We start from the raw sequence: 110,692 nt of genomic DNA, 5'->3' as shown, positions 1-110,692 counted from the left end.
ACCGCGCACATCCTTTCAAAGATGACTTCCTAAAATCAATACTTCAAGAAGCCTACGCACAATCGCAAATCGACCAAACATCACTACATCCACTGGAAATTCATTGCGCGGACTACAGCAGCGCGTTGGTGTACCGTGAACGCGCAAATATTGACCTTCTGATCGAAGCCACCCAGGCAAACAGGAAGAAAGGTCAAAAGGGATTAGTCATTGCTGTCGAACTCAAGGTACATGCCGCTGAAAGCCAGAACCAACTTGAGAAGTACCGCAATCAAGTCTTGGCGGAGTACCCAATCAACGACTGGGACCACGTGTTCGTTTTCCTTACCCTCGATGCAACACCGCCTTCAGAAAAAAACAAAGAGAATTGGATCCCTATAAGCCTGCTGGACTTGATTTCACGCTTCGACGCTGAAGTCGAGTTACACGAACTCTCAGGGGAAGCTGTAGGACTCTATCGGAAATATTCCGCAATGATCAGGAGGAATCTCGTGGACGATGAACAGCTGGCACAACTCTCAAGAAAGATATGGGGGAAACACAAGGACGCGCTCGAAGCCCTCTATAAATATCGCCCCGACCTCCAAGCTGAAATAATTGACTGGATTCGGAAAAACGCAAGCGATATTGCGCGAGATTTTAGCGTTAAAACCGGCCTAACGATTCTTCCCGATACATCGACAACGCGAATCTTGCGCTTCTATGTCAAGGAGTGGCTAGGCTCTGGACCCATTGATTTCAGCTGCGTGAGATGATTCACCGCGCCAAAACTGAGCGGTGACATGTCTGATCTCTTTTGGCTGAGCGATGTGCAGATGGCGCGCCTCGCGCCCTACTTCCCGAAGTCCCACGGCAAGCCTCGCGTCGATGATCGCCGCGTGTTGAGCGGGATTATCTTTATCAACCGCAATGGGTTACGCTGGCGGGATGCGCCCAAAGAGTATGGTCCCCACAAGACACTCTACAACCGCTGGAAGCGGTGGAGTGATAAGGGCATCTTCGCACAGATGATGGCCGGGCTGGCCGCCGAACACGGTGAGAAGAAGACCGTGATGATCGACGCAACCTACCTCAAGGCACATCGCACCGCGTCCAGCCTGGGCGTGAAAAAAGGGGGCGTGGCCGACTGATTGGCCGCACCAAGGGCGGCATGAACACCAAGCTGCATGCCATCTGCGACAGCAAAGGCCGGCCGCTCAACTTCTTCGTGTCTGCCGGGCAGGTGAGCGATTACATCGGGGCGCGGGCCCTGTTGAGCGGTCTGCCAGATGTAGACTGGCTGCTCGGGGACCGGGGCTATGACGCCGATTGGTACCGGGAAGCCCTGCAAGACAAGGGTATACGCGCCTGCATACCTGGCCGAAAACAGCGCAAGGCGACTGTCAGATACGACAAGCGGCGCTACAAACGGCGCAACCGGATCGAGATCATGTTCGGCAGGCTCAAGGACTGGCGGCGTGTCGCAACCAGATACGACAGATGCCCCACGACATTCTTCTCTGTCATCGCTCTCGCAGCAGTCGTCATCTACTGGCTCTGAAACTCAATGAGTTCAGAGCCTAGACCTTCCTAATTATCGCAGCGACAGCCCCGATTGGGTAGCTTCAGGCTCATTGATCGCTCTAGAGCTCGCGGATTGGAGCAACGGTCGCCTTCGCTTCTCGATCGTACTCGGACCGGGAGACGCAGAGACGAGAGAGCGCATCTACGTAGCCTTACTTGCGAGCGTGAGCGCAGGTAAGATCAGGATCGGTCGGAAAACCTCAAAAATCGGCACATACAAGCATCTGAGTTCAGAAGACGTCCAATCGGTCCACGAGTATGAAGAAGCCCTTCGCGGCAACGTAACAGCGGATGCACTGAGGCAAGGCACTGTCAAAAAGATAAGTAACTTCTTAGCGCGGAACCTGAAGCACTATGATGAAGTTTTGCGTCAAACATTGGAGTGCTAGCACGAGATTCGCGTTTCGGCGTCACCCCTTCAAATGCCGCGTCGGGTCCGGTGCCACCTCGGTCCGCACGATATCATTCTGCGTGTCGCCCCAGCGGGTCCGCTCTTTCCGGGCCTGCTCTTCGACCAGTTCCGGGCGCATGATGAAGTCTGATGTGTCCGGCCCGTCGAGCACTTTGGCCAGCCGGTAGTGCATGAAGGCGCGCAGCACCCGGTTGATCCGCCTCTGATAGCCCGGGCCCAGCGCCTTGAAGAATTTCACCACATCCGCGTCCAGCGCGATGGTGCAGCGCGTGCGCCGCAGATCCCGCCGGTCGGTCTCGCGGCAGATCGCGTGCCACTCGGGCGGGCAGCCGCGGCGATCCCACATGCGGTCGAGCAGATCGCGCTCGACCATCTCCATTGCGTCCACCGCGTACTGAAAGTGCATCCGCTCGGTCTTGGTCATCTCGGTCAGCTTGCGTCGCATGGGGGGCTCCTGCGTGAATGTCTGCCTCCCACTGTTGCGCTGGATGGTTAACGCCAGCCCAGCGCGCCGTGCGCATGGAATGTGCATGCGCTGTGCATCACTTGTGCCCCCCTCACACGCGGCCCTCTGAATTTGCCCGCCTGAGTTTTTCCGGCGCAGATTTCCCACGCGTCACCCCCTCACCAAAGGGTTCCGAAATCTTTCAAACGTAAGCCAAAAATTGCCATCCCCCGCTCACGCGACGGCTGCATTTGGCCGAGACCCCTTCCCGCTGGCGATTTTCGTGGTGGTTCCGCCACAGCACGTTCATGTGACCAACATGTGTGGATCAATCCGACCGAAAGTTTGGTTGTACCCTCAGTCACACGCTCCAGAGCGAGCTTGGACAACACATGATGAACCATAAAGAATATATGGAGCAGACCAGATGAAATTCGCAAAAATCGCCCTCCCGGCAGTCCTCGCCAGCGCAGTTGCAGTCCCCGCATTCGCCGGCAGCCTCGAGCCGACCGTCGTCGAGCCCGTCGTGACCCCGGCCCCCGTGCCCGTCGCACCGGCGCGTGACTGGACCGGCTTCTCCGGCGGTATCCAGCTGGGCTACGGCGCATTCGACACCGATGGCACGCCCGACGACTACGACGAGGCGATGACCTACGGCCTGAAGTCCTACTATGACTACGACTTCGGCACCTGGGTGCTGGGTGGTGGCGTCCAGTACGACTGGAGCGATGCTGACCTCGGCGCGGCTGGCGATCTCGACGGCATCCTGCGCGTTGGCGCACGTGCCGGCTACGACATGGGCGACACCATGGTCTACGGCACCGGCGGCTACGCCCGCGCTTACACCAGCGGCGGCGACATCGACGGCGGCGACTCCGACGGTTACTTCGCAGGGATCGGCACCGAGACCTTCCTGACCGACAACTGGACCGTCGGCACCGAGCTCACCTACAACGAGTTCACCGACTTCGACGCCGATGAGATGGAACTGAAGAACACCCAGTTCAACGTCTCGCTGAACTACCGCTTCTGATCGCGGACGTCTGAAGCTGCCAAGCTTTGGACGCGCGCCCGGCCTCTTTCCGAGGCCGGGCGTTTTCTTATGCGGGCCGCCTTCGCAGCGTTAGGGATTTCGTCATGAAGACGTTACACTCTTTTGCATGTGGCGCATGTTCTCGATTCCCCGCCGGGACGCCTGCATCCCGGCTGCTTTGGCCCTCGCATTCTGCGGGCTCGCACTCTGCGGGTTTTGCCTGAGCAGCCAGCCTGCAGCGGCGGCCTCGCCCATCGCCGACGCGCTGTGCGAGCCCTCGGCGCATATGACCAAGCGTTTGAAACGCCAGCAGGGTGCGTCCCTCGCTTCCACCGGCCTGCGCAGCCCCGACGAGGTTGTCGAGCTCTGGCTCGATGCGCGCGACAACTGGACCATGGTCATCAGCTACGCCTCTGGCACGTCGTGCATCGTCGCCATGGGCGCCCATTGGTCCAGCATCAAACCACAAGATCCGGCCTGATTCACAGCGTCATCCCCATGATGATGGGGTGCGGGGCTTTTCCCGCTCTCTCCGCTCTGCCATACTCGGGTCCAATCAGAATCCGGGAACGAGCAGCAACCACATGGCAGACGATCTTCTCGCCGCGACCGAAGCCGCCTCTTACGACGCCTCCTCGATCGAGGTTCTCGAAGGGCTTGAACCGGTGCGCAAGCGCCCCGGCATGTATATCGGCGGCACCGACGAGCGCGCGCTGCACCACATGGTGGCGGAGATCCTCGACAACTCCATGGACGAGGCGGTGGCCGGTCACGCCAACCGCATCGAGGTGGAGCTTCTGGCGGATCACTCGATCACCATCCGCGACAATGGCCGCGGCATCCCGATCGACCCGCACCCCAAGTTTCCCGGCAAGTCCGCGCTTGAGGTGATCCTCTGCACGCTGCACGCGGGCGGCAAATTCTCGGGCGACGCCTATGAGACCTCGGGCGGCCTGCACGGCGTGGGCGCCTCGGTGGTGAACGCGCTGTCGGACTCGATGGTCGTGCAGGTGGCGCGCAACAAGGAGCTGTTCGAGCAACGCTTCTCGCGCGGCATCCCGCAGGGCCCGGCAGAAAAGATCGGCGCCGCGCCCAACCGCCGCGGCACCACCGTCACCTTCCATGCCGACGAAGAGATCTTCGGCCACCACCGCTTCAAGCCGTCGCGGCTGCTGAAGATGGTGCGCTCCAAGGCCTATCTCTTTTCTGGCGTCGAGATCCGCTGGAAGTCCGCCATCGAGGATGGCGACACGCCGATGGAGGCGACCTTCCACTTCCCCGGCGGTCTGGCCGATTACCTGACCGAGACGCTGGGCACGGCGAGCACCTACGCCGACAAACCCTTCTCAGGCACCGTCGACTTCCGCGAGAAGTTCAACGCGCCGGGCAAGGTGGAATGGGCGATCAACTGGACGCCCTCGCGCGACGGCTTCATCCAGTCCTACTGTAACACCGTCCCCACCCCCGAGGGCGGCACCCATGAGGCGGGCTTCTGGTCGGCGATCCTCAAGGGCATCCGCGCCTATGGTGAGCTGGTGAACAACAAGAAGGCGGGCCAGATCACCCGCGATGACCTGATGACCGGCGGCTGCGCGCTGGTGTCCTGCTTCATCCGCGAGCCGGAATTCGTTGGCCAGACCAAGGACCGCCTCGCCACCACCGAAGCGCAGCGCCTCGTCGAAGGCGCGGTGCGCGACCACTTCGACAACTGGTTGGCCTCCGACACCAAATCGGCGGGCGCGATCCTCGACTTCCTCGTGCTGCGCGCCGAAGAGCGCCTGCGCCGCCGTCAGGAAAAAGAGACCGCCCGCAAATCGGCCACCAAAAAACTGCGCCTTCCGGGCAAGCTGACCGATTGTACCGCGAAGAGCCGCGAGGGCACCGAGCTGTTCATCGTCGAGGGCGACTCGGCGGGCGGGTCGGCCAAGGGTGCGCGCTTCCGCGAGACGCAGGCGCTGCTGCCGCTGAAGGGTAAAATCCTCAACGTGCTGGGCGCGGCGTCCAACAAGCTCAGCTCGAACGCCGAGATTCGCGACCTTTGCGAAGCGCTTGGCGTCGGCCTTGGCACCAAGTTCAACATCGACGATCTGCGTTACGAGAAGATCATCATCATGACCGACGCCGACGTCGACGGCGCGCATATCGCATCGCTGCTGATGACCTTCTTCTTCACGCAGATGCGCCCGCTGATCGACGGCGGCCACCTCTACCTCGCCTGCCCGCCGCTCTACCGGCTGACGCAGGGCGCGCGCCGCATCTATGTGGCCGACGACGCCGAGAAAGATGTGATGATGGCCAAGGGTCTGGGCGGCAAGGGCAAGATCGACGTGCAGCGCTTCAAGGGTCTGGGCGAAATGGACGCCAAGGACTTGAAAGAGACGACGATGGATCCGGCAACCCGCAAGCTGATCCGCGTCACCATCGACGAGGACGAGCCCGGCGAAACCGGCGATCTGGTCGAGCGGCTGATGGGCAAGAAGCCCGAACTGCGCTTCCAGTACATCCAAGAGAATGCCCGTTTCGTCGAAGAACTGGACGTGTAAGCGGGGGAATGTGCCTCGCCGCGTCCGCGACGCTGCGAAATGTGAGTGTAAATCTGTTGTTTTCCGAAGGCGGATGTCTCACCCTATGGGTGTAGACCTCAGATATGACCGGCGAGCCATGACCAAAACGATGCTTCTGCGCTTACAGATCACCAGCTTTGTACTGGTCCATATCCCGCTGATTGCCATTGCGCTCTACGCCCTGAAAGACGGGGTGAGCGGCCGGCTGGACCTGCTGCTCGTGGCGCTTCTGGCGACCGTGGTCGCGGCGATTGCGATCTGGATGACCCTTGGCCGCGCCCTCGGCGAGACGTCCCAGCCCGCTCAGAAGAGCGCGTAAACCAGCAGGGCGATCACGCCCAGCTTGACCGCGACGGCAAGGATCAGCCAGCCACGGTTCTCCGGAGCAAGCATTTCCTGCCAGAAGCTGCGCGGTTCTTCCTCGGCGAAAAGCCGGTTTTGAATGGCGTTGAACACCCGCGGCGGCGGGGCGACCTCATCGACGGGCCCGGCAAAGCCGATCAGACGGCTCTCCCAGAAATCCATCTCGGCGCTGAGTTCGGGGTCACTGGCAGCAGCACGCATGCCCTCGTCCTGCTCCTGCGGTGGCAGGAGCCCGAGGGCAAGTTCAGCAGCAAGTAACGACTTCTCCGAGATAGCCACGAAGTGCCCCCCCTAGTGCTGCGGCAGCGTACGCATCCCCTCTGACGTGCCATCGACTGTCCTCCGACTCTGACGCATCCCGAGCCGCAGCGCAATCATAGCGTTACCGCCCGGAGGCCACGTCAGGCTAGGCAGAGCGGATGCAAGATGGCACCCTATCACGATCCCTGCCTCTACATGGAGATGCCTGTGCGTTCTCTGGTGTTGATCGTAGCTTTCATGACCTGCCTTTCCACCCCGGCGCATGCGCAGGACACGGACCTTGAACTTGTGCTCTTGGCGGATGCCTCCGGGTCCATCTCTGTGGAGGAACTGCAGTTTCAGCGCGAAGGCTACGCCGCGGCGATCACCGATCCCGAGGTTTTGACGGTCATCGCCGGGACAGCTTACGGCCATATCGCGGTGACCTACGTGGAATGGGCCGCCAATCAGGCGCGGGTGGTGGATTGGACGCTGATCGACGGGCCCGAGGCGGCCCAAGGATTTGCCGCCGCCCTGCTGGACGAGCCGCGTCTGGCCTTCGGGCGCAACGCCATCGGTGCGGCGCTGCTGGAAGGGCTGCGGCAGATGGAGGAGAATGACATCGAGGGCTGGCGCAGGGTCATAGATTTCTCCGGCGACAGCGCAAACAACTGGGCAGGCCCGCCGATCGCCGAAGCCCGCGCCAAAGTGCTGGAGGCTGGCGTCACGATCAACGCCCTGCCGATCCTCAGCCCTGATGACCCCGGTCGCGCGCATGGCGGGCTCGAGGCGCTTTATGAAGAGCAGATCATCGGCGGCATCGGTGCCTTTGTGGTCACCGCCGAGACGCGGGACAGTTTCGCCGAGGCGGTGAAGAAGAAACTCATCCTCGAGATCTCGGGCCTGCCTCCGGGCAATTTCGCCGTTGCGCGCCAAACCCCTTGAACACTTGCCGAAAAGCGGCTCAGTCTTTGGTCATGCGCCGCCTCACACAGTCCCTTCTCTGCCTCGTCCTGCTGCTGGGCCTCGCCGCCTGCGGCCGCCCTCTGACACCCAATGAGGTGGCCTTCCTGCAGGCCATGCAGGGCCCGCAGATCAATACGGGCAAGGTTCGCTTTCATGACGGTCTCGCCTCGAAGGCGGTCACTTTCGAGCGGCCCGTGCGTCCGCGCCTGACCTGTATGGAGCGCATCTGGCCGCCGTCGAAAGGCGGAACCGTAACCGTCTCTCCGGCAGCGCTGACCCTGTTCAATCACATCTTCTACCGCGAGGATGTCTACCTCGACGACTATATGGCCAGCTACCCCGAGCGCCTGAACCTCTACGGCGCGATGCTGTTTGCCCATGAGATGACCCACGTCTGGCAATGGCAGAACCGCGCCCGCACCGGCTATACGCCGCTGAAGGCGGCCACCGAGCATCAGGTCTCAGCCGACCCTTATCTCTTCGATCCCGAGGGCAATGCGAGCTTCCTCAGCCACGGTTACGAGCAGCAGGGCGCCATCGTCGAGGAATATGTCTGCTGCCAAGTGCTCGACCCCAGCGCCCCGCGCACCTCGCGCCTGCGCGCGATGATCTCTGAAGAGATGCCAATCGGCGGGCTCGACGAGATACTCGACAAGGCCGATGTGATCATCCCGTGGAAAGGCGCCGAGACGCGCAACATCTGCCACTGAGCGCGCCAGAAAGCCCCTGCCCACGCAGCAAAAAGCGGGACCGAATGGCCCCGCCGATCGTGGTTTTCGCTGCGGTCAGAGGTTGTTCTGCCACTCCGAGACCTGCTTTTCGGCCTCTTCCTTGGCGATCCCGTATTTCTTCTGAATCAGCCCGGCAAGCTGCTCACGGTCGCCTTTGGCCTGCTGCACCTCGTCATCGGTCAGCTCGCCCCATTGCGCGCGTGCCTTGCCTTTGAATTCCGTCCAATTGCCTTCGATCTGGTCCCAGTTCATAACCGGTCCTCCTGAGGTTGCTTATGGGAAAGAAACCCGCGGGAAGAGTGTGCGGTTCCAGCATCCGCTGACGAAGTTTTCGTGACGGCAGGTGAGCGCCTATTCCGCGCGCTGCAGGCTGGTGAGATAGGCCACGAGGTCGGCAACCGGTTGCGCCGTCGCCAGATCATCCTGCAGCTTCACCTCATCCGTGCGATAGCTGAAGAAATCGCCATAGACCGGCATCGGGGACCCGTGACTGACCAGAGGGTCGCGCCCGTCGATGCGTTTCACCACCCGCTCGAGCGGAAAGCTCCCGCCATTGGCGGCGCTCAATTCGCTCAGGTTCACCGGCTTGATCATCAGCACCCCCGCCATCGGCCCATCGCCCCGCCCTTCGAGGCCGTGGCAGGTGGCGCAATGTTTGGCGTATAGCGCCTGCCCCGCGTCGGCGTCTTGCGGCCCGGCGGCAACCGCACCCGTCATCAACAGCAGGGCGGCGGCGATCAGCGGCAACGTCATGGCAAAGGGATGGATCGGGGAACGGCTGCGCGCAACCGCGCGGCTCTCTGCTCTGGGTCTGGCGATGAACATGGCGACCTCCTGTGACTGAGGCCAGACTGCCCCGCCCAGAAGGTCGCCACCTTGATCGGCATCAAGCCGGGCTCAGATCACCGCCAGATGCGCATTGGGACGATCCGCCACCATTGGAAAGCGCGCCGGGCGCCCGTCACGGCGCAGCGCCACCTCCGGCGCACCCAAGCGGCCGATGTGGCTTTCGATCCGCAGCGGCTTACCGTCGAAGTTGGTCAGATCCATCGAGGCCCGTTGCGGCAGTTGCGCCAGCCAGCCGCGCAGCACCTGCAGGGCCAACGCCTCGCCAATGCGCAGGTTCTGATGGCTCTCGGCCTGAAACTGCGCCCCGCTCGCGGCGGCAGACAGCGCGACATCGGCAGCCAGTTGATCCGCTTCCACTGCCAGATCGAAGCCGGGCGCGGGATCGGTCGCCATACGCAGGTGCGGCGCCGGACGGGTGTTGAAAAGTGCCTTAAACAGCGTCGAGAGCGCCCCGGCCACCACCACCTGCAGCGCGGCGTCGGAAGGGTGCCGCCGCAGGCCGCCCACCTCAAGCTCGGACAGCATGTAGGGCGCATTGGCCCGGCGCGTCTGCGCCTGTGCGGCGTTCCAGCGGGTCACCCAGTGCAGCAGGTTCGGCGCATAGGTCTGCAGATCTTCTGCCGCGCCGCGCAACTCGGGCGTGGTGCCTGCCGGAATTTCCTCGCGGCCAAGGATCGACGCCAGCCGCGCCGCCGTCGTGGCGGGCGGGCTGCTGCGATCATCGCGACCCCGGAGCCGCATCGCGGCCTCGAACGCCCGTTCGGCCCCCTCCGCCATAAGCGACAGAAGCCGCTGGGCGCTCACCGGATCCTCGCTCCCCTGCGGCTCGAGCCCCGGATCGAACTCGCTGCCTCGGGCAAGAAGCATCAGCGCGGCATTGTAATAGACGCGGCAAGGATGGCTGTCCTGCATGCGGAACGCCAGATCGCGCGGCGTCACAAGCGGCGACATCGCCGAAGGCTCGGCAGTTGCCAGAGCGAGCGCCGCCCCCGATTGCGCGCCGATCCAGTCGACCCATGCCGACATCGGAGCCTCCGCATCCGGCGCGGCACCGGGCTCTGCCACAAGGTCCGGCGCACAGCGATCGATCCAGTGAAACAGCGACAGCGGCTGCCCGCCGGGGGCCGCCGGAGCGAGCGTCCCGCGGTACATGCTGGCAAGCGTCAACTGGCCTTCCCGGTTCAGCCGAAGCTGGCGCCGCCGCGCGCCGGGCTCACCGGGGGCGGCCGTGCGCCGCTCATGATCGTACCAGCTGAGGCTGCGCATCTCGCACAGAAGTTCATGCAGGGTGAACCGGGTGCGGCCATCAATCCAGATCGCGTGATGTGGGTCGGTCATCGCCGAGAACGGCGTATCGCGCAGCAGCATCATGGCATAAAGCTCGGCCATCTCCGCCGCCAGTTCCGCCGAACCCAGCTGCGGCGGCGGTGGCAGTTGCACGCAGGGTGGCACCGCGCCCTTGGGGCCGCGACCGCCCTCAATGACTTGAAAACGCTCTCTGTCGGTGTCGAGTTGCCCAATCATCGCAAATCCCCTCTTCGGTGCTCCGCCGTGCAGGCGTTCTTGCTTTACTAAACGTAAACTAAATCTGCCGACGCAGCGTGAAGCAGGCGTGATTGGCACAAGATTTCGCAGTGACGCGGTCGTGAAATGTTAATTTTTGTTTTACTTCCCTAGGGCTGGGAGCGTGAAAACAGCACAAATTCCAAAACACCTATGGGTTTATTGGCGCGAACTGACTCGCCCTGCCCTGATTTCCAGCAGGTTTGCGGGCCTCTGCAGCTCTATCCGCTGGCTTTTGGATGATGCTGAGGGAAAAACTGGCGACCCCTGAAGGACTCGAACCCTCAACCTGCTGATTAGAAGTCAGCTGCTCTATCCAGTTGAGCTAAGGGGCCGCGCGCGACAGCGATAGCGCAAGTCGTCAGGCTTGCCCAGAGCCTAGCGGCCCTCGAAAGGCAGGCCCGCGGCTGACGTTGCACTGACGCAAGAGTGCGCAGAGCCGCTGCGGCCCGAATGCCGCGCCTTCGCACCGAAGCGGGCAGTGACCCAGCTTTGCACTTGCCGCAAAGGCGCCTCTGGCCCAGCCTGCCCTGCACAATCGCACCATCACAGACGCGAGGCCGCAAATGTTCCGGTTCCTGCCCGTTCTGCTCGTGACATGCCTTGGCCTTATGGCCTGCACCAGCGCGCCGCCGCAGGTTCCCAAACAGATGAGTTTGGTGCAGCCCAGTTCGGCCTCCGCGCCGCTGGCGCAGATGACGCGGCGCTGGCAGGGCAGGTCCGATGGCATGTCGGGGGTCCAGATCGTCGGCAATGGCATCGACGCGCTGGCGCTGCGCATCGCCCTTTCAGACCTCGCGCAGACCAGCATCGACGCGCAGTACTACCTGCTCCACAACGACGTTTCGGGCGGCCTCTTTGCCGATGCGCTGCTGCGCGCCGCAGATCGCGGTGTGCGTGTGCGCCTGCTGCTCGACGATATGGACACGCGCGGCTATGACGCCGCGACCCGCGCGCTGGAAACTCATCCCAATATCGAGATCCGGCTCTACAACCCGTTCCTGCGCTCGCGCAGCAAGGCGCTGTCGGCGCTGCTGGAGTTCGGGCGCATCAACCGGCGGATGCACAACAAGTCGATGAGTTTCGACGGGCGGATCACCATCGTCGGCGGGCGCAACATCGGCGACGAGTATTTCTCGGCGCGCGAGGATTCCAACTACGATGACCTCGACCTGCTCGCCGCAGGGCCGGTCGTCCGCGAGGTCGGCAAGAGTTTCGACGGCTATTGGAACAGCCCCTACGCGGTGCCAGCCTCGGCGCTGATCACCACCCGCGAAGATGATCCCGACCTTGCAACCACCCGCGCCCGTCTGGCGCTGCACGCGGAGCAGAGCCGCAACACGCCCTATGGCGCGGCGCTTGCCGCGCGGATCGCGCAGACCAAACGCGCGCCCAGACCGCTCGAACCCGCGCGCGCGACGCTGATCGCCGATCCGCCCGAGAAGGCCGCCGGAGACCTGCCCCGCGAGGCCACGCTCAGCGGTGCCATGCTGCCGCATATCGCCGCGCTTGAGCATCAGTTCCTTGTGGTTTCCGCCTATTTCGTGCCCCGCGACAGCGGCGTGGCGCTGCTGCGCGGGCTGGAAGAGCGCGGCGTCGAGGTGACGGTGCTGACCAACTCGCTCGACGCCACCGACGTGCCTGCGGTCTATGCCCATTACACCCGCTCGCGGCCCGATTTGCTGGACGCAGGCGTCGACCTTTGGGAATTGCGCGCCGAGAAGGAGCGCCCCGACCGGACGCTCTCGGGGCTCGGGCTGTCGCGCTCGGCGCTGCATGCCAAAGCCTTCGTTCTGGATGAGCAGAAGCTCTTCATCGGGTCGTTCAACTGGGACCCGCGATCGGTGCGCATCAACTCCGAGATGGGCATTCTGGTCGAGTCGCCACGCCTCGCCACGCAGGCGGCGCGCAACTTCAAGGCCATGCTGCCCGAGGCGGCCTTTCATCTGAGACGCGATGACCGGGGGGGCCTCGACTGGCTCGAGCATGACGAGGGCAATCGCTGGCGGCTTTATCGCAGTGCGCCGGTGCTGTCGCGCACCCGTGCCCTCACCGTGCCCATTCTGGCGGTGCTGCCGATCGGCGGGCAACTGTGATCCCGCGTGCGTTGACATGCCCCGCGGGATCGGTCCCACTGCGGGGATGACCCGCCAAGGACCTCCATGCCACCGATGAAAGACATCACCTTCCAGACGCTCGTTCTGGCGACCGTCTTCGTGCTGGCGCTGGGGACGATCCTTGTGCTGGGGCGCGTGGTGCTGCTGCCCATCGTCACCGCTGCGATCCTCGTCTATCTGCTGGAATCCGCTGCCGCGGGCATCCGCCGCGTGCCGGTGCTGCATCTGCTGCCGCACCGCGTGCTGCGCCTGCTGCTGCTGGTCACCGTGGCCGCTCTGGTGCTGGTGCTGGCGGCGGTGATCTCGGCCACGGTGCGCGAGATCCTCGCCGTCGCCCCCCGCTACGAAGACAACCTGCGCAGCATGGTCGAAGGGCTTGCGGTGCAATTCCATTTCGAAGGCGACGCGCTGTGGGAGAAGATCAGCGACGAGACGCTCGGGCAGATCAACCTGCGCGCGCTGTCCCTGGCGGTGCTGGGCGGGTTTACCAACCTCGGCTCGGTGGTGCTGTTGGTGATCATCTATGCCGCCTTCATCACCGTCGAGCGCGGCTCTTTCCAGCGCCGCCTTGCAGCCGCGCTCAAGAGCCCCGAGCAGACAGAGAACGTGCTGCACGTATTGGGCGCGATCAACGAGAAGATCAGCCGCTACCTCGCCTACAAGACGCTGATCAACGTGGTGCTCGGCACGATATCTTATGGGGTGCTCTGGGCTTTTGGTGTGGATTTCGCGCTGTTCTGGGCCGTGGTGATCGGGGTGCTGAACTACATCCCCTACGTCGGCTCGCTGCTGGCGGTGCTGTTTCCCGTTGCGCTGTCGCTGGCGCAATTCGCCTCGATCGGGACGACGGTTGCGCTCTGCGCCGCGCTGACCGCGGTACAGGTCACGCTCGGCAATATCATCGAGCCGCGACTGATCGGGCGACAGCTCAACCTGAGCCCTTTCGTGGTGCTGCTGGCACTGGCGCTCTGGACGACGCTATGGGGGATCCCCGGCGCGATCCTAGCCGTGCCGCTGACCTCGATCCTCACCATCGTGCTGTCGAGCTTCGAGGCGACACGCTGGCTGGCACTGCTGCTGGCCGAACGCGTCGACACGAGCGACATGCCGGGGCCGGCTGGACCGCAGTCTCAAAGCTGAGCCGCTCCTTTCGCCACAAGGTAGGGCACAGGCAGGCGAGTGGCGGCGAAACTTTGTCGCGTTAACCGAGAGTTGACAGATGGCGGGGCCTCGGCGCACCGTCTTGTCACCGGCGCAGTATGTCGGAGGACACTCAAGGATTTGCAAAATGTCTCATTGGCTCTGGTGGATTGTTATTGGTATCGCGAGCATCCTCGGCGGGATCATCGCACTTCTTAACCCTTTCGCCGCCTCGGTGACGGCGCAGACTTTGGTGGCTTGGTTCCTGCTCATCCTCGGCGTGATCCAAGCGATCAGCATCTTCCGCGTGACCCGCATGCGCGAGCGGCTGGTGGCCATCTTGCTGACCATCATCTACCTCTGGCTCGGCATCAGCTTTCTGGCGAACCCGCTCGAAGGGCTGATCTCGCTGACGCTGGTGGCCGCAATCATGTTCCTTGTGAGCGGCATTACCAAGGTGATCTACGCGTTCTCGGTGACCGACAGCCGGTTCAAGCTGGCAATGATCATCAGCGGCGCGGTCTCGGTGATCCTTGCGATCATGATCTTCACCAATTTCCCGTCTTCGGCGGCGGTGGTGCTGGGCGTGCTTCTGTCGGTCGAACTGCTGTCGACCGGCGTTGCGCTGGTGATCTTCGGGTTGGTGCTGAAGGCGCACCCCGAACTGCGCAAGAAACCCGTCTGAGCCCATAGGGGGCGGCGCCCTCAGCGCGGCCCCTTAACCTCTCGCTGGGCCCCCTACCCGTCGCTGGGCACAGCCTCGACCTCGGCAGGGTACCGCTGACGGCAGATCGCCTGTGCCTGCGCGGCCTCGTGGCGCAACTGCGGAAGCTGCTGCTCGATCTCGGCGTCGCGGCTGCGCAGCGCCTCGGCATTGATCGGCACCCGGCGCGTCACCGGCTCTGTGTCCCGCCGCCAGCAATAGCGCAGCCTGCCGTTGTAGCTACCGCAGACGTCCCAGCGCATGCGGGTCTCCCACTCGGTGCTATAGGTGAAGCCGCGCGCCAGATCCTTGGCAATGCGTGCGCGCTCGTCCAAGGCATCGCGATAGGGCTCCGCCGCATCGCGGTTGCACCGCTCGTAAGGCGTGCCGCAGGCCGCAAGAGCCACAAGGGGTATGAGAAACCACATACGCATATCAACAGCCTAGCGCCCTTCCCTGCGTCGGTCGAGATCGACCTTTGCCGCAACGGAGAGTTGAGCCACACCATCGCGTGACCTATCTATGAGCGGATCGCATCGCGCAGGAGAAGAGACATGATGAAACCCGTTGCCCTGATCGCCGGTCTTTGTACCGCTCTGGCCGCATGTAGCGAGGCCGAGACCAAGGCTGAGGACGACACCTGCGGCGCCACCGTCTATCAGACCCGCATCGGTCAGCCGGTGGAAGAGCTTGGCCTCACTGCCGGTGACAAGCTGCGCATCCTCGGCCCCGGTCAGCCGATGACGATGGATTTCCGCCCCGACCGTCTCAACATCGAGACCGACAGCACCGGCCAGATCATGCGGGTGTTCTGCGGCTGAGCGCCTAGCGCGCAAACCCGAGCTAACGCGGCTGACAACACATTGGTTCCGGGAAATATTTCCGGAACCAAGCTGACAATCTCACAGTTCCTTTACCGAAGACTGCGGCGCTGGCCGCAAGAAAAACAGTCATACGGAAGGGAAGAGTTATGCGTAAAGGACCCGTTATTGCCGCCGTTGCCGTGGCCGCTGTCGTTGTCGGCTTTGGTGCCTATATGATCGACTTTGACGTCACCGACGAAGGCGCCCTGCCCGACGTGGATGTTGCCGTCGAAGGCGGCGAAATGCCCGAGGTTGAGGCCGATGTCGGCAGCATCGACGTTGGCACCAAGGAAGAGACCGTCGAAGTGCCGGACGTCGATGTAGAGGTGGACACCAAGGAAGCCGAGGTGACCCTGCCCGATATCGAGGTGACCCCGCCCGAAGACGACAAGGGCTAAGCTCAGAACGCTTATCCCCCTGCCCTCAAAAGAAAGCCCCTTCCGGCACCGGCCGGAAGGGGCTTTTTCATGCGGCGCTGGGACGCAAGGGCGAGGCGCTACCTCTTGCGCCGCTTCACGTTGCCGCCGCGCTGCCCCGGACGTCCGGCGGTCGACCGGCCCTTGGCGTTCACCGCCGCTTCCGACGCCGCCTCTACCGCCGACTGCCGCGCCAGAGGGTCGTCGTGAATGGCCAGATCCACCGCCTCCAGCCGCTTCACCTCGTCCCGCAGACGCGCCGCTTCCTCGAACTCGAGGTTCTCGGCGGCCTTGCGCATCTCGGCACGCAGCCCCTCTAGCACCGCTTCGAGGTTCGAGCCCTGCTGCTTGGGATCGATCTTCGCGGTGACGCGGTTCATGTCCACGTCGCCCTGATAGAGCCCGGCCAGAATGTCATCGACGTTCTTCTTCACCGTCGCCGGGGTGATGCCATGCTCTTCGTTGTAGGCGATCTGCTTCTCGCGGCGGCGCTCGGTCTCGGCCAGCGCCCGCTCCATCGAGCCGGTGACCCGGTCGGCATACATGATCACCCGCCCCTCGGCGTTCCGCGCGGCACGGCCGATGGTCTGGATCAGCGAGGTCTCGGAACGCAGGAAGCCTTCCTTGTCCGCATCGAGAATGGCCACCAGCCCGCACTCGGGAATATCGAGCCCCTCGCGCAGCAGGTTGATCCCGATCAGCACGTCGAAAGCCCCAAGCCGCAGGTCGCGCAGGATCTCGATCCGCTCGATCGTGTCGATGTCGGAGTGCATGTAGCGCACCTTGATGCCCTGCTCGTGCAGATACTCGGTCAGATCCTCAGCCATCCGCTTGGTGAGCACGGTGCAAAGCGTGCGATAGCCGTCTGCGGTCACCTTGCGGATCTCGTCCAATAGGTCGTCCACCTGCATCTTCACCGGACGGATCTCGACCTGCGGATCCAGCAGACCCGTCGGGCGAATGACTTGCTCGGCAAAGACGCCGCCCGCCTGCTCCATCTCCCAGTTCGCCGGGGTTGCCGACACAAAGACCGACTGCGGGCGCATGGCGTCCCATTCCTCGAACTTGAGGGGGCGGTTGTCCATGCAGGACGGCAGGCGGAAGCCATGCTCGGCCAGCGTGAATTTGCGCCGGTAGTCGCCCTTATACATGGCCCCGATCTGCGGCACCGAGACGTGGCTTTCATCGGCGAAGACGATGGCATGGTCAGGGATGAATTCGAAAAGCGTGGGCGGCGGCTCGCCCGGCGCCCGCCCCGTCAGATAGCGCGAGTAGTTCTCGATACCATTGCAGACTCCGGTGGCCTCCAGCATCTCGATGTCGAAATTGGTGCGCTGCTCGAGCCGCTGCGCTTCCAGCAGTTTGCCCTCGGCCACCAATTGATCGAGCCGCTGGCGCAGCTCCTTTTTGATATGGATGACCGCCTGCTGCATCGTCGGCTTCGGCGTCACATAGTGCGAGTTCGCATAGACACGGATACGATCAAAGCTGCCGGTTTTCTCACCGGTGAGCGGGTCGAACTCGGTGATGCTCTCCAGTTCCTCGCCGAAGAACGACAGCTTCCACGCCCGGTCCTCAAGGTGGGCGGGCCAGATCTCGAGACTGTCGCCGCGCACCCGGAACGCCCCGCGCGAGAAGCCCGCGTCGTTGCGCTTGTACTGTTGCGCCACGAGGTCGGCCATGATCTTGCGCTGGTCATACTCTTGGCCCGCGTGCAGATCCTGCGTCATCGCGCCGTAGGTTTCGACCGAACCGATACCGTAGATACAGGACACCGAGGCCACGATGATCACGTCATCACGCTCGAGCAGGGCACGGGTGGCCGAGTGGCGCATCCGGTCGATCTGCTCGTTGATCTGGCTTTCTTTCTCGATGTAGGTGTCCGACCGCGCCACATAGGCCTCGGGCTGGTAGTAGTCGTAATAAGAGACGAAATACTCGACCGCGTTGTCCGGGAAGAAGCCTTTGAACTCACCGTAGAGCTGCGCCGCCAGCGTCTTGTTGGGCGCGAGGATGATCGCCGGGCGCTGCGTCTCCTCGATGATCTTGGCCATGGTGAAGGTCTTGCCGGTACCGGTGGCGCCCAGCAGCACCTGACTGCGCTCGCCGTCGTTCACCCCCTGCGCCAGTTCTGCGATCGCCGTGGGCTGGTCGCCCGCCGGAGCGAACTCGGTCTGCATGCGAAAGCGGATGCCACCCTCGAGCTTTTCCCGCGTCCGGACGTCCGGCGCGGGGGAATGCATCAGGGCATCTGACTTGTCGGAATGGGCATAGGGCATGAACGGACCTCCGGGCGCCCGCAAAACGTGTCGCGCGGCGCGGCGGTTTCAAGGGGTGCCGGACCGGGTGTTGGGGACTCGGGCCTGCGGGCAAGGCATTTTCACGGAATGTTCCCTTTCTGCAGGCAAGACGCAAGGGGTCGAGAAGATTTGACGCAGTGCCGCGCCGCGATCTCTTGCCCCGGCAGCATAAATTCCCGATAACGCCAAAGAACGTCAGGAGGGATTTCATGCGCGCACGGATTTTCCAGCCGGCCAAGACGGCCATGTCGTCGGGCCAGGCAAAGACCAAGGACTGGTATCTCGAGTTCTTTCCCGCCTCGCCGCGCGAGGTCGATCCGCTGATGGGCTGGACCTCCTCTTCCGACACACAAAGCCAAGTGCGGCTGAAGTTCGACAGCAAGGAAGCCGCGCTTGCCTATGCCGCCGAGCACGGCATTGAAGCGCAGGTGAACGAGCCCAACAAGCGCAAGCCCAACGTCCGCGCCCGCGGCTACGCCGAGAATTTCGCCGTCGACCGCCGCGCCGTCTGGACGCACTGATCGTTGTAAGAGACACCTGAGTTTTTCCCATGGAAGGCTAAGTTTTTCCTGGGAACTACATGTAGGGCGCCCATTGGGCGCCCTTTCCATATCTAGCGCATGCTTGCAAAGCGCGCGGCTGGGCGCATGATCCGGCGCAAGGCAATTGCATACGAGGAGGATCCCGATGGCGGCAGGCAAGGCTCTGAACAAGAAGAACCTCCTTGAGCTGGGTGCCGACGCGCTGGCCGACCTGCTGCTCGAGGCGGTGAAGGGCGACGCGGCACGCCAGAGGCGGGTCCGCATGGCGCTTTCCGCCGATCTGGGCCCCGAGGCGATCACCGCCGACGTGCGCAAGCGCTTCGCCTCGATCCACCGCGGTCGCAGCTTCATCTCCCGCAAGGCGCAGAAGAAGCTGGCGCAGGAACTGGCGGAACTGACGACGCTCATCGAGACCAGCATCGCGCCCGATGCACCGGACGCGGCCTTCGATCTGCTCTGGGCGCAGCTGCAGCTCGCTGCCGGCATCCATGAGCGCACCGACGACAGCTGGGGCACCATTGGCGATGTCATGCGCGAGGCGATGGCGGCGATCAGTGAATTGGCTCCCAAGCTCAGCAAAGACCCCGAAGCGCTGGCCGACAGCGTCTTTGAGGCGATCGCGGACGATGGCTACGGCGCCTTTGACCATGCCGTTCCCGCGCTGGCGGAGGCGCTCGGGGACGCGGGCCTGTCCCGCCTCAAGGCGCTGGCCGAAGCGGCCTGCGAAGCGCCGCTGACCGATGCCGAGCTCGCCCGCTACGATTTCATCTCGGACCGCGATGCCCGCGCCGCGCGCGCGCTTGCCGGGCGCAACCGAACGGCGGAGATGATCCTGCAGGACGTGGCCGATGCCGAGGGCGACGTGGACAGCTGGCTCGCGCAATACAGCCCCGAGCAGCTGGCCTACTCCACCATCGCTCCCTCCGCCGCGACCCGGCTGCTGGCGGCGGGTCGCCCCGAAGACGCGCTGCGGCTGATCGAGGCCGCCCTGCCCGGCGAAAGCGGCGATCCGTGGTTCGACACGCCGGAACTGGACGCAGCGCATTTCGCCTGCCTTGAGGCGCTCGGCCGCAAGGACGACCTGCGCGCCGCGCTCTGGTCCCGCTTCGAGCGGCGGCTCTGCCCCGACGCGCTGCGTCGCCACCTGAAACTCCTGCCCGACTTCGAGGACATCGAGGCCGAGGATGCAGCGCGCCGCATCGTCCTCGCCTACAAACCGGTCGAGAAGGCGCTGGCCTATTGCCTGCAGGCCCCCGACCTGCCGCTGGCGGCTGAATTGATCGAAGCCCGCAGCGAGGAGATCGACGGCGACGCCTATGAGATCCTAACCCCGCTCGCCGAGGCCCTCGCCCCGTCTCACCCGCTCGCCGCCGTGCTGCTGTGGCGCGCGATGATCGACTTCGCGCTGGGTAGGGCCCGCTCCGGGCGTTACGGCCACGCCGCACGGCACCTGATGGACTGTGCTGCCGCGGATGCCGAGATCCTCGACTACGGCAGTCATCTGTCGCACGCGGACTATCTTGAAGCGCTGCGCAAAGCCCATGCGAGAAAATCGGCCTTCTGGGAGCGCGTCGGGGACAGGTAGCGCGGCTAAGCCCATCTCTGCGCCATCCGGGGGCACAAGACAGACGAGACAGGGCGGGTGAAACAGGGCAGCAGCTCCGCTTGCAATCCGCCCGCCTGACGGCCTGAACGCGCATGAAAAAGGGCGGCCCCGCCGGAGCCGCCCTGTCGTATCAGGTCTCGAAGATCAGCGCGCGTCGCCGTTCTCCGCCTCCTCGATCATCCGCGCATCCTCGCGCAGTTCCAGCCACATCGCGTTCAGCACCGCAAAGAGCGCCGCCAGCGGCAGGCCGAGCATCCAGGCAAAATACCACATGGTCTTGTCTCCTTTCTCAATAGGCGCTGTGCGAGCTGGTCACGTCGTCTTCGGTGACTTTGCCCCAGAGCACTTTGTAGACCCATGCCGTGTAGGCGAGGATCAGCGGCAGGAAGATCACCGTCGCGACCAGCATCACAAAGAGCGTTAGATGCGAGGACGAGCTGTCCCAGACCGTCAGCGAGCTGCGCGGGTCTACCGTCGACGGCAGGATGAAGGGGAACATGGTCAGCCCGACGCTGGCGATCACCCCGAAGATGCCAAGCTTCGACCACAGCAGGGTCGAGACCTCCATCCCGTCGCGCAGCCCGCGCACCGCCATGAGAATGCCCGCAAAGCCGAGCAGCGGCGCGACGATGATCCACGGGCGCTCTACATAGGCCATCAGCCAAGAGCCCTCGTGCAGCACATCCTTGAAGAGCGGGTTGGACGGGCCGTCGGTCACGATCTGAGACGTGATGTGGAACCCGTCGATGCCAACGGCCAGCCAGAGGCCAGCCAGCGCGTAGCCTGCCGCGGCGATCAGCCCTGCGACGGTGCCGATGCGCTGCGCGCGGAAGGCAATCATGCCTTGGGTCTTCACCGACAGCCACGCCGCGCCATGCATGATCAGCATGGACAGCGACACCACCCCGCAGAGCAATGCGAAGGGACGCAGGAGCCCGAGGAACTTGCCGTAGAAGGTGCCGTCATACATCGGCATCAGGTCTTCGGTCAGATGGAAGGGCACGCCCAGCAGAATGTTGCCCACCGCCACGCCAAAGAGCAGCGCCGGAGCCGCACCGCCGACAAAGAGCGCCCAGTCCCAGCTGCTCCGCCATTTGGCGCTGTCCCGCTTGGAGCGGTACTTGAAGCCCACGGGGCGCAGGATCAGCGCCGCGAGGATCGCGAACATCGCAAGGTAGAACCCCGAGAAGCTGACCGCATAGAGCGGCGGCCATGCGGCGAAGATCGCGCCGCCGCCGAGGATGAACCAAACTTGGTTGCCCTCCCAGACCGGGCCGATGGTGTTGATCACCACGCGGCGCTCGGTGTCGGTTTTCCCGACGAAGGGCAGCAGCGCGCCGACGCCCATGTCGAACCCGTCGGTGAGGGCAAAGCCGATCAGCAGCACGCCCAGAAGCGCCCACCAGATCAGCCGGAGGATTTCGAAGCTGATAAGCTCATGCAAAATCATGACAATTACTCCGCGGGCATTTCGGCAAAGGGACCCTTGCCGTCATGGGTGCGCAGACGGTGCTCGTGGCGCGCCATCCATTTCTCGGTTTCTTCGACGTCTTCCTGCGGCCCCTTGCGGATGTATTTCAGCATCAGCCCCATCTCGACGATGAAGAGCACGGTGTAGAAGAGCGCAAAGCCCGCCAGCGTGAACAGCAGATCGCCAACGCTCAGGTGGGAGGCCGAGAGCGCGGTGGGCAGGATGCCGTCCACGGTCCACGGCTGACGGCCAAACTCGGCGACGATCCAGCCCATCTCTGCGGCGATCCACGGCATCGGGATCCACGCCACCGCGATCATCAGCGCCCAACGCGGGTAAGCGCCGCGCCGGAAGTTGCTGAGCACGAAGAAGAGGCCGGTCAGCGCGATGAAGGAGAAGCCGAGCGCGACCATGATACGGAACGACCAGAACAGCGGGAAGACGCCGGGCACGGTGTCATCCGCGGCCATCTTTATCTGCGTCTCGGTGGCCTCGCGCGGGTCATCCACATAGCGCTTGAGCAGCATCGCATAGCCCAGATCTGCCGAATGCGCCTCGAAGCTCGCGCGCACGTCCGCCGGGGTGGCGTCGCGCTGCTCGCGGATGGTCATCAGCTCGTCATAGGCAATGATGCCCGACCGGATGCGCGCCTCGGATACATCCACCAACTCGTTGATGCCGGGGATTTCCTGCGTCAGAGAGCGCGTGCCGATCAGCCCCATGACCCACGGGATATGCACCGCGTAATGGGTCTCGCGCGCTTCCTGATCCGGGAAGCCGATCAGGGTGAAGGGCGCGGGCGCGGGTTCGGTCTCCCACATGGCCTCGATCGCGGCGAGTTTCATCTTCTGGGTGTGGCTGGCCGAGTAGCCGAACTCGTCGCCCAGCACGACCACCGACAGCGAAGCGGCAAGGCCAAAGGAGGCGGCGACCGAGATCGACCGGCGCGCCAGTTCCACATGGCGGCCTTTCAGCATGTACCACGCCGAAACGCCCAGCACGAAGATCGACGCGGTGATGTAGCCCGCCGAGACGGTGTGCACAAATTTCGCCTGCGCCACCTCGTTGAAGACCACCTCGAAGAAGTTGGTCATCTCCATGCGCATGGTCTCGGGGTTGAACTCCGCGCCCACCGGATTGACCATCCAGCCGTTGGCGATGAGGATCCACAGCGCCGAAAAGTTCGAGCCGATCGCCACCAGCCATGCCACGATACAGTGCGCCACGCGCGACAGCCGGTCCCAGCCAAAGAAGAAGAGGCCGACGAAAGTGGCCTCGAGGAAGAAGGCCATCAGCCCCTCGACCGCCAGCGGCGCGCCGAAGATGTCGCCCACGTAGTGGCTGTAATAGCTCCAGTTCATGCCGAACTGGAATTCCATGGTGATCCCCGTGGCCACGCCGAGAACAAAGTTGATCCCGAACAGCGTGCCCCAGAATTTCGTCATCTGCCGCCAGATCGGACGCCCTGTCATCACATAGACCGTCTCCATGATCGCCACGAGGATCGACAGACCCAGCGTCAGCGGCACGAAGAGGAAGTGATAGAGCGCCGTCATTGCAAATTGCAGGCGCGACAGCTCGACAACATCGAGCTCCATGTCAGTACTCCTCAGGTTTTGCGGCCGGGCGGCGTGTGATCACGCGTGTGGTCCCCTGCCTCTCGGCCTGCACATTAAAAATCGAGGTGGGCGGATACTCTTGACCAAGCGACACCTTTCCGGTGCCCTGCTACACCCGGCGAACGGGCCAGCGTTTTGATCTGCATCAAGTCCATCATATTTCTGGGATATATCTTTTCAGATCGATGACATGATCAGCAGCTTCCAGCTCTGCGCTGCGATGCGAGGCCGTGATGATCGCCGCCTCCGGCATGAATTTCCTTATGCCTGCAATGACTTGCCGCGCCATCTGCCCATCGAGCCCCTCGGTCGGCTCGTCCAGCAGCAACAGCTTTGGGCGGCGCAAAATCGCGCGCGCCAGCACCAGCCGCCTTGCCTGTCCGCCCGACAAACCGGCCCCGCCCTCACCCAAAGGTGAACGCAAACCGCCCCGCGCGTCGATGGTTTCAGCAAGCTGCACAGCGCCGAGCGCGGCCATCGCCTCTGCCTCGCTCAAACCGGGACGCGCCAGCGCAAGGTTCTCCAGAACCGTGCCCGACACCAACGCCGCGCGTTGCGGCACGAGGGTCATCACCTCGCGCAATTCAGGCTCTGCCCATGTCGCCAGCGGCCGCCCCAGCAGCAGCACATCCCCGGCGGTGACTGGCTCCAGTCCGGCGATCACGTCGAGCAAGGTGGATTTGCCCAAGCCCGAGGCCCCGCGCAGCGCCAGCATCTCGCCGGGACGCAGCGAGAATGAAAGATCATGCAGCAGCAGGCGGCTCCAGCCCGGCCGTGCGAGCGACAGATGCCGTAGGTTGAGCACCACATCCGCGGGCCCTTCTGCGGCGGCGGCACGGGCCGGGGCCGCGCGCTCGGGCGGCTCGGCCAGCACCCGCTCGGCAGCGTCGCGCATCCGGCCGATCTCGGCCATGCCCCGGCGCAGCGGCACGAGCGTCTCGCCGAGCGCCAGCGCCACGAAGACGCCGATCGCCGCCAGCGCCGGATCGAGATCGCTGGCGCTCACCAGCCAGCCGCCCAGCACGAAGGCCAGCGCCACCACCAGCGTCACGAGCGCCGACAGAACCATACCGGCCCCGGTGTCGATGGCATCGAGCCGGTCCATCGCGCCCCGGGCCTCGGTCTCTGCCGCGTCGAGCCCCGCCCGCCAGCGCGGCAGCGCGCCCTGCAGGATCGCCTCGCGCCGTCCCCGGAACAGGCCGATGGCGCGGCGGCGCAGGTCCTGCGAGGCGGTCTCGGCCCGCGCCGACAGACCCAGCGTCGCGCGCCCGACCCGCCAGAGCACCACGCCGCCGCCCAGCAGATAGCCCGCCGCCACCGAGATCGCGACCGCATGCGAGGTCAGCGCCCAGAGGCCGAGAAACACCGCCGCATGGGTGACCAGCGCCGCCGCCACAGGCAACGCCAACCGCAGCACCACGCCGTCGAGCGCGTCCACGTCTGCGGTGATCCGGGTCAGCGCGGAAGCCCCGCGCAGCCGCCGCAGGTCGGCCACCGGGAACCGTTCGAGCCGCTGCAGCAGCGTCACCCGCAGCGAGGCCAGCGCGCGCAGCGTGGCGTCATGGGTCAGGAGCCGCTCGCCGTAGCGCGCCGCCGCACGGCCCAATGCCAGCCCACGCACCCCGGCGCTGGGGCGGAAGACGTCAAAGGCGATGCCGATACCGGCAATCCCCGCCAGCCCGGTGGCGGTGATGAACCAACCGGACAGCCCGAGCAGCGCCGCGCCCATCAGCAGCACCAGCACCGCCAGCAGCGCGCCGCGCCACATGGCAAAGGGATGCGCGCGCCACAGCAGGCGCAGAACCTTCCAGAGCTTCAGCATGCGCCCGCCTCCAGATCAATGCGCTGCGCCATCGCCTCGGCCAGCACCGGGTCGTGCGTCGCGACGATCACCGTGCGGCCCTCAGTGGCCAGATCGCGCAGCACCTCAATGATCGCCGCCCCCGTCGCCGCGTCGAGATCGGCAGTGGGCTCGTCCGCAAGGATCACATCGGCGCCGCGGATCAACGCCCGCGCCAGCAGCAACCGCCGCGCCTCGCCGCCCGAAACCCCGGCACCGCTCTCGCCAAGCACCGTCTCAAGCCCGTCCGGCAGCGCCTCGACGATCCGCTCGGCCCTTGCCCGTCGCAGCGCCTCCGGCGGCACATCGCCCTCCGGCGCGCCGCTGAGAAAACCGCGCAGCGTGGTGTCGGGGATATGCACCTGCTGCGGCACATAGGCGAGCCGCGCGCGCCACGCGTCGGCGCGCTCGCTGCTCAGGAGTTGGCCAGCAACCCGCACCTCGCCGGCGCTCGGCACCAGCAGCCCGGCGATAAGGTCGAGCGCGGTGGATTTGCCCACCCCGCTTGGCCCGCAAAGCGCCAGCGAGGCCCCCGGACCGACCGCAATATCAGGCAGCGCGATCTCCTGCGCCCCGCGCTGCACGCGCACGCCTTGCAGCGCCACCGAGGCCGGGCCGGCAAGCGGCGCGGCGCTGCCCCCCTGCCCGAGCACGGCAACGCCGGGCGCGGCCTCGACCCGCGCCAGTTCCTCCGCCACCGCCTCGGCGGCGGCTTTGTCATGCCACGCCGCAGCCAGATCGCGCAGCGGCTGAAAGAAATCGGGGGCAAGCAGCAGCAGAAACAGCCCCTGAAACAGCGTCAGCTGTGGCCCGAACAGCCCCCATGTGCCGATGGTGATCTCACCGAGCAGCGAGAAGCCGACGTAGACCGCCACCATCGCCACCCCCAGCGCCGAAAAGAGCTCGAGCACCGTCGACGACAAGAAGGCCACGCGCAGCACCGCCATGGTCCGCTCGCGCAGCCCGTCGGCGCGGGCCTCGAACTCGGCGCGCGAGGCTTCGGCGGCGTTGAGCAACAGCAGATCGGGCAAGGCCGAGATGCGGTCGATCAGCAAAGTGTTCATCGCGCCCACCTCGACCATCTGCTTTTCGCTGGCGTCCTTGGCCGCCATCCCCACCAGCGCCATGAACAGCGGGATCAGCGGCCCGGCGACCAGCAGCACCAGCCCCGCCGCCCAAGAGATCGGCAGGATCACCGCCAGATACAGCAGCGGCAGCAGCCGCGCCCGCGCCATTGCGGGCCGGTAGCGGGTGATCCAAGGGCCCAGCACCGCCAGCTTCTCGGTCAGCAGCGCCGCCAGCGCAGCCGACGACGCGCCGCCGCTGCGCAGTGCCTCGCGATCCAAAAGTGCCTGCCGCCGCGCATGGATGGTCTCGTCGGCGGCGGCATAGGCCAGCCGCGCCGCACGCCGCTCGATCCCCGCGCGGAGCACCCCAAAGAGCGCAAAGGCCAGAGCCGCCCAAAGCGTGCGCGACAGCGGGGCTGCTTCGGCCCAGCCGGCAATGCCCCAAGACAGCGCCGCCGCCTGCGGCAGCCAGAGCGCCGCCGCAAAGGCCGAAAGCCGCGCCGCGCTGCGCAGGCGTCGCTGCGCCTCAGGCTCAAGCAGGTCTTCGGCCCAGGTCCGGTCGGTGTCGGGGGATTTTGCCATGCCGGCTCCGCATCGAAATTCGCGTCGGCTCAATGAGATACATGCAGCGCATAGGTTTCAACCGCATTTGGCCCTGCGCGTCACTCTGCCGCCGCCCACTAGGTGCGAAGCGTTGCGCCCGTGGCACGGCCATGCGACTTTGACCGCGCGCACCCCGCGCATCGCAGATTTTCGAAGGAGCCCGATCATGAGCGCACTGCAAGACGTCCTCGACGAGATCGACGCCGCGAACGCCAAGGATCCGACCCAAGAAGGCGGGCGCCCGGCGGCGCAGATCTATGGCGAACGGATGAGCTCGGAACTGGCGCGGCTGTTTCCCGATGCGTCGGAAGTGCTGCAGATCGCGGCGCGCGGCCAGCATGTGGAGCGTTGGCTTCTGCCCCGCGACAGCTATCCGATGGACCGCCCCGGCTATTTCGCCTGGCGCAAGGAGCAGGGCCGCCGCCACGGCGCGCGGCTGGCGGGCATGATGTCCAAGGCGGGCTACCCGAGCGCCGAACAAGAGCGCATCGGCGTGCTGCTGCGCAAGGAAGGCATCAAGCGTGACGCCGAGGTGCAGGCGCTGGAGGACGTGATCTGTTTCACCTTCCTGAAGTGGTATTTCTCGCCCTTCGCCGAGGGCCGCGACGCCGATGGTCTGCAGCGCATCGTCGAGAAGACCGCGCTGAAGATGTCGCCCGAAGGCCGCGCCCGGGTGCTGGAGGAGTTCGACCTGCCCGAGCCTTTCGCAAGCGCCTTCCGCGACTAGGGGCCAAGCTCCTTCGAAGGAGCTTGCAAGAGTTTTCCAAAACTCTTGCGGCCCTATGTTCGAAGCCATCCGCAGCAGTGAAAAGACCGAGCCACATGACACGAACCGCGCTGATCGTCGCCCATGGCAGCCCCTCCGACCCCGACCCGCAGGAGGCGGCGCTGACCGAGCTTGCCGCCCGCGTCGCCGCCCGCCTGCCCGGCTGGCGCATCGGCGGGGCGACGCTGGCCAAGGAAGGCGCCTTCGACGCGGCTGTGGCCGATCTCGGCGCGCCGTGGATCTACCCCTATTTCATGGCGCGCGGCTATTTCACCAAGAAGGTTCTGGCCGAGCGCGCCGCGCCTTTGGGCCTGCGGGTGCTCGAGCCGTTCGGCACCGAAGCCAGTCTTGTTACAAGCGCCGCGCAGGCGCTGCGCCGCACGCTCTCCGAGAAAGGCTGGGAGGCCGCGCAGACCACGCTTCTGGTCGCCGCTCATGGCAGCGCAGTCTCGCGCACCAGCGCCGAGAGCGCCCGAGATTTCGCCGCCGCGCTCAACGGCGCGCTCGGCTTTGCCGAGGCCCGCGCGGGCTATGTGGAAGAGCCGCCCTTCCTGCGCGATCAGGCCGAGGGGCTGGGACAGGCGATCTGCCTGCCGCAGTTCGCGCTCAACGCCGGGCATATGCTCGAAGACGTGCCCGAGGCGCTGAGCGAGGCGGGCTTTGAGGGTCCGGTGCTGCCCGCCTTCATCGACTGGCCCGAAACGCCCGAGCTCATTGCCCGCAGCCTCGAGCAGCAGGCGGCGCTCGCCTGAGCTTCAGCCGGTCTGCAGCAGCGCCTTGCGCAGCCGACCGTGCACGCCCTTTTCCTGATTCACCGACTGGGTGATGGCGAAATCCGCCGCCAGAGAGCACAGCTGATAGGCCTCGGTCTCGCTGATCTCCACGCGCTCGCGGATCATCGCGATCATCTGGCGCAGCGCGATCTGCAGCGCCGTGTCGAGACTGGCGTGGAAGCCCATCGAAATGAGCTCGGTCGGGGTCTCGGCCCGCGGCAGGTCGATGCGCTCGCCGGCGCCCTTGAGTAGATCGAAGCGGAATGTGCCGGTCAGAGAAGTTTCCAGCGCGGTGATGCAGACCTCGCCATCGCCCTGACAGCCGTGACCATCGCCGCAGGAAAAGAGCGCCCCCTCGGTGTGGATAGGCAGATAGAGCGTGGTGCCCTCGGTCAGCAATTTGAGGTCCATATTGCCCCCGTGCAGGCGCGGCTGGATCGAGGTCAGCTCGCCCCACTCACGCGGCGGCGCCACGCCCATGACCCCAAAGAACGGCGCAAGCGGCAGGGTCGCGCCCCACGGCAGCTTGCCCGTGCGCGCCTCGCGGTCGATGGGGATGAGCGTGACGGTGGATGACGAGACCGGAAATTCTCCCGGCAGCGTTCCCGACGCCGGGCGCACGGCGTTGAACCCCCAGTCGGCGCCCAGTTCGATGCGCTCGATCTCTACCTTCAGCACGTCGCCGGGCATGGCACCCTCGATGGCCACCGGCCCGGTCAGCAGATGCGCCTGCCCCTTGATGTCGGCAGCGAGGATGTCGCGATGCGCCGGCGCCACGGTCAGTCCCGAGCCCTCCGCGGGCAGCACCTCTTGGCGGCCCGAAAAGGTCTCGATGGTCACCCGGTCGCCCGGCGCCACATGCATCACCGGCGGCAGGTCGGACCAGAAGCGGCCCCAGTGGACGGTCTGCGGGGTGGCGGCAAGCGTGTGATCGGTCATGGAGACGGGCCTTATATTTGAGACGGGTGCAGCTTTGCGGGGCAAAGGCGGAAGGTAAAGTGCCCATCTGCACACGCGCACCCTCTGCACGGAAACAAGGCGAAGCCGCCGGGCGAGCGCTGGCCCGTCCCGGCGGGCTGGCGCTTTGTCTTCGGTGAAAACCGTTCGGGGGTCGTTCGGATTTGGCAGACATAAAATGCAGACCACCAAGAGTGCTGCGCCATCCCACGGGCCAGCGCGCGCCCGGCTCCCGTTGCGAGGCCTTTTCCCTCCGAAATGCAAAAGAGCGGACCCGAAGGCCCGCTCTCTTTGTCTCGCAGGATGCTGCGCTCAGCTTGCCATTTCGGCGCGCTTCGCGGCCAGTTCGCGCTCTTTCTTGCGACCGAAGACCTTCATCACCACGACGAAGAACAGCGGCACGAAGAGCACGCCCAGCACGGTGCCGGTGATGGTCCCGCCAAGCACCGCCGAGCCCACCGCCTGACGCCCGCCAGCGCCCGCGCCGGTGGACAGCACCAGCGGCACCACGCCAAGGCTGAAGGCCAGCGAGGTCATGATGATCGGACGGAAGCGCTGCCGCGCCGCCTCTTTCACCGCAACCAACAATGGCTCGCCATGCTCTTCGTAGCGTTCGCGGGCGAACTCCACGATCAGAATGGCGTTTTTGCCGGTGAGGCCGATCACGGTCAGCAGGCCGACCTGGAAGAACACGCCGTTTTCGAAGCCGAACCAATAAGCCGCGCCCATGGTGCCGAGCACGCCGATCGGCATTGCCAGCATCACCGAGAACGGAATGGTCCAGCTCTCGTAAAGCGCCGCGAGGCAAAGGAAGATCGCGGCCAGCGACAACCCATAGAGCAGCGGGGCCGAGCCGCCGGAGTCGCGCTCTTCCAGCGACAGACCGGTCCAGGCGATCTGGTAGCCCGGCGGCAGCTGGCTGGCGAGACGCTCGATCTCGGCCATCGCCTCACCGGTGGTCACACCGGGCGCGGGCGAGCCCTGAATCTGCATCGCCGGCACACCGTTGTAGCGGTTGAGACCCTGCGGGCCATAGGTCCAGTCTTCGGTGGTGAAGTTGGCGAAGGGCACCAGATCACCGTTCGAGTTGCGCACCCGCCACTTCTCGAGGTCCGAGGGGGTGGCGCGGCTGTCGGCTTCGCCCTGCACGTAGACGCGCTTGATCCGCCCGTTGTCGTTGAAGTCGTTCACATACTGACCTGCCCACGCGATCGACAGCGTGTTGCCGACATTGGTCGGGGTCACGCCCATCGCACCGGCGGCACGCCAGTCGATGTCGAGATTGAACTGCGCCGCGTCTTCCAGACCCGAAGGACGGGCCGAGGCGATCAGATCGCTCTGCGCCGCCATGCCCAGCATCTGGTTGCGCGCGTTGAGGAGCTGTTCGTGGGTCTGACCACCCTGCGCCTGCAGGTAGAAGTCGAAGCCCGAGACGTTGCCCAGTTCGATCACCGCCGGCGGCACGATCGGGAAGACCATGGCGTCGCGGATGCCCATGAACGCCGGGAAGGCGCGGCCCGCCACCGCCTGCACGCTCTGCGCGGGCGAGGGCCGGTCTTCCCAGTCCTTCATCCGCACAAAGGCCAGACCCATGTTCTGCCCCTGCCCCGCGAAGGAGAAGCCGACCACACCAAAGACCGAGTTGACCGCTTCCGCCTCATTCTCGAGGAAATGGCTTTGCACCTGTTCCACCACGTCGAGCGTACGCTCGGCAGTGGCACCGGTCGGGCCTTGGATCAGGGTCATCAGGATGCCTTGGTCTTCGTCGGGCAGGAAGCCGGTCGGCGTGCTGTTGAACAGGAACACCATGCCGTAGCCAAGCGCGCCATAGACCACCAGCATCCGCAGCGGACGCTTGATGATATGCCCGACGGTGCCAGCGTAGCCGCCGGTCAGCTTGTCAAAGCCCTTGTTGAACCATCCCAGAGGACCGCGCGCGGTCCCATGGCCGTGCTTGGGCTTGAGGATGGTGGCGCAGAGCGCCGGGGTCAGCGTCAGCGCGACCAGCACCGAAAGGCCCATGGCCGAAACGATGGTGATAGAGAACTGCCGATAGATGATCCCGGTGGAGCCGCCGAAGAAGGCCATCGGCACGAACACCGCCGACAGCACCAGCGCGATACCGACGAGCGCGCCGGTGATCTGGCCCATCGACTTGCGGGTCGCCTCGCGCGGGCCAAGGCCCTCTTCTTCCATGATCCGCTCGACGTTCTCCACCACCACGATGGCGTCGTCGACGAGCAGGCCGATGGCCAGCACCATGGCCAGCATGGTCAGCGTGTTGATGGTGAAGCCCGCCATGGCGAGGATCGCGAACGTGCCGAGGATAACCACGGGCACCGCCAGCGTCGGAATGATCGTGGCGCGGATGTTCTGCAGGAACAGCAGCATCACGAAGAACACCAGCACGATGGCTTCCATCAGCGTCTTCTGCACCTCGTGGATCGAGATCTCGATGAACGGGGTGGTGTCATAGGGAATGACGTAGCTGACGCCCTCGGGGAAGAACTCGGAATATTCCTCGATCCGCTGTTTCACCCGCTCTGCCGTATCAAGCGCGTTGGCGCCCGACGCAAGCTGCAGCGCCATGCCCGAGGAGGGCTTGCCGTTATAGCGCGCGATGGTCGAGTAGTTCTCGGCACCGATTTCCACCCGCGCCACATCCTGCAGCAGCACGAGGCCGCCGTCGGTTTCCGAGCGCAGCACGATGTTGCGGAAATCCTCGGGGGTGCGCAGCAGCGACTGCGCGGTGATCGTGGCGTTGAGTTGCTGACCCTCGGGCGCGGGCAGCGTGCCGAACGCCCCCGCCGAGATCTGCGCGTTCTGCGCCGAGACGGCACTCACCACATCCGAGGGGGTCATCTCGAAGGCCGAGAGTTTCGACGGGTCGAGCCAGATGCGCATCGCATATTGCGCACCAAACACCTGCGCCCCGCCGACACCCTCGATGCGGCTGAATTCATCCACGAGGTTGGAGTTCAGATAGTCCGACAGGTCGGACTGATCCATCTTGCCGTCGTTGGAGATGAGGCCAATCACCATCATGAAGGACGACGAGGCCTTCTCGACGGTCACGCCCTGCCGCTGCACCGTCTCGGGCAGCAGCGCGGTGGCCTGTGATAGTTTGTTCTGCACCTGCACCTGCGCCACGTCCGGATCGGTGCCCGACTCGAAGGTCAGGGTGATCGAGGCCGTGCCCGCCGAAGTCGACGAGGAGGTCATGTAGCGCATGCCGTCGAGGCCGGTCATCTGCTGCTCGACGATCTGCGTCACCGTATTGGCGACAGTCTCGGCCGAGGCACCCGGGTATTGCGCGCTGATGCGCACCGACGGCGGCGCGATCTCGGGATATTGCGCGATGGGAAGGTTGAGGATCGAGAGCACCCCGATCCCCATGATCAGGATCGAAATGACCCATGCAAAGACCGGACGGTCAATGAAGAAACGTGCCATCAGAAGGCTCCTTGTCCGGGGGTCACTCGGTCGCCGCGCCGGGGTCGGCGGCGGCGGTTTCGGTCGCGTCGCGCTCCTCGGGGGTCACGGTCTGGCCGGGGGCGATCTTTTGCAGGCCCGCGACGATCACGCGATCTCCGGCGTCGAGCCCCTCGGTCACCACCCATGTGTTCTCGAGATCACGCTGGATGGTGATCTGGCGGCTTTCCACTTGGTTGTCGGCGTTCACCACCATGGCGACCGGGCGACCGCGGCGGTCGCGGGTCACGCCTTCCTGCGGCACCAGAACGGCATCGCTGACGCTGCCCTGCGGCAGTTCGACCTGCACATACATGCCGGGCAGCAGGAAGTGATCGGGGTTGGGGAATTCCAGACGCAGCACGACAACGCCGGTCTGCTCGTTCACATGCGGCTCGGCGGCGGCCAGACGGCCGGTGTGCTCATAGACCTCGCCATCGGCAAGGCGCAGGCTGACCCGTGCCTCGCTCTCTTCGGCGGCGGCCTGCCCCGAGCGGCGCCAGCGCAGCATCTCGGCAGCCGATTGCGTCACGTCCACATTCACCGTGTCGAGCGCGCGGATGGTGGTCAGCGCGGTCGACTGACCAGCGGTGACCAGCGCGCCCTGCGTGGCGTCCGACAGGCCCACGACACCGGTCAGGGGCGCGCGGATCGTGGTGCGCTCGAGGTCGATGTTGGACGACAGAAGCTGCGCCTCGGCGACCTTCACCGCCGCCTCGGCAACGTCGCGCGCCGCCAACGCATCATCCAGCGTCTGCTGGCTGGTGACCGAGCGGTCGCGCAGTTCCTGCTGACGCTTGAGCTCGCGCTCGGCAGAGGCCGCCGAAGCCTGAGCCTGCGCGAGGCTGGCTTCTGCGGATGCTTTGGCCGCCTCGTAGGTCGCCGGGTCGATGCGGTAGAGCGGGTCGCCGCGGCTGACGTCCGTGCCTTCGTCAAACAGGCGCTCGACGATGATGCCGCCCACCTGCGGACGCACTTCGGCCTCGCCCGAGGCCTGCACACGGCCCGGCAGTTTCGTGGTCAGCGTCACGTCCTGCGCCTCGAGGGTCACCACCGTGACCGGCTGCGGCGGGGCTTCGCCTTGCTGCTGCGCGGAAACGGCAGGCGCGAAGAAAACAGCGCCAAGCAGGGCAAGACGCCGCATCAGGCTGGAAGCGGGGCGGTTCGACATGGAAGGGCTCCGGAAACAAAAGAAGGCGCGTCTTGCGCGCAGGTCCTGAATCGCGATAAGGAAACGCATCCGTTTTGTAAAGCACCCAGATGTGCCAGTGATACGATTTAGAATGCCTGATGTGACCCAAGGACACCAATGACCGATTCGAGCACTCCCGCCGACGACGAGTCCGCACCGCGCCGCCGTGGCCGCCCGGTTCAGATGGACCAGAAAACCCGCGAGGAACTGGTGCTGTCGACGGCGACCCAGATGATCGCCGAGCATGGGCTGGAAGACGTCTCGGTCGCCGCGATCGCGCGGCAGGTGCATATGTCGAAACGGACGATCTACACGATGTTCGACAGTCGCGAAGAACTTCTGGGGGCCTGTTTCGCGCGCATCGGGGCGCGGCTGTTCCGCAGCCGTGACAGCGAAAACGCCGGTGCGCCGCTGGAAGAGCGCCTGCGCCATCTGCTCACGCTGAACGAAGAGCCCAGCCTCAACGCCGCCCCGCTGGAACTGCTGCGCGCGGTGATCACCTCGGCCCCCACCTACCCCAAACTGGCGTGCAGCATTCTTGAGAGTGGCGCGCTGACGCTGCGCCGCCATATCGCGCGCGAACTGGCCGATGCCACCGAAGCGGGCGAACTGGCGCTAAAGCCCGAATGCTATGAGCCGGCGGCGGAGATGTTGATGGACATGGCTTTCGGCAATGGTCTGCACAAGCTGCTCGACCCCGCGCGCTATTGCTCGACCCCCGAGGTGCGCGCCGCGCGCCGTGACCGCGCCATTGCCTTGTTCCTCGACGGGGCCCGACCGCGCTGAGCCTCAGGGCAGCGAAGGCGTGAAGCGGGCGCTTAGGCGGTTGGCGGCACCGGGATAGGTCAGCCGCACCTCGGTCACGGTCTCGCCCTGCCGCCAAGTCCGGCGCTCCATCACCAGACAGGGGCTGCCGGTCGACAAATCCAGCAGTTCCGCCACCCGCGCCGATGCGCCGACCGCGGCGATCGTGTGCTCGGCCTCGCTCCACGGGATGTGGCGAAGCAGCCAGACACCGGGCGCCAGATCGGTGAAGCTCTCGGCCTCGGCATCCGGCGCCACTTCGAGATTGATCACCCGGTCCTCAAGGCAGAACGGTGCCTCGTCGGCGTAGTGCAGACAGGTCAGCGCCAGCACCTGCGTGCCCGGCTCGACCCCAAGCTCGTCGGCCTCGGTCGCCTTCGCCGCGCGCAGCACCCGCGCCACCACCTCGTGGCGGTAGGCAGCCCCCTGCGCGGTGACCTCGTCCTTGATGTCCTTGATCTCCAGAACCGCGTTCTGGCTCTGCTGCGGCATGACGATCGAGCCGGTCTTGCGCCGCCGCAACACCAGCCCGGCGTTGGCGAGCTGGGTCATGACCTTGTTCACGGTCATCCGCGAACAGCCGTACTCCAGCCGCAACTCCTGCTCGGTGGGCACGCGGTGGCCCGGGGGCCACGCGCCGGAGAGGATCTTGCCCTCCAGATCGCTGCGAATGCGCTCGTGCAGCGATTGTCGGGAAGCGCCCTCCTTGATCATTCGCGCCCCTCCCTCAGACCAGCGTCGAGGCGCCGCGGTCGAGATAGGTGTCGAGGAACTGCTCAAGACGCGGGTGGCGCGGCTTGGCGAACGCTTTCGACGGCGCATCGGTGAACAGCAGCTTGCCCTGATCGAGGAAGCTGATCTGGTTGCCCACGGTGGCGGCAAAGCCGATTTCATGGGTCACCACGACCATGGTCATCCCCTCGGCGGCAAGGCTGCGCATCACGTTCAGGACTTCGCCGGTCAGCTCGGGGTCGAGCGCCGAGGTGGGCTCGTCGAACAGCATGATCTTCGGCTCCAGCGCCAGCGAGCGGGCGATGGCCACGCGCTGCTGCTGGCCGCCGGAAAGCTGGCTGGGGTAGTGCCCGGCGCGGTTCTCCAGCCCCACCTTGCGCAGTTGCACCATGGCCTTCTCTTCGGCCTCGGCCTTGCTCATCTTGCGCACCCGGCGCAGCGCGGCGGACACGTTGCCGAGCGCGGTCATATGCGGCCAGAGGTTGAACTGCTGGAACACCATGCCGATCTGCGAGCGCACCTTGCGCAGCTCGTTGGCGCTCTGACGCTGGCGCTTGCCCGCGCCGTCGTAGACGAAGCCGAGCGGGCTGCCTTCGATGAAGATCGAGCCGTCGGTGGCCTCTTCAAGGAACGCCATGCAGCGCAGCAGCGTCGACTTGCCCGAGCCCGAGGGACCGATCAGGCAGGACACCTGCCCGCGCGGGATTTCCAGCGAGATGTCGTCGAGCACGGTCGTCGTGCCGAAGCGTTTCACCAGATGCTGAACGGAGATCGCGTTGTCGCTCATGCCTTGGCCAGCCTGTATCTTGAGAGTTTCTTTTCCGCGAGCCGCCCGAGCAGGCCCGCCAGTTCGACCAGCACCCAGTAGACGAGCGCGATCAGTACCATTGCCTCGACGAAGGCATATTCCTGCGAGCCGATGGCACTGGCGGTCATCGTCATTTCGGGGACCGTGATGAGCGACAGCAGCGCCGTCTCCTTCAGCAGGATGATCGCCATGTTCACCGACGGCGGGATCACCAGCAGCGCCATCTCGGGCAGCAGGATGTTGCGGATCACCTGCATCCGCGTGAAGCCAAGGCATTCCGCCGCCTCCACATGGCCCGGCGGCACCGACTGGTAACCGGCGCGGAAGATCTCCGCGAAATAGGCCGAGCCGTAGATGCTCAGCGCGATCAGACCCGCGGGCAGCGCGTCGAGCGACAGGCCGATGTAGGGGCCGCCGAAATAGAGCAGGAAGAGCTGCACGAGAAAGGGCGTGCCGCGGATCACTTCGATCGGCACGGTCAGCGCCTTGTCGATCAGCGTGCCACCGTAGCGCCGCGCCGTGGCGATGATGAAGCCCAGCAGTGCACCGGCCAGCGTGCCGACGACCCAGACGAAGACCGTCATCGCAATGCCAGAGATCAGCGCGTCCTGTTTCGACAGGATGACGTTGAAATCAAAACCCATCACTTGCCTCCCACGCCCGGAAGGCGACGTTCGAGCTGGCGGCCGGCGGTGGCGACCACGAGGTTGATGACGAGGTAGATGAGCCCGGCGCTGGCGTAAATCTCAAGCGGCATGAAGGTCGATGCCACGAGGTTCTGCGCCATGCGGGTCAGCTCGATCAGCCCGACCACCGAGACCAGCGACGACGCCTTGAGGATCAAGATCGCCTCGTTGATCAGTGCGGGCAGGGTCAGCCGCAGCGCGATCGGCACGCGGATGTGCCAGAAGGTCTGGCTCTTGGTGAAGCCCGCCATGTCGGCGCTTTCGACCAGACCGGTGGGCACGCCTTCGAAACCGCCGCGCAGGTTCTCGGCCTGATAGGCGGCGGTACAGATCGACAGGCCGATCACCGCGGTCACCATCGAGGGTATCTGAACCCCGATCACCGGCAGCAGGTTATAAAGCAGCAGCAGCTGCACCAGCAGCGGCGTGCCGCGGAAGAAGGAAATGAAGAATTTCGCGAACCATTGCAGCGGGCGGATGCCCGAGAGGTTCGCTGCCGACAGCAGGATCGCCAGCGCAAGGCCAATCGCGATCGACAGCGCACTGACCCAGATGGTCATCAGCGAGGCTTCGAGCAGCAGGTTGAAGAGTTTCCAGCTCATTGTCCGGGAAGGGCCTCGGGCTTGGCGTCAGGTGCGGGTGAAGAAAACCGGCTGAAAAAGACCGGCTGAAAAAGACCGGCGGTGGTCGGATGACCCTCCGCCGGTCAGGCCGAAAGGGCCGGCCCGCGTAGCACGGACCGGCAGGGAAAGCCTTAGATGTTGGGCTCGGTCACCGCGTCGGGCGTTTCGAAGGTCTGGCCGAACCACTTCTGCTGCATCTCGGCGAGGCGGCCGTCGGCCTTCATCTTCAGCAGAGCTGCGTCGATGGCGTCCATCAGCGAAGCGTGGTCGTCGTCCTTCAGGCCCGGGAAACCGAAGTAGGTCTTGGTGCCGAAGGGCGCGACCACTTCAAAGACCTCGGGACGCTGCTGCGCCACGAAGGCGATGTTCGGCAGCGAGTTGGCGACGCCAGCGATACGGCCAGCGGCGAGGTCGGCATAGGCCTCGTTGAATGAGACGTAGTCCTTGGTTTCCGGTGCCGGGTCGAGCGTCGCGCCGAACTCTTCAAGCTGGGCGAGCTGCGCGGTGGCGTGGCCCGAACCGATGGTCTTGCCAGCGATGTCCTCGGGCTTGGTGATCGAATCATCCTTGGCCGATTTCAGCAGGGCGACGGTGGCCTCGGCGATCGGCGGAGTGAAGCGGTAGCGCTCCATACGTGCCTTGGTGATGGTTGCGGGGCCTGCGACCACGTCGAACTGACCCGCTTCGAGACCCGGCAGAACGCCAGCCCAGTCGAGGGTGATCCATTCGATCTCGACGCCCAGTTCTTCACCGATTGCGGCGAAAACGTCCATGTTGAGGCCCACGTGATCGCCCGCGTCGATGTAATCGAAGGGGGCGAAGGCGGTCTCGGTGCCGACCTTCATGACGCCAGCTTCCTTGATGCGAGCCAGCGCGTCCTGCGCTTGGGCCGCGACGGCCCCACCCATCAGAAGCGCGGCACCCGCCAGTGCGGAGATGACTTTGTTGCGCATATCCAGTAGTCTCCCTGTTGTCGGTCCCGGCCAGTTTGGGGGCTGGGTTCCGATTTTGACTAGACAAAAGGGACCACGCTGAGCCCCTGTGTCAATCCCTGCCGTTGGCCCTTCTCACGCGGGTTTGTGACAGGCAAGAGCAAGCGCCCAAAAATCAGGCACCTGCCCTTTGGTTACCGGCCCTCAAAGATCGAAGATCTTGCCCGGGTTCATCAGATTGGCCGGATCCACCGCGCGCTTGAGCGTTTTCATCAACGCCAGCGCCGCACCGTGTTCGGCCTCCATATAGCTCTTCTTGCCCAGCCCGACGCCATGTTCGCCGGTGGCGGTGCCACCCAGTTCGATGGCGCGCGCGACCAATTGGCCGTGCACCTTCTGCACCCGCGCCTTCTCTTCCGCGCTCTCGGGATCGAACAGCATCACGAGGTGGAAATTGCCGTCACCTACATGGCCATGCATCGGCGCGACAATCCCCTCGGCCTCCAGCACCGCCTCGATCTCTGTCAGGATGCGCGGCAGTTCGGAAACCGGCACGCAGACATCCGTCGACAGCGAACTGCAGCCGGGCCGCAGTCCACGCGCGGCGTAAAGCGCCGAATGCCGCAGCGCCCAGGCCTTGGCGTATTGCTCGGGCGTGTCCACCGGATGCACCTCGGCGCCATTCTCACCGGCCAGCGCATCAAAGGTGTCGCGATCGGCCTCCACTTGGCCTTGCGATCCGGCAAGATCGACCAGCAGCGTCGGCTGCTCGGGCAGCGAGACCTTGTTGTAGGCGTTGATCGCCTTGACCTGCAGCGTGTCCATCAACTCGATCCGGTTCAGGCACAGGCCGAACTGCAGCGCCTCGACCACGGTCTGCGTCGCCGCCTCGATCGAGGCGAAACTGTAGAGCCCGGCTTTCGACGCCTCGGGGATGCCGGTCAGGCGCAGGGTCAGCTCGGTAATGATCCCCAGCGTGCCCTCTGAGCCGATGAAGAGATGCGTCAGGTCATAGCCCGAAGAGGATTTCCGCGCCCGCCCGCCGGTGCGGACGATCTGCCCGTCGGGCAGCACCACGGTCAGCCCCATCACCAGATCCGCCATAGTGCCATGGCGCACGGTCATCGTTCCCGACGCGCGGGTCGAGGCCATGCCGCCAAGCGTGGCATGGGCACCGATGTCGATGGGCAGAAAGAGCCCCGTCGCCCGAAGGTCTTCGTTCAGACGCTGCCGGGTGAGGCCCGCCTGCACGCTGCAATCCATGTCCTCGGGGCTGACGCGCAGCACCTTGTCCATCGACGACAGGTCGATGCAGAGCCCGCCTTGCGTAGCGTTCACCTGCCCCTCGATGCAACTGCCCGCGCCGAAGGGCACGATGGGGCAGCCATGGGCGGCGCAGATCTTGACCGCCTGCGCCACCTCTTCCGTGCTCTGCGCCATGAACACCGCGTCGGGCAAGGCCGCCGGATGCCAGCTGTCCCCTGCGCCATGCTGCGCGCGGACCGCCTCGCTGCGTTCGATCCGGCCCGGAAAGGCTGCGTCTAGTTCGGCGAAGGCGGTCTCGTGCTGTGTCACCCCAGGATCCCCGGCAGGTTGAGTTGATGCTCGCGGGCGCAGTCGAGAGCGATGTCATAGCCCGCATCCGCATGTCGCATAACGCCTGTCGCAGGGTCATTCCAGAGCACCCGCGCCAGACGCTTGTCCGCCGCCTCGGTGCCGTCGCAGCAGATCACCATGCCGGAGTGCTGCGAGAAGCCCATGCCGACGCCGCCGCCGTGGTGCAGCGACACCCATGTCGCGCCCGAGGCGGTGTTGAGCAACGCGTTGAGCAGCGGCCAGTCGGACACCGCGTCCGAGCCGTCCTTCATCGCCTCGGTCTCGCGGTTCGGCGAAGCCACCGAGCCGCTGTCGAGGTGGTCGCGGCCAATGACGATCGGCGCTTTCAGCTCGCCGTTGCGGACCATCTCGTTGAACGCGAGGCCCAGCTTGTGGCGCAGCCCGAGGCCGACCCAGCAGATGCGTGCCGGCAGGCCCTGGAACGCGATGCGCTCGCGCGCCATGTCGAGCCAGTTGTGCAGATGCGGATCGTCGATCAGCTCTTTCACCTTCTGGTCGGTCTTGTAGATGTCCTCGGGATCGCCCGAGAGCGCCGCCCAGCGAAACGGGCCGACGCCGCGACAGAACAGCGGGCGAATATAGGCAGGAACGAAACCGGGGAAGGCAAAGGCGTTCTCCAGCCCCTCTTCCAGCGCCATCTGGCGGATGTTGTTGCCGTAATCCAGCGTCGGCACACCGGCGTTCCAGAAATCCACCATCGCGGCGACATGGTCGCGCATCGAGGCTTTGGCGGCCTTGGCGACGCCCTTGGGGTCGCTCTCCTGCTTCTGGCGCCATTCGGCAACGCTCCAGCCCTTGGGCAGGTAGCCGTGCACCGGGTCATGCGCCGAGGTCTGGTCGGTCACGATGTCCGGGCGGCCATTGGGCATCGGCTCGCCCGCCTGCATGCGGCGCACCAGTTCGGGGAAGACATCGGCGGCGTTGGCGATCAGTGCGACCGACTTGGCCTCGCCCGCCTTGGTCCAGCGATCGATCATCGCGAGCGCCTCGTCCAGCGAGTGGGTCTTCTCGTCGCAATAGCGGGTGCGGATGCGGAAGTCGGCGCGGGTCTCGTCGCATTCCACCGCAAGGCAGCAGGCCCCGGCCATCACCGCCGCCAGCGGCTGCGCGCCGCCCATGCCGCCAAGGCCGCCGGTCAGGATCCACTTGCCCTTGAGGTTGCCGTCATAGTGCTGGCGGCCCGCTTCGACGAAGGTCTCATAGGTGCCCTGCACGATGCCCTGCGCGCCGATGTAGATCCACGAGCCCGCGGTCATCTGGCCGTACATCGCCAGACCCTTCTTATCGAGCTCGTTGAAGTGATCCCAGTTGGCCCAATGCGGCACGAGGTTGGAGTTGGCGATCAGCACGCGCGGCGCGTCGGGATGGGTGCGGAACACGCCCACGGGCTTGCCCGATTGCACCAGCAGCGTCTCGTCCTCTTCGAGCTTCTGCAGCGACGCGACGATCTGGTCGAAGTCGTCCCAAGTGCGGGCGGCGCGGCCAATGCCGCCATAGACCACCAGCTCGTGCGGGTTCTCGGCCACATCGGGGTGCAGGTTGTTCATCAGCATGCGCATCGGCGCTTCGGTCAGCCAGCTTTTCGCGGTGATCTCGGTGCCGGTGGCGGGATAGACGTCGCGCTGGTTGTGACGGGGGTTGGTCATGTCAGTGTCCTCTAATCGGCCGGATTACTTGGCAAGCGAAGGCGCCAGCGCCTCGATCCGGTGCAGCAGGTCGGAAAGCGGGGCGCGCAGCCGCGCCGCCTTGGTCTCGTCATAGGCATAGGGGGCCACCTCGCTCTCGAGATGGGTGTCCTGCGCCAGTTCCATCTGGATGGCGTGGAACCCCTCTTCGGGGCGGCCGTAGTTGCGCGTCGTCCAGCCGCCCTTGAAGCGGCCATTGAGCGTGGAGGTGTAGCCCTCGGCAGCGGCACAGACCTCGGCCACCGCCGCCTCGATGGCGGGAGCGCAGGTGGTGCCCCCGGCGGTGCCGATGTTGAAATCGGGCAGTTTGCCGTCGAACAGGAACGGGATGTGCGAGCGGATCGAGTGGCAATCGTAGAGGATCGCCACGCCATGCTTCGCCCGCACCCGCTCCATCTCGGCCATCAGCGCCGCATGATAGGGCGCGTGAAAAGCGTCGCGGCGGGCGGCAATCTCGGCCTCGTCCGGCTCTTCGAGCCAGATCGGCGTGCCGTCGAAATCGGTCAGCGGCACAAGGCCCGTGGTGTTCTGGCCGGGATAGAGGCTGGCGCCATCCGGCGGGCGGTTGGCGTCGATCACATAGCGGTGGAAGGTGGCCCGCACCATGGTCGCACCGGGCAGCAGTCCTTCGTAAAGCGTGTGGATGTGCCAGTCAGTGTCGCTCAGTTCCTGCCCGCGCGGGGTGAGCTTGCGAAAGATCTCGTCGGGCAGATAGGTGCCGGTGTGCGGCAGCCCCAGAACGATGGGACTGTCGCCCCGCGTGACGGTGACGGGCTCGTTTCTCACAGCGCTTCCTCCAGCTCCGCAGCCGCCAGCAACGCGCCCGAGCGCACCAGTGCGGCCCCTTCTTCGAGGTCGGGCGCGAGGTAGCGGTCATTCTCCAGCGGCGCGACGCGCGTGCGAATCTTCGCGACCACCCGCGCCAGCCGGTGCGAGGTCTTCAGCGGCGCGCGGAAATCCACGCCCTGCGCAGCGCAAAGCGCCTCGACCCCAAGGATCACCGACAGGTTGCGGTTCATCAGACCAAGGCGGCGCGCGCCATGGGCGGCCATCGACACATGGTCTTCTTGGTTGGCCGAGGTCGGCGTGCTGTCGGTCGAGCAGGGATTGGCGAGGTGCTTGTTCTCGGACATCAGCGCGGCGGTTGTCACCTCGGCGATCATATAGCCCGAGTTCAGCCCCGGCGCGGGCGTCAGGAAGGGCGGCAGATCGTGGTTCATCGCCGGGTCCACCATCAGCGCCACGCGGCGCTGCGCGATGGCCCCGATCTCCGACAGCGCCAGCGCGATCTGGTCGGCGGCAAAGGCCACCGGCTCGGCGTGGAAATTGCCGCCCGAGACGATGTTGCCCGGCCCCAGCACCAGCGGGTTGTCGGTGACCGCGTTGGCCTCGATTTCCAGCGTCGTCGCGGCGTAGCGCAGCAGGTCAATCGCCGCGCCCGCCACCTGCGGCTGACAGCGGATGCAATAGGGATCCTGCACGCGGGTATCCCCCTCGCGGTGGCTCTCGCGGATCTCCGAGCCCTCCATCAGCTCGCGGATGCCCGCGGCAACCTCGATCTGCCCGCGGTGGCCGCGCAGCGTGTGGATCTCGGCGCGGGTGGGCGCGGTAGAGCCCATGATCGCGTCGGTGGTGAGGCTGGCGGTGACGATCGAGGTCTGCGCATTGCGCCAGCCCTCGAACAGCCCGACCAGCGCCAGCGCGGTGGAAAACTGCGTGCCGTTGATCAGCGCGAGGCCCTCTTTCGGCCCCAGCACCACTGGCTCCAGCCCGGCCTTCACCAGCGCTTCGGCGCCGTGATGCACCTCACCCTCGAACTCCGCCTGCCCTGCCCCAAGCAGCACGGCGGTCATATGCGCCAGCGGCGCCAGATCGCCCGACGCGCCGACCGAGCCCTGACAGGGCACCACCGGGGTCACGCCCTTTTCGAGCATTGCCTCCAGCAGATCGACCGTCTGCACCTGCACGCCCGACGCGCCGCGCCCGAGGCTCAGCAGCTTGAGCGCCATCATCAGGCGCGTGGTGGCGCGGGGCAGCGGCTCACCGACGCCACAGCAATGCGACAGGATCAGGTTGCGCTGCAGCGTTGCCGTATCCTCGGGCGCGATCTTGATCGAGGCGAGCTTGCCGAAGCCGGTGTTGACGCCATAGATCGCCTCCGACCCGGCGGCGGCATCGGCGACGACCTTGGCCGAAGCGGCGATGGCCGGGCGCGCCGCGTCATCGAGACGGGCGGGCGCGTCGGTCCGCCAGAGCTGTTCAAGCTGCGCCAGCGTGGCGGCGCCGGGGGTGAGGATCATGCGTGGCCTCCAGGATTTCGGGCAAAGATTCGGGCGTGAAGCGGGTTGAACCCGATGCGATAGGACAGCTCTGCCGGGCTGTCGGTGTTCCAGATACAAAGATCGGCGCGCTGACCGGCGGCAATGCGGCCCCGGTCGGTCAGGCCAAGCGCCTTGGCCGCGTTCACCGTCACCCCGCGCAGCGCCTCTTCCGGCGTCATACGGAACAACGTGCAGCCCATGTTCATGGTCAGCAGCAGCGAGGTCAGCGGCGAGGTGCCGGGGTTGGCGTCGGTCGACAGCGCCATGGGCACGTTTTGCTTGCGGAAAGCCGCTACGGGCGGCGCCTGCGTCTCGTGGATGGCGTAGAAAGCGCCGGGCAGCAGCACGGCGACCATCCCCGCCTCTGCCATCGCCGCGGCGTCGGCCTCGGTGGCGTATTCCACATGATCGGCCGAAAGCGCGCCGTATTTGGCCGCAAGCTGGATACCGCCCTGATGTGACAGCTGCTCGGCGTGCAGCTTGACCGGCAGACCGAGCTTCTGCGCCTCGGCAAAGACCGGCTCCATCTCGGCGGCGGAAAAGGCAATGCCCTCGCAAAAACCGTCGACCGCATCCACCAGACCCTCGGCATGAGCGGCGCGCAGGGTGGGCAGGCAGATCTGCGCGATATACTCGGCCTTGGTCCCTTGCCACTCGGGCGGCAGCGCGTGGGCACCAAGGAAGGTGGTCACCACATGCACCGGACGCAGCTCGGCCAGCTTGCGCGCGACGCGCAGCAGGCGCAGCTCGGTGTCGCGGTCGAGGCCGTAGCCCGATTTGATCTCCACCGTGGTCACACCTTCGGCCAGCAGCGCGTCGAGCCGCGGCAGGGATTGCGCGATCAGCGCGCCCTCGTCCGCCGCGCGGGTGTGGCGCACGGTCGAGGCGATGCCGCCTCCGGCGCGGGCGATCTCCTCGTAGCTGGCGCCTTCAAGCCGCATCTCGAACTCGCGGGCGCGCGAGCCGCCGTAGACGAGGTGGGTGTGGCAGTCGGTGAGCGCGGGCGTCACGAGGCGCCCTTCGAGGTCGGTCACCTGCCAAGCCGCATAGACCTCGGGCAGGTCGGCCATAGGCCCGACCCAAGCGATGGTCTCGCCGTCGATGGCCACAGCGCCGCCTTCGAGCAGCCCATAGCCCTTCTCCCCTTCCAGCGTCACCAGAGTCCCGCCGCGCAGCACCTGTTGCTTTGTCATCTCGATTCTCCCGGTCGTTGCGCCTTTATGTCTATACAATAAATCACCTGTCAATCGAGCCGTTGGGAAAAGCAGGGCGCATGCACCAAGGTGCTCAACAAGCAAGCACCGCGCGAGACGGGCGGACAGGCGCCTCGCTCAACCCTCTTCACTTTAGAAAAACTAAACCAATGCGCAGCCCCGCCCCGCTTGTCCAAAACCCCGCCAAGCGACATTCTCGCTGCATCTTTCGCTTGCCAGAGGACTTCCCATGTCGCGCCCCGACCAGCTCAAACTCGGTACGTTCGTCTATACCTTCGGCTTCCACCCGGCAGCTTGGCTGCACCCGGGCAGCGACGTGCATGGCGCCAACGACCTGTCGCACCTGAAGAAGGTCGCGCAGATCTCTGAGGCGGCAAAACTGGACTTCATGTTCTTCGCCGACAGCCCTGCCGCGGCCATCGGCGATCCCGCCGCCCTCGCCCGCCAGCCCACCAAGATGAACCGCTTCGAGCCGATCACCGCGATCACCGCGCTGTCGCAGCACACCGACAAGCTGGGCTTCGTCGCCACCGCCTCGACCTCTTACTATGAACCCTACAACATCGCGCGGCTCTACGCCTCGGCGGACCATATGTCGGGCGGGCGGATGTGCTGGAACGTAGTGACTTCGGACCATGACGAGACCGGCTACAACTACAACCGCGAGGGGCTGCCGCCGCATTCCGAGCGCTACGAGCGCTGCGAGGAATTCGTCGATGTGGTCTTCGGCCTGTGGGACAGCTACGAGCCCGATGCGCTGCTGCTCGACCGCGACAGCGGCATCTACCACGACCAGCACAAGCTCCATGAGCTCAACCACCACGGCAAGCACTTCCAGGTCCGCGGCCCGCTCAACATTGCGCGCACCCCGCAGGGTCGCCCGGTGATCGCGCAGGCGGGCGGGTCGGAGCCCGGCATGGAACTGGCCGCCCGCACCGCCGAGATGGTGTTCTCGCTGGCCTCCAACATCGACAAGAACCGCGCCTTCTATGCCAATGTGAAGGGCCGGATGGCCAAATACGGACGGCATGAGGACGACCTGAAGATCATGCCCGGCATCGTCATCAACGTCGGCGAGACCGAGGAAGAGGCCAAAGCCAAAGAGCAGCAACTGGTGGACCTGATGCACCCTGACGTCGGGCTGCTGATGCTGCAGGAGTTCCTCGAGGCGGACCTGCGCGGCGTCGATCTCGACAAGCCCTTCCCGATGGAGCGGATGCCGGAAAAGGCCAAGGGCTCGAAGGCGCTTTTCGACGAGTTGAAGGAGTTCGTCACCCAAGGCCACACGATGCGCGAGCTGATCACGCATTATGCCCGCCGCCACACCGGCAACGGGCTGACCGGCACGCCGACGCAGATCGCCGATTTCATGCAGGAATGGTTCGAGACCCGCGCCGCCGACGGTTTCATCCTGATGTTCCCCACGCTGCCCTCCTCGCTGGAGGATTTCACCCGGCTGGTGGTGCCCGAACTGCGCCGCCGTGGGCTGTTCCGGGACGAGTATGAAGCCAGCACTCTGCGCGGCAATCTCGGCATCTCGGAGCCCGCCAACCGCTACACGCTGGCCCGCGCGGCGGAGTGAGCCACAGACGGTGGACCGGGGCGCTGCCCCGGACCCCGAAGTATTTTGTGAAAGATGAAAGGATACCGCGCGGGGCGAGGAACCAAATCACCGCCTCGCGGTTGAGGGGCATGACCCCATATTCGAGACCCTGCATTACATGAATCGCGCGCCCAGCCACGATCCCGTTCTCCGAGTCAGCGCAGCGATCCTCGCCGGTCTCGCCCTGCTCGTCGGCCTCAAACTCGCCGAAGACATCTTTGCACCGCTTCTGCTGGCCATCACCGTCGGCGTGATTTTCGCGCCGGTGGTGGACCGGCTTGCCAAGTTCGGCCTGCCGCGCGGCCTCGTGGCCATCGCGCTCATTGTGCTGATTTTTTTCGGGGTGGCCGCGCTTGGCTTTCTGGTCGAGCCCTATGTGACCTCGGCGATCGACCGCATCCCCACGGTGAAATACGAGATCCGCAAGTTCCTCTTCGAATATCGCGACCTCATCCGAGGGATCGACGAGGTGGAGCAGGCGCTTGGCGCGGCCACGCAAAAGAGCGACGAAGCGGGCGGCATGCCCACGGTCAGCGATGCGCTCTACCTCGCGCCGGTCATCGTTGCGCAAGCGCTGGTGTTCTTCGGCGGGCTGTTCTTTTTCCTGCTGACGCGCTGGAACATCTACAACTGGATGTCGCGCCGCATCGGCGACACCACCACCACGGCGGTGATGCTGGATCGCTTCTGTTCCGCCGAGAACGCGGTCTCGCGCTATTTCGCGACGATCACCGCGATCAACATCGGCCTCGGTTTCGCGGTCACCGGCGGGCTGATGGCCATTGGCATGTCCGGCGCGCCGATCTGGGGCATCGCCGCGGCACTGCTGAATTTCGTGCTCTATGTCGGGCCGGCGGCGATGGCGGCGGGGCTGCTGCTCAACGGGCTGGTGGCCTTTGACGGGCTGACGAGCTTTGCGCCCATGGCGATCTATCTCGCGCTCAACATGTGCGAAGCGCAGTTCGTCACCCCCGGCCTCGTCGGCAAGCACATCCAGATCAACCCCTTCATGATCTTCGTGTCGCTGGTGTTCTGGCTTTGGCTCTGGGGCCCCTTGGGCGGCATCGTCGCCATCCCGACCACGGTGATCGTGCTCAACCTCTTCAACATCCTCGGCGAAGGCCGCCGGACCCAGAGCGCGCGGCGCACACCCGACTGAGCGCCCCCTGTTGAGACCGCCTGCGCCATCTGCGCGGGCGGGACAGGAGGGCTAGGTGCAAAGAATGCTTTGAGAAAAGCGCCGGATGAGAGATCATTGTCCGGCGGAGGAGACGCGCCCCCGGCCGGAGGCCACCGTATATCCTGCGTGGCCCCATTTATGTCGGGTGTATCCGGTGAGCATTGCAGCACATCCCATTCCGTTCTGGCTGGTCATCGTCATTCTTTTGCTGGCCCTGCCCGCCTGCGCCTACGCGGGTTTTCGTTTCGGCAGTTTCGAGATGCGCCGCCACGGACCGGGCGATGTCAGCGCTCCGCTCGCTGGCGAGGCCTCTCTTGGTGCGCTGCTGGCGCTGCTCGGCCTTCTGCTTGGCTTCACCTTCAGCGCCACATTGAACTGGCGCGAGGCCAGTACAGCCGCCGTGGTCGAGGAAGGCGCGGCACTCGGCACCGCCTTCCTGCGCGCCGATCTTCTGCCCGAGGGCGCGGGCCGCCCCCTGCAAGAGGCGCTGCTGGAGTACACCCGCACGCGGGTCATCCCGGCGGGCCACCGCGCCACCCGCGCGCAGATCGACGCGGTGCTTGCCCGCTCCGCCGAGGCACAGGCCAAACTCTGGCCCGCGGTCACCGCTGCGCTGACCCCGGACGTGCCCGGCCCCGTGCAGACCTTCGTCGCGGGCGGCGTGACCGAAGTGCTGGACGCGCACAGCCGCCGCGTGGCCGCCGCCTCAAAGTCGATCTCGGTCGGTATCTGGGGGCTTCTGGCCTTTTCGGCCGGGGCGGGTGTCTTCATCCTCGGCAACCGCACCGCGCTGCAGGGGCGCCGCCTGACGTGGCGCACCATGGTGTTCTCGCTGGTGCTGACCAGCGTGCTTGTGACCATCAACGATCTGTCCCGCGCGTCGGACGGGTTCACCACCGTGCGTCAGGACGCGATCATCGCGACGATCGCCGATATGGAGGCCGCGCTTGGCGGCGCCGCCTTGGCCAGCGCCCGGCAGCCCTGAGAATTTGGCCCCGAGACAAGAGAAAAGGCTCCACCCGGGGAAGGTGGAGCCTTGGTAGGGCCCGGGCCACATGAGGGAAGTCGGGACAGGTGGCAGCCCGGGAACAGGGACAGGACTGATCGTGCGTCCTTGCATCCCTAACACCCCGGGAAAAGAAAGGTTCCGCAAAGAGTTCAGTTTTTTTCGGAAACTGCGTCCGGCGTCTCGGGGGCAGCCTCTGCGCCCTTCTCGGCGGCTGCTTTTTCTGCTGCCTTGCGCGCCGTGAGCACCCGCAAAAGCTCGGTGTTGAGCTGCGCGCCCAGCAAGGTCACCAGCGCACTGATGTAGAACCACAGCAGCAGGGCGACCACCGCACCAAGCGAGCCATAGACCTCGTTGAGCCGGTCGAAATTGCGCAGATAGCTGGCCAGCGCGAAGGATCCGAAGGCCCATGCGATCACCGCAATCGCCGCCCCCGGTGTCAGCCAGGGCATGCGCGAATGACGCTTGTTGGGGCCAAAGCGGTAGACCAGCGCCACGGCGAGATAGACCACGCACAAAAGCACGATCCATTTCGCCCCTTCCACCGCGATCTCGATCGAGGTGGGCAGCCCGACAAAGGCCAGCGCCACGGGGATCACCACCACCGCCGCGAAGGCCAGCAGCGCCACCAGAACCAGCAGCGCGGTCATCCCGTAAGCCACGACGACCCGGCGCACGGGGTTCATCCGATGCGGTGCCTCGGTCACCGTGTTCAGCCCGCGGATCAGCGCCGCAACCGAGGCCCGCGCCGACCAGATCGCCAGTATGATCGACAGGATCGAGGCCCATTGCAGCGTCGAGCGGTTGGTCGAGATGAGCTGGGTGATCTGCGTGTCGATCAGCTGATAGGCGACCTCGGGGATCATTTCCGTAAGCAGGTCCATCTGCTCGGAAATCGCGATCGGATCGGCCCAATAGCCCCAGATCGCGATCACTGCCGCCATCGCCGGAAAGATCGACAGAAAAGCGTAAAAGGCCACACCGGCGGCGATCAGGCCGAGGTTGCGCTCGTCCATGCGCTGCCAAGTGCGCCAGAGCGCGTGCAGCCAGCCGCGCAGACCGACAAAGCGCAGATGCAGTCGATCCTCTTCGGAAGAAGCGCGCTTTTTCTGTGTGGAAGGGCTGGAGGAGGTGCTCTGCGTCATTTGGGCAACCTGCGCAGAAGCCGCCGCAACGTCAATCCACGGCAAGCGCATGGCGCGTAAGAAATGGGCAGCCGTGGCAGATAAACCGAACCTTAGGCCCTGACGGCTATCGCTGCGGCAGTCTGCCGAAGCCGAGGCTGCCCTTGCCCATGTCACGCCCATCCCTGCTACGCTGCCTTCTGGCGTCTCTGCTCTGCCTCAGCGCGCCCTGCACCGGTCTGCAGGCGGCGGACCAGACGCCGGATTTTGGCCCGGCCCTCGTGCTACGGCGCGATCCCGTGCTGCCCGCCCCTATCGCCAGCGCCGCGCCGGACACCCGCGTGGTGGTGCGCGACGATGCCGGTGGGCCGCTGCGTCCGCGGCTGCGACAGGTGCAGCGGCTGCGCGCACAAGGCGCGCGGGTCGAACTGCGCGGGCGCTTTTGCAACTCGGCCTGCACCCTTCTGCTTGGCGCGGGCAACGTCTGCGTCTCGCCGCAAACGCAGTTCGGCTTTCACGGCCCGCACTATCTTGCCGGAACGATGAGCGCCGATCGCTTCGACCATTGGTCCATCCGCATGGCAGAGACCTACCCGCCCCCGCTGCGCGGCTGGTTCCTGTCGCGCGCACGCTTTGCGGGCCCGGTCCCGCTCACACTCACCGGGGCCGAGCTGATCGCCATGGGGGTCGCGCCGTGCTGACCGGGGATCGCAGCGCCGCGGGAACCGCGCCCAAGGCCGCCGCGTTGACCGGATGAACCCCGATGGAGGCTGCGCCGGTGCCGGAACAACGCAAGATCTGTGTGATTCTGAACGAACATTCCGGGGACCACCCCGACAAGCAAAGCCGCCGGAAGACGCTCAACGCGCTTTTCGAGCGCTACGGGCTGGAGGCTGAACTGATCGGTCTGACCCCCGAGAAATCCATCCTCGACACCGCGCGCAAGGCCGCGAACAGCGGCTGCGGCATCCTTGTGGCCGCGGGCGGCGACGGCACCATCGGCGCGGTCGCCACCGCCGCCCATGAGGCCGGTGTGACCATGGGGGTGATCCCGCAGGGCACGTTCAACTATTTCGCCCGGGGCCTCGACATCCCAGAGGAGCCCGAAGGCGCCGTCGCGGTGCTGGCCACGGGCCGCCTGCGCGAGATCAGCCTCGGCGAGGTCAACGGCGAGGTGTTCCTCAACAACGCCAGCCTTGGGATCTATCCGCTGATCCTGCGCACGCGCGAGGGTGTCTACCAGCGATGGGGCCGGTCGCGCGTCGCCGCCTATTGGTCGGTGATCCTCGCGCTCGCCGGCTTCCGCCACCCGCTGCGCATGGAGGTCACCGTGGATGGCCGCAAAAGCCGCATCCGTACGCCGCTCGCCTTCGTGGCCAACAGCGCCTATCAGCTTGACCAGTTCAACCTCGACGGCGGCGATGCGATCCGCGACGGGGATTTCGTGCTCTTCACCTCCAAAGGCAGCAGCCGCTGGGACCTGATCCGCGCCTCGGTGCGCCTCGCCATGGGCAAGGCGCAGAAGGGCGAGGAGTTCGGCTTTGTCACCGGGCGCGACATCACGCTGCACACCGACCGCCCGCGCGCGCTGGTCGCCCGCGATGGCGAAAAGGAACTGATGGAGACCCCGATCCGCTTTTGCCGCCGCGAGGCTCCGCTGCGCGTCATGGTCCCGTCCGAGAATACACCCAGTGAGAATACCCCGACCGAGCAAACTGCGGCATGACCCGACTGATCCACATCTCTGACCTGCATTTTGGCCGCGACGCGCCCGAGCTTCTTGATCCGTTGCTGCGCGCGGTCAACCGCGCCAAGCCAGACCTCGTTGCAGTCACCGGCGATTTCACCCAACGCGCCCGTCGCAGCCAGTACCGCGAGGCCCGTGCGTTTCTGCGCAAGCTGAGCGCGCCCTGGATGGCGGTGCCCGGAAACCACGACGTCTCGCTCGACAATCTCTGGCTGCGCTTCGTTCGCCCCTACCGCCGCTACCGCCGGTTCATCACCGAAGACATGATGCCGGTGAAACAGCTGCCGGGGCTGACCGTCGTGGGCTTCAACACCGTCGACCGCTTCCGCTGGCAGCGCGGCAAGATCCGCTGGCTGCAGATGCGCAATGCCTGCCGCATCTTCTCGGAAAGCAAGGGGCTCAACGTGGTGCTGGCCCACCACCCGTTCGAGCAAGACGCGGATGTCGACAAATCGCTGATGCGCGATGCCGATCAGGCGATTGAACGGCTGTCGGAATGCGGCGCGCATCTGGTGCTGTCGGGCCACCTGCATCGCTGGCGGACAGAGCCGTTCCTGTCGCGCAAACATGGCGCGCAGGTGCTTCAGGTGCATGTGGGCACGGGGCTGTCGACCCGGCGGCGCGGGCAGGAGAATGATTTCGCCATCCTCGATCTACAGAGCCACAGCGCCGAGATCTGCCGCATGGTCGCCCGCCATGGCCATTTCGACGAGGCCGAGCGGCGGCTCTATCACTTCGGCGAGCAAGGTTGGGCGCGCGCCGAGGCCTGAGCGTGCCGCCTCGGAACCGCTGCGCCGCAGCGACGTTGGTCCCGCAAGAGCATGGCACACATGCGCCACCGTCAGGAGAGGCCGAGATGAGCCAAGAGACGCAAGACAGCACGCATCAACATGACGTCGCCCACCCGCATGATGTGCGCGCCGGACCGGGCGACGCGGGCGCTTGGGATCGCCCGACGCCCCTGCCCCGAGACCCCGAGCCGCGCAGCCGAGGATGGAAATCGCTGGTCCTGTTCTGCGCCCTCGCGCTGGTCGCGCTGCTGATCATCAGCGTCTTTGGCGCGGCCCCCTGAAGGGGCCGCCTGACAGGGCCGCCCGACAGAACCTCCGCGCGCCTTAGATCACGCCCGCGACCATCAGCGGCACCAGCACCGCCGCCGCCAGCGTGACGCAGCCCACCGTCGCAAAGAGCCCATCCCGCACCAGCATCGCCGTGGCAAAGCACAGCACCGTCAGGCCAAGGATCGACGACGAGAAGGGCACCAATTCCAGAAACGGCATCGCCAGCCCGCAGAGCACGCAGATCAGCTGCAGCACCTTGCGCATCGGCCCCGAGGTCATCACCCGCAGCCGCCGTTTCGCATGTTTGTCGAGCCAGTCGCTCAGCTTGCGCAGCTTGTCCATCGCCTTGCGCGCCTTGGCGCCGTCGAAACTGCGGCTCATCAGGAAATCGGGCAGCCACAGATACCGCCGCGAGATCAGCATCTGCCCCGCGATGAAGGCGATCAGCAGCCCACAGAACGTCGAGAACAGCGGAATCCCCGACAGCGGCGAAACCACCAGCAGCGCCGGCACCATCAGCGCCGGCAGGAACGAGCTTTCGCCGAAGCTTTCGACCAGATCGCGCAGCGAAACCTTATCACCCGAGGCCGCGTCCCGCAGCCGGTCGACGATCTCGCCCACTGGTCGCGAGGATTGCTCGACGGGCGCATCCTGCACCGCGCTGCTGCTGCTCATGTTGCGCCGTCCTTCGTCGTTAGCCTCGGTAAATGGTCACCCGGCAAACGCGAACGCCCGCACTGCGGTTCCCCGAAAGGTTCCGCGGCGCGGGCCCCGCAGAGCGCGACCAGCACGCTCATTCCGCGGCGTCACGTCGCGGCAGCACCCAATCGGGGCGCGGGAAGTGGCAGGTGTAGCCGCCCGGATAGCGCACAAGATAATCCTGATGCTCCGGCTCGGCCTCCCAGAAATCGCCCACCGGCTCGACCTCGGTCACCACCTTGCCCGGCCAGATGCCAGAGGCCTCGACGTCAGCGATGGTCTCCAGCGCCTCTGCCTTCTGCGCCTCATCGACGTAATAGATCGCCGAGCGATAGCTCATCCCCAGATCATTGCCCTGACGGTTTAGCGTGGTCGGGTCGTGGATCTGAAAGAAGAACTCCAGCAGGCGGCGATAAGTGGTCTTCTCGGGATCGAACCAGATCTCGATCCCTTCGGCATGGGTGCCGTGATTGCGGTAAGTGGCGTTGGGCACGTCACCCCCGGTATAGCCAACACGGGTTTCGGCCACCCCCGGCAGCTTGCGGATCAGATCCTGCATGCCCCAGAAACACCCACCTGCGAGAACTGCGCGCTGCAAGCTCATGCCACATCCTCCACCTGATCCAGGTAAGCGCCGTAGCCCTCGGCCTCCATGTCATCGCGATGCACAAAGCGCAGCGAGGCCGAATTGATGCAATAGCGCAGCCCGCCGCGGTCCACCGGTCCGTCGGGGAACACATGCCCAAGGTGCGAGTCGCCATGGGTCGAACGCACCTCGGTGCGGATCATCCCGTGGGTGGTGTCACGCAGTTCGGCCACATGCGCGGGCTCGATCGGTTTGGTGAAGCTTGGCCAGCCGCAGCCGCTTTCGTATTTGTCGGACGAGGCAAAGAGCGGCTCGCCAGAGACGACATCGACGTAGATGCCCGGCTCCTTGTTGTCGAGATATTTGCCGGTGCCCGGCCGTTCGGTGCCGTTTTCCTGCGTGATGCGATACTGCTCGGGATCGAGCGTCGCGATCACGTCGGGATTGCGTTCATAGGTCGCCATGGAATGTCTCCGCTCGTGGTCTTGCCTCTAAGATGGGGCCCATTGCCGCCAATGCAAAGCCCCCCTGAACAAGCGCCTGACCGCCTGCCCTCCTGCCCGCCCCTGCGTCGAGCCTTGACGGCACCCATTGCCGTAAGGGCAGCCGGAACCGGCGCTCCGCCGCCGCCCCGGCCCCATAGGTTCCGGCAATCCCCCGCCGGTTGCTGCCTGCAGTGCGGCCGCAGGGATCCGAACGCCGCCCTCGCGCATTATCTGCATGAACGGCGCCGTGAAACGCGCCATCGCAACCGACCAAAGGATGCTTAGGAGACCGCCATGACCCTGCGTTCCACTTCGAAATTCGGCCTCGCCGTTCTCACCGCCGCCTCGCTCTCGGGCGCGGCCCTTGCGCAGTCTTCCGGCACCGAAGACCCCGCAACGCAGAGCGATGCACCGCTCGCCAGCAATGAGATGACCGAAAGCACCGGCGCCAGCGGCTCGGGCGTGACCGACACCGCGCCGACCGCAACCACCACCACCGCCGATCTCGACGCCGATATGCCGCAGAGCTACGGGCAGGTGATCTCCTCGCTGCACAACGCCGATCTGGCGATGGCCGACCCCGAAACCGTGACCGAAGCCACGCGCCTCAACATCCACCCGCTGAGCGGCCTCAAGGGGCAGGCCAACGAAAGCGCCGTGGCGCTGGACGACGCGCTGGCCGAGGCCGGGCCGCAACTGCGGGCGCTGCGCGAGCTGATGTCGGAAAATGACGAGCTGACCGCGCAGCTGGACGCCGAAGGCTATGACGTGGACGATGTGATCGGGGTCTACGCAGGCAGCGACAGCATCGAGCTGCTGGTCGACGACCGGGACTGAACAGAACCATAAAAATCCGCGCTTCGGCGCGGGCACCGGGACTTACCTCGAGAGCCCGGCGGCCCTCCAGGCCCATGGCGTGGGGGGCCGATTTTTGTGCCCGCGCGTGTTCCGGCACGTTTAAATCACCCTCTCCTCAAACACCCTGTGTCGCGATCCCGTGAGGCTCCTTGCGCCGTATCGCCCCGCTGCCCATCTTTCCCGGCAGGAGGCACGTACCAATCCTGTCAGAGCCTCCGGAACCAAGACCCTCGTGGGCGTCGGTGCCATCCCTCGGCACCGGCGCTTCCGGGTCCCTCAGAGCCCCTGCAACCGCATCGCCGCCCATCGCGCCGCGTCGCGCACGGTCTCGTCCGGATCGTCGCAAAGCGCCAGCGCAGCGCCCCGCAGATCCCCCCGCCCGGAATTGCCGATGGCATAAAGCACATTGCGCACGAAGCGGTCGCGCCCGATCCGCTTGATCGGCGAGCCGGAAAAGCGCGCCCGGAACCCCGCATCGTCCAGCGCCGCAAGCTCCGCCAGCGGCGGCGCCAGCAGGTCTTCGCGGGCATGGTATTTCACCTCCGCCGCGCGCTCGGCGAATTTGTTCCACGGACAGGCCGCAAGGCAATCGTCGCAGCCGTAGATGCGGTTGCCCATGAGCGCGCGCAGGTTTTCATCCACCGGGCCGTGATGCTCGATGGTCAGGTAAGAGATGCAGCGCCGCGCATCGATTTGATAGGGCGCGGGAAAGGCCTGCGTCGGGCAGGCATCCAGACACGCCCGGCACGAGCCGCAATGGTCGCCCTCGGCAGGGTCCGCGGGCAACTCCAGCGTGGTGAAGATCGAGCCCAAAAAGAACCACGAGCCAAGCTCGCGGCTCACAAGATTGGTGTGCTTGCCCTGCCAGCCCAATCCCGCCGCCTGCCCCAGCGGCTTTTCCATGACCGGCGCGGTGTCGACAAAGACCTTGATCTGCGGTGCCTCGCCCTCGCGCCCCGCCGCGTCGATGAGCCAGCGCCCGAGCCGCTTCAGCCGCTTCTTCACCACGTCATGATAATCGCGGTTCTGCGCATAGACCGAGATCGCCGCCTGCTCCGGGCACTCCAGCACCGCCCGCGGGTCATGCTCCGGCCCGTAGTTCTCGGCCAGCATGATCACCGACCGCGCCTCGGGCCAGAGCGCCGAAGGATCGCCGCGCCAATGGGTGCGCTCGGCCATCCAGCCCATCTGCCCGTGGCGCCCCGCCTCGAGAAACTCCGCCAGCCGCCCGGCTGCCCCCGGCACATCCCACGGGCGGCAGATGCGGCAGGCGGCAAAGCCCACCTCCGCCGCCTCCGCCAGCAGCCGTGCCTTCAGATCATCCAAGCGTCCGCCCTTCCTCTTGGCGAAAATATCCCGGGGGTGAGGCGCGCCAGCGCCGAGGGGGCAGCGCCCCCTCCTCCAAGCCCCCACCCCAACAAGCCTCGGTAATCCGGCCTCAGAAGTCGAGATCGGCGTAATGCGCGGGCTGCGGGAAGCCGGGGATCTGATCGGCGAGGATCGAGCGGAAGGCCGGGCGCGACTTGATCTTGGCGTACCAATCCTTCACCGCCGCCGAGCGGTTCCAATCCACGTCCGAGATATAGTCGAGCGACGACAGATGCGCCGCGGCGGCGAAATCCGCCAGCGTCATCACGTCCCCCGCCAGCCAGCGCCGGTGATCGAGCAGCCACGCCATGTAGTCGAGGTGATATTTGATCGCCTTGGCCCCGGCCTTCACGTTCTTGCTGTCGGGAAAGCCGGTCTTCATGATCTTCTTGTTCACCCGCTCGTAGAGCAGCTTCGAAGTGACCTCATTGTGGAACTTGTCGTCGAACCAGCCGACGAGGCGACGCACCTCATAGCGCGCATCGGGCGAACGCGGCAGCAGCGCGGGCTCGGGATATTTCTCTTCGAGCCATTCGCAGATGGCGGCGCTTTCGGACATGGTCTTGCCGTCGATGCGCAGCACCGGGACCTTGGCCGCCGGGTTGCGGCGCAGGAAATCCGCGTCCTGCTCCCAGTAGCGTTCTTCGACCAGCTCACATTCGATCTTCTTTTCTGCGAGGCTCAGGCGGACCTTGCGGCAGAACGGCGAAAGCGGCACGTGGTAAAGCTTGGCCATATAAGACTGCGGCTCCGAATGCTGTGGGAAATCTTTCGCCTGTTTGCCGTGAAAGCGGCGGCGTTTCAACAGGGCATGAGGACACGGGCGGGTGATGGCCGGATGTGGCCCCGGTTGGGAGGCGGTTTCGGGGGCGCTGCCCCCGCCGCGCTTTGCGCGGCTCCCCCGGCGTATTTTTAAAGAGAAGAAGCCCGGGGCCGCGAAACCCGGCGCGGCTTATTCGAAACAGGCCGCGCGGCCGTCGCGGGCGATGGTGGCGGCGCCGTCGCGGATCTGCGCGGCGCGGCGCTGCACGAAATTCGACGGGCGCGACGCCGAGCGGTCCTTGGGGTCGGGCAGGATCGCCGCCAGCCGGGCCGCCTGCGTCGAGCTGAGATCGGCTGGCGCCACACCGAAGTAGTGCCGCGCGGCGGCCTCGACGCCGAAGACGCCCTCGTCGAACTCGGCCACATTCATATAGACCTCGAGGATCCGGCGCTTCGGCCAGAGCGCCTCCATCAGCGGGGTGATCGAGGCCTCCAGTGCCTTGCGCGGCCAGCTGCGCCCCTGCCAGAGGAAGGCGTTCTTCACCACCTGCTGGCTGATCGTCGAGGCGCCGCGGTTGCCGCCCTCGGCGATGGCGGCGCGGATCGCCCGCATGTCGAAACCCCAATGGGTGCAGAAATTCGCATCCTCGGCGGCGACCAGCGCGCGCATCATCACCGGCGCCACATCCTCGGCATCGACCCAATCATAGGCCGCGGGCTGGCCGAGCCTGCGGCCCTCGCTCCACATGTAGAACGTGCCGGGCGGGTTGATGAAACGGTAGCTCAGCACCGCCAGCACGGTCAGCGCCACCAGCAGCAGCGCCGCCTGTACCGCGCGCCGCACCAGCCCGCCGAGGGGCTTTGGCCGCGATGCGGCCTTCCCCGCCTTGGCGGGTTTGCCAGACTTGCCGGTCTTTCTCGATTTGCCTGCGGTGTTTTTTGCTGCGCGCGCCATGGCGCCAGACTTACACGTCACAGCGGGCGTGGAAAAGCATCTCGCGCATCCAGCAAAGGCAAACGCCCGGACCTATGGCCCGGGCGCTGCGATCTTTGCGATGGCGGTGGCGGATCACTCCGCCGGAACCGCCATGTCCTGCTCGATGCCCAGCGGGTGGGCGATCTTGTCGAGCATCTCACGCGGGCAGACCTGCAGGAACTTGTCCTTCTCGGTCACCCAGTTCTGCAGGATGTCCAGCGCCTTGCGGCTGCCGGTCTCTTGCGCATGGCGCTCGACCATACCCTTGAGTTCCGCTTCCCAATGCTCTTCGGCCACCGGGCAGGTCACCAGGCTCTCCATGTTCATCAGGTCGGGCGCCAGCCCTTCGGGATCGTAGAGATAGGCCATGCCGCCGGTCATGCCTGCGCCGAAGTTGGCGCCGATCGGGCCGAGGATCACCGCAAGACCGCCGGTCATATACTCGCAGCCGTTGGTGCCGCAGCCTTCGACCACCACTTTCGCGCCGGAGTTGCGGACCGCGAAACGCTCGCCCGCCTTGCCCGCAGCGAAGAGATAGCCGTCGGTCGCACCGTAGAGCACGGTGTTGCCGATGATCGTGTTCTCGGACGCGGTGAGCGGCGACATCATCGGCGGACGCACCACGATGGTGCCGCCCGACAGACCCTTGCCCACGTAGTCGTTGGCATCGCCCGACACTTCCAGCTTCAGACCCGGGGCCGCGAAGGCGCCCAGCGACTGGCCGGCAGAGCCGGTGAGCTTCACGTGCAGGTGGTCGGGCTGCAGCGCGTTGCGCATGCCGAACTTGCTGACGATATGGCTCGAGGTGCGCGTGCCCACGGTGCGGTGGGTGTTCTGCACCGCGTAGGACAGCTGCATCTTCTCGCCGTCTTCGAGGAAGCGGCTGCCGTCGCGGACGATCTCGGCGTCGAGCGTGTCGGGCACCACATTGCGGCCCTTCGAGCGGTCGTAGACGATGTCGTCGGCCCCATCCACGCGGATCAGCAGCGGGTTGAGGTCGAGATCGTCGAGATGCTCGGCCCCGCGGCTGACCTGGCTCAGCAGGTCGGCACGGCCGATCACGTCGTTCAGCGAGCGCGCACCGATGGAGGCGAGGATCTCGCGCACTTCGGTGGCGTAGAAGGTGATCAGGTTCACCACCTTCTCGGCGTTGCCGGTGAACTTGTCACGCAGCTCCGGGTCCTGCGTACAGACGCCCACCGGGCAGGTGTTCGACTGACACTGGCGGACCATGATGCAGCCCATGGCGATCAGCGCGGCGGTGCCGATGCCGAACTCCTCGGCGCCCAGCATCGCGGCCATGACGATGTCACGCCCGGTGCGCAGGCCACCGTCGGTGCGCAGCGTCACGCGGTCGCGCAGCTTGTTCATCGCCAGCACCTGATGCGCCTCGGTGAGGCCCATCTCCCACGGCAGACCCGCGTATTTGATCGAGGTCGCCGGCGAGGCACCGGTGCCGCCGTTGTGGCCCGAGATCAGGATGACGTCGGCCTTGGCCTTCGCCACGCCCGCAGCGATCGTGCCGACGCCCGAAGAGGCCACCAGCTTCACCGTCACCTTGCAGCGCGGGTTGATCTGCTTGAGGTCGTAGATCAGCTGCGCCAGATCCTCGATCGAGTAGATATCGTGGTGCGGCGGCGGCGAGATCAGCGTCACGCCCTTGGTCGAATGGCGCAGCTTGGCGATCAGCTCGGTGACCTTCATGCCGGGCAGCTGGCCACCCTCGCCGGGCTTGGCGCCCTGCGCGACCTTGATCTCAAGCTCTTCGCAGTGGTTCAGGTATTCGGCGGTGACGCCGAACCGGCCCGAGGCCACCTGCTTGATCTTCGCCGAGGGGTTGTCGCCGTTGGGCTCGGGCACGAAGTGTGCCGGATCCTCGCCGCCCTCGCCGCTGTCGGACTTGGCGCCGATGCGGTTCATCGCGACGTTCAGCGTCTTATGCGCCTCGGGCGACAGCGCGCCGAGCGACATGCCGGGGGTGACGAAGCGCTTGCGGATCGAGGTGATGCTTTCCACCTCTTCCAGCGGGATCGCATTGCCCATCGGCTTGAAGTCCAGCAGGTCGCGCAGGTGGATCGGCGGGTTGGCCCGCATCGCCTTGGAATAGGTCTTCCACAGCTCGTAGCTCGACTTGTTGCAAGCCGCCTGCATCAGGTGCATCGACTGCGCACCCCATGCGTGGGTCTCGCCCGACTTGCGCGCCTTGTAGAAACCGCCGATCGGCAGCACGTCGCGGCCACCTTTGAAGCCAAGCGCGTGCACCTCTTCCGCCTTCTGCTGGATGCCGTGCACACCGATGCCCGAGATCCGCGACAGCATGCCGGGGAAATACTCGGCGCACATGGCGCGCGACAGACCCACGGCCTCGAAGTTGAGACCGCCGCGGTAGGACGAGATCACCGAGATGCCCATCTTCGACATGATCTTCAGCAGGCCCTGATCGATCGCCTCGCGATAGCGCGCGACGTTCTCGGTCAGCGAGCCGTCGAGCAGGCCGCGCTCGATACGGTCGGCGATGCTGTCCTCGGCCAGATAGGGGTTCACGATGGTCGCGCCGCAGCCGACGAGAACCGCGAAGTAATGCGGGTCGATACATTCCGCCGAGCGCACACCCAGCGAGCAGAACGTCCGCAGGCCCTTCTTGGTGAGCCAGCTGTGCACCGCCGATGTGGCGAGGATCATCGGCATGGCGACCTTGCCTTCGCCCTGATGATGATCGGTCAGCACGATGTGGCCGCCACCCGAGCGCACGGCATCCTCGGCCTCGGCCCGAATGCGGGCCAGACCGTCACGCAGCGCGCCCTCACCGGCGCCGGCGGGGAAGGTACAGTCGATCTCTACCAGCCCGGCGTTGAAGTGCTGGGTCAGCTCGTCGAATTGCGCGTTGGCCACGAAGGGCGTGTCCAGAACGAGGATCTCGGTCTGCGCCGAGCTCTCATCGAGCACGTTCTTGAGGTTGCCGAAGCGGGTCTTCAGCGACATCACGCGGAATTCGCGCAGGCTGTCGATCGGCGGGTTGGTCACCTGGCTGAAGTTCTGGCGGAAGAAGTGGCTCAGCGGCCGGTACTTCTTGGACAGAACCGCAGACGGCGTGTCGTCGCCCATCGAGGCGAGCATTTCCTTGCCGTCCTCGGCCATCGCCGAAAGCGACTGCTCCAGTTCCTCGATGCTGTAGCCTGCCGCGATCTGACGCTTGCGCAGCTCGCCACCGGTGAACAGCGGCTTCTCGGCCACTTTGCCAAGGCTCTCGTCCAGTTCGGTGATCTTGCCGACCCATTCGCCGAAGGGCTGGCTGGCGGCCAGACGGTCCTTGATCTCGGTGTCGTGGTAGAGCTTGCCCTCTTCCATGTCGACGGCGATCAGCTGGCCCGGGCCAAGCGCGCCCTTTTCGCGCACGGTCGACTCGTCGACCGGCACCATGCCCGCTTCGGAGCCCGCGATCAGCAGCCCGTCGCCGGTGACGACATAGCGCATCGGACGCAGGCCGTTGCGGTCGAGACCGCCGCAGACCCAGCGGCCATCGGTCATCGCCAGCGCGGCGGGGCCGTCCCACGGCTCCATCACCGAGTTGACGTAGGAATACATGTCGAGCCACGCCTGCGGCAGTTCCACCGCCTGCTTCGACCACGCCTCGGGGATCAGCATGGTCTTGGCCATCGGCGCGTTGCGCCCGGCGCGGACCAGCACTTCGAACACCGCGTCCAGCGCGGCGGAGTCCGACGCCCCATGCGCGATGATCGGCTTGATGTCCTCGGCCATCTCTCCGAAGGTCGCCGAGGCCATGCGGATCTCATGCGACTTCATCCAGTTGGTGTTGCCCTTGATGGTGTTGATCTCGCCGTTGTGGGCGAGCATCCGGAAGGGCTGCGCCAGCCACCATTGCGGGAAGGTGTTGGTGGAATAGCGCTGGTGGTAGATCGCGAAGGCAAACTCGAACCGCTCGTCCTGCAGGTCCGGGTAGAACACGGCGACCTGCTCGGCCAGCATCATGCCCTTGTAGATGATCGACCGGCACGACAGCGACGCGATATAAAGCCCGTTGATGCCTGCGGCAGCCGCGGCCTTCTCGATCCGGCGGCGGATGACGTAAAGCTCACGCTCAAAGGTTTCCTCGTCCACGCCCTTGGCGTTGGAGATGAGGATCTGCTCGATTTCGGGGCGCGTCGCATTGGCCTTCTCGCCAAGGCATTCGACGCTCACCGGCACGTGGCGCCAGCCGTAGATGTAATGACCCATGCGCAGCACTTCGGTCTCGACGATGGTCCGGCAGGTCTCTTGCGCGCCAAAATCGGTACGCGGCAGGAACACCTGCCCCACGGCCATCAGCTCGCCCTTGCGCGGCGCGTGGCCGGTGCGCTCGATCTGATCGTAGAAGAAGCTGACGGGGATCTGCACGTGGATGCCCGCGCCGTCGCCGGTCTTGCCATCTGCGTCCACGGCGCCACGGTGCCAGATCGCCTTCAGCGCGGTGATGCCCGCCTCGACAACCTTGCGCGACGGCTTCCCGTCGATGGAGACAACAAGGCCGACACCGCAGGAAGAGTGTTCATGCTCTTCGCGGAACAGGCCGTTCTCCTCCATCCACTTGCGCTTGGCTTCCTCTGCGGCAACCCAGTTTGCGTCGAAAGTGGTCATGGCTTAGCACCTCCATGGAAGGCCGCGATGCGGCCGGGATACGTGGCTGGCGCGCGAGGCGCCGAATGAGATGGCGCGGGACCGCGCCGGAATGAAGTTGCGGCTCAAACGCCGCGGGTCAGTCTTGCGGCTCAAGCGCCGCTGACAAGCTCTTGCGGCTCAGGCGCCGCTGACGTCCGAGCCGAATTTCTTCAGCGTCTCGACGCGGGTGTATGTCGGGTGGCCCCCGGAAAGCGTCCAGCTGTCCGGCTTTTCGTCCGAGAAGATTTCGCTCTTCATCTCGAACCCGTTGCCGTCATCCAGAAGCCCGAGGCAGACCTCGTACTCCCCTGCCCCGTCGACCCCCTTGTCGTAGCGGTACCAGAGCACCGAACCGCAGGTGCCGCAGAAGTGGCGCGACGCCCAGCTCGAGCTGCGGAAGCTGCGGATCGCCTCGGCCCCCTCGATCTGAATCGCCGCCTCGGGCACGTTCACCGCGAACAGCGCGGAACCGGCCCAGCGGCGGCACTGCTCGCAATGGCAGACGCCGAAATTGCCAAACTCGGTCACGGTGAAGCGCACCGCGCCGCAGAGGCAATGTCCGGTCTTCTGCGTCATGCTCCGATCCTTTTCTCGGCGAAGGTCGGCAGGGCTGACCTTTCTTTGCGGCTCTCTTCGGGGGCTGCACGCCCCATGCGCATGGATTGTGCATGGGATGTGCATCGGTTGTGCAGGGCTTACTCGGCGGCGATCGCCGCGAGCTTGTCGAAGTCCTTGAGCACGTGTTCGGCGCAATCGCGGCCGTCACGGATCGCCCAGACCACGAGGCTTGCGCCACGCACGATGTCACCCACCGCATAGACGCCCGGAAGACCGGTGCGGCCAGAGGTGAACTCGGCTTTGATGGTGCCCCAGCGGGTCACTTCCAGCTCGGGCGCGCCCCACAGCGTCGGCAGTTCTTCCGGCTCGAAGCCAAGCGCCTTGATCACCAGATCGGCGGGCTCTTCGTAGTCGGCACCCTCGATCACCTCGGGCGACTGGCGGCCCGTCGCATCAGGCAGGCCAAGGCGCATCTTCTGGACCATCACGGCCTCGACAGACGCGTCACCCTTGAAGCCCTTGGGCGCGGTCAGCCATTCGAACTGCACGCCTTCTTCCTCGGCGTTGGCGGTCTCGCGCTGCGAGCCGGGCATGTTGGCACGGTCACGGCGATAGAGACATTTCACGCTTTCGGCGCCCTGACGGATCGCGGTGCGCAGGCAGTCCATTGCGGTGTCACCGCCGCCGATGACCACGACCTTTTTGCCCTTGGCGTTCAGCTCGCCGCTTTCATACTCAGGCACGGTGTCGCCGAAATTGGCGGTGCGGTTCGAGGCGGTGAGATAGTCGATCGCCTTGACGATGCCCTTGGCACCCGCGCCCGGACCGCGCAGGTCGCGCGACTTGTAGACGCCGGTGGCGATGATCACCGCGTCATGCTGATCGCGGATCTCGTCAAAGCTCATGTCCTCGCCGACGTTGCAGTTGTAGACGAAGCGCACGCCGCCGTCCTCAAGCTGCTTGATGCGGCGCATCACCACGTCTTTCTCAAGCTTGAAGCCCGGAATGCCGTAGGTCAGCAGGCCGCCGCCACGGTCGTAGCGGTCATAGACGGTGACCTGCACACCCGCACGGCGCAGCATGTCGGCAGCCGCAAGGCCGCCGGGGCCCGCGCCGATGATGCCAACGCTTTCGTCACGTTCCGAAACCGGCGCGGCGGGCTTCACCCAGCCCTGCTCCCACGCGGTGTCGGTGATATATTTTTCGACAGAGCCGATGGTCACGGTACCGTGACCAGACTGCTCGATCACGCAGTTGCCTTCGCACAGACGGTCCTGCGGGCAGATGCGACCGCAGATCTCGGGGAAGGTGTTGGTGGCCTGGCTGATCTCGTAGGCTTCTTCCAGACGGCCGGTCGCGGTGAGGCGCAGCCAGTCGGGAATGTTGTTGTGCAGAGGGCAGTGCGACTGGCAGTAGGGCACACCGCATTGGCTGCAGCGGCTCGCCTGCTCCTCGGCCTTGGCCTTTGCGAACTCAGCATAAATTTCGTCGAAGTCGTGGCTGCGGACACTGGCCTCCCGCTTCTCGGGCATGTCGCGCTCGATCTTCACGAATTTCAGCATGGGTTGCTTTGCCATGATGCCTTGTCTCCAAGCAAATCAATCGGTCGGGCTTCATTACAGAAGGTCGAAACCGAATAAAAGTCAGACATGCTGACCTATATTGATAAAAATTTGGCTGAAGGCGTCTCGTGCACCCATTCTTGATCAAAAAATAGGTCCGAAACCGGACCAATTTCGCTCTTTCCCCCTGAAAACCAAGGGCCTATAGCGGAAGAGGTTATTTCAGCGGAGACCAGAGTATATGCCCCTGTCTCAACTTATTCTCCTCGCCCTGATCCAGGGCATTACCGAGTTTCTCCCCATTTCCTCCTCCGGTCACCTGATTCTTCTGCCGAATCTCACGGGCATGGACGATCAGGGGCAGGTCATCGACGTGGCCGTCCATGTAGGCACGCTCTTTGCTGTGGTGCTGTATTTCTGGTCAGACGTGAAAACCGGTCTCGCGGGTGTGCCGCGGATGCTCACCGGCAAGATCGACACTCCCGGCTCCAAGCTCGCCTTCCTGCTCGCGGTCGCCACGGTGCCGGTCATCCTGATCGGGCTGATCCTCAATCTCACCGGCCTTTCAGACATGCTGCGCTCGGTCGCGGTGATCGGCTGGACGATGCTGGTCTTTGGCATCGTGCTGTGGTGGGCCGACCAGAAGGGCCCGCAGATGAAGACCGAAGAGGACTGGAACCTTGGCGACGCGATCAAACTGGGCCTCTGGCAAGCCGTGGCGCTGATCCCCGGCACCTCGCGGTCGGGCATCACCATCACCGGCGCGCGGCAGATGGGCTATACACGGCACGACGCCGCCAAGATCTCGATGCTGATGTCGATCCCCACGATCTTCGCCTCTGGCGTGCTGTTGGGCGCAGAGGTGATCGGCACCGCCGACGCGCAGGCTGCCAAGGATGGCGCCATTGCCGCCGCCTTCGCCTTCGTCTCGGCCCTGCTTGCGCTGACGCTGATGATGCGCCTGCTGCGGTCGGTCAGCTTCACCCCCTATGTGATCTACCGCGTGATCCTCGGGGTCATCCTGCTGGTCTACGCCTACAGCTGATCCCCTGCCCCTGATCCTTCCCCTGAAAATGGGGAGCCCCGGAGTTCGGGGAAACTCCGGGGCTGTTGACCTACCCGGGACCGGCGGGGGAGCCGGCAGGGACAGATAATGGGCACGTCAACCTCGCTCGTCTTCACAGCTGCGCGACGGCGCGATAACTTGCAGCTAATTCAGGGTTTTCCGCCTTTGCAACGAACGGGTTGTGTCCGCGCGGATTCCCGCCAAGGTCGAGTCGCCCTAACGGCGAAAACCCGCCGATAGAGTGACTTCAGACGCGATGATAAGGACTTCCGGCCAGAATCGAGGCTGCGCGGTAGAGCTGTTCCGACAGCATCACCCGAACCAGCATATGCGGCCAGACCATCTGCCCGAAAGACAGCGCCATATCCGCCTCGGCCCGTAGCGACGGATCAATCCCATCCGCGCCGCCGATGACGAAGGCCAGATCCCCCACCCCCTGATCGCGGAAATCTGCGACCTGCCGAGAGAAGTCGGGGGAGCTCATCAGCTTGCCGCGTTCATCCAGCACACACAGTTTGGCCCCCGAAGGGATCGCCTTGCGCAGCAGCACGGCTTCGGCGGCCATTCCGCCGCCCTTGCGGTCTTCGACTTCCGAAACGCTCACCGGACCGAGGCCAAGCGCCCGCCCGGTGCGGTCGAACCGCTTGAGATAATCGTCAATAAGGTCGCGCTCGGGGCCAGACCGAAGCCGGCCCACGACGCAGAGATGCACGCGCATGAACGCTCCGGATCAGGTCGCGCTCTGGGTCACCTTGCCCAGCGGCATCCACATCTTCTCGAGCTGGTAGAACTCGCGCACTTCGGGGCGGAACACATGGACGATCACATCGCCCGAGTCGATCAGCACCCAGTCACCGGTCTCTTCGCCCTCGGTTTTGGCAAGGACGCCCAGCTCGTGTTTCAGATCCTCGGCAACCTTCTCGGCGATCGAGGCCACCTGCCGCGAGGAGCGCCCCGAGCAGATCACCATATGATCGCAGACAGAGGTCTTGCCGCGCAGGTCGATCTGCACGACTTCCTCGGCCTTGTTGTCGTCGAGAGACTTGAGGACGGCGGCAAGGATCTGCTCGCTCGTGACCTCGGTATGGGGCAGTGCCGTCATGGGCATCCCCGCATCAGCGGCACCAGCCGCATCGGCAGTAACAGACAGGACAGTGTCCTCCTTGGTTGCGCGCGCCGAATGTAACCCCGGCGCAGGGCATGCTCTAAAGATAGCATCGCGGGGCCGTTTTCTCAACGCCGCGGCGAAGGACAGCCCTTTAGACAAGGCAGCCGCCTGAATCAACGATGAATCATCAGCGGAATTGGCGGGGCGCCATGCGCCCCGCGCAAGCCGACTCAGCGCGCGTCACGCGCCCCAAGGGATCCAGACGGTCTGCACCTCGGTCGCCGCCTCGAGGAAGGGCTCGCCCTCGGCCGCCGCCGCGGACCAGTCGCGCGCCTTGCCGTCGTTGACCCATGTGCGCTTGAGGTTGCCCGCAGCGCCCGCCTCGATGGCTTTCGACAGGTCCGACGAGGAGAAGCTCCACACCGCCTCCACATCCATGTGGCTGGCGAGGGTCGATGCAAGGTCTTCATGCGGACCGGTCAGGATGTTGACCACCCCGCCCGGCAGGTCCGACGTGTCGAGCACCTGATAAAAGTCCGTCGCCGCCAGCGGGAAGGGCTCGGAGGCGACCAGCACCACGCGGTTGCCCATGGCAATGGCGGGCGCCATGACCGACACCAGCCCCAGCAGCGGCGCCTCGTCCGGGCAGAAGGCACCGATCACACCGGTGGGCTTGCGCAGCGCCAGCGCGGTGCCGCGCAGCGGGACGGGCTTCACCGTACCCTCGTATTTATCGGCCCAAGCGGCATAGGTGAAGAGCCGGTCGACCGAGGCCTCGACCTCCGCCGCGCCGGTCTTTCCGCCAGTCATCGCGTCGATCCGCGCCGCGAACTCGCCAGCCCGCGCCTGCAGGTTCTCGGCGATGAAATAGATCACCTGCGCGCGGTTGTGTGCCGTGGCCGACGACCAGCCCGCAGCCCCCCGCGCCGCCTCGACGGCGTTGCGGATGTCCTTGCGCGACGAGATCGGCGCCTGCCCCAGCAGACGGCCCTTCTTGTCGTAGATGTTCTGCGCGTAGCCCCCATCGGGCCGCGCCTGCTTGCCGCCGATGTAGAGCTTGGCTGTGCGGTCCACGTCCTGCGGCTCGGCGCTCTCACCGGCGAAGGATTCAACCTTCTTCAGCGCCTTCGACTTGCCCGCGGGCCGCGTGTAGGCGCCAAGACCTTCCCAGCCACCCTCGCGGCCAAAGCCGCTCTCGCGCAGCCCGCCGAAGGGCGCCGCAGCGTCGAACATATTGCTGCCGTTGATCCAGACCACCCCGGCCTCGAGCTTTGGCGCCACGTCGAGCGCGGTGTTGATGTTTTCCGACCAGACCGAGGCCGCGAGGCCATAGCGCGTGTTGTTGGCGATCTGCACCGCCTCGGAGGGCGTGCGGAAGGTGGTCGAGACCAGCACCGGGCCGAAAATCTCTTCCTGCATCAGCACCGAGGCGGGCGAGAGACCCGTCACCAGCGTCGGCGCGATGAAGCAGCCGTCGGGCGCGGCGCAGCCGGTGTAGACCTCGCCCTCGCCGCTCGCCTTGGCCATCAGCGCCTCGATCCGGGCCTTCTGCTCGGGGTCGACGATGGCGCCGATATCGATGCATTTGTCGAGCGGATCGCCGATGCGCAGCTTGTCCATCCGCGCCTTGAGCTTCTCGTGGAAGCGCTCGGCGATGCCCTCCTGCACCAGCAGGCGCGAGCCCGCGCAGCACACCTGCCCCTGATTGAACCAGATCGCATCCACCAGCCCCTCGACCGCGCTGTCAAGATCGGCGTCCTCGAACACCACATAGGCCGATTTGCCACCCAACTCGAGCGTCAGGGATTTGCCGCTGCCCGCGGTGGCGGTGCGGATCTTGCGGCCCACCTCGGTGGAGCCGGTGAAGGCGATCTTGTCGACCTCGGCGCCGACGATCATCTCGCCTACCGCGCCATCACCGGTGACGATGTTCACAACGCCCTTCGGCAGCCCGGCCTGCTGGCACAGATCGGCAAAGCACAGCGCGGTCAGCGAGGTCCATTCGGCGGGTTTGAGCACCACCGTATTGCCCATGGCCAGCGCCGGCGCCACTTTCCACGCCAGCATCAGCAGCGGGAAGTTCCACGGCACGATCTGCCCGCAGACGCCCAGAGGCTCCTGCCCCGACATCTCCGCCTCCATCAGCTGCGCACAGCCCGCGTGGTAGTAAAAATGCCGCGCCGCCAAGGGGATATCGATATCCCGGCTCTCACGGATCGGCTTGCCGTTGTCCAGCGTCTCCAACACCGCCATCAGCCGCGCATGTTTCTGCAGCAGCCGCGCCAGCGCATAGAGGAAGCGCGCCCGGCCCTTGCCGCCCAGCTTTGCCCAGCCCGGCTGCGCCGCGCGCGCGGCCTTCACCGCCGCGTCGACATCGCCCTGCGTGGCCTGGGTGACCTCGGCCAGCACCTCGCCGGTGGCGGGGTTGCGGCTCTCGAAGGTCGCGCCCGGCTTGGTGAAGCCGCCGTCGATATAGCAGCCAAAACGCGAGCCCTGATCGACAATCCAGGTCAGCGCATCCGCGGCGCTCTCGGGGGCCGGTCCGTAGTCCATGCTCTCGAAAATCTCTTTCACGCCCATGTCATTGTTCTCCAAATACGCAGACGCGCCATCAGCTCGTGGCGTGGCGCCAGGAGGCCGAGTAGGCCCCGGTCACGTGGTGTTCCAGCTGGCGCTCGATGTCGCCCAGCAGCGAAGAAGCCCCGAAGCGGTAAAGGTCGGGCTGCAGCCAGCGGTCGCCCAGCTCTTCCTTGACCAGCGCCAGATAAGTCACCGCATCCTTGGCCTTGGAAATCCCGCCCGCAGGCTTGTATCCGACGCGATAGCCGGTCTCTTCGAAATACTCGCGGATCGCCCGCATCATCACGAGACTCACGGGCAGGGTCGCGTTGACGCTTTCCTTGCCGGTCGAGGTCTTGATGAAATCGGCGCCGGCCATCATGCAGACCATGGAGGCGCGCGCCACGTTCTGCAGCGTGCCCAGCTCGCCGGTGGCGAGGATCGCCTTCACATGCGCCTCGCCGCAGGCCTCGCGGAAGGCGCGCATCTCGTCATAGAGCGCCTGCCAGTCGCCAGTCAGCACGTGACGGCGTGAGATGACGATGTCGATCTCCCGCGCGCCCGCCTTCACGCTCTCGCTGATCTCGGCGACGCGCAGATGGAAGGGCGACAGCCCCGCCGGGAAACCGGTGGAGACCGCGGCCACGGGAATGCCCGTGCCCTCCAGCGCCGCGACGGCGGGGGCGATCATGTCGTGGTAAACGCAGACCGCGCCGGTGGTCAGCCCTTCGAGCCCCAGCGCCTCGAGGAGATCGGCCCGCACCGGCTGGCGCGCCTTGGCGCAGAGCCGCGCCACGCGGCCCGGCGTGTCGTCGCCCGACAGCGTGGTCAGGTCGATGCAGCTGATGGCGCGCGCGAGCCACGCCGCCTGATAGTCCTTCTTCACCGAGCGGCGGCCCGGCAGCGTCGCGGCGCGGCGCTCGATCGCCGAGCGGTTGGCGGTGCAGCGCATGACCACGTCCATATCGAGCGGCATGCCGGGGTTGCGCGGCTCGTGGACCTGCGGCAGCAGGCGGGTCTCGTCTCGGGTCATCGTGTCAGACATGGATCACATCCTCCGGGATGAAGGGTCGCATGAGCCCCTCCTGCGGGCAAGCTGGCGCAGGAGCGGGCCGGGTCAGCGGATACGGTTGGACAGCCAGCGCAGAAAACCGTTCTTCTGCGGGCGCAAAAGTTCAAGGTGCAGGATGCGCGGTTTCGGCGCGTCGGACCAGATCAGCTCCGACGCCTCGAAGACGCGCTTGTTGAATTGCGGGGTGAAGGCATAGAACGTCGCGTCCGAGCGCCACAGCGCCTCACGAAAGCTCGGCTGGTCGATCTTCATCCCGGAGGCCGCGAAACTCTCGGCCCAATCGGCAAAGAGCGCCAGCACGGCAGGCGTCTTGCGATAGAGCAGCACGCCGGTGTTGATCTCGGGGAAGGTCTCGGGCAGGTCCTCGCGGATCGGCTTCTGATGCCGGGGCCGATGCCAGAGGATCACCTGCGTGCCGCAAATCTCGTATTTGCGCAGCAGGTCGAAGAAACTGCCCAGATCCGCCCGCACGATCGTGTCGTTGTCGAGAAACAGCGTCTCGTCATAGGGGCTCTCGCCCAGCACGTTGACCTTGGGCCGCTTCAGACCCTCGGGAATGTAGATCGCCTGATCGAAGCCCGAGACATCGTCGCCTTCCTTGCACCAGATCGTGGTGCCAAGCGTCGGGTTGTGCTTCTTGACGCTCGCCGCCGAGCGCCGCGCCACATCGACATGGTCGCGCCCCCAGGCCACGTAGACCACCCCGCGGCGGGGCGTGATGTCACTTTGCGTCATGCAAACCTCCGATACTGCTGGGGGACATAGGGCTTTGGCAGCGGTCTGTAAATCCGCCGCCCCGCGCTGACCCTGCGGCAGCACGGGAGCCGCCGCGCCGCACCAATGCGTATTTGGAAAGAGAAGAAGCGGGACACCGCCAAGGCCCCATCCCTTCTTCTCTTTAAAAATACGCATGGCGAAAGGCTGCCGCCTCGCGGCCGCTTGCCATTTCCCGGCGCCGCGGCGACACCTGCAGGCAAGGAGGACAGAACCATGATCGCCATAATCTTCGAGGTCATCCCCGCGGCGGGGCGCAAGGATGACTATCTTGACATCGCCGCCGCCATGCGCCCCATGGCCCAAGAGATCGAGGGGTTCATCTCGGTCGAGCGCTTCCAGAGCCTCACCAACCCCGGCAAGCTTTTGTCGATCAGCTTTTTCGAAGACGAAGCGGCGGTGGCGCGCTGGCGCAGCCTGGCCGAGCACCGCGGCGCGCAGAAGGCCGGGCGCGAGGGGATTTTCGCGGACTACCGGCTGCGGGTGTGCCATGTGCTGCGCGATTACGGCATGGAGGACCGGGCCGAGGCGCCGCAGGACAGTCTCGCCGTGCACGGCTGAGGCAGACATGAAAACGCGGGCCAAAAGGCCCGCGTCTCGCGTTTCAGAGTACCCGCGCTCAGACGCCGGATTTGATGATCGCCTCGGCGAGGATCGGCACGGTGGTCTCGTTGAGCCCCGCGATGTTCAGACGCGAGTCGCCCACCATGTAGACACCATGGTCGCGGCGCATGGTCTCGACCTGCTCGGGTGTGGCGCCGAGGCGCGAGAACATGCCGCGGTGCTGGGCGATGAAACCGAAGCGGTCCGAGCCCGACAGGCGCTGCAGTTCCGACGCCAGTTGCTCGCGCAGGCGCAGCATCGACAGGCGCACCGCTTCGAGCTCCGCCGCCCAATCGGCGCGCAGCTCGGGATCGGCCAGAACCATCGACACCAGACGCGCGCCGTGATCCGGCGGGAAGGAATAGTTCTGACGGTTGAGGTAGTTCAGCGTGCTCTGGTTCAGCTTCTGCGCGCCAGCATCCTTGGCCACCGCCATCAGCAGGCCGGTGCGCTCGCGGTAGATGCCGAAGTTCTTCGAGCAGGAGGCGGCGATCAGGCACTCGGGCACCGAGGAGGCCACGAGACGGACGCCCGCCGCATCCTCTTCCAGCCCGTCGCCAAAGCCCTGATAGGCGATGTCGATCATCGGCGTGCCCTCTTTCTCGAGCAGCAGGTCGGTGACCGCCTTCCACTGCGCGAGGTTGAGGTTGGCGCCGGTGGGGTTGTGGCAGCAGCCGTGCAGCAGCACCACGTCGCCCGGCATCACCTGATGCAGGTCGGCGATCATGCCGACGAAATCGACGGCGCGGGTCTCATTGTCGAAATAGCGGTAGGGGACGATCTCGAGCCCCATGTGCTTGAGGATCGACAGGTGGTTCGGCCAGGTCGGGTCGGACACGAAGACGCGGGCCTTGGGGTTGGCCTGCTTGATCATGTCAAAGCCCTGACGCACCGCGCCGGTGCCGCCCGGCGTCGCCGCCGCGGCCACGGTTTCACGCGGGACTGCATCGCCGAGCACCAGCTCGATCATCGCGTTCGAGAAAGCCGGATCGCCCGCCAGACCGGTATAGGCCTTGGTGGTCTCACTCTCCCAGAGCTGCTTTTCTGCGGCCTTGATGGCGTGCATGACGGGCGTGTTGCCGCTGGCGTCCTTGTAGACGCCGACCCCGAGGTCGATCTTCTGCTCCCGCGGGTCTTCGCGGTAGGCCTGCATCAGCATCAGGATCTTGTCGGCGGGTTGCTCTTTCAGAGTCTCGAACATCAGTCCTCTCCGGTGGCGACGGGCAGCGTGGGGAATTGCCCCCACTCGCTCCAGGACCCGTCATAAAGGGCATGGTCGGTCTTTCCCATGCGTGTCAGGGCAAGGCTCAGGATCGCCGCGGTGACGCCCGAGCCGCAGGTGGTGATCGCGGGTTTGCTCAGATCGACCCCGGCGGCCTCGAAGGCGGCGCGCAGCGCATCGGGCGCCTTCAGCGTCTGATCGCCGTTCAGCAGCACCGAGAAGGGCACGTTCTTCGATCCGGGGATGTGCCCCGCGCGCAGACCCGGCCGCGGCTCGGGCACGGCGCCGCGAAAGCGCTCGGCGCCGCGGGCATCGATGATCTCGTGATCGCGCAGCTTGGCGGCGGCAGAGACCTGCGTGACATCCTTCACCAGGTGGTTCTGGCGGCGCACCATCATGTGGCGGTCGCGGATGATCGGCGGCAGATCCTCGATCTCGCGGCCCTCGGCCTGCCATTTCGGCAGACCGCCGTCGAGCACGGCGGTATCGTCATGGCCCATCAGCTTGAAAAGCCACCACACGCGGGCTGCGGAAAACAGGCCCGCGCCATCGTAGACCACGATCTGATGGCCATCGCCGACGCCGAGGGCGCGCATCCGGGACATGAATTTGTCCACCGGCGGCACCATATGCGGCAGCTCCGAGCGCAGGTCGGAAATCTCGTCGATGTCGAAGAAGCGCGCGCCGGGAATATGCGCGGCCTCATATTCGGCTTTCGGATCGCGGCCCGAGCCCGGCAGGTACCAGCTCGCATCGAGCAGGCGCAGGTCCGGGTCCTTCAGGTGGCGCGCCAGCCAGTCGGTCGACACCAGCGTCTTGGGATCGTCACTTGCCATCACCTCTCCCCGGGGCAGTCAGCATCGTGTCGTCTCTACGGTGCTCGCCGCAGACTGGCAACCCTGAGCCGCCCGGCCCCGCGAGTTGCTGGGCTTCCCGCGTCTCAGCCACGCTCCTTGAGCAGACGCTGCTTCTGGCGGTTCCAGTCGCGCTTGGCCTCGGTCTCGCGCTTGTCGTGGTTCTTCTTGCCCTTGGCGATGCCGATCTTCAGCTTCACCACGCCCTTGTGGTTGAAATACATGACCAGCGGCACGATCGTCATGCCCTTGCGCTGGGTCTCGTTCCACAGCCGGGCCAGCTCTTTCTTCGAGACCAGCAGCTTGCGGCGGCGGCGTTCCTCATGCGGGAACATGGCGCGAGTGTAGGGCGCGATATAAGAGTTCACCAGCCACAGCTCGCTCTCTTCCACCGCGGCGTAGCTCTCGGCGATGTTGGAGCTGTTCTCGCGCAGGCTTTTGACCTCCGAGCCGGTGAGCACGATACCGCATTCGATATCGTCCTCGATCGCGTAATCGAAGCGCGCGCGCCGGTTCTCGGCGATGATCTTGTAGTTCGGGTCGGACTTCTGCTTGGCCATGATGGGTGCACATAGGGTCTGAGGGGCGCTCTGTCCATATGGTGCCGCGCTAAAGGGCCTCTGCCCCAGAACGAAAAAGAGGGGGCTCTGCCCCCGAGCCGCTGCGCGCCTCTCCCCCGGGATATTTGGATCTAGACGAAGACAGCAGACCGCCGCGAACCAGACTTCGTCTAGACCAAAATATCCCCGCCGGAGGCTCCGGCGGCACCGCAGGCGCGGGGCCGGGCGATGGCGCCGCGGAGGCCGCAAGAACTTGCTCCTTTTTTCAGCGGTGCTAACAGAAGAGGCAAGACGCGCGCGAAGAGCGGCCGCTTTGCGGTTCCGCCCCGCCCGGCGCGCCAGTATCGACAGGAGAAAGACCCATGCCAGAGGACCGGCAGATGCAGCGCTATCCCCGCAATATGATTGGCCACGGCCCCGACCGCCCCGACGCGAAATGGCCCGGCGGCGCGAAGATCGCCGTGCAATTCGTGCTCAACTACGAAGAGGGTGGCGAGAACAACATCCTGCATGGCGATGCCGCCTCCGAGGCGTTCCTGTCGGACATCGCTGGCGCCGCCATGTGGCCCGGCCAGCGGCACTGGAACATGGAGTCGATCTATGAGTACGGCGCCCGTGCCGGGTTCTGGCGGCTGCATCGCCTCTTCACCGGCTACGACATCCCGCTGACCATCTATGGCGTCGCCACGGCCCTCGCCCGCTCGCCCGAGCAGGTCGAGGCGATGAAGGACGCGGGCTGGGAGATCGCCTCGCACGGGCTCAAGTGGGTCGAGCACAAGGACATGCCCGAGGAGGAGGAACGCGCCGCCATCGCAGAGACGATCCGCCTGCACAGCGAGGTCGTCGGAGAGGCGCCGCGCGGCTGGTACACCGGGCGCTGCAGCGCCAATACCGTGCGTCTGGTCGCCGAGACCGGCCAATTCGACTATGTCTCCGACACCTATGACGACGACCTGCCCTATTGGCTCGAGGTGGACGGCCGCGATCAGCTGATCATTCCCTACACGCTCGAGGCCAATGACATGCGCTTCGCCACCTCGCCCGGCTGGATCGAGGGCGAGATGTTCTACACCTACCTCAAGGACGCCTTCGACACGCTCATCGTCGAGGGCCAAGCGGGCAAGCCTGCGATGATGTCGGTGGGGCTGCACTGCCGGCTCATCGGGCGCCCGGGCAAGATGGCCGGGCTCAAACGTTTCCTCGACTATATCGGCGGCTTCGAGGGGGTCTGGACCCCGACCCGGCTGGAGATCGCCGAGCATTGGGCCAAGACCCACCCGCCGAAGAAGGGCCCGCGCCCGTCGACCATGGACCGCGAGACCTTTGTCGGCACCTTCGGCGGCATCATCGAGCATTCGCCCTGGGTCGCCGAGCGCGCCTTTGATCTGGAACTGGGCGCGGCGCATGACCGTCCGGCGGGGCTGGCCAATGCGCTCGCCCGTGTGCTGCGCACCGCCAGCCACGCGGAACGGCTGGGCGTGCTGCAGGCCCATCCCGACCTCGCCGGCAAGCTGGCCGAGGCCAAGCGCCTGACCGAGGACAGCACCGCCGAACAGGCCAGCGCCGGGCTCGACGCGCTGACCGACGCCGAGCGGGCGCGGTTCACCGAGCTGAACACCGCCTATGTGGACAAGCACGGGTTTCCGTTCATCATTGCGGTGCGCGACCATGACAAGGCAGGCATCCTCGCTGCCTTCGAGCGGCGCATCGCCAATGACACAGAGACCGAGTTCGCCGAGGCCTGCCGGCAGGTCGAGCGCATTGCGCGCCTGCGGCTGGAGGCGGTGCTGTGAGCGTGATGTCCCCGCCCCGAACCTACGCCTTTCCGCCAGCCGGCATGCCCCCGCGCGAGGATGACCCGCATGGCGCGGCGGTCTTCACCACCGCCTATGCCTTCATCCCGGCGGGCACCATGCGCGACATCGTCACCTCGCTGCTGCCCGGCTGGCAGCAGACCCGCGCCTGGATCATCGCAAAGCCGCTCTCGGGCTTTGCCGAGAGCTTCGCGCAATATGCGGTCGAACTGGCCCCGGGCGGCGGCAGCGACGCCCCCGAGCCCGACCCGCAGGCCCAGGCGGCGCTGCTGATCACCGAAGGCACGGCGCGGCTGAGCGTTGCCGGAGAGACCTTTGATCTGCGCGCGGGCCATGTGGTCTACCTGCCGCCGAGCTCGGGCTGGACGCTGTGGAACGCTGCCGAGACCCCCTGCAGGTTTCACTGGATCCGCAAGCGCTGGGAGGCGGCGCCCGGTGTGTCGGTGCCGCCGGTGATCGTCACCCATGACGACGAGGTGCCGGTCAACTGGATGAAGGGTTGCGAAGAGCTTTGGGGCACGCAGTGCTTCTTCGACCCCGAAGACATCCGCCACGACTTTCACGCCAATATCGTCACCTTCGGCAAGGGCGGACGCATCCCCTTTGCCGAGACCCATGTGATGGAGCACGGGCTTTACGTGCTGGAGGGACACGCGCGCTACCTGCTCAATCAGGACTGGGTCGATGTCGGCCCGGGCGATTTCATGTGGCTGCGCGCCTTCTGCCCGCAAGCCTGCATCGTCGACGACAGCGCGCGCTTTCGCTACCTGCTCTACAAGGACGTCAACCGCCACGTCTCGCTGGCCCCGGTGGGAGCGGCGCGATGAAAGAGATCACCATCAAGCCGCTGACCGCCGAGGCCTTTGCCCCGTTTGGCGAGGTGCTCGAGATCAAGGGCGCGCCCGACAAGATCATCAATCAGGGTCTGTGCGGGCGGCATCACGACCGCGCCGAGATGGACTTCGGTCCCGGTGGGCGTGCGGGCATCAGCCTTTTCGACGCCGAGCCGCGCGCCCTGCCCTACACGCTGGACCTGGTCGAGCGGCACCCCGAGGGCAGTCAGGCCTTCCTGCCCATGCATCAGAACGAGTGGCTGGTGATCGTGGCCGAGCCCGGCGCGGACGGCAACGCGGCACCGGGGGCGATCCACGCCTTCCTCGCGGCACCCGGACAGGGGATCAACTTCCACCGCGGCACATGGCACGGGGTGCTGACGCCGCTGCATGCGCCCGGGCTCTTCGCCGTGGTCGACCGGATCGGCGAGACGCCCAACCTTGAAGAACACTGGCTGGAGGAGCCGCTGCTTATCACCCGGGGCTGACGCGCCCCAACGCCCCGCGCAAACGCCCGGCAGAGGCGGCGGGTCATCTCATGACCTTGGAAAGAGGGAGACTATGGAATGACTGACGCAACCGCCGCCAAGGGCCACCCGATCGGCACGCCCGAACAGCTGAGCGATCCCAATTACATGCCGCCGCTCGGCAAGGCCGTGCCGCTGGGGCTGCAGCACGTGCTGGCGATGTTCGCCTCGAACGTCACCCCGGCGATCATCATCGCCGGGGCCGCGGGCTTCGGCTACGGCTCGAACAGCCCCGACTTTCCCAACATGATCTACATGATCCAGATGGTGATGCTGTTTGCCGGGATCGCCACGCTGTTCCAGTCGATCGGCTTCGGCCCGGTGGGCGCGCGGCTGCCAATCGTGCAGGGCACCTCTTTCGCCTTCCTGCCGGTGATGATCCCGGCGGTGGCGGGACAGGGCGTTGCGGGCATGGCCGGGCTGATGACCGGTATCGTGATCGGCGGGCTGTTCCACTTCTCGCTCGGCTTCATCGTCACCAAGATCCGCCACGCGCTGCCGCCGCTGGTCACCGGGCTCATCGTGCTGATGATCGGCCTCGCGCTGCTGAAGGTCGGCATCCAATATGCGGCGGGCGGTGTGCCGAAGCTGGGCACGCCGGAGTTTGGCAGCCTCGCCATGTGGCTCCCGGCGCTGGTGGTGATCATCGTGACGCTCTGCGTGAAGTTCTTCACCCAAGGGCTGCTGTCGCTCTCGGCGGTGCTTGTGGGGCTGGTCGCGGGCTATCTCGTCGCCTTCTTCATGGGGCAGGTCAGCTTTGCCAGCGTCGGCAATGCGCCGGTCTTCGAACTGCCCATGCCGTTCCGCTGGGGCATCGAGTTCAATGCCGCGATCATCATCGGCATGTGCTTTATGGCGATCATCTCGGCGATCGAGACCGTGGGCGACGTCTCGGGCATCACCAAGGGCGGCGCCGGGCGCGAAGCGACCGACCGCGAGGTAGGCGGCGCGACCTTTGCCGACGGGCTCGGCTCGGCCATCGCAGGCGTTTTCGGCGGGCTGCCCAACACGTCCTTCAGCCAAAACGTCGGGCTCATTTCGATGACCGGGGTGATGAGCCGCCACGTGGTGACCATCGGCGCGCTCTTCCTGATCGTCTGCGGGCTGGTGCCCAAGGTCGGCGCCGCGGTCTCGACCGTGCCGATCAACGTGCTGGGCGGCGCGGTGATCGTGATGTTCGGCATGGTCTGCGCCGCGGGGGTCAACATGCTCTCGGAGGTGGTCTGGAACCGCCGCAACATGGTGATCTTCGCGATCTCGCTGTCGGTCGGCTTTGGGCTGCAGCTCGAGCCTTCGGCGCTGCAGCACCTGCCCCAGACGGCGCAGGTGCTGCTGACATCCGGCCTTCTGCCGGCGGCGGGCCTGTCGATCGTGCTGAACCTGCTGCTGCCGCAGGATATGCACTGAGACCTCGGCCCAGGCGGTGCGCTCAGTCGCGCCGCCCCCCGTACTGCCCGTCGTGCCGCCAGTCCCGCTTCCAATCGCGGTTCCAGTCGCGGTTGCGGTCATGGTCGCGCGTGGACCGGCTGCCAGCCACGCGCCAGCCCGCCTTTTCGAGACATTGCACCGAGAAAGCCCGCTCGCGGTCATTGCCGACCCGCACCTTGCTGCGGCAGCGATCCGGCAGCGCATCGGTGCGCACCGCCGCGCTGCGCAGGCAGGACCGCAGCATCACCTCGCCGCGCTCACCGCGCACCTGCCGTGCGCAGGCCCCCGGCAACACGCCCTTGACCTGCGTCTTCGCACCCGGCGAGTGGCGGTCGTTCTTGGTCTGCTCAAAACGATAAGGACGCGGCAGATAGGGGCTGGGGTCGGAGCCACGGAACTGCGCCTGTTCCTTGTAGCGCGGCTTGCTGTCGTCATCACGCGCATCGGCGCGGGCCTCGCTGACCGCCCTGCCGATCATGTAGACGACGGCAGCAGTGCCCAGCACTTTAGCCACATCCTTCGCATCGGCGGCGCGCGCAGGGGCCGCGGAAAATCCGGTGACCAAAAGCGAGCCGGAAAGAATGGCGGCGATGAATTTCCTGGACATGGGCTGTCTCCTTCGGGGTTGAACCTGCGGGGTAGCACGGCAGATGCCGCGATTGACCCAAGCCTCTGTCCGACCCGGCAAAACAGGCAATATCCCTCCGATGTTATCGGATATCCGCCGCCTATCCGTCTGGGGCTATTGAATTGCCGCCGCGGCGCGCTCAGTCTTTGGGTATGAAAACGCCGCTCCTTGCCCTTGCTCTTCTCGCCTCTTTCGTCGCCTCGGCGGCGCAGGCTGACTGCTATGCCGAGTACAAGGCAAAACAGGACGACCCGCTGCGTCTGCAGTATGGGATCGCACTGCTCCCCACCCCCGAATGCCCGACGAAGAACACCGCCGCCGCGCAGCTTGAAATCCGGCTCGACCGGAACGGCTGGACGCTGCTGAGCATCGTCGGCCTGTCGGAACAGGAGCCCTCGGACAAGAAGAAGAAAAATGCCGGTGACTTCTACCTCCGCTACTGACGCGCGCCGCACCGGCGGGCGGATCGTCACCTTCGGGATCGTCGCCATCATTGCGCTGCTGGCCCTCGCTGGCGGCCTGTTGATGCTCACCCTGCCCGATGGCAACGCCTTCAACGCCCGCGTCGAGCGCATCTTTGTCGAGCAGGACCTGACCGCGCAGGCCGAGGTCAAGCTGCTGGAGATCCTTGCCCAGTCGGGGACCGCCTTTGCCGACACGCTGGCGAGCTATCGCATGGTGATCTTCGTGCTGCTGATTTTCGCCGCGGCGATGCTGGTGGCGGCCTTGGTGTTCCTTGTCATGCTGGCGGGAATGAACCGCCGCATGGCGCAGATCGAGCGCTCGGGCATTCAGGTTAGCTCGCTGATCATCAGCCGCGAAGAGAATATGGTCTATCTCAACACCATGGGCTTCAAGCTGACGGCGGCGATGATCGAGACGCTGTCGGTGCTGGCCGAAGCGCGGATGGACGACGAGATGCTGACCGGCGCGCAGATCGAAGCGGTGATCTCGGGACGCGATGCGAGCGACTGCGAAGAGGCGGCGGGCGCCACCCGCATCAAGCGGCTGCGCGATGGGCTGGGCAACCAAATGGTCAGCGAGCTTTTGGTGCGCAACATCGCGCGCAAGGGCTATCATCTGGCCATCGACAAGGACGTGATCGAGGTCGTCTAGGCCAAGCCCCCTCCACCCGCAGTCACCAAGGCAGGTCGGCGGAAAACCGACCACCGGCAGCCGTTTGACGGGCCAAAGCCCGGCGCGGCTAGATTGCACGTTTAGGTTGCGATACACTCCGAAGACCATCACCGATGGCTCACCCGCCTGCCCCCCGGATTGTCCGGCAGCGTTTTCGGCAGCGCGGATCATTTGAGACCCCTGCGGGCCGGTTTTTGGAGCCCGCGCCACGCCCGACCACGGTCCGACCGTGGCGCGCGACTTTGCAACTGAGCGGAGGCTCTCATGGCACTCAAGGAAAAATTCACCGAAACCGACTGGGCTGCGGTTCTCGAGGCACCGATGCTGGCGGGGCTCGCGATCACCGCCGCCGATCCCGGCGGTCTCATCGGCGCGGTACAGGAAAGCGCGGCCATGGCCGGCTCGCTGAAAGATGCCTCGACCGAGGATGGCACCGGCACGCTCGCCGCGGAGGTGGCCGAGGCTTACAAGACCTCGGAAGGCCGCTCGGCGGCGATGGACGGGGTCAAGGCGCTGGTGAAGGGCAAGAAGCCGCCCGAGATCACCGATGCCGCCGTCGCGCGGCTGACCGAGATCCTCGGATTGGTCAAGACGAGCGCCCCCGAAGAAGCCCCCGCCTTTGGAGATTTCCTTGTCGAGACCGCCACCCGCACCGCCGAAGCGGCGAAGGAAGGCGGCTTTCTCGGTTTCGGCGGCGAGGCGGTGTCGGAGGCCGAGAAGAAGACCCTCGGCGATATCAAAGCCGCGCTTACCGGCGGCACCGCAACCGTCTGACGCAAGGGTCCGGACCCACATAGGCGGCGCGGATCACCCGCGTCGCAGCCGGGCGAGCAGCGCCTGCGAGGGCTCGCCGGTCACCGGCAGCCCATTGCGCGCCTGATAGCCTTGGATTGCCGCCTCCGTCTTGCTTCCCAGCACCCCATCGGGCGTGCCCGCGTCAAAGCCCGCGCCGGTGAGACGCCGCTGCAACTCACGGCGGTCGTCGATGGTCAGACCATAGCGGTCGGGCGGGAAGCCGCCGCGCAGCGGACCCGCGCCCAGCAGACGGTCCGACAGATGGCCCACGCCGATCCCGTATTTCTGTGCGTTGTTGTAGCGCAGGATGACGTTGAAGTTGCGATAGACGAGGAACGCCGGACCCGCCGCGCCCTCGGGCAGCAAGAGCTTGCCCGAGCCGGACGGCATCGAGCCCCCGGGTGCGGGGCGTACGCCCGCCGAAGTCCAGCCCGCGCCGCTGCGCGTGCCGCCCGCCATCGAGGCACCGCCCGCAGGCAGCACGACTTCCAGACCCCAAGGCTCGCCACGCCGCCAGCCGCTGCGCGACAGGTAGTTGGCGGTGGAGGCCAGCCCGTCCGTCGGATCGTCGGACCAGATGTCGCGCCGCCCGTCGCCCCGGAAATCCACCGCGTAGCTTTGGTAGGTGGTGGGGATGAACTGCGTATGGCCCATGGCCCCCGCCCAACTGCCGGTCAGCTGCGAAGGGCTGGTGTCGCCGCGCTGCAGGATGCGCAGGGCAGCCAGCGTCTGTGCCTCGAAGAACGCGCCGCGCCGCCCTTCGTAGGCCAGCGTCGAACAGGCCGAGATCACCGGGATATTGCCGCGCCGGGTGCCATAGCTGCTTTCCATCCCCCAGACCGCGCAGACCACATGCGGCGGAACACCGTAGCGCGCCTCGATCTCGCGCAGCACGCCCATGTTGCGGCGCAGCTCGTCCCGGCCCTGCGAGACCTTCTGCTCGCTTGCGGTGATCGCGAGGTAATCCTCGAGCGTGCGGGTGAACTCTGTCTGGCTGCGGTCGCGCTCGATCACGCCGGGCAGGAAGCCCGCAGAGCGGAAGGCCGCATCGAACGTGCCGCCAGAGATGCCCTGCGATTGCGCGCGGCCGCGGAAGGCGGCGACCCACGCATCCCAGCCGGGGTTGGGCTGGGGCAGCAGCATCGGATCAAGCGGCGCATCGGCACTGGTGTAGCCGCCCCCGCCGCCGCCACAGCCCGCGAGCAGCGCCATCGCGCCGCCGGTGAAAAGAAAATTCCGTCTGGTACTGCCCATCTGCCCGCTCCGCCTCTTGTGTGCTTTACGTGAAGAGTGGCGCGCGCCACCCCATCCGGCAAGGGGCGGCGCAAGATTTCGGCAAGGCCCTGCCGTCAGCTGCCCGCGACCAGCGCCTGCAGCTTGCCGAGCGCCCGGTCATAATCCTCTTGATAGTTGATCAGCCCGGCGTAATCGCCGCGCGCATCGAACAATAGCACCATGGCCGAATGGTCCATCGTGTAGCCACCATCGTCGAGCGGCACGCGCCGGGCGTAGATGCGGAACGCCTTGAGCGCCTTGTCGATCTCCGCACGCGCCCCCGAAACCCCGCGCACCTCGGGCACCCATGACACATAGTCCCGAAGCTGCTCGACCGTATCGCGCTCGGGATCGACGGTGACGAAGAAGACGCGCAGCGCAGCGGCGTCACTGCCCAGCCCCTCTTCCCATGTGGCGATGTCGCCCAAGGTCGTCGGGCAGACCTCGGGGCAATGGGTGAAGCCGAAGAACACCGCCGAGGGCGCGCCCTTCAGGCTGTCTTCGGTAAAGGCGCTGCCGTCGGTGGCTGTCAGTTGGTAGTCACCCCGCCCGAGCGAGGCGGTGACGTCCTGCTCGAGCCGCGGCGCAAGCACACGGACCCACAGCAGCACGACGAGGGCCAGCAGCACCAGCCCCCAGAGCGCCAGACGGATCGCGGAAATCCCCGATTTTGTCATGCCGCAGCCCTCACCCGCCGTGCTTCATCTTACCATGACCGCCGTGGCCCATACCGCCCTTGGCGTTGGGCGCGCCGATCGCCAGCGGAACCTCGATGCTGCCCGCCTTTTCGAAGGTCAGCGTCACCGCCACGGTCTCGCCCTCCACCAGCGGCTGCTTCAGCCCCATGAGCATCAGGTGGTAGCCACCGGGCTTGAGTTGCACTGTCTCGCCAGCGGCGATGGGCAGACCTTTGGGCAGTTCGCGCATCTTCATTACCTGCCCGTCCATCGCCATCTCGTGGATTTCCATATGATCCGCCATTTCGGGCGCGACGCTCGCGGCGATCAGCCGGTCATCCTCGGTGCCGGTGTTGGTGACGGTGAAAAACCCTCCGCCAACCGGCTGATTGGGCAGAGAGGCGCGCGAGAACGGGTTCTCGATCACCAGCGCGCCAAGCTCGAAACGCGCCTCCGCAGGCGCGGTGGCGGACATCTCGCGCTGTTTCATCTGGTGGGTCATCTGGCCTTCGGCATGGGCGGCACCGGTTGCGAGAACGGCAAGGCCAAGGGCGGCAATCAAGGTGGTCTTCATCTTCGGTCTCCTTGCGCGCGCGGACGCACCGCTGCCTGCGCATGATCAGGGGCGAGGACATGCCTCGCAAAATCAGGGAAATCTGGCTCGGCGCGCCCCGAACGGGCGGCGCGCGATCAGATGAAGACCGGGGGTGCTCGGGGTGAGCGATGCGGATCGCCGCGCTGCGGGCGTGTCGCCAGATCGCGCAGGACACACGCGCTGAACGCACGGGCAATCCGCTGCGCCGGGCGATCCGACGCAATGCGCGGAGCCTCGGGCAGCAGATGGCAGACCGGACAATGATGCGCGTGGTGATGCGCCCCTGCGCCGTCGCAGAGCTCGTCCAGCGTCCCGCCCATGGCGAGATAGCTCTCAAGCGAGGCTTCCTGCGCGCCATCGGGCGCCATGCGGGCCGCGAAGACGACGCTCGCAAAGGCCACCGTCAACACGGTGGCGAGCAGCATGAGACGATGGGCAAGCGCGCGGGTCATGGCGACATGTAACGGGGTTTCTTCGCGCTTGGAAAGGGACGTGGCGTCGCATATGCAGGCAACAACAAGCGCAACGGCCCTCGCCCTGCGATAACCCCGATTAACCTTACGTTATCTTTTGTCCGACTATCTGGCTTCGTGTAAGCTTTGTTTTAACGGTGCTGCCGCGTGCCTGCAGCGCCCGCCATCAGGAGCGCGCCCTGCCGCGGCTGCAACCCGCCCGGCCTTGAAGGCGTTGACCCGACCATGACCACCGAAACGCCCGCCCGCCGGACCAAACACCCGGCAGAAAAACCCTCGCCCCGGACGTTGGGCCGGATGATGGGCGTGGTGCGCAAGGACCGCATCGCGCAGGTGATCCGCGAAAAGGGCTTCATGTCCTCTGCCGATCTCGCCGAGATGTTCGGCGTCTCCGAGATGACCGTGCGCCGTGACCTCAGCGATCTGGAAGAACGCGGCGATCTGCGCCGCACCCATGGCGGCGCCATCCTTAGCGAAACCTGCCCGCCAGACCCTGCGCCCGCGCCCTTCTTCAGCGATCGGCAGCGCGAGAATGCCGAGGCCAAGGCGCGCATCGCCCGCAAAGCCCTGTCGTTGGCCCGCCCGCAAGAGATGGTGGCCCTCGATATCGGCACGACGGTGCTGGAACTGGCGCGTCTGATGGTTGGCGATCCGGCGCGGCGCATCTTCAGCAACAACCTGCGCGTCGCGGCGCTGGAGACGCGCGCCGAGGTTTACATGCTGGGCGGCAAGATGCGGCCCGCCGCCATGTCACTGGTCGGCCCGGTGACGATGGAGCAGGCGGGCAAACTGTGGTTCGACGTGGCGTTTCTGGGCGTGTCCTCGATCACCGAGGGCGGCATCTTCGACTTCTGCATCGAGGATGCCGAGATCAAGCGGGTCTATGCCGCGCGCGCCTCGCGCTGCGTGGTGCTGGCCGATCAGAGCAAGTTCGGCGTCAACGCGCTGGTGCAGGTGGCCGGGCTCGAACGGATCGACGCGCTGGTCACCGACGCGGCCCCGACCGGCGCGCTGGCCGAGGCCCTGCAGGCCGCCGGCGTCGAGGTGATCGTCGCCGGCTGAGCGCGTCGGAAGGTCAGTCGCGGAAGCCCGGCGAGGTGACGTCAAGCTGGCGTTTGATGCTCTCAAGATGCATCCGCGCGCTTTCGGGATCGCCCTCGCGCATCAGCTTCGCGGTTTTCTCCGCAAGCTCTTCCGAGACCGGGATCAGCGGGCGGCCCGAGCTCATCGCCTTCAGCTGCACCTCGGCGGCGCGTTCGAGGTAGTAAAGATCGTCCCACGCTTCGGCGATATTGGGCGCGCAGACCATGACGCCATGGTTGCGCATGAAGATCACGTCGGCCTCGCCCATGGCCGCGGCGATGCGGTCGCCCTCGTCATTGTCGAGCGCGAGCCCGTTGTAATCCTCGTCCACCACGGTGCGGCCATAGAATTTCAGCGCGGTCTGACCTGCCCAGACCAGCGGATCGCCCTCGATCATCGTCAGGGCGGTGGCATTGGGCATATGGGTGTGAAAGGCGGCACCGACGCGCGGGTGCTGCTTGTGCAGCCGGGCGTGAATGTAGAAGGCCGTCGCCTCCGGCTCCCCTTCCCCCTGCAGCACATGCCCGTCGAAGTCGCAGATCAGCAGGCTTGAGGCCTTGGCTTCGGCAAAGGCATCGCCGAGCCGGTTGACGAGGAAGAGGTCGGGATGGCCCGGAACCACAGCCGAGAAGTGATTGCAGATACCTTCTTCGAGCCCGTAGTGCGCCGCCATACGCAGCGTTGCGGCCAGATCGACGCGTGCCTGCTGGATCTCATCAGTTTCGAGATTCACGTTGCGCAGCGGCGCCGGGGCAGAAGGTTTCAGCATCTCATGGGCCATGGGGGCAGTCCTTTCCTTGAAGTCAGGCGGAAGGTGAGCGGCGCCTTCGGATTTGTCCAGCGAGGGTACAGCTGTTCCGCCCGGGTCGGGGAGATGGAACGCCCGAGCGCGCTAAATTTTCGGCATTCGGGCACACTGATCGCAACCACGGCCATGGCGAGCGCAGACATGAAAGACGCCAGCCCGTCTGGACGGGCTGGCGTGATCGATGCAGAGCCATTGCCGCGCAATGACGGTTCGGATCACTCCGCCGTCAGGAAGGGCAGCACCTCGGCCTCGAACGCGTCGCGCTTGGTCAGGTTCATGGCGTGTCCGCCTTGCGTGAAGATCACCAGCTTGCAGCCCGGCAGGCGCTCGGCGAGCCGTTCGGACTGCGCCACATCCACCAGCGCATCATCCTTGCTGGCGACCAGCAGAATGCCCTTGCCGTCGAGCTTTTCGGGCAGGCGGAAATCGCGCAGCGCGCCGATGCGGTGCGTGATATTGGCGGCGCCTTGGAAATGCGCCACGGCATGGGCCTCTTCGGCGGCGATCTTTTCGGGATGTGCGGCGATCCAGAACGGCGGGTAGAGGAAATTCATCTGCAATGCGGCAAAGGCCTCGAGCCCCTGCCCCGCCAGCGTCGCCAACCGGATGTCGAAGCAGCGCGCGGTATGGGCGTCGATCTCGGGCCAGGCGTTGATCGCCACCACCCGCTCGACGCGGCGTTGCGCGCGCGCGGCCAGATCGAAGCCGACCAGCCCGCCGAGCGCGTGCCCCATGAGATCGAAGCGATCGACACCGGCCGCGTCGCAGACCTCGAGCACTTCGTCGGCCATATCCGCGATACTGGTCGGGCCAAGATCGCAGGCGTTCGCGCCGGTGCCGCGCTGATCGTAGAGGATAAGATCGAACTGTGGCTTCAGCGCGTCCAGATGCGGCGTCCAATAGCCCTGCGCCCCGCCGAGCCCCGAACACAAAACAAGCGTGCGGGCGCCCTCGCGCCCGCACTTAAGATGGGTGAATTCCATTACTTGATGACCGCGACCGTGGCGATCTCGACCAGCGCGTCGGGCTTCACAAGGCCGCATTGGATGCAGTAGCGCGCCGGTTTGTCGCCCGGGAAATAGGTGGCATAGACCTCGTTCACCGCCGCGTAGTTGGCCCAGTCGGTGACGAAGATATGGTTCATCACCACGTCGTCCATCGTGCCACCCGCCTTTTCGATGACGGACTTGATGGTCTCGAGCACATGCTTGGTCTGCGCCGCCGCGTCGCCCACGTGTACGACGTTGTTCTCCTTGTCGAAGGGCAATGTGCCCGACACATAGACCACCCCGTCGGCCAGCACGCCCGGCAGATAGGGTGCGAGCGGCTTGCCGGTGCCTTCGGGGATCACGGGAGTCTTAGGCATTCGAGAGTTCCTTTTCTTCCTTGGAGATAAGCGCGGCGCAGAAATCGTCGGTCTTGGCGACCCAGCCGAAGAAGGTGGCGACGTTGTAGACCGAGGCCTTCTGGATGAAGTCCGGGCCGAGGTGGTTGGTCGCATCCTCGAGCATCAGGCAGTGGTACTCGAGATGGAACGCATCGCGCAGCGAGCTTTCCACGCAGACGTTGGTGGCGATGCCGGTGAAGACCAGCGTCTTGATCCCGCGCGAGCGCAGCGCGCTGTCGAGGTAGGAGTTGAAAAAGCCCGAATAACGCGGCTTGGGGATCAGCAGATCGCCCTCCTGCGGATCAAGCTCGTCGATGATGTCATAATCCCAGCCGCCCTTGGCCAGAAGCTGACCCCAAAGCTCGGGGCGCTTCTTCATGGTCTTGATGGCGTTGGATTTCTTGACGTTGGGCGAGTCCGGGCCACCGGCCTCGACATAGGCCGGGTCCCAGCCGTTCTGCAGGAAGGTGACCAGCACGCCCGCGTCGCGGCAGGCCTTGGTGACCTTGCAGATGTTCTCGATGCACGAGCGCGCGCCAGACACGTCGAAACCGGCAAGGTCGACGTAGCCGCCCTTGGTGGCATAGGCGTTCTGCATGTCCACCACGATCAGCGCGGTGGTCTCGGGATCGAAGGGGAAATTTTCGGGTTGGGCTGTAACGTCCATTTTCTGCCTCATGCGGGTTCGGAGACCTGAACCGACTTGCGGCAGGCCATGAGCGGCTGGATCTTGGAGCCGAAATCCTCGACGCCCTGCACGAAATCGTCGAATGTCAGCAGAACGCCACCGGTGCCGGGCACTTCTGCCACTTCGTCGAGCATCTTGGCGACGGTTTCATAGGACCCCACCAGCGTGCCCATGTTGATGTTCACCGCCGAGACGGGATCGGACATCTGCCGCACATTGGTGTCGGCGCCCGATTTCGTGTCGGCCGCGCTCTGCAGGCCAAGCCACGCCAGCGCCTCTTCGTCGGCCCCTTCCTTGTAGAGATCCCACTTGGCGCGGGCCTTCTCGTCGGTCTCGTCGGCGATGATCATGAAGAGCGCATAGGTCGACACGTCGCGCCCGGTCTTGGCGGTGGCTTCCTTCAGGCGCTCGGCATTGGGCGCGAAGGCCTGCGGCGTGTTCACCCCCTTGCCGAAGCAGAAGTTGTAGTCGGCGTATTGCGCCGAGAAGGCCATGCCCGCATCGGACGAGCCAGCGCAGATCACCTTCATATCGGCCTGCGGCTGCGGGCTGAGGCGGCAGTCGTCCATCTGGAAGAACTCGCCCTTGAGATCGCTCTTGCCGGTCTCCCACAGATCGCGCAGCACCTGCGCGTATTCCGCCAGATACTTATAGCGTGTGCCGAAGAACTCGTCGCCCGGCCACATGCCCATCTGGCTGTACTCGGGCTTTTGCCAGCCGGTTACGAGGTTCACCCCGAAGCGCCCGCCCGAGATCGAGTTGATGGTCGAGGCCATGCGCGCGACGATCGCCGGCGGCATCACCAGCGAGGCGGCGGTGGCATAGAGCTTGATCTTGCTGGTGCAGGCGGCGAGCCCGGCCATCAGCGTGAAGCTCTCAAGGTTGTGGTCCCAGAACTCGGTCTTGCCGCCAAAGCCGCGCAGCTTGATCATGGTGAGCACGAAATCGAGCCCGTATTTCTCGGCGCTCAGCGTGATCTCCTTGTTCAGCTCGAAGCTCGGCTTGTACTGCGGCGCGGTCTCGGAGATGAGCCAGCCGTTGTTGCCGATGGGAAGAAATACCCCGATTTCCATGCGTGCCTCCATGTGCGGACAGATGTGGGCCGGCTTGCGCGCCGGGCTGTCACCATGAAGAATTTTTTGACCAAACGGTAAAATAAAAATCCGCGCATTTCCGGCCTGCATGCATGAATGCGCTCAAGAAGCAGGCAGTTTCGGCGTTAGGCGCCAAAAGCTGACCATAATATGTATCGCGGAAGCGGGTTTCCTTGCGCGCCCAACGCGCAGGGTTCGCGGGGCGCAAGTCACACCAAAACCTCCGCGAGCGCGAAGCTATGTGGTGTCAAACTGTGTGAGGGTGTTTGGAGGCGAGTACCGGAATCGAACCGGTGTACACGGATTTGCAATCCGCTGCGTCACCACTCCGCCAACTCGCCGGGGGTGTGGCACTCCATAAGTTTCTTACGGAGTGCCGTCAAGCAGGTTTCCGAAGCGATGCGCGGCTTTGCTCCGGCACCTCGGGTCAGCCCAAAGCGGCGGGAGCCAGATAGCCGAAACGCTCCATGACCGCTGCGCAGTTCTTCTGCACCAGCCCCGCCACCTCGGGGGCCAGTTCGGCGCGGGCGGCGTCGTTGATATCGGCCCGCATGTGGCGGTTGACGTGGTCGAACGCATGGAAAGTGTCGACCTTGCGGGTGCCGATCACCCGGCCAGCCGCATCGGTGATCCGCTCCTTGCTTTGCAGGCAGAGGCCCTGCGTCGCATTCGGAGCGAGATCGCAGAGGTCGAAGACCTCGTCGACGCATTGGCGGAAATCGCCAACCATATCTTCCAGCCGCACCACCTTCAGCGGCAGCCCGCGCTGTTCGAGCCGCAGCAGCGTCTCGCCGAAATAGCGGTAGAGTTCGAGGATTTTGGTGGGGTTGCCACCACGGGCCATCATACTCTCGCAGATGCCATAGGGATCGCGCACGAGGCCAATGAAGCGGGCGCCGGGGTAGATGCGGTCCAGATCGGTGGCGAGGCCGATGTTGTAGTTCATCACCTTCAGCACCATGCGGGCGCGCCCCGAGGGGACAGCCGGACCAAGCCCCTGCGCGGCCAGCGCGCGCTTGAAGCGGCGCACTTCGGGCAGGTTCCGTTCCGTGGCACGGGCCAGCTCTCGGGCGATCCACGCCCGGTCGCGCGGACGCAATGGTCCCGGTGCCCGGCGCGGGTTCATGATGTCGCCGCTGCGCAGAGCAGTGGGCAAATAGCCTGCGAGGGTCTTTGCCGTGGTGCCGCGCAGCGCCGGCTTGGGGCGCAGCACCTCGTGCATCTCGCCGTCGGGCCAGATGGTATCGGGATGCGAGCGCAGCGCGTTGAGCAATTGGTTGGTCCCCCCGCGCTGAAGGCCGAGGATGAAGATGGGTGCACTGTCGCTCATCTCATGCCTCCCCTGCCCCGCTCGCGCGGGCACCTGCGCCCAGCTCGGCGTATTGACCCAGCAGCGCGCGCGCGGTCTGACGAATGTCGTAGTCGCGGGCGACGGTGCGCAGCGCATTCACACCGAGGCGACCGCGCATGTCCGGATCCGCCGCCAGCGCTTCGAGCGCGGCGCCAAGCGCCTCTCGGTCGTCGACGTCAAAGAGCATGCCATTCTCCCCATCAACAACGAAATCCATCGCGCCGCCGGTGCGCGCGGTGACGCAGGCGAGCCCGGAGGCACAGGCCTCGAGCAGTGCATTCGACAGACCCTCGCGCGCCGAGGGCAGCACAAAGACATCCACCGCGCGCAGCAGGTTCGGCATGTCGGCCACATGTCCCAGCATCCGCACACCGGGCTGCTGCATCAGCGCCTCGGGGATCTCATCCGCATTGCCGAAGGTGGCCTGATAGCCGCCGCCCGAGACGCGGTTCGCCCCGGCGATCGCCAGCGTCGCCTGCGGAATGCGTTCGCGGATGTCGGACCACGCCTCGAGCAGCAGCGGCAGGCGCTTCTGCGCCGCGAGCCGCCCGGCAAAGAGGAACAGCGGCCCGGACGGCAGACCAAAGCGCAAGCGCAGCGTGTCCTTCTCGACCTGCGTGCGGGCCGGGCGGAACCGCTCGCCATCGACGCCATTGGGGATGAAGCGCAGCTTGCCTTCCGGAATGCCCAGCTTGGACAGTTCGGCTTCTATCTCGTGGCTCACCATTGGAAAGCGATCCACCGCACGGCCCAAATACGCGAGGCGGCGTCGCCCGAAGGGCTTTCGTGCAATCTTGGTGGCCTCGCCGCCGCACATTGGCTTCGACAGAAGCGGCGCGCCGGTGAGACGTTTGCCGAGCGCCCCCGCCAGCGAGGGCGTGAACATCGAATGGCAATGGATGACGTCCGGGTTCAACTTGCGCACCATGCGCGCCGCCCCCAGAACGAACCCCACACCTGTGACCGGCTTGCGCATCGCGATGCGGCGCACTTCGACACCGTCGATGGTTTCGCTTGCTGCAAGGCCCGGATAGCGGCGCGTCAGGATATAGACCTTATGACCCTGCGCGGTCATCAGACCCGCAAGCTGAGCCACCTGTTTTTCCGCCCCACCCACGATCGGATGATAGGACGAGATGATCATGCAGATCCGCAGCGATTGCCCCGCAGCGGGCTCGGCAACGCCGGGCTTTTGCGGCAGCGAGGAAGATGAGCCGATCATTGTCCGCCCTCCGACGCCGTCTTCCCCTGCTCTGCGACGGGAAGCGAGGCCGTGCCTGCGGTCAGGCTCGACAGCAGCTCCACCCATTTCGCCACCATGGTTTCCTTGTCGAACAGGGTCACCGCGCGGTGCCTGCCAGCCTCGGCGTATCGCTCGCGCAGGTCGGGGTCTTGCAGAACGCCTTCCAACGCTTGCCCGAGTGCGCCCGTGTCGCCAGCGCTCACCAGCTGGCCGCTGATCCCATCCTCAAGCGCATCCGAACAGCCATCGACATCGGTCGAGATACAGCAGCACCCGCTGGCCATGGCTTCGAGCAGAGTGATCGGCAGACCCTCCCAGTGCGAGCTGAGCACATAGACGTCGAAGGCCTGCAGGGCGCGCACCGGATCGGACTGCCACCCCAGCATCTTAACGCGTTCTGACAGGCCTGCGGCGGACAGCGCCTGCGCGACCTCGCGCTCCATGCGACCCTCGCCGGCCATGACGAATTGCACATGCGGGTGGCGCGCCACGACGTCGCGCAATGACTGCACATAGTCGAGCGGGGCCTTCTGCGGCTCCACCCGCCCCATCCAGCCGACCACGGGCCGATCCGGATCGAGCCCCAGCGCGGCGCGTGCCGCTGCGCGATCTGGGGCGGGTTTGAAGCGCGCCACATCGACGCCCGTCCGGATCACGCTGATCCGGTCCGCCGACATCAGCTTGGCGGCCAATGTCTGCTGCCGGGCATATTCGGTGAGCGTCACGATGTGGCCGCCGAACCCCCGTGCGGCAAAGTCGAGCGCCCAGTAAAGCGGAGCCTTGGCCCCCTGCACGCGGCGCTGGAACGGCATCGAGGCCTGACGATAGACCACCGGCCGCCCGGTCAGCCGCCCCGCAGCGCGACCGATAAAGCCGGATTTGCTGCCATGACAGACGATCACATCCGCCGCGTGCTCGCGGCTTGCCGAGACGACGCGGCGCAACACGCGTGCGTCTCCGCGCGGATCTATACTGTAGCGGGCCATCTCGACCGGCTCTGCGCCCAGCCCCCGCTTGGCCAAATCAGCCGCATAGGCTTCGGCGTTTTCAGACAGGCAAAGCGTATGAGATCGCACCCCGATCCGTCGGAGTTCGGTCAGTAGAAGCTTGTTGTAGAGGGCAATGCCACCTGTCGACTTCGTCAAGGCGAGTAGACTGATCTGTCGCATGGGAATCCACGAATAAGAAACAAAAAGACTTTAGTGTTCAAAAATCCGCGCCGCGGGTGGGCTCCGGCGGAGGTGTTAATTCGGCCTCAAATGACCGTCACCACCGCGTCTGCACGCGACGCTTGTGACGATTATGCCGCAGCGCAACGGCACCGAACAGGGCTAACTGGAGCTGCGCCTAAATTTTAGGCAAGTAGCTCCCGGCGTTTTTCCGCGTCTTCCAGCCTCTGATCAATTTGGGTCCATTACGTCAGGTTAACTTAACGTTAACGTACAAAACACATTCAAACTCAACTGTCTCTGTACCGACACAGCGCGAACGGTCGCCGCAATTGGACAGAATTCCGCCATTTTTAGCCCCTGATCGATCGCTTTGATCGACCTGAAATCCCGATCTGAGCGGGAAACCCCGCTCTGGGGGTCGGCGGAAATTCACTCAGTAACCACGGGGAAACTTTCAAGAGCGATGCGTCTTGGGGCGTCTGAAGCTATCCAAACAGCACCGCAAGAAGACACTCACACACAACATAAGACAGAAAGTCGGGACACAGGTACACATGGTAGTAGAAAATTCGGAACTCCTTGCGTTTGAGGGGGCGCAAGGGTTTGGAGCAAGTGCGACCGGGGGACGTGGTGGTGAAGTTGTTAAAGTTACAAATCTGAACGACTCCGGCGAAGGTTCGTTGCGTTGGGCTCTGGAAGATTTGGATTATCCGCGCATTGTAGTTTTCGAAGTTGGCGGACAAATTGACCTCGAAAGCCAAATCCAAATTAACGGTGATGTAACCTTGGCAGGCCAAACGGCCCCGGGTGGCATCACGGTCACCGGCGCGCGTCTGCGCGTGGTGGACAGCAACGTGATCATCCGCGGCATGACCGTGCGTCCGGGTGATGAAACCGACGGGCAAGACCCCGATAGCCGCGATGGTGTCTCCATCGGCAAGTCGGGCGAGACCGTCGAAAACGTTATTCTCGATAGCAACTCGCTGACCTGGTCGATCGACGAGGTCGCCTCGACCTGGGGCGCGCCCAGCAATATCACGATCTCGAACAATATCGTCGCCGAGGCCCTGCAGGACTCGATTCACCCCAAGGGTGACCACAGCATGGGGATGCTGATTGGTGACGGGAGCTCGAATGTCAGCATCATCGGCAACCTGTTTGCCAGCAACCAGTTCCGCAACGCGCTCGTGAAGGATGACGCTAAGAACATCGAGTTCATCAACAACGTCATCTACAACTGGGGCCAAGAAGGCCTTGTCGTTGCCGAAGCGTCCACCGTGCATGTGATCGGCAACGTCTTCATCAGAGGTCAAGACACCGACGGCCGTGAAGCGATCCGCTTCATCGGGAATGACGGCGGCGCCGCCTACTATGTGCTCGACAACGACGGTGACATCGGCGGCTCCAACACCGGCGAGATCGTCAGCGATTTCGTCTTTGATCCGGCCACGACCGAAGTTCTGTCCTCGGGCGCCGTGGTTGATTGGGTGCTTTCGAACGTCGGCGCACGCATCGATGGCGAATTGAGCGAGATCGACCAGCGCATCATCGACACCGTGCTCAACGACACCGGCAAGATCATCGACTCGCCTGACGAAGTCGGCGGCTATGGCGACGGCTCGCAGACCGCGGCGCTGACCGATACCGACGATGACGGCATCCCGGATTTCTACGAGTACATCATCGGCTCGGACGCCAAGACCGCCGATGCCCAACTCGACGCCGACGGCGACGGCTATGCCAACATCGAGGACTACATCAACGGCCTGCTCGACGGGTTCGATGAGACCACCGATGGCGGCGACACCAGCGCAGAAACCGAGACCGAGGAAGATGGTGACGACACGGCCACCCTGCTTCCTGAAACCGGCGGCGAGACCGACAGCAACAGCAGTGCAGCTATCGGCACCGTGATCACCCTCGAGGCCGAAGACCTCGTGCTTTCCGACGGCTTCGCCGTAAAGAGCATCGGTCCGGCATCGGGCGGCACGGTGATCCAGAACAACACCGGCGAAGCCCAAACCGCATCTTATGCCTTCGACGGCGATGCGGGCGTCTACGCGCTCACGCTGACCTACTTCGACGAGAACGATGGCGTCAGCACCCTGCGTGTCCTGATCAACGGCGAGGAAGTCACAAGCTGGGATTGGGATGCGGAGCTTGGCAGCAGCAACGCCGACACGTCGACGCAGACCTCGAAGCTGATCGACGGGCTGGAACTGCAGGCGGGCGATGTTCTGTCGCTGCAGGGCGTGAACGACTCCGGCGAACCGCTGCGCATCGACAGCCTCAGCCTCGAGATGACCGGCACGCTCAACTCGGACGAGACCGACAGCGATCTCGACACTGGCACCGAAATCGGCACCGGAACCGAGACTGAGACTGAAACCGAGACTGGCAACAGCGACGCCATCGGCACCGTGATCAGCTATGAGGCCGAAGATCTCGAACTGTCCGACGGTTTCGCGGTGAAGAAGATCGGTCCTGCCTCGGGCAATGCCGTGATCCAGAACCAGACCGACGAGGCGCAGACCGCGTCCCTCGATTTCGACGGGGATGCTGGCGTCTACGACCTGACCGTGAACTACTTCGACGAGAACGATGGCGTGAGCTCGCTCAGCGTTCTGGTCAACGGTGAGGAAGTGGCAAGCTGGGACTGGGATGCCAAGCTGGGCAGCAGCAATGCCGACACGTCGACGCAGACCGCGAAGCTGATCGAAGGGCTGGAACTGCAGGCGGGCGACACCGTCACCCTGCAGGGCACCAACGATGCACGCGAACCGCTGCGCATCGACAGCCTCAGCCTCGAAATGACCGGCACCCTCGGGTCCACCGGCTCCACGGGGTCCACGGACACCACCGAAGAGGTCGATCAGCCGGTGGCCAACACCGCTGAGTGGGTCTTCATGGAAGCCGAGGAGTTCGTCTTCGACGCTGATGTGCGCAAAGGCTTCAAAGTCGCCAGCCTGATGGCGGCGTCCGGCGGCGAAGTTCTTAGCGCGGCGGGAGATGCCGAAGCCTCCGCCGACTTCGAGGGCACCTCGGGCACCTACGACGTGGGCATCGACTACTTCGACGAAACCGATGGCGTTTCCTATCTGGAATTCCGCGTCAACGGCGAAGTGATGGACGCGTGGCACTGGGACGCCGACCTTGGCGACAACCTCGCGAACAAGTCCACGCTGACCCGTCATGTGATCGAGAATGTCGATATCGACGCGGGCGACGAGCTTGTCCTTGCCGGCTACGGCGACGGCGGCAGCGAGCCCCTGCGTATCGACGCGCTCGAATTCATGCCGAGCGACACAGTCCTGGGCTGAACCAGGCAAAGCTGTCGAGCAGCTTCAGGCCGGGCGGTGCGTTTCCTGCACCGCCCGGTCTTTTCATGTTGGGCTGGGGTCAGGCCCCCGCGGGATCGCCGCGCCCGACGCTTTCGTAATCGCTGAAGCCCGCGGCCAGCGCATCCTCGTAGGTGTAGATGTTGCGCAGGTCCGCCATCCGCGGCGTCGACATCTTCTTTGCCAGCACAGACAGATCCAGCGCGCGGAACTCGTTCCACTCGGTCAGGATGACCAGCAGGTCGGCGCCCTCGGCCGCCGCATAGGGGTCTTCCTCCCAGGTCACGCCCGGCAGCAGCGCCTCGCCTTCCCGCTTGCCCTGCGGATCGACCACCGAGACCGAGGCCCCGCCGCCAACCAGCGACGGCACGATGGTCAGCGCCGGCGCGTCGCGCATGTCGTCGGTGTTGGGCTTGAAGGTGACGCCCAGCACGGCGACCTTCTTGCCGTTGAAGCTGCCGTCGCAGAGGTCGAGCAGCTTGTCGGTCATCCGCCGCTTGGTGTCCTCGTTCACCTTGATCACCGTCTCGACGATGGAGATCGGCGAGGCGAATTCCTGCCCGATGCGGGCCAGCGCCTTGGTATCTTTCGGGAAGCACGAGCCACCGTAGCCGGGGCCCGCGTGCAGGAACTTATTGCCGATGCGCCCGTCGAGCCCCATGCCCTTCGACACGCTTTTGACGTCCGCGCCGACCTTTTCGCAGAGCGCGGCGATCTCGTTGATGAAGGTGATCTTCGTCGCAAGGAAGGCGTTGGCGGCGTATTTGATCATCTCGGCGCTCTCGAGATCGGTGGTGACGATCGGGAAATCACGCAGGTAGAGCGGGCGGTAGATGTCTTCCATGACCTTCGCCGCGCGGTCGGTCTCGACGCCGACGACCACGCGGTCGGGCTTCATAAAATCGTCGATCGCCGCGCCCTCGCGCAGGAACTCGGGGTTGGAGGCGACGTCGAACTCAAGCGCGGGGTTCGCCGCTGCAACCACCTGCTGCACCTTGCGGTTCGTCCCCACGGGGACGGTCGATTTGGTGACCACGACGATGTAATGATCGGCGGTCTTGGCGATTTCTTCGGCGGCGGCCATCACATAGGTCAGATCGGCATGGCCATCGCCGCGACGGGTCGGCGTGCCGACGGCGATGAACACCGCTTCGGCGCCATCGATGGCCGATTTCAGATCGAGGGTGAACGACAGCCGCCCGGCCTCGACGTTCTTGGCCATCAGCGTATCGAGCCCCGGCTCGTAGATCGGCACCTCACCGCGCTCCAGCATCTCGATCTTGCGCGGGTCCTTGTCCACACAAACCACCTCGTGGCCGAAGTCGGAAAAACAGACGCCAGACACAAGCCCCACGTAGCCGGTGCCGATAATCGCAATTTTCATTTCGGGTAATCCTCAAAGAACAATCAATATTTACGGTCTACTGCGACAAAGTCACAGCTCAAAGAAGAAACGCGAAGCGGTGCCCGTTTCGGCAAATGCCGCCAAAGTTTGAGCATTGGACAGGCAGAAACGAGCGCATCGCCTCAGTGGGTCAGAGATGCTTCATTCGGGTGTAGATGGGTTTCACCAGCGCCCACTCAGCCTCGCCGAGCCGCGGATAGCGCGCCTTCATAAGACGCCGCCGATGCAGCAGAGCGGTCAGCGGCGATATCTTGAACGGGAAGGTGCGCCGCATCCCGAAAAGCTTGTGCAGCATCAGCATCTGCAGATCAAAGGCGAGGCGAAACCGCCGGTCGCGGCGCAGCTTCAAAAGCCAGGGCCAGTCCAGCGCGGCCTCGTCCAGCAGTTGCTCGCGCAGCGGCAGAAGGTAGCGCAGGCTAATGCCCCCGCGCGCAAGGCCGGAGTGATGCAGCATGTCGTGGCTGACGTTGATCAGCAGCCGGAAAGAGGGGTCAGGAATGTAGAACCGCAGCCCGTCCCGCTCGCAAAGGATCCGCCGCCTCTGCCAGTCGTCGCCCGAAAGGAACCGCGCGATGTCCTCTTGCAGACCAGCGTGCAGATCGAGCGTTCCGGCATAGCCTTCTTTCCAGAAACACCCCGGAGAATGCGCATATTCGCTGTCTTCGAGGCAGTCGAACCCGGCCTCTGCCAGAAGGCTCTGCGCCTTGGCGGCCTCATGGCGTTCGACCACCATGTCGACGTCGATCATCAGCCGGTAAAAGCTGGCAGGATCCTCCTGCAGCGCCATCTCACTGGCGCCCTTGATCAGCGTCGGGACAATTCCGGCACCATTGAGCAGCGCGGTGATTTCGGACACTAGTGCCCAGAGGCTGAGGTTGCGCTGACAGTTGAGGGTGTCGATCTCGCCGAGATAGGCCATGGCCTCGGGCTCGGCGGCGCCTGCGGGGACCTCGCGCAGTCTGTGAAACAAGGCGGGGGTGACAAATTCGTCGTTCGCCGTGCGGATGAGATCGGCCCAGTTCGGAGCCCGTTCCTTCAGTTGCTCGACGTCTCCCTGAAGGATGCGGCCGAGCGTTTCGAGGGGAGAGGAGGCCAGAGCGCCTGCTTTCATGTCCTTCTCCAATACCGATAAAAATGGAGGCTAACGCCGTTACGCGCGCAGAAAAAATTGCGCTCGAAATAAAATATGAAAAAATCACTTAGACAAAATCACTTACCAAATTGAATTCAGAACTCACAACCTCCGTACGATCAGGTCACTCTTCGCAGAACCGCGACACCACTTCGAGCGCGCGCGGCAAATCGGAATAGGTCAGGCGCCCAAACTTCGCACCGTGCAGACAGGCCGCCATGGCCTCAAACACATCGGGCGACATTGCGTCTTCTCCTGACCACGCGGCGCGCAATAGCGCCCCAAAGACGTCGGACAGGCTCAACTCACTGATCGAGGCTGGCCCGCTCTCCTGCCGGTCCAGCACCAGAATCCAGCCCGCCTTCATCCAGCTGCTGTCTCCCGTCAGCCCTACGTAACGCACGCTCAGCGCGTCGGGTCTGAGATGCTGCGCCGCACCGTCGATCTCATCGCGGCGATGCTCCAGCAGCCGCCACGACCCTTCTTTCAGCGTCACCGGAAACGGCAGCGCGCCAAGTTTCCCGGTCTGCGACATCACCACGATGTCGTCGCTCTGCAGCCGGAACCCCGCAGGCTCCAGCGCCGTCGCGAGGGTGCTTTTCCCCGCTCCGGCATCACCGAGCAGCAAAAGGCAGCGCCCAGCCCTTTCGAGCTGCGCCGCATGCAGCATCACATGATCGGTGTGATCAAAGAGGACCTCGGTCATCTTGATCTTCAGCAGCGGCACCGCCTCATGCGGAGCCACCCAGTCAATGTCTTCATCGCGTCGCCCGATGCCGATATGTCCGGCATGATCTTTGGCATCGCGCTGGATCACCACATGGTCGTCACCGCGCCGCGGCGCGGTGGCGAGATGCGCGAAACTCGGCAAGAGTGCGTCGCGCAGGTCTGCGTCCTCGAAGGCGAGCACCACACAAAGCCCGGCCAGGTCGAGTGTTTCGCAACAAGCGACCCGTGCAGGACCGTCTGAGGTGGACAACGCCTCAAGCGCGCCGATCTGCAACAAATCGCTGAGGATGCCGCCGTCTGGGACGTCGGCGGCATCCGGTCGCACGGTCGTAACGCCGAGCTCGAACCCGGCCCAAGCCTCTGCCACTGGGGGAGTGGCCGAAAACAGAAGTTCCTTCTCTGGGACCAAGAGAAGATGCTGGCTGTTCACTTCAGCCAGCGTGACCCCTGCTGCGGGGAGGACGAAAAGGTTTTCACTCAACGAAATACGTCAGATTAAAGAGGATAAGACAAAGAAGGCCGGGAATTCGGCCTTCGACGGCTCAGTGGTACTTACCACCGTGCTTTTTCATCTTCTTCTTCATCTTGTGCTTATGCTTGTGCTTCATGCCGCCCGAACGGAAGATGCCACCGGCATCGGCCTTCATCGAGGTGGACAGAAGTGCAGTCACTGCCAGCGGCGTTACGGCGGCGTATTTGCCCGCCTTGCCCAGCAGCTCACGGCGGCCCGGGGATTCCAGGGACTCACCTTGGGTGGTCTTATCCGTCATCGTTAAAAACTCCTTTTTACAATGAGTCGGACTATAGCTCAGCGAAAGAGGTCTGCCAATTATCTTTAACCAAGAGTTAACCTACGAATCTTCGGAATCTTTGTGACGCCAGGAGCGGGCCCGCTTCAGTATCGCCGATCTGAAGATTATTTTACCTTTAAAACAAAGAACTAAAAGAAGGTTGGCAAGCCACCCGCCGCGGCGGGCGCGGCAGAATAGCCGCGGCGGATGCTCAAGTTTAATGCTAAGTGATGTTGCAGCCGCTAGCCGAAAGTCGCCTGCCCGACACCGCGATGGGCCAAGCCACGCCAATGCCTGGGCAAACCAAACGATCAACAAGAGTCTCGCCGACAAGCCGCAGCAAGGCCAGCTGCGAAGACGCAGCGGCCGCCAAAACAGGCCGTGTCGCGCTTTCGCAAGTCGCCACTGGATTGAGCCGGCAACAGCCGTCGCGGTGCGAATGGCATGGCGCCAGACAGAAAGATCTTGCTTTGGCACCATCCAGGCCACAAGACATGCTATATTACATTTATTGTCTTATACATTTTTGTAGGAGTTCATTGATGCGCACCGCTTTGGTCACGGGCTCTTCAGGCTTCATTGGGTACCACCTTTGTCAACGACTGCTGGAAGACGGGTTTCGCGTCATCGGCATCGACAATCTCTCCGACTACTACGATGTGGGGCTCAAACGGCGGCGGCAGGCGATGTTGCTTCAGTCGCCGGGGTTCAGCGTCATCAACCAGTCCATCGAATCCGAAGGCTTCTTAGGCGAGGTCTTCGAACGGGAACGCCCCGACGTGGTGGTGCATCTGGCCGCGCAGGCTGGTGTCCGCCACTCTTTGACGGACCCGCGCAGCTACCTTTGCAGCAACATGCGCGGCACTTTTGAGCTGCTCGAAGCCGCGCGGGCCACAAAGCCCGCTCATATGCTGCTGGCCTCCACCTCCTCGGTCTATGGCGCCAACGAGACGATGCCCTACTCCGAGACGGACCGCACTGATCACCAGATGTCCTTCTACGCCGCCACCAAGAAGGCGACGGAATGCATGGCGCACAGCTATGCCCACCTCTACGACCTGCCAGCCACGATGTTTCGCTTTTTCACGGTCTACGGCCCATGGGGTCGCCCGGACATGGCGCTCTTCAAGTTCACCAAGGCGATCCTCAACGGCGAGCCGATCGACGTCTACAACCACGGTCACATGATGCGCGACTTCACCTATGTCACCGATCTGGTGCAGGGCATCCGGCTGCTCATCGACGTGGTGCCCGAGCGTCCGGAAGAAGGTGTCGTGCCCGCCGGAGACTCGCTCTCCCCCGTGGCCCCGTGGCGGGTGGTGAACATCGGCAATTCGCAGGCCATCCCGCTGTCCGAGTTCATCTCGGCCATCGAAGAAGCCACCGGCCTGCAGGCTATGCGCAACCCGATGAACATGCAGCCCGGAGACGTGCCCGCGACTTGGGCCGATGCCTCGCTGCTGCACGAGCTGACCGGCTACCGGCCGCGCACCAGCCTTCGTGAGGGGGTGCAGGCCTTCGTCGACTGGTACCGCGACTATTACGACATCGCGGGCTGGACGGGCACCACGCTCAACTCAGGTGACCTGCGCCGTATTTCAGGATGACCGGAACGATCAGGTCCTCCTCATCCTCGAGGTGACGCGACAGCAACCGCTCGAACCGCAGAAGCTCGTCTCTGTACCGGCCGGTCTCGAGCTGGCCCTGTAGCACGCCGTTCGCGGCACCGATGAAGCCGTCGATCAACCCGTCCAGCGCGTGGTGATCGCGGTCCAGAATGTCGAACCCTGCCTGCAGCCGCGGATCGAACCCCTGCAGCACAGGAAAATAATGCGTGTCCTCGATCTCGTGGTGCCCGTGCAACTGCTGCACCAGCATCCCGCCCTGACGCGACAGCCGCGCCTGCAGCGCGGCCATCTCCATTCTGGCATCCATCTCCGCCTCGGCGTCGCGGCGCAGACTGCCCATCAGCCGGCGGAACATCAGATGCCGGTCGAGCCAGAAGGACACCAGCCCATGAAACTGCGGGTGATGCTCCCACGTCTCGCGCGGCAAGCTGTGCAAGAGCACGCGCAGCGCCTCTGGCAGGCCGTCACGCTCTTCCAGTGACAGCGCATCGCGCATGCTCTTCGGGGGGCTATCGTCCTTGCGGGGCACGGGACCTCGTCATCAAGGGCCCTTCAGGGCCGTTACCGCAGCACGTGTACCGCACAATGGGCATGGCGCACCACCAGCGTCGCGGTGGAGCCAAGGAGATAGTCGCTCATCGCGGGCTGATGCGAGGCGATGACGATCAGATCGTGACCGTTCTCCTTGGCGTACTCGAGGATGGTTCGACCGGAATGCCCTTCGACCACCAGCCCTTTGCCTTTCGGCAGCTCGGCAGCCATGCCCTGCAGCTCTTTCTCCACCGCTGCGCGGGATTGCACCAGATAGTCCGGCGGCATGTAGGTCGCCGCGTAGCCCGGCACATGCTCCATGACGTGCAGCAAGGTGATCTGCGCTTCGGGCGATGCCAGAGCACGGGCAACCTCGATTGCCTTCTTCGATTTGGAGTCGCTGTCAAACGCGATGGGCACGAGAATGTTCTTATACATGCGAGGCCTCCTTTACTGACCTGCCGCGATCTTGCGCCCCTCAAACGTATAGCGCCTTGATACAAATCATCTCGCGCTGCCCCTGATGCCAACACATTTCGGGCACAATTGCCTCCTATCCCTACTACCGGGCTGCAGTATGCGCCGCCTCTCCAGAAGCCTGACGCCAACCAAGCGGGGTCGCGACGGAGAGCGCCCGGCCTCCTTGGATCCGCATCGATCCGCAGCGAGCACCGGCTGACCCGAAAGAACGGTCACCCTCGCCTTGCAGAACGGATTTGCCGCCCGCACCGCGCTGGTGGCACTTGGAGGAGCGCGCCCATGCGATACCTGATTGCTGAAACCACTTGGAAAATGATGAGCCTCAGCCACGCGCTGGCCCAGACCGGCACCCTGCTGACCAGCTGCGAAGCCGCAGAGGACATTGAGGAATTTCACCGGATCGGCGCCCATGACCTGCTGCTGATCGACGCAGGCGTGCTGCGCCAGCAGACCACGCTCACCCGGCTGCGCGAGTTGAACCCCGAGGTGCCGATCGCCCTGATCGCCCGCGGCGCCGATGGCGCGCAGATCGCCACATGGCTCATGGGGGGCGCCGACACTGTGCTCGCCGAGGATACGCCAGCCGATGAGATCATCGCCCGCCTGGGTGCCGTGGCGCGGCGCGCGCATGGCATCTCGGTGCCGGTCTCCGACTGCGGCCCGCTGCGGATCGACCTTGAAAAGCGCCGCGTCCATATGGGTGCCGCCGTTCTGTCGCTCTCACCCAAACTCTACGAGATCCTCGAATTTCTCGCGCTCCGACCCGGACGGCTTGCGACGCGCGAGAAGCTGATGAGCCATGTCTACGGCTTCGAGAATGAACCGGCGCCACGGGTGTTCGACGTCTATATGTGCAACCTGCGCGCCCATCTCGCCTCGCTCGAAGGCGCGCTGACCATCGACACGGTCCGCGGCGAAGGCTACCGCCTGCGTGTCACCGAGCGCCGCAGCGACACACGAACCATCGCTGCCTGAGCCAGAACGTGTGAGGTGACGGCGTCAGTAGACCGCCGACACCTCGTACATCACCGGCTCAAAGCTGCGGCAAAGGTCGTTGAACCGCCGGTTCCACGCGCGCATCTCGTCGCTGCGCAGCATGGCCTGAAAGTCTTCGCGCCGCTCCCATTGCGAGTAATTGGCGATCCGGGTCTGCGCGTCATTCACATGCAGGCCCGCCCCGATGAAACCGGCCTGTTTCGAGATAAACCCGGCATAGGCCTCTTCCAGCGCCTCGAGCAAATCCTGACAGGTGCCGGGGCTAGTCTCGAAGGTGGTGATGACCGTCTGGGCGGGGCTTGGATGGCTGATCGTGGGCATGGGCTCTCCTCCTCTGCCCGGGCCAGTGTGCCAGAAAACCCCATTTCGCCAAAGCCTTCCCTTCGAAGGCCGATCCTGTGGCCACAGCGCGCGGAAACCGGCCTGCAGCGCCAGAAAAGGGGGCGCATTCGTATCGCGGACCTGTTAGGCTCTGCCGCAAAACACCGATCACCGCACGGATAGACCGGAACAGGCATGAGCAGTCCCCGAATTGACGAGACGCTGCGCGAGCAGCTCCTCTCGCGTCCCGACATGATTCTCGACGACCGCGATCTGATGCAGGCGCTCATCGCCTCGAATGAGAGCGCCATGGGCAGCAATATCGTCGACCTGCGCGGGCTGGCGATGGAGCGGCTGGAGACGCGGCTCGATCGCCTCGAAGACACCCACCGCAGCGTCATCGCCGCCGCCTACGAGAATCTCGCGGGCACCAACCAGATCCACCGCGCGATCCTGCGCATGCTGGACCCGGTGGATTTCGAACCTTTCCTGCGCGATCTCAACGGCGAGGTCGCCGCGATCCTGCGCGTCGACGTCATGCGGCTGGTGCTGGAGACCGGCCACCCCGATGACACGCGCACCGTCAGCCGCCTTGGCGATGTTCTGTCGCTCGCCGAGCCGGGCTTTGTCGCCAGCTATCTGACCGAGCGCACCGACGCGCCGCTGCGGCAGGTCACTCTGCGCCAGCTTGGGGCCGGAGACAGCCGCATCTATGGCCCCAAGGCCGACTGGATCCGCTCCGAAGCCTGTCTGCGGCTCGATTTCGGCCCGCGCCGCCTGCCCGGCCTGCTCGTCATGGGCTCGGAAGACAGCAATATGTTCACCCCGCAGCAAGGCACCGATCTTCTGGCTTTCTTCGGCGGCGTCTTCGAGCGCACCATGCGCCGCTGGCTGTCGTGAGCCTCGCGATCACAGCCGCTGCGCGGGACGCGCTCGAGGGATGGCTGGACCATGCCCGCGCGCTGAAGAACGCGTCAGAGAACACCATCACCGCCTATCGCGCCGATGTGGCGGAGTTCATCACCTTCCTCACCCGCCACCACGCCGAGCCGCAGGGGCTGAAACCCCTCGCCCGCGTCACCACGCCCGACATGCGCGCCTTCATGGCGCATCTGCACGCAGGCGGCGCGGCGCCGCGCTCCATGGCGCGCAAGCTGTCGGCGGTAAAGAGCTTCTACCGCTGGCTGGCCGAGCGCGAGGGGTTCGAGCCCACCGCCGTACTCTCCGCCCGCGCCCCGAAGTTCCAGAAGAAACTGCCGCGCCCGCTGACCGAGGATGCCGCCCGCGCGATGATCGACACCGTCGAGATGCAGGCCAGCCAAGGCTGGATCGGCGCCCGCGACGCGGCGGTGATCACGCTGCTCTACGGTTGCGGGCTGCGCATCTCAGAGGCGCTGGGGCTGACCGGCGCCGACTGGCCCTTTGGCGAGTTGCTGCGCATCCTCGGCAAGGGCGGCAAGGAACGCATCGTGCCGGTAATCCCGGTGGCCCGACGCGCGGTCGAGACCTACCTGCAGGTCTGTCCCTTCGAGATCACGCCCGAGAGCCCGATGTTCCGCGGCGCGCGGGGCGGCAAGCTGAACCCGCGCCTCATTCAGGCGGTCACCGAAAAGGCCCGCATGCAGCTCGGCCTGCCCGCCAGCGCCACCCCCCACGCCATGCGCCACAGCTTTGCCACGCATCTGCTTTCTGCGGGTGGCGATCTGCGGGCCATTCAGGAACTTCTGGGCCACGCCTCGCTCTCGACCACGCAGGCCTATACCTCGGTCGACAGCGTGCATCTGATGAAGGTCTATGAGGCGAGCCACCCCAAGGCCCGCTAGCCTATTGCCCCGCCCTCGCTGCGCGCGCAGAACAGGGGCATGACTGGACCTGACACTTCCCTCGAATCGCCGTTCTGGGCCGAAGGCAAGCGCGTGGCCGGGGTCGACGAGGTGGGCCGCGGCCCGCTCGCCGGCCCGGTCGTCGCCGCCGCTGTGATCCTCGATCCTGCGCTGATCCCCGCTGGCCTGAACGACTCCAAGAAACTCACGCTCAAGCGCCGCGAAGCGCTGGAGCCGATCATCCGCGCACAAGCCATGGTAGGGCTCGGCGTCGCCTCGGTGGAGGAGATCGACGAGATCAACATCCTGCAGGCCACCTATCTGGCCATGCGCCGTGCCGTCGCGGCCCTGCCCCAGAAACCCGACCATCTGCTGATCGACGGCAACCGTCTGCCCACCGATCTGCCCTGCCCCGCCACCCCTGTGGTTAAGGGAGATGGTAAGTCTGTGAGTATCTCGGCCGCATCCATCATCGCCAAGACATGGCGCGACGCGCTGATGCGGGACTTGGCGCAACACCACCCGGGCTATGGCTGGGAAACGAACGCTGGGTACGGCTCAAAAAGCCACATGCAGGCGCTCCGAGATTTCGGTGTGACCCCACACCATAGAAGATCCTTCGCCCCCATACACAATATCTTGTATCAAGACGGAAACGTAAGGTCCTGATTTAAAAAAACAAATTGACCCCGATTCGCCATTCCCGCATTTTATCCCCAATCCAAGAGCGCAAAAATGCGCCGGGGCAGAGGCAGAGAATGACAGCGATGACCAAGACAAAGGGCGCAACTGCGCTCCCACTCAACACGATTCTTTCCGGCGACTGCATCGAGCAGATGAACGCCCTGCCGGAGGCGTCGGTGGACCTCATCTTCGCCGATCCGCCGTACAACCTGCAGCTGAAGGGCGATCTGCATCGCCCCGACAACTCGCGGGTCGACGCGGTCGACGATCACTGGGATCAATTCGACAGTTTCGCCGTCTACGACCGGTTCACCCGCGCGTGGCTGAAGGCCGCCAAGCGGCTTCTGAAGCCCAACGGCGCGCTCTGGGTGATAGGCTCCTACCACAACATCTTCCGCGTCGGCGCGGCGCTGCAGGACGAGGGCTACTGGATCCTCAACGACGTCGTGTGGCGCAAATCCAACCCGATGCCGAACTTCCGCGGCAAGCGCTTCACCAACGCCCATGAGACGATGATCTGGGCGTCGAAGAGCGAGGGTGCCAAATACACCTTCAACTACGAGGCGCTGAAGGCGCTGAACGAAGGCGTTCAGATGCGCTCGGATTGGGTTCTGCCGATCTGCAACGGTGGCGAACGCCTCAAGGACGCCAATGGCGACAAGGCGCATCCGACGCAGAAGCCCGCCTCGCTGCTGCACCGCGTGCTGGTCGGCTCGACCAACCCCGGCGATGTGGTGCTCGACCCGTTCTTCGGCACCGGCACCACCGGCGCTGTGGCCAAAATGCTGGGCCGCGATTTCATCGGCATCGAGCGCGAGGAAAGCTACCGCGAAGTGGCGCAGCAGCGCATCGATGCCATCCGCCCGTTCGACCGCTCCTCGCTGGAAGTGACCCGCGCCAAGCGCGCCGAGCCGCGTGTGCCCTTCGGCCAAGTGGTCGAGCGCGGCATGCTCAGCCCCGGCGAACTGCTGGTCTCCTCCTCCGGCAAAAGCGCCAAGGTCCGTGCCGACGGCACGCTGGTGGGCGACACCGTGAAGGGCTCGATCCATCAGGTCGGCGCCCAGCTCGAGGGGGCCCCCTCGTGCAACGGCTGGACCTACTGGCACTTCAAGCGCGAGGGAAAACTGGTGCCGATCGACGAGCTGCGGCAGCAAATCCGCGCCGAGATGGCCGACCGAGCCAACTGAGTTTCCGAGATACCATAAAGGTTTGACGACCGCCGGTGCCTGCTGCGGCAGGCACGACCTGGCCCCGCCTGCGCTTCTGCGCGGCGGGGCATTTTTCGTCCGGTCCCGCGCATTGGCTGCAGGAAAATCGCATCAATCCGCGCGATCTCGAAGAGTTTGTTTACCCCACGCTGATAGCGAAGACCCGTCCGGCGCGACGCGCCATGTCTTGACGGGAATGGGTGATGAGCAGGTTTTCGATCCGCGTACAGTTGCTGATCCTCGGATCAGCCTTCATGTTCCTGACACTGGCGGTCGCCATCGCCTCATGGCTCATTCAGGCGCGCATGTCAGACAGCCTCGATTTCGGCAATGATCTCAGGCGGCAGACCTCGGTGCTGATGGCGGCGCAGGGGCGGATCGATCATGCCGGCACGGCGATTCTGCATTTCGAACACAGCGGCACCGAACCGCTGGACGATTTGCGGGCCGATCTCTTGTCACTGCAAACACTTATCGACGATTCCAGCAGCGCGTTCCTCGCCCCGGATTTGCGCGAAGCGCGCCGACCGGAGATGCTCACGCGGCTGCAGACGGTGGCATCTACCGCCACCTCGCTGGTGCCCCAGATCGACACGCTGACCATCCCCGGCTTCACCATTTTCGAGCGGGATACCCATATCAGCACCGTCCTTCTTCCCGCGCTCGACAAGGCGCGCACAGAGATCAGTGAGATGCGCGATGCGCTGCGTACGCAGGCCGAGCGAGCAGACAGCATGGCGCGGACCGCGATGGATACAGGCTTCCTGCTGCTGATCGGCGCGAATGGTCTCGCCGTGACCCTGTCGCTGATCTGCGTCGTGGTCTTTGGCAAACTGCTCGCGCGCCCCTTCCAAACCGCTGCCCGCAGCGTCGAGCGCATTGCCCAGCAAGACTTCGAGACCGAGATCGAAGGGCTTGACCGCGGCGACGAGGCTGGGTCCATCGCCCGCAACCTCGAGGCGCTGCGCGACC

The 110,692-nt window shown here is 65.1% G+C and carries 107 protein-coding genes and 2 tRNA genes (2 of these 109 cut by a window edge); 44 read left to right on the top strand and 65 right to left on the bottom strand.

Annotated elements, in window-relative coordinates:
• Window positions 1-755, top strand: partial view of a PD-(D/E)XK nuclease family protein gene (locus ACXAD2_RS14080; protein WP_475171262.1) — the 3' portion only. The gene continues 199 nt to the left of window position 1, outside the view; the window shows 755 of its 954 coding nt (coding positions 200-954); the start codon falls outside the window, past its left edge; the stop codon is at window positions 753-755.
• 27 nt (window positions 756-782) lie between these two features.
• Window positions 783-1,540, top strand: a protein-coding gene (locus ACXAD2_RS14075; protein ID WP_475168685.1) for an IS5 family transposase whose coding sequence is annotated in 2 segments (ribosomal slippage) — window positions 783-1,119 and window positions 1,119-1,540 — 759 coding nt in all. Because the reading frame shifts where the segments join, the coding sequence is not laid out codon by codon here.
• Window positions 1,541-1,973: 433 nt separating this feature from the next.
• Here the strand turns inward: ACXAD2_RS14075 and ACXAD2_RS14070 are convergent.
• Window positions 1,974-2,420, bottom strand: a complete 447-nt coding sequence (locus ACXAD2_RS14070) for a BrnA antitoxin family protein (protein ID WP_475171258.1) — start codon at window positions 2,418-2,420, stop codon at window positions 1,974-1,976.
• A 427-nt stretch (window positions 2,421-2,847) separates the two neighbouring features.
• On the opposite strand from ACXAD2_RS14070, the gene ACXAD2_RS14065 reads away from it, so the two are divergent.
• The 4 genes from ACXAD2_RS14065 to ACXAD2_RS14050 all read left to right on the top strand — a co-directional run bounded on the left by ACXAD2_RS14065 (window position 2,848) and on the right by ACXAD2_RS14050 (window position 6,336).
• A complete protein-coding gene (locus tag ACXAD2_RS14065) occupies window positions 2,848-3,453 on the top strand; it encodes an outer membrane protein (RefSeq protein WP_475171254.1) in 606 nt (201 codons plus the stop codon).
• A 136-nt stretch (window positions 3,454-3,589) separates the two neighbouring features.
• Complete coding sequence (locus ACXAD2_RS14060; protein WP_475171251.1) at window positions 3,590-3,934, top strand: hypothetical protein; 345 nt, start codon at window positions 3,590-3,592, stop codon at window positions 3,932-3,934.
• Between the two features lie 103 nt (window positions 3,935-4,037).
• The gene (gene parE / locus ACXAD2_RS14055; RefSeq protein ID WP_475171248.1) at window positions 4,038-5,996 is read left to right on the top strand and encodes a DNA topoisomerase IV subunit B; all 1,959 of its coding nucleotides are present in this window, start codon (window positions 4,038-4,040) and stop codon (window positions 5,994-5,996) included.
• A gap of 118 nt (window positions 5,997-6,114) precedes the next feature.
• Complete coding sequence (locus ACXAD2_RS14050) at window positions 6,115-6,336, top strand: hypothetical protein (protein WP_475171245.1); 222 nt, start codon at window positions 6,115-6,117, stop codon at window positions 6,334-6,336.
• On the opposite strand, the gene ACXAD2_RS14045 is transcribed toward ACXAD2_RS14050, so the two are convergent.
• Entirely contained in the window at window positions 6,321-6,581 is a 261-nt protein-coding gene (locus ACXAD2_RS14045) for a hypothetical protein (protein ID WP_475171241.1), read from the bottom strand. The genes ACXAD2_RS14050 and ACXAD2_RS14045 overlap by 16 nt on opposite strands.
• Window positions 6,582-6,842: 261 nt before the next feature.
• Here ACXAD2_RS14045 and ACXAD2_RS14040 point away from each other — a divergent pair, with 261 nt between their 5' ends.
• On the top strand, window positions 6,843-7,565 hold the full coding sequence (locus ACXAD2_RS14040; RefSeq protein WP_475174882.1) for a DUF1194 domain-containing protein: 723 nt from the start codon (window positions 6,843-6,845) through the stop codon (window positions 7,563-7,565).
• Between the two features lie 32 nt (window positions 7,566-7,597).
• A complete protein-coding gene (locus ACXAD2_RS14035; protein ID WP_475171239.1) occupies window positions 7,598-8,296 on the top strand; it encodes a hypothetical protein in 699 nt (232 codons plus the stop codon).
• Window positions 8,297-8,371: 75 nt separating this feature from the next.
• On the opposite strand, the gene ACXAD2_RS14030 is transcribed toward ACXAD2_RS14035, so the two are convergent.
• From ACXAD2_RS14030 to ACXAD2_RS14015, 4 genes are all read right to left on the bottom strand, one after another.
• Window positions 8,372-8,569, bottom strand: coding sequence for a CsbD family protein (locus ACXAD2_RS14030; RefSeq protein ID WP_224898740.1), 198 nt, complete (start codon window positions 8,567-8,569; stop codon window positions 8,372-8,374).
• 99 nt (window positions 8,570-8,668) lie between these two features.
• On the bottom strand, window positions 8,669-9,070 hold the full coding sequence (locus ACXAD2_RS14025) for a c-type cytochrome (RefSeq protein WP_475174879.1): 402 nt from the start codon (window positions 9,068-9,070) through the stop codon (window positions 8,669-8,671).
• A 144-nt stretch (window positions 9,071-9,214) separates the two neighbouring features.
• Complete coding sequence (locus ACXAD2_RS14020) at window positions 9,215-10,690, bottom strand: bromoperoxidase (RefSeq protein ID WP_475171234.1); 1,476 nt, start codon at window positions 10,688-10,690, stop codon at window positions 9,215-9,217.
• Window positions 10,691-10,987: 297 nt separating this feature from the next.
• A tRNA-Arg gene (locus tag ACXAD2_RS14015) sits at window positions 10,988-11,064 on the bottom strand.
• 231 nt (window positions 11,065-11,295) lie between these two features.
• Here ACXAD2_RS14015 and ACXAD2_RS14010 point away from each other — a divergent pair.
• From ACXAD2_RS14010 to ACXAD2_RS14000, 3 genes are all read left to right on the top strand, one after another.
• A complete protein-coding gene (locus tag ACXAD2_RS14010) occupies window positions 11,296-12,825 on the top strand; it encodes a phospholipase D family protein (protein ID WP_475171232.1) in 1,530 nt (509 codons plus the stop codon).
• 66 nt (window positions 12,826-12,891) lie between these two features.
• Window positions 12,892-13,986, top strand: coding sequence for an AI-2E family transporter (locus tag ACXAD2_RS14005; protein ID WP_475171228.1), 1,095 nt, complete (start codon window positions 12,892-12,894; stop codon window positions 13,984-13,986).
• 148 nt (window positions 13,987-14,134) lie between these two features.
• Complete coding sequence (locus tag ACXAD2_RS14000; RefSeq protein WP_164183666.1) at window positions 14,135-14,671, top strand: HdeD family acid-resistance protein; 537 nt, start codon at window positions 14,135-14,137, stop codon at window positions 14,669-14,671.
• A gap of 53 nt (window positions 14,672-14,724) precedes the next feature.
• Here the strand turns inward: ACXAD2_RS14000 and ACXAD2_RS13995 are convergent, their stop codons facing one another.
• Window positions 14,725-15,123, bottom strand: a complete 399-nt coding sequence (locus tag ACXAD2_RS13995) for an excinuclease ABC subunit B (RefSeq protein ID WP_475171223.1) — start codon at window positions 15,121-15,123, stop codon at window positions 14,725-14,727.
• 120 nt (window positions 15,124-15,243) lie between these two features.
• On the opposite strand from ACXAD2_RS13995, the gene ACXAD2_RS13990 reads away from it, so the two are divergent.
• Both ACXAD2_RS13990 and ACXAD2_RS13985 read left to right on the top strand, forming a co-directional pair.
• Complete coding sequence (locus tag ACXAD2_RS13990; RefSeq protein WP_475171220.1) at window positions 15,244-15,510, top strand: I78 family peptidase inhibitor; 267 nt, start codon at window positions 15,244-15,246, stop codon at window positions 15,508-15,510.
• A gap of 149 nt (window positions 15,511-15,659) precedes the next feature.
• The gene (locus ACXAD2_RS13985; RefSeq protein WP_224898726.1) at window positions 15,660-15,950 is read left to right on the top strand and encodes a hypothetical protein; all 291 of its coding nucleotides are present in this window, start codon (window positions 15,660-15,662) and stop codon (window positions 15,948-15,950) included.
• Between the two features lie 98 nt (window positions 15,951-16,048).
• Here the strand turns inward: ACXAD2_RS13985 and uvrB are convergent, their stop codons facing one another.
• On the bottom strand, window positions 16,049-18,247 hold the full coding sequence (uvrB, locus tag ACXAD2_RS13980) for an excinuclease ABC subunit UvrB (RefSeq protein ID WP_475171213.1): 2,199 nt from the start codon (window positions 18,245-18,247) through the stop codon (window positions 16,049-16,051).
• Between the two features lie 230 nt (window positions 18,248-18,477).
• Between uvrB and ACXAD2_RS13975 the strand changes: the two genes are divergently transcribed.
• Both ACXAD2_RS13975 and ACXAD2_RS13970 read left to right on the top strand, forming a co-directional pair.
• Entirely contained in the window at window positions 18,478-18,789 is a 312-nt protein-coding gene (locus tag ACXAD2_RS13975; RefSeq protein ID WP_475171207.1) for an ETC complex I subunit, read from the top strand.
• A gap of 166 nt (window positions 18,790-18,955) precedes the next feature.
• Window positions 18,956-20,395, top strand: coding sequence for a DUF6880 family protein (locus ACXAD2_RS13970; protein WP_475171204.1), 1,440 nt, complete (start codon window positions 18,956-18,958; stop codon window positions 20,393-20,395).
• 165 nt (window positions 20,396-20,560) lie between these two features.
• Here the strand turns inward: ACXAD2_RS13970 and cydX are convergent, their stop codons facing one another.
• The 5 genes from cydX to cydD all read right to left on the bottom strand — a co-directional run bounded on the left by cydX (window position 20,561) and on the right by cydD (window position 26,995).
• Window positions 20,561-20,689, bottom strand: coding sequence for a cytochrome bd-I oxidase subunit CydX (cydX, locus tag ACXAD2_RS13965; protein ID WP_164181090.1), 129 nt, complete (start codon window positions 20,687-20,689; stop codon window positions 20,561-20,563).
• Window positions 20,690-20,705: 16 nt separating this feature from the next.
• Window positions 20,706-21,866 carry a cytochrome d ubiquinol oxidase subunit II gene (gene cydB / locus ACXAD2_RS13960; protein WP_475171198.1) on the bottom strand — a complete coding sequence of 387 codons (1,161 nt, stop codon included), beginning with the start codon at window positions 21,864-21,866 and terminating at the stop codon, window positions 20,706-20,708.
• 5 nt (window positions 21,867-21,871) lie between these two features.
• Entirely contained in the window at window positions 21,872-23,485 is a 1,614-nt protein-coding gene (locus ACXAD2_RS13955; protein ID WP_475171195.1) for a cytochrome ubiquinol oxidase subunit I, read from the bottom strand.
• A 175-nt stretch (window positions 23,486-23,660) separates the two neighbouring features.
• A complete protein-coding gene (locus tag ACXAD2_RS13950; protein ID WP_475171193.1) occupies window positions 23,661-25,328 on the bottom strand; it encodes an amino acid ABC transporter ATP-binding/permease protein in 1,668 nt (555 codons plus the stop codon).
• The gene (gene cydD / locus ACXAD2_RS13945; protein WP_475171188.1) at window positions 25,322-26,995 is read right to left on the bottom strand and encodes a thiol reductant ABC exporter subunit CydD; all 1,674 of its coding nucleotides are present in this window, start codon (window positions 26,993-26,995) and stop codon (window positions 25,322-25,324) included. The genes ACXAD2_RS13950 and cydD overlap by 7 nt, the downstream gene beginning before the upstream one ends.
• A 187-nt stretch (window positions 26,996-27,182) precedes the next feature.
• Between cydD and ACXAD2_RS13940 the strand changes: the two genes are divergently transcribed.
• Together ACXAD2_RS13940 and ACXAD2_RS13935 are read left to right on the top strand one after the other, a co-directional pair.
• On the top strand, window positions 27,183-27,743 hold the full coding sequence (locus ACXAD2_RS13940; RefSeq protein ID WP_475171183.1) for a DUF4202 domain-containing protein: 561 nt from the start codon (window positions 27,183-27,185) through the stop codon (window positions 27,741-27,743).
• 95 nt (window positions 27,744-27,838) lie between these two features.
• Window positions 27,839-28,534 (top strand): cobalamin biosynthesis protein CbiX, encoded by a 696-nt coding sequence (locus tag ACXAD2_RS13935; RefSeq protein WP_475171180.1) that lies wholly within the window; start codon window positions 27,839-27,841, stop codon window positions 28,532-28,534.
• A 3-nt stretch (window positions 28,535-28,537) separates the two neighbouring features.
• On the opposite strand, the gene ACXAD2_RS13930 is transcribed toward ACXAD2_RS13935, so the two are convergent.
• The 3 genes from ACXAD2_RS13930 to ACXAD2_RS13920 form a co-directional block, all read right to left on the bottom strand.
• Complete coding sequence (locus tag ACXAD2_RS13930) at window positions 28,538-29,494, bottom strand: acetamidase/formamidase family protein (protein WP_475171178.1); 957 nt, start codon at window positions 29,492-29,494, stop codon at window positions 28,538-28,540.
• Between the two features lie 330 nt (window positions 29,495-29,824).
• The gene (locus tag ACXAD2_RS13925) at window positions 29,825-32,965 is read right to left on the bottom strand and encodes an efflux RND transporter permease subunit (RefSeq protein WP_475171176.1); all 3,141 of its coding nucleotides are present in this window, start codon (window positions 32,963-32,965) and stop codon (window positions 29,825-29,827) included.
• Window positions 32,966-32,987: 22 nt separating this feature from the next.
• Window positions 32,988-34,127 (bottom strand): efflux RND transporter periplasmic adaptor subunit, encoded by a 1,140-nt coding sequence (locus tag ACXAD2_RS13920; protein ID WP_475174874.1) that lies wholly within the window; start codon window positions 34,125-34,127, stop codon window positions 32,988-32,990.
• 165 nt (window positions 34,128-34,292) lie between these two features.
• Between ACXAD2_RS13920 and ACXAD2_RS13915 the strand changes: the two genes are divergently transcribed.
• A complete protein-coding gene (locus ACXAD2_RS13915; protein WP_475171175.1) occupies window positions 34,293-34,961 on the top strand; it encodes a TetR/AcrR family transcriptional regulator in 669 nt (222 codons plus the stop codon).
• A 3-nt stretch (window positions 34,962-34,964) separates the two neighbouring features.
• Here ACXAD2_RS13915 and hutC read toward each other — a convergent pair whose 3' ends face one another.
• The 10 genes from hutC to hutI form a co-directional block, all read right to left on the bottom strand.
• Entirely contained in the window at window positions 34,965-35,693 is a 729-nt protein-coding gene (gene hutC / locus ACXAD2_RS13910; RefSeq protein ID WP_066102208.1) for a histidine utilization repressor, read from the bottom strand.
• Between the two features lie 13 nt (window positions 35,694-35,706).
• A complete protein-coding gene (locus ACXAD2_RS13905) occupies window positions 35,707-36,498 on the bottom strand; it encodes an amino acid ABC transporter ATP-binding protein (RefSeq protein ID WP_066102210.1) in 792 nt (263 codons plus the stop codon).
• Window positions 36,495-37,163 carry an amino acid ABC transporter permease gene (locus ACXAD2_RS13900; protein WP_066102212.1) on the bottom strand — a complete coding sequence of 223 codons (669 nt, stop codon included), beginning with the start codon at window positions 37,161-37,163 and terminating at the stop codon, window positions 36,495-36,497. Before ACXAD2_RS13900 ends, ACXAD2_RS13905 begins: the two co-directional genes overlap by 4 nt.
• On the bottom strand, window positions 37,163-37,807 hold the full coding sequence (locus ACXAD2_RS13895; RefSeq protein ID WP_066102215.1) for an amino acid ABC transporter permease: 645 nt from the start codon (window positions 37,805-37,807) through the stop codon (window positions 37,163-37,165). Before ACXAD2_RS13895 ends, ACXAD2_RS13900 begins: the two co-directional genes overlap by 1 nt.
• 152 nt (window positions 37,808-37,959) lie before the next feature.
• Entirely contained in the window at window positions 37,960-38,781 is an 822-nt protein-coding gene (locus tag ACXAD2_RS13890) for a transporter substrate-binding domain-containing protein (protein WP_475171165.1), read from the bottom strand.
• A gap of 183 nt (window positions 38,782-38,964) precedes the next feature.
• Window positions 38,965-40,335 (bottom strand): FAD-binding oxidoreductase, encoded by a 1,371-nt coding sequence (locus ACXAD2_RS13885; RefSeq protein ID WP_475171160.1) that lies wholly within the window; start codon window positions 40,333-40,335, stop codon window positions 38,965-38,967.
• Window positions 40,332-42,023, bottom strand: coding sequence for a urocanate hydratase (gene hutU / locus ACXAD2_RS13880; protein WP_475171155.1), 1,692 nt, complete (start codon window positions 42,021-42,023; stop codon window positions 40,332-40,334). Before hutU ends, ACXAD2_RS13885 begins: the two co-directional genes overlap by 4 nt.
• A 24-nt stretch (window positions 42,024-42,047) precedes the next feature.
• A complete protein-coding gene (gene hutG / locus ACXAD2_RS13875; RefSeq protein ID WP_475171152.1) occupies window positions 42,048-42,848 on the bottom strand; it encodes an N-formylglutamate deformylase in 801 nt (266 codons plus the stop codon).
• Window positions 42,845-44,362, bottom strand: coding sequence for a histidine ammonia-lyase (hutH, locus tag ACXAD2_RS13870; protein ID WP_475171148.1), 1,518 nt, complete (start codon window positions 44,360-44,362; stop codon window positions 42,845-42,847). Before hutH ends, hutG begins: the two co-directional genes overlap by 4 nt.
• Window positions 44,359-45,576, bottom strand: a complete 1,218-nt coding sequence (hutI, locus tag ACXAD2_RS13865; protein ID WP_475171142.1) for an imidazolonepropionase — start codon at window positions 45,574-45,576, stop codon at window positions 44,359-44,361. The genes hutH and hutI overlap by 4 nt, the downstream gene beginning before the upstream one ends.
• 250 nt (window positions 45,577-45,826) lie before the next feature.
• Between hutI and ACXAD2_RS13860 the strand changes: the two genes are divergently transcribed.
• From ACXAD2_RS13860 to ACXAD2_RS13850, 3 genes are all read left to right on the top strand, one after another.
• A complete protein-coding gene (locus ACXAD2_RS13860) occupies window positions 45,827-47,179 on the top strand; it encodes an LLM class flavin-dependent oxidoreductase (protein WP_475171139.1) in 1,353 nt (450 codons plus the stop codon).
• Window positions 47,180-47,318: 139 nt separating this feature from the next.
• Window positions 47,319-48,359 carry an AI-2E family transporter gene (locus tag ACXAD2_RS13855; protein ID WP_475171137.1) on the top strand — a complete coding sequence of 347 codons (1,041 nt, stop codon included), beginning with the start codon at window positions 47,319-47,321 and terminating at the stop codon, window positions 48,357-48,359.
• A 175-nt stretch (window positions 48,360-48,534) separates the two neighbouring features.
• On the top strand, window positions 48,535-49,365 hold the full coding sequence (locus tag ACXAD2_RS13850; RefSeq protein ID WP_475171131.1) for a bestrophin-like domain: 831 nt from the start codon (window positions 48,535-48,537) through the stop codon (window positions 49,363-49,365).
• A gap of 173 nt (window positions 49,366-49,538) precedes the next feature.
• On the opposite strand, the gene ACXAD2_RS13845 is transcribed toward ACXAD2_RS13850, so the two are convergent.
• Window positions 49,539-50,531, bottom strand: coding sequence for a YihY/virulence factor BrkB family protein (locus ACXAD2_RS13845; protein ID WP_475171129.1), 993 nt, complete (start codon window positions 50,529-50,531; stop codon window positions 49,539-49,541).
• 149 nt (window positions 50,532-50,680) lie between these two features.
• Here ACXAD2_RS13845 and ACXAD2_RS13840 point away from each other — a divergent pair, with 149 nt between their 5' ends.
• From ACXAD2_RS13840 to ACXAD2_RS13825, 4 genes are all read left to right on the top strand, one after another.
• Window positions 50,681-51,211, top strand: a complete 531-nt coding sequence (locus ACXAD2_RS13840; RefSeq protein WP_475171123.1) for a hypothetical protein — start codon at window positions 50,681-50,683, stop codon at window positions 51,209-51,211.
• Between the two features lie 101 nt (window positions 51,212-51,312).
• Window positions 51,313-52,236, top strand: coding sequence for a diacylglycerol/lipid kinase family protein (locus ACXAD2_RS13835; RefSeq protein WP_475171118.1), 924 nt, complete (start codon window positions 51,313-51,315; stop codon window positions 52,234-52,236).
• Window positions 52,233-53,027, top strand: coding sequence for a metallophosphoesterase family protein (locus ACXAD2_RS13830; protein ID WP_475171113.1), 795 nt, complete (start codon window positions 52,233-52,235; stop codon window positions 53,025-53,027). The genes ACXAD2_RS13835 and ACXAD2_RS13830 overlap by 4 nt, the downstream gene beginning before the upstream one ends.
• 86 nt (window positions 53,028-53,113) lie before the next feature.
• Window positions 53,114-53,329 carry a hypothetical protein gene (locus ACXAD2_RS13825; RefSeq protein WP_475171108.1) on the top strand — a complete coding sequence of 72 codons (216 nt, stop codon included), beginning with the start codon at window positions 53,114-53,116 and terminating at the stop codon, window positions 53,327-53,329.
• Between the two features lie 43 nt (window positions 53,330-53,372).
• Here ACXAD2_RS13825 and ACXAD2_RS13820 read toward each other — a convergent pair whose 3' ends face one another.
• From ACXAD2_RS13820 to msrB, 3 genes are all read right to left on the bottom strand, one after another.
• Window positions 53,373-53,993: an exopolysaccharide biosynthesis protein gene (locus ACXAD2_RS13820; RefSeq protein WP_224898663.1), complete on the bottom strand. Its 621-nt coding sequence runs from the start codon at window positions 53,991-53,993 to the stop codon at window positions 53,373-53,375.
• 118 nt (window positions 53,994-54,111) lie between these two features.
• A complete protein-coding gene (gene msrA, locus ACXAD2_RS13815) occupies window positions 54,112-54,621 on the bottom strand; it encodes a peptide-methionine (S)-S-oxide reductase MsrA (protein WP_475171104.1) in 510 nt (169 codons plus the stop codon).
• The gene (msrB, locus tag ACXAD2_RS13810) at window positions 54,618-55,067 is read right to left on the bottom strand and encodes a peptide-methionine (R)-S-oxide reductase MsrB (protein ID WP_164181133.1); all 450 of its coding nucleotides are present in this window, start codon (window positions 55,065-55,067) and stop codon (window positions 54,618-54,620) included. Before msrB ends, msrA begins: the two co-directional genes overlap by 4 nt.
• Before the next feature lie 315 nt (window positions 55,068-55,382).
• On the opposite strand from msrB, the gene ACXAD2_RS13805 reads away from it, so the two are divergent.
• Window positions 55,383-55,925: a hypothetical protein gene (locus ACXAD2_RS13805; RefSeq protein ID WP_475171096.1), complete on the top strand. Its 543-nt coding sequence runs from the start codon at window positions 55,383-55,385 to the stop codon at window positions 55,923-55,925.
• 297 nt (window positions 55,926-56,222) lie between these two features.
• Here the strand turns inward: ACXAD2_RS13805 and queG are convergent, their stop codons facing one another.
• The 6 genes from queG to ACXAD2_RS13775 form a co-directional block, all read right to left on the bottom strand.
• Window positions 56,223-57,272 (bottom strand): tRNA epoxyqueuosine(34) reductase QueG, encoded by a 1,050-nt coding sequence (gene queG / locus ACXAD2_RS13800; RefSeq protein ID WP_475171093.1) that lies wholly within the window; start codon window positions 57,270-57,272, stop codon window positions 56,223-56,225.
• A gap of 112 nt (window positions 57,273-57,384) precedes the next feature.
• On the bottom strand, window positions 57,385-58,050 hold the full coding sequence (fzlA, locus tag ACXAD2_RS13795; protein WP_066102277.1) for an FtsZ-binding protein FzlA: 666 nt from the start codon (window positions 58,048-58,050) through the stop codon (window positions 57,385-57,387).
• Between the two features lie 216 nt (window positions 58,051-58,266).
• Window positions 58,267-59,031, bottom strand: coding sequence for a monofunctional biosynthetic peptidoglycan transglycosylase (gene mtgA, locus ACXAD2_RS13790; protein WP_475171087.1), 765 nt, complete (start codon window positions 59,029-59,031; stop codon window positions 58,267-58,269).
• A gap of 114 nt (window positions 59,032-59,145) precedes the next feature.
• Window positions 59,146-63,687 (bottom strand): glutamate synthase large subunit, encoded by a 4,542-nt coding sequence (gltB, locus tag ACXAD2_RS13785; RefSeq protein ID WP_475171082.1) that lies wholly within the window; start codon window positions 63,685-63,687, stop codon window positions 59,146-59,148.
• A 159-nt stretch (window positions 63,688-63,846) separates the two neighbouring features.
• Window positions 63,847-64,284: a GFA family protein gene (locus ACXAD2_RS13780; RefSeq protein ID WP_475171078.1), complete on the bottom strand. Its 438-nt coding sequence runs from the start codon at window positions 64,282-64,284 to the stop codon at window positions 63,847-63,849.
• 119 nt (window positions 64,285-64,403) lie between these two features.
• Window positions 64,404-65,843 carry an NAD(P)-dependent oxidoreductase gene (locus ACXAD2_RS13775; protein ID WP_475171071.1) on the bottom strand — a complete coding sequence of 480 codons (1,440 nt, stop codon included), beginning with the start codon at window positions 65,841-65,843 and terminating at the stop codon, window positions 64,404-64,406.
• 226 nt (window positions 65,844-66,069) lie between these two features.
• On the opposite strand from ACXAD2_RS13775, the gene ACXAD2_RS13770 reads away from it, so the two are divergent.
• Entirely contained in the window at window positions 66,070-66,873 is an 804-nt protein-coding gene (locus ACXAD2_RS13770; RefSeq protein WP_475171068.1) for an undecaprenyl-diphosphate phosphatase, read from the top strand.
• A 268-nt stretch (window positions 66,874-67,141) separates the two neighbouring features.
• Here the strand turns inward: ACXAD2_RS13770 and rlmH are convergent, their stop codons facing one another.
• The 5 genes from rlmH to ACXAD2_RS13745 all read right to left on the bottom strand — a co-directional run bounded on the left by rlmH (window position 67,142) and on the right by ACXAD2_RS13745 (window position 72,368).
• Complete coding sequence (gene rlmH, locus ACXAD2_RS13765) at window positions 67,142-67,612, bottom strand: 23S rRNA (pseudouridine(1915)-N(3))-methyltransferase RlmH (RefSeq protein ID WP_224898637.1); 471 nt, start codon at window positions 67,610-67,612, stop codon at window positions 67,142-67,144.
• 12 nt (window positions 67,613-67,624) lie between these two features.
• Window positions 67,625-67,996: a ribosome silencing factor gene (gene rsfS / locus ACXAD2_RS13760; RefSeq protein WP_164181145.1), complete on the bottom strand. Its 372-nt coding sequence runs from the start codon at window positions 67,994-67,996 to the stop codon at window positions 67,625-67,627.
• A gap of 246 nt (window positions 67,997-68,242) precedes the next feature.
• Window positions 68,243-70,582 (bottom strand): aldehyde dehydrogenase family protein, encoded by a 2,340-nt coding sequence (locus tag ACXAD2_RS13755; RefSeq protein WP_475171063.1) that lies wholly within the window; start codon window positions 70,580-70,582, stop codon window positions 68,243-68,245.
• A gap of 31 nt (window positions 70,583-70,613) precedes the next feature.
• Complete coding sequence (deoC, locus tag ACXAD2_RS13750; protein WP_475171057.1) at window positions 70,614-71,606, bottom strand: deoxyribose-phosphate aldolase; 993 nt, start codon at window positions 71,604-71,606, stop codon at window positions 70,614-70,616.
• A gap of 72 nt (window positions 71,607-71,678) precedes the next feature.
• Window positions 71,679-72,368 carry a hypothetical protein gene (locus tag ACXAD2_RS13745; protein WP_475171053.1) on the bottom strand — a complete coding sequence of 230 codons (690 nt, stop codon included), beginning with the start codon at window positions 72,366-72,368 and terminating at the stop codon, window positions 71,679-71,681.
• A gap of 255 nt (window positions 72,369-72,623) precedes the next feature.
• Between ACXAD2_RS13745 and ACXAD2_RS13740 the strand changes: the two genes are divergently transcribed.
• Window positions 72,624-72,968, top strand: coding sequence for an antibiotic biosynthesis monooxygenase family protein (locus ACXAD2_RS13740; protein WP_224898624.1), 345 nt, complete (start codon window positions 72,624-72,626; stop codon window positions 72,966-72,968).
• Window positions 72,969-73,026: 58 nt separating this feature from the next.
• Here the strand turns inward: ACXAD2_RS13740 and ACXAD2_RS13735 are convergent, their stop codons facing one another.
• From ACXAD2_RS13735 to smpB, 3 genes are all read right to left on the bottom strand, one after another.
• Window positions 73,027-74,211, bottom strand: a complete 1,185-nt coding sequence (locus ACXAD2_RS13735) for an amino acid aminotransferase (RefSeq protein ID WP_475171044.1) — start codon at window positions 74,209-74,211, stop codon at window positions 73,027-73,029.
• On the bottom strand, window positions 74,211-75,068 hold the full coding sequence (gene sseA / locus ACXAD2_RS13730) for a 3-mercaptopyruvate sulfurtransferase (RefSeq protein ID WP_475171039.1): 858 nt from the start codon (window positions 75,066-75,068) through the stop codon (window positions 74,211-74,213). The genes ACXAD2_RS13735 and sseA overlap by 1 nt, the downstream gene beginning before the upstream one ends.
• Window positions 75,069-75,172: 104 nt before the next feature.
• Window positions 75,173-75,646 (bottom strand): SsrA-binding protein SmpB, encoded by a 474-nt coding sequence (gene smpB / locus ACXAD2_RS13725; RefSeq protein ID WP_066102316.1) that lies wholly within the window; start codon window positions 75,644-75,646, stop codon window positions 75,173-75,175.
• A 380-nt stretch (window positions 75,647-76,026) separates the two neighbouring features.
• Here smpB and puuE point away from each other — a divergent pair, with 380 nt between their 5' ends.
• From puuE to ACXAD2_RS13705, 4 genes are all read left to right on the top strand, one after another.
• Window positions 76,027-77,439 carry an allantoinase PuuE gene (gene puuE, locus ACXAD2_RS13720; RefSeq protein WP_475171031.1) on the top strand — a complete coding sequence of 471 codons (1,413 nt, stop codon included), beginning with the start codon at window positions 76,027-76,029 and terminating at the stop codon, window positions 77,437-77,439.
• A gap of 5 nt (window positions 77,440-77,444) precedes the next feature.
• Window positions 77,445-78,287, top strand: coding sequence for a bifunctional allantoicase/(S)-ureidoglycine aminohydrolase (locus tag ACXAD2_RS13715; RefSeq protein WP_475174870.1), 843 nt, complete (start codon window positions 77,445-77,447; stop codon window positions 78,285-78,287).
• The gene (locus tag ACXAD2_RS13710; RefSeq protein WP_164181158.1) at window positions 78,284-78,781 is read left to right on the top strand and encodes an ureidoglycolate lyase; all 498 of its coding nucleotides are present in this window, start codon (window positions 78,284-78,286) and stop codon (window positions 78,779-78,781) included. Before ACXAD2_RS13715 ends, ACXAD2_RS13710 begins: the two co-directional genes overlap by 4 nt.
• 78 nt (window positions 78,782-78,859) lie before the next feature.
• A complete protein-coding gene (locus ACXAD2_RS13705) occupies window positions 78,860-80,227 on the top strand; it encodes a uracil-xanthine permease family protein (RefSeq protein WP_224898615.1) in 1,368 nt (455 codons plus the stop codon).
• Between the two features lie 22 nt (window positions 80,228-80,249).
• Here ACXAD2_RS13705 and ACXAD2_RS13700 read toward each other — a convergent pair whose 3' ends face one another.
• Window positions 80,250-80,855 carry a hypothetical protein gene (locus tag ACXAD2_RS13700; RefSeq protein ID WP_475171024.1) on the bottom strand — a complete coding sequence of 202 codons (606 nt, stop codon included), beginning with the start codon at window positions 80,853-80,855 and terminating at the stop codon, window positions 80,250-80,252.
• 173 nt (window positions 80,856-81,028) lie between these two features.
• On the opposite strand from ACXAD2_RS13700, the gene ACXAD2_RS13695 reads away from it, so the two are divergent.
• The 3 genes from ACXAD2_RS13695 to ACXAD2_RS13685 all read left to right on the top strand — a co-directional run bounded on the left by ACXAD2_RS13695 (window position 81,029) and on the right by ACXAD2_RS13685 (window position 82,787).
• Entirely contained in the window at window positions 81,029-81,319 is a 291-nt protein-coding gene (locus ACXAD2_RS13695) for a hypothetical protein (protein WP_475171021.1), read from the top strand.
• Window positions 81,291-81,992: a hypothetical protein gene (locus ACXAD2_RS13690; protein WP_224898608.1), complete on the top strand. Its 702-nt coding sequence runs from the start codon at window positions 81,291-81,293 to the stop codon at window positions 81,990-81,992. Before ACXAD2_RS13695 ends, ACXAD2_RS13690 begins: the two co-directional genes overlap by 29 nt.
• A 285-nt stretch (window positions 81,993-82,277) precedes the next feature.
• Entirely contained in the window at window positions 82,278-82,787 is a 510-nt protein-coding gene (locus tag ACXAD2_RS13685; protein WP_475171011.1) for a hypothetical protein, read from the top strand.
• 33 nt (window positions 82,788-82,820) lie between these two features.
• Here ACXAD2_RS13685 and ACXAD2_RS13680 read toward each other — a convergent pair whose 3' ends face one another.
• The 4 genes from ACXAD2_RS13680 to ACXAD2_RS13665 all read right to left on the bottom strand — a co-directional run bounded on the left by ACXAD2_RS13680 (window position 82,821) and on the right by ACXAD2_RS13665 (window position 85,807).
• A complete protein-coding gene (locus tag ACXAD2_RS13680; protein WP_475171007.1) occupies window positions 82,821-84,062 on the bottom strand; it encodes a lytic murein transglycosylase in 1,242 nt (413 codons plus the stop codon).
• 95 nt (window positions 84,063-84,157) lie between these two features.
• Entirely contained in the window at window positions 84,158-84,760 is a 603-nt protein-coding gene (locus ACXAD2_RS13675; protein ID WP_475171004.1) for an SCO family protein, read from the bottom strand.
• 10 nt (window positions 84,761-84,770) lie between these two features.
• The gene (locus ACXAD2_RS13670) at window positions 84,771-85,334 is read right to left on the bottom strand and encodes a copper chaperone PCu(A)C (RefSeq protein WP_475170998.1); all 564 of its coding nucleotides are present in this window, start codon (window positions 85,332-85,334) and stop codon (window positions 84,771-84,773) included.
• A 116-nt stretch (window positions 85,335-85,450) separates the two neighbouring features.
• Window positions 85,451-85,807: a hypothetical protein gene (locus tag ACXAD2_RS13665; RefSeq protein WP_475170997.1), complete on the bottom strand. Its 357-nt coding sequence runs from the start codon at window positions 85,805-85,807 to the stop codon at window positions 85,451-85,453.
• Window positions 85,808-86,053: 246 nt separating this feature from the next.
• On the opposite strand from ACXAD2_RS13665, the gene ACXAD2_RS13660 reads away from it, so the two are divergent.
• Complete coding sequence (locus ACXAD2_RS13660; protein WP_475170993.1) at window positions 86,054-86,890, top strand: DeoR/GlpR family DNA-binding transcription regulator; 837 nt, start codon at window positions 86,054-86,056, stop codon at window positions 86,888-86,890.
• Window positions 86,891-86,903: 13 nt separating this feature from the next.
• On the opposite strand, the gene ACXAD2_RS13655 is transcribed toward ACXAD2_RS13660, so the two are convergent.
• From ACXAD2_RS13655 to ACXAD2_RS13615, 9 genes are all read right to left on the bottom strand, one after another.
• Window positions 86,904-87,692, bottom strand: a complete 789-nt coding sequence (locus tag ACXAD2_RS13655; RefSeq protein ID WP_475170988.1) for an aldolase — start codon at window positions 87,690-87,692, stop codon at window positions 86,904-86,906.
• A gap of 242 nt (window positions 87,693-87,934) precedes the next feature.
• On the bottom strand, window positions 87,935-88,702 hold the full coding sequence (rutD, locus tag ACXAD2_RS13650) for a pyrimidine utilization protein D (RefSeq protein WP_475170983.1): 768 nt from the start codon (window positions 88,700-88,702) through the stop codon (window positions 87,935-87,937).
• The gene (gene rutC, locus ACXAD2_RS13645) at window positions 88,702-89,085 is read right to left on the bottom strand and encodes a pyrimidine utilization protein C (RefSeq protein ID WP_164181183.1); all 384 of its coding nucleotides are present in this window, start codon (window positions 89,083-89,085) and stop codon (window positions 88,702-88,704) included. The genes rutD and rutC overlap by 1 nt, the downstream gene beginning before the upstream one ends.
• Entirely contained in the window at window positions 89,078-89,773 is a 696-nt protein-coding gene (locus ACXAD2_RS13640; RefSeq protein WP_157373977.1) for an isochorismatase family protein, read from the bottom strand. Before ACXAD2_RS13640 ends, rutC begins: the two co-directional genes overlap by 8 nt.
• 8 nt (window positions 89,774-89,781) lie before the next feature.
• Window positions 89,782-90,867 (bottom strand): pyrimidine utilization protein A, encoded by a 1,086-nt coding sequence (gene rutA, locus ACXAD2_RS13635; protein WP_475170971.1) that lies wholly within the window; start codon window positions 90,865-90,867, stop codon window positions 89,782-89,784.
• 288 nt (window positions 90,868-91,155) lie between these two features.
• Window positions 91,156-91,229 (bottom strand) — tRNA-Cys (locus tag ACXAD2_RS13630).
• Window positions 91,230-91,315: 86 nt separating this feature from the next.
• Window positions 91,316-92,218, bottom strand: coding sequence for a sulfotransferase (locus ACXAD2_RS13625; protein ID WP_475170963.1), 903 nt, complete (start codon window positions 92,216-92,218; stop codon window positions 91,316-91,318).
• Between the two features lies 1 nt (window position 92,219).
• Window positions 92,220-93,461 carry a glycosyltransferase family 4 protein gene (locus ACXAD2_RS13620; protein ID WP_475170956.1) on the bottom strand — a complete coding sequence of 414 codons (1,242 nt, stop codon included), beginning with the start codon at window positions 93,459-93,461 and terminating at the stop codon, window positions 92,220-92,222.
• Window positions 93,458-94,651 carry a glycosyltransferase gene (locus ACXAD2_RS13615; protein ID WP_475170949.1) on the bottom strand — a complete coding sequence of 398 codons (1,194 nt, stop codon included), beginning with the start codon at window positions 94,649-94,651 and terminating at the stop codon, window positions 93,458-93,460. Before ACXAD2_RS13615 ends, ACXAD2_RS13620 begins: the two co-directional genes overlap by 4 nt.
• 788 nt (window positions 94,652-95,439) lie before the next feature.
• Between ACXAD2_RS13615 and ACXAD2_RS13610 the strand changes: the two genes are divergently transcribed.
• A complete protein-coding gene (locus tag ACXAD2_RS13610) occupies window positions 95,440-97,974 on the top strand; it encodes a right-handed parallel beta-helix repeat-containing protein (RefSeq protein WP_475170946.1) in 2,535 nt (844 codons plus the stop codon).
• 79 nt (window positions 97,975-98,053) lie between these two features.
• Here ACXAD2_RS13610 and ACXAD2_RS13605 read toward each other — a convergent pair whose 3' ends face one another.
• From ACXAD2_RS13605 to ACXAD2_RS13590, 4 genes are all read right to left on the bottom strand, one after another.
• Window positions 98,054-99,376: a UDP-glucose dehydrogenase family protein gene (locus ACXAD2_RS13605; protein WP_475170943.1), complete on the bottom strand. Its 1,323-nt coding sequence runs from the start codon at window positions 99,374-99,376 to the stop codon at window positions 98,054-98,056.
• Between the two features lie 151 nt (window positions 99,377-99,527).
• Complete coding sequence (locus tag ACXAD2_RS13600; protein WP_475170941.1) at window positions 99,528-100,508, bottom strand: nucleotidyltransferase family protein; 981 nt, start codon at window positions 100,506-100,508, stop codon at window positions 99,528-99,530.
• A gap of 145 nt (window positions 100,509-100,653) precedes the next feature.
• Window positions 100,654-101,667: a hypothetical protein gene (locus tag ACXAD2_RS13595; RefSeq protein WP_475170939.1), complete on the bottom strand. Its 1,014-nt coding sequence runs from the start codon at window positions 101,665-101,667 to the stop codon at window positions 100,654-100,656.
• Between the two features lie 133 nt (window positions 101,668-101,800).
• The gene (locus ACXAD2_RS13590) at window positions 101,801-102,028 is read right to left on the bottom strand and encodes a hypothetical protein (RefSeq protein ID WP_475170937.1); all 228 of its coding nucleotides are present in this window, start codon (window positions 102,026-102,028) and stop codon (window positions 101,801-101,803) included.
• 563 nt (window positions 102,029-102,591) lie between these two features.
• Here ACXAD2_RS13590 and ACXAD2_RS13585 point away from each other — a divergent pair.
• Window positions 102,592-103,656, top strand: coding sequence for an NAD-dependent epimerase/dehydratase family protein (locus ACXAD2_RS13585; protein ID WP_475170934.1), 1,065 nt, complete (start codon window positions 102,592-102,594; stop codon window positions 103,654-103,656).
• Here the strand turns inward: ACXAD2_RS13585 and ACXAD2_RS13580 are convergent.
• On the bottom strand, window positions 103,622-104,206 hold the full coding sequence (locus ACXAD2_RS13580) for a hemerythrin domain-containing protein (protein WP_475170930.1): 585 nt from the start codon (window positions 104,204-104,206) through the stop codon (window positions 103,622-103,624). The two genes, ACXAD2_RS13585 and ACXAD2_RS13580, sit on opposite strands and share 35 nt — an antisense overlap.
• Window positions 104,207-104,238: 32 nt before the next feature.
• Window positions 104,239-104,646, bottom strand: coding sequence for a universal stress protein (locus ACXAD2_RS13575; RefSeq protein WP_224906460.1), 408 nt, complete (start codon window positions 104,644-104,646; stop codon window positions 104,239-104,241).
• A gap of 321 nt (window positions 104,647-104,967) precedes the next feature.
• On the opposite strand from ACXAD2_RS13575, the gene ACXAD2_RS13570 reads away from it, so the two are divergent.
• A complete protein-coding gene (locus ACXAD2_RS13570) occupies window positions 104,968-105,663 on the top strand; it encodes a winged helix-turn-helix transcriptional regulator (RefSeq protein ID WP_066102391.1) in 696 nt (231 codons plus the stop codon).
• 24 nt (window positions 105,664-105,687) lie between these two features.
• On the opposite strand, the gene ACXAD2_RS13565 is transcribed toward ACXAD2_RS13570, so the two are convergent.
• The gene (locus ACXAD2_RS13565; RefSeq protein ID WP_066102395.1) at window positions 105,688-106,005 is read right to left on the bottom strand and encodes an antibiotic biosynthesis monooxygenase family protein; all 318 of its coding nucleotides are present in this window, start codon (window positions 106,003-106,005) and stop codon (window positions 105,688-105,690) included.
• A gap of 195 nt (window positions 106,006-106,200) precedes the next feature.
• On the opposite strand from ACXAD2_RS13565, the gene ACXAD2_RS13560 reads away from it, so the two are divergent.
• The 5 genes from ACXAD2_RS13560 to ACXAD2_RS13540 form a co-directional block, all read left to right on the top strand.
• A complete protein-coding gene (locus tag ACXAD2_RS13560; protein WP_224906458.1) occupies window positions 106,201-106,905 on the top strand; it encodes a DUF484 family protein in 705 nt (234 codons plus the stop codon).
• Window positions 106,902-107,828, top strand: a complete 927-nt coding sequence (locus ACXAD2_RS13555) for a tyrosine recombinase XerC (protein WP_475170926.1) — start codon at window positions 106,902-106,904, stop codon at window positions 107,826-107,828. Before ACXAD2_RS13560 ends, ACXAD2_RS13555 begins: the two co-directional genes overlap by 4 nt.
• A 39-nt stretch (window positions 107,829-107,867) precedes the next feature.
• The gene (locus ACXAD2_RS13550; protein WP_066102402.1) at window positions 107,868-108,497 is read left to right on the top strand and encodes a ribonuclease HII; all 630 of its coding nucleotides are present in this window, start codon (window positions 107,868-107,870) and stop codon (window positions 108,495-108,497) included.
• A gap of 89 nt (window positions 108,498-108,586) precedes the next feature.
• Window positions 108,587-109,699, top strand: a complete 1,113-nt coding sequence (locus ACXAD2_RS13545; RefSeq protein ID WP_475170924.1) for a DNA methyltransferase — start codon at window positions 108,587-108,589, stop codon at window positions 109,697-109,699.
• A gap of 224 nt (window positions 109,700-109,923) precedes the next feature.
• Window positions 109,924-110,692, top strand: the 5' end (the start) of a protein-coding gene (locus ACXAD2_RS13540) for a methyl-accepting chemotaxis protein (RefSeq protein WP_475170921.1). Its footprint extends 1,115 nt past the window's final position; 769 of the gene's 1,884 nt are visible here — the first part of the coding sequence; it begins with the start codon at window positions 109,924-109,926; its stop codon lies off the right edge, out of view.

The sequence above is a fragment of the Salipiger sp. ABN3_019 genome (assembly GCF_056158605.1).
Note: the sequence above shows the minus strand (reverse complement) of the source record. Positions and strands in the feature narration are given on the sequence as shown.

Excerpts from the sequence above, each read along its gene's own strand:
- ACXAD2_RS13615 (WP_475170949.1), bottom strand. The coding sequence starts at position 94,651 with ATGCGACAGATCAGTCTACTCGCCTTGACGAAGTCGACAGGTGGCATT.
- rlmH (WP_224898637.1), bottom strand. The coding sequence starts at position 67,612 with ATGCGCGTGCATCTCTGCGTCGTGGGCCGGCTTCGGTCTGGCCCCGAG.
- ACXAD2_RS13780 (WP_475171078.1), bottom strand. The coding sequence starts at position 64,284 with ATGACGCAGAAGACCGGACATTGCCTCTGCGGCGCGGTGCGCTTCACC.
- ACXAD2_RS13845 (WP_475171129.1), bottom strand. The coding sequence starts at position 50,531 with ATGACGCAGAGCACCTCCTCCAGCCCTTCCACACAGAAAAAGCGCGCT.
- ACXAD2_RS14025 (WP_475174879.1), bottom strand. The coding sequence starts at position 9,070 with ATGACGTTGCCGCTGATCGCCGCCGCCCTGCTGTTGATGACGGGTGCG.
- ACXAD2_RS14040 (WP_475174882.1), top strand. The coding sequence starts at position 6,843 with ATGCCTGTGCGTTCTCTGGTGTTGATCGTAGCTTTCATGACCTGCCTT.
- hutH (WP_475171148.1), bottom strand. The coding sequence starts at position 44,362 with ATGATCCTCACCCCCGGCGCCGCCACGCTGGCGCAGCTTGAACAGCTC.
- puuE (WP_475171031.1), top strand. The coding sequence starts at position 76,027 with ATGCAGCGCTATCCCCGCAATATGATTGGCCACGGCCCCGACCGCCCC.
- ACXAD2_RS14030 (WP_224898740.1), bottom strand. The coding sequence starts at position 8,569 with ATGAACTGGGACCAGATCGAAGGCAATTGGACGGAATTCAAAGGCAAG.
- ACXAD2_RS13565 (WP_066102395.1), bottom strand. The coding sequence starts at position 106,005 with ATGCCCACGATCAGCCATCCAAGCCCCGCCCAGACGGTCATCACCACC.
- cydD (WP_475171188.1), bottom strand. The coding sequence starts at position 26,995 with ATGGCAAAATCCCCCGACACCGACCGGACCTGGGCCGAAGACCTGCTT.
- ACXAD2_RS14010 (WP_475171232.1), top strand. The coding sequence starts at position 11,296 with ATGTTCCGGTTCCTGCCCGTTCTGCTCGTGACATGCCTTGGCCTTATG.
- ACXAD2_RS13805 (WP_475171096.1), top strand. The coding sequence starts at position 55,383 with ATGACCCTGCGTTCCACTTCGAAATTCGGCCTCGCCGTTCTCACCGCC.
- ACXAD2_RS13660 (WP_475170993.1), top strand. The coding sequence starts at position 86,054 with ATGACCACCGAAACGCCCGCCCGCCGGACCAAACACCCGGCAGAAAAA.
- ACXAD2_RS13905 (WP_066102210.1), bottom strand. The coding sequence starts at position 36,498 with ATGAGCGACAACGCGATCTCCGTTCAGCATCTGGTGAAACGCTTCGGC.
- ACXAD2_RS13930 (WP_475171178.1), bottom strand. The coding sequence starts at position 29,494 with ATGACCGATCACACGCTTGCCGCCACCCCGCAGACCGTCCACTGGGGC.
- ACXAD2_RS13740 (WP_224898624.1), top strand. The coding sequence starts at position 72,624 with ATGATCGCCATAATCTTCGAGGTCATCCCCGCGGCGGGGCGCAAGGAT.
- ACXAD2_RS13890 (WP_475171165.1), bottom strand. The coding sequence starts at position 38,781 with ATGCGCAACAAAGTCATCTCCGCACTGGCGGGTGCCGCGCTTCTGATG.
- ACXAD2_RS14020 (WP_475171234.1), bottom strand. The coding sequence starts at position 10,690 with ATGATTGGGCAACTCGACACCGACAGAGAGCGTTTTCAAGTCATTGAG.
- ACXAD2_RS13950 (WP_475171193.1), bottom strand. The coding sequence starts at position 25,328 with ATGCTGAAGCTCTGGAAGGTTCTGCGCCTGCTGTGGCGCGCGCATCCC.
- ACXAD2_RS13920 (WP_475174874.1), bottom strand. The coding sequence starts at position 34,127 with ATGCGGCGTCTTGCCCTGCTTGGCGCTGTTTTCTTCGCGCCTGCCGTT.
- ACXAD2_RS13995 (WP_475171223.1), bottom strand. The coding sequence starts at position 15,123 with ATGCGTATGTGGTTTCTCATACCCCTTGTGGCTCTTGCGGCCTGCGGC.
- ACXAD2_RS14045 (WP_475171241.1), bottom strand. The coding sequence starts at position 6,581 with ATGCGTGCTGCTGCCAGTGACCCCGAACTCAGCGCCGAGATGGATTTC.
- ACXAD2_RS13820 (WP_224898663.1), bottom strand. The coding sequence starts at position 53,993 with ATGAGCAGCAGCAGCGCGGTGCAGGATGCGCCCGTCGAGCAATCCTCG.
- ACXAD2_RS13665 (WP_475170997.1), bottom strand. The coding sequence starts at position 85,807 with ATGACCCGCGCGCTTGCCCATCGTCTCATGCTGCTCGCCACCGTGTTG.
- ACXAD2_RS14065 (WP_475171254.1), top strand. The coding sequence starts at position 2,848 with ATGAAATTCGCAAAAATCGCCCTCCCGGCAGTCCTCGCCAGCGCAGTT.
- ACXAD2_RS13770 (WP_475171068.1), top strand. The coding sequence starts at position 66,070 with ATGCCCCTGTCTCAACTTATTCTCCTCGCCCTGATCCAGGGCATTACC.
- ACXAD2_RS13705 (WP_224898615.1), top strand. The coding sequence starts at position 78,860 with ATGACTGACGCAACCGCCGCCAAGGGCCACCCGATCGGCACGCCCGAA.
- sseA (WP_475171039.1), bottom strand. The coding sequence starts at position 75,068 with ATGGCAAGTGACGATCCCAAGACGCTGGTGTCGACCGACTGGCTGGCG.
- ACXAD2_RS14035 (WP_475171239.1), top strand. The coding sequence starts at position 7,598 with ATGCGCCGCCTCACACAGTCCCTTCTCTGCCTCGTCCTGCTGCTGGGC.
- ACXAD2_RS13685 (WP_475171011.1), top strand. The coding sequence starts at position 82,278 with ATGGCACTCAAGGAAAAATTCACCGAAACCGACTGGGCTGCGGTTCTC.
- ACXAD2_RS13860 (WP_475171139.1), top strand. The coding sequence starts at position 45,827 with ATGTCGCGCCCCGACCAGCTCAAACTCGGTACGTTCGTCTATACCTTC.
- hutI (WP_475171142.1), bottom strand. The coding sequence starts at position 45,576 with ATGACAAAGCAACAGGTGCTGCGCGGCGGGACTCTGGTGACGCTGGAA.
- ACXAD2_RS14000 (WP_164183666.1), top strand. The coding sequence starts at position 14,135 with ATGTCTCATTGGCTCTGGTGGATTGTTATTGGTATCGCGAGCATCCTC.
- ACXAD2_RS13955 (WP_475171195.1), bottom strand. The coding sequence starts at position 23,485 with ATGGAGCTCGATGTTGTCGAGCTGTCGCGCCTGCAATTTGCAATGACG.
- ACXAD2_RS13620 (WP_475170956.1), bottom strand. The coding sequence starts at position 93,461 with ATGATCGGCTCATCTTCCTCGCTGCCGCAAAAGCCCGGCGTTGCCGAG.
- cydX (WP_164181090.1), bottom strand. The coding sequence starts at position 20,689 with ATGTGGTATTTTGCCTGGATGCTCGGCCTGCCGCTGGCGGCGCTCTTT.
- rutC (WP_164181183.1), bottom strand. The coding sequence starts at position 89,085 with ATGCCTAAGACTCCCGTGATCCCCGAAGGCACCGGCAAGCCGCTCGCA.
- ACXAD2_RS13830 (WP_475171113.1), top strand. The coding sequence starts at position 52,233 with ATGACCCGACTGATCCACATCTCTGACCTGCATTTTGGCCGCGACGCG.
- ACXAD2_RS13690 (WP_224898608.1), top strand. The coding sequence starts at position 81,291 with ATGCCGGTGACTTCTACCTCCGCTACTGACGCGCGCCGCACCGGCGGG.
- ACXAD2_RS13680 (WP_475171007.1), bottom strand. The coding sequence starts at position 84,062 with ATGGGCAGTACCAGACGGAATTTTCTTTTCACCGGCGGCGCGATGGCG.
- ACXAD2_RS13700 (WP_475171024.1), bottom strand. The coding sequence starts at position 80,855 with ATGTCCAGGAAATTCATCGCCGCCATTCTTTCCGGCTCGCTTTTGGTC.
- ACXAD2_RS13935 (WP_475171180.1), top strand. The coding sequence starts at position 27,839 with ATGACACGAACCGCGCTGATCGTCGCCCATGGCAGCCCCTCCGACCCC.
- ACXAD2_RS13670 (WP_475170998.1), bottom strand. The coding sequence starts at position 85,334 with ATGAAGACCACCTTGATTGCCGCCCTTGGCCTTGCCGTTCTCGCAACC.
- ACXAD2_RS13940 (WP_475171183.1), top strand. The coding sequence starts at position 27,183 with ATGAGCGCACTGCAAGACGTCCTCGACGAGATCGACGCCGCGAACGCC.
- ACXAD2_RS13710 (WP_164181158.1), top strand. The coding sequence starts at position 78,284 with ATGAAAGAGATCACCATCAAGCCGCTGACCGCCGAGGCCTTTGCCCCG.
- ACXAD2_RS13985 (WP_224898726.1), top strand. The coding sequence starts at position 15,660 with ATGCGTAAAGGACCCGTTATTGCCGCCGTTGCCGTGGCCGCTGTCGTT.
- ACXAD2_RS13675 (WP_475171004.1), bottom strand. The coding sequence starts at position 84,760 with ATGACAAAATCGGGGATTTCCGCGATCCGTCTGGCGCTCTGGGGGCTG.
- uvrB (WP_475171213.1), bottom strand. The coding sequence starts at position 18,247 with ATGCCCTATGCCCATTCCGACAAGTCAGATGCCCTGATGCATTCCCCC.
- ACXAD2_RS13825 (WP_475171108.1), top strand. The coding sequence starts at position 53,114 with ATGAGCCAAGAGACGCAAGACAGCACGCATCAACATGACGTCGCCCAC.
- deoC (WP_475171057.1), bottom strand. The coding sequence starts at position 71,606 with ATGTCTGACACGATGACCCGAGACGAGACCCGCCTGCTGCCGCAGGTC.
- ACXAD2_RS13735 (WP_475171044.1), bottom strand. The coding sequence starts at position 74,211 with ATGTTCGAGACTCTGAAAGAGCAACCCGCCGACAAGATCCTGATGCTG.
- ACXAD2_RS13600 (WP_475170941.1), bottom strand. The coding sequence starts at position 100,508 with ATGAAAGCAGGCGCTCTGGCCTCCTCTCCCCTCGAAACGCTCGGCCGC.
- hutU (WP_475171155.1), bottom strand. The coding sequence starts at position 42,023 with ATGACCAACCCCCGTCACAACCAGCGCGACGTCTATCCCGCCACCGGC.
- ACXAD2_RS13695 (WP_475171021.1), top strand. The coding sequence starts at position 81,029 with ATGAAAACGCCGCTCCTTGCCCTTGCTCTTCTCGCCTCTTTCGTCGCC.
- ACXAD2_RS13585 (WP_475170934.1), top strand. The coding sequence starts at position 102,592 with ATGCGCACCGCTTTGGTCACGGGCTCTTCAGGCTTCATTGGGTACCAC.
- hutC (WP_066102208.1), bottom strand. The coding sequence starts at position 35,693 with ATGATCAAGGAGGGCGCTTCCCGACAATCGCTGCACGAGCGCATTCGC.
- gltB (WP_475171082.1), bottom strand. The coding sequence starts at position 63,687 with ATGACCACTTTCGACGCAAACTGGGTTGCCGCAGAGGAAGCCAAGCGC.
- ACXAD2_RS13560 (WP_224906458.1), top strand. The coding sequence starts at position 106,201 with ATGAGCAGTCCCCGAATTGACGAGACGCTGCGCGAGCAGCTCCTCTCG.
- ACXAD2_RS13970 (WP_475171204.1), top strand. The coding sequence starts at position 18,956 with ATGGCGGCAGGCAAGGCTCTGAACAAGAAGAACCTCCTTGAGCTGGGT.
- ACXAD2_RS13925 (WP_475171176.1), bottom strand. The coding sequence starts at position 32,965 with ATGGCACGTTTCTTCATTGACCGTCCGGTCTTTGCATGGGTCATTTCG.
- ACXAD2_RS14050 (WP_475171245.1), top strand. The coding sequence starts at position 6,115 with ATGACCAAAACGATGCTTCTGCGCTTACAGATCACCAGCTTTGTACTG.
- ACXAD2_RS14005 (WP_475171228.1), top strand. The coding sequence starts at position 12,892 with ATGCCACCGATGAAAGACATCACCTTCCAGACGCTCGTTCTGGCGACC.
- msrA (WP_475171104.1), bottom strand. The coding sequence starts at position 54,621 with ATGAGCTTGCAGCGCGCAGTTCTCGCAGGTGGGTGTTTCTGGGGCATG.
- ACXAD2_RS13570 (WP_066102391.1), top strand. The coding sequence starts at position 104,968 with ATGCGATACCTGATTGCTGAAACCACTTGGAAAATGATGAGCCTCAGC.
- ACXAD2_RS13545 (WP_475170924.1), top strand. The coding sequence starts at position 108,587 with ATGACAGCGATGACCAAGACAAAGGGCGCAACTGCGCTCCCACTCAAC.
- ACXAD2_RS14070 (WP_475171258.1), bottom strand. The coding sequence starts at position 2,420 with ATGCGACGCAAGCTGACCGAGATGACCAAGACCGAGCGGATGCACTTT.
- rutD (WP_475170983.1), bottom strand. The coding sequence starts at position 88,702 with ATGGAATTCACCCATCTTAAGTGCGGGCGCGAGGGCGCCCGCACGCTT.
- parE (WP_475171248.1), top strand. The coding sequence starts at position 4,038 with ATGGCAGACGATCTTCTCGCCGCGACCGAAGCCGCCTCTTACGACGCC.
- ACXAD2_RS13605 (WP_475170943.1), bottom strand. The coding sequence starts at position 99,376 with ATGAAAATTGCGATTATCGGCACCGGCTACGTGGGGCTTGTGTCTGGC.
- rsfS (WP_164181145.1), bottom strand. The coding sequence starts at position 67,996 with ATGACGGCACTGCCCCATACCGAGGTCACGAGCGAGCAGATCCTTGCC.
- ACXAD2_RS13990 (WP_475171220.1), top strand. The coding sequence starts at position 15,244 with ATGATGAAACCCGTTGCCCTGATCGCCGGTCTTTGTACCGCTCTGGCC.
- fzlA (WP_066102277.1), bottom strand. The coding sequence starts at position 58,050 with ATGGCCAAGCTTTACCACGTGCCGCTTTCGCCGTTCTGCCGCAAGGTC.
- ACXAD2_RS13755 (WP_475171063.1), bottom strand. The coding sequence starts at position 70,582 with ATGGGCGTGAAAGAGATTTTCGAGAGCATGGACTACGGACCGGCCCCC.
- ACXAD2_RS13915 (WP_475171175.1), top strand. The coding sequence starts at position 34,293 with ATGACCGATTCGAGCACTCCCGCCGACGACGAGTCCGCACCGCGCCGC.
- ACXAD2_RS13855 (WP_475171137.1), top strand. The coding sequence starts at position 47,319 with ATGAATCGCGCGCCCAGCCACGATCCCGTTCTCCGAGTCAGCGCAGCG.
- ACXAD2_RS13895 (WP_066102215.1), bottom strand. The coding sequence starts at position 37,807 with ATGAGCTGGAAACTCTTCAACCTGCTGCTCGAAGCCTCGCTGATGACC.
- ACXAD2_RS13840 (WP_475171123.1), top strand. The coding sequence starts at position 50,681 with ATGTCACGCCCATCCCTGCTACGCTGCCTTCTGGCGTCTCTGCTCTGC.
- mtgA (WP_475171087.1), bottom strand. The coding sequence starts at position 59,031 with ATGGCGCGCGCAGCAAAAAACACCGCAGGCAAATCGAGAAAGACCGGC.
- ACXAD2_RS14060 (WP_475171251.1), top strand. The coding sequence starts at position 3,590 with ATGTTCTCGATTCCCCGCCGGGACGCCTGCATCCCGGCTGCTTTGGCC.
- ACXAD2_RS13775 (WP_475171071.1), bottom strand. The coding sequence starts at position 65,843 with ATGGCAAAGCAACCCATGCTGAAATTCGTGAAGATCGAGCGCGACATG.
- msrB (WP_164181133.1), bottom strand. The coding sequence starts at position 55,067 with ATGGCGACCTATGAACGCAATCCCGACGTGATCGCGACGCTCGATCCC.
- ACXAD2_RS13575 (WP_224906460.1), bottom strand. The coding sequence starts at position 104,646 with ATGTATAAGAACATTCTCGTGCCCATCGCGTTTGACAGCGACTCCAAA.
- ACXAD2_RS13715 (WP_475174870.1), top strand. The coding sequence starts at position 77,445 with ATGTCCCCGCCCCGAACCTACGCCTTTCCGCCAGCCGGCATGCCCCCG.
- ACXAD2_RS13900 (WP_066102212.1), bottom strand. The coding sequence starts at position 37,163 with ATGGGTTTTGATTTCAACGTCATCCTGTCGAAACAGGACGCGCTGATC.
- cydB (WP_475171198.1), bottom strand. The coding sequence starts at position 21,866 with ATGATTTTGCATGAGCTTATCAGCTTCGAAATCCTCCGGCTGATCTGG.
- ACXAD2_RS13655 (WP_475170988.1), bottom strand. The coding sequence starts at position 87,692 with ATGGCCCATGAGATGCTGAAACCTTCTGCCCCGGCGCCGCTGCGCAAC.
- ACXAD2_RS13640 (WP_157373977.1), bottom strand. The coding sequence starts at position 89,773 with ATGGACGTTACAGCCCAACCCGAAAATTTCCCCTTCGATCCCGAGACC.
- smpB (WP_066102316.1), bottom strand. The coding sequence starts at position 75,646 with ATGGCCAAGCAGAAGTCCGACCCGAACTACAAGATCATCGCCGAGAAC.
- ACXAD2_RS13590 (WP_475170937.1), bottom strand. The coding sequence starts at position 102,028 with ATGACGGATAAGACCACCCAAGGTGAGTCCCTGGAATCCCCGGGCCGC.
- ACXAD2_RS13975 (WP_475171207.1), top strand. The coding sequence starts at position 18,478 with ATGCGCGCACGGATTTTCCAGCCGGCCAAGACGGCCATGTCGTCGGGC.
- ACXAD2_RS13745 (WP_475171053.1), bottom strand. The coding sequence starts at position 72,368 with ATGACGCAAAGTGACATCACGCCCCGCCGCGGGGTGGTCTACGTGGCC.
- ACXAD2_RS13550 (WP_066102402.1), top strand. The coding sequence starts at position 107,868 with ATGACTGGACCTGACACTTCCCTCGAATCGCCGTTCTGGGCCGAAGGC.
- ACXAD2_RS13625 (WP_475170963.1), bottom strand. The coding sequence starts at position 92,218 with ATGAGCGACAGTGCACCCATCTTCATCCTCGGCCTTCAGCGCGGGGGG.
- rutA (WP_475170971.1), bottom strand. The coding sequence starts at position 90,867 with ATGGAAATCGGGGTATTTCTTCCCATCGGCAACAACGGCTGGCTCATC.